We start from the raw sequence: 114458 nt of genomic DNA, 5'->3' as shown, positions 1-114458 counted from the left end.
GACCTGATCGACCAGGCCAGCGCCCGGGTCCGGCTGCGGCCCGCACCGCCCCGCCCGACGTCCGGGACCTGGAGGAGAACGCCGCCCGGCTGCAGCGGGACAAGGACGCCGCCGTCGCGGCCGAGCACTACGAACGGGCAAACACCCTCAAGGCCGAGCTGGATGCCGCCCGCACCCGCCTGGAGGAAGCCCGCAGCCAGCGCGCCCCCGTGCCGGAGGTCACCGCCGAGGACATCGCCGAGGTCGTCTCGCGCACGACCGGCATCCCGGTCGCCCAGCTGACCGAGGAGGAGAAGGAGCGCCTGCTGCGGCTGGAGGAGACCCTGCACGCCCGGGTGGTGGGGCAGCAGGAGGCCGTGGAGGCGGTCGCCGAGGCGGTCCGGCGGGCCCGCGCCGGGCTGTCCGACCCCAACCGGCCCGTCGGCTCGTTCCTCTTCCTGGGCCCGACCGGCGTGGGCAAGACCGAGCTCGCCCGAGCCCTGGCCGAGGCCCTCTTCGGCGACGAGGCCCGGATGGTCCGGTTCGACATGAGCGAGTTCCAAGAACGCCACACCGTCTCCCGGCTGATGGGCGCCCCTCCGGGGTACGTCGGCTATGAGGAGGCCGGCCAGCTGACCGAGGCCGTCCGCCGCACCCCGTACACAGTGCTGCTGCTCGACGAGATCGAGAAGGCCCACCCCGACGTCTTCAACACCCTCCTGCAGCTCCTGGACGCCGGCCGGCTCACCGACGCCCAGGGCCGCACCGTGGACTTCTCGAACACGGTCGTGATCATGACCAGCAACGTGGGCGCCGAGCGCATCCTGGCGGCCACCCAGGCCGGCCGCTCCATGGAGGACCTACGCGAGACCCTCATGAACATGCTCGGCCAGTCCTTCCGGCCCGAGTTCCTCAACCGGATCGACGAGATCATCATCTTCCACGGCCTGGACCGCACCCAGCTGCGCAAGATCACCACCCTGCTCCTGGAGCAGACGCGACGGCGGCTGCGCGCCTGCGCGCCCAGTACATCACCCTCGACATCCAGGACAAGGCCCTGGACTGGCTCGCCAACCGCGGCTTCCAGCCCGAGTTCGGCGCCCGCCCGCTCCGGCGCACCATCCAGCGCGAGCTCGACAACCAGCTCTCCCGCCTCCTCCTGGCCGGCGACCTGAGCCCGGGTGACACCGTCACCGTCACCATCAGCGACGGACGGCTGCACTTCGCGACCACCCGGGACACCGAAACCGACGGCGAACCGCCGCCGGGCCAGATGACGGGCCCGGAGATGAGCGCCGCCCACGAGACAGCACAGGACACCGGCGCCGGAGCCCCTCAGGAAACGGCGGGCTGACGTCCCGCTGCGGGGCGACAAAAGGCGCCCGGAAGGGCAGCTCCGCGGTGACTCGTACGAGAGGGACAGGCGCTCGGCGAGGGGCGAGAGACGCGTCACAGGACCCAGGGGAGGATCGCCGGTCCCGGGGAGGAGCGCCGCTCAGACGAGGTTCGCGACTCGCTGCGCCTCCGCGAACTGCGTGCTCGCGACCTCGACGTGGTAGGCGTTCGCCCGGAGTGTGCTCACGCTGGTGAAGTCGCGCCCGTCCACCGGTCGCCGCGTGGTCGATGAACCCGAAAATCGCGCCGAAAACGGCATCGATCAGGGCGCTGAGGAGGAGCATCCACAGCCAGAACCAGCCGCCGATGACGAAGATCGAGAACAGCAGACCGATGAGCAGTCCGAACCAGGCACCTCCGACGGCACCCCGCAGAGCCGCCTGAGCGTTCGTCTGCCGGCCGGTCACCTGTTCCACCGACCGCATGCCGGTCCCGACGATGCGAACGTTCTCCACAGGCAAGCCGCGATCGGAGAGGAGATCGACAAGGCGCTGGGCGCCCGCGTAGTCGGCGAACTCCGCCAGTGTGCGGCAGTCCGCCCGGCCACTGGTCGCTGGGTTCTGGGTCATGGCGATCTCCAAGGAGCGGTCCGGCGCCGAACCCGACTGACCGAACACTCCCGGCCCGCGACGTGCACCTCGTCAACAGGCCCCACCGATCCCGTACAGGGGCTACGGCACCGCCGGCCCTCGCCGCTGGATGACCCTGATCGCACCGGCACGGGCATCGATCCCCCCGCCGTCATCGCGATCCCCGAGACTTGGCCCATGCCACATCCCGCTCAGCCGCCCCCGCCCCCCCCCGCTCACGCTCCACCTCGGTGTCGTGCTCGAACCCCGCGCGGCCGAGCTCGTGCGCTCGGCACTCGAGACAACCCTGCCCGAGCGCCTGGCCGCCCGCTTTCCCGACACCCGGTGGACGGTGTCCGTAGTCCACGAGGTCCTCACCCGGCCACCGGCCGGCCGCACCGAGCTCCTCGAGGAGACCCGGGACCGCATGCTCGACGCGGACTGGGACCTCGCCATCGTCCTGACCGACTCCCCACTACGCGACGGGCACCGCACCCTCGCCGTCGTCACCAGCCCGGTGCACGGCGTCGGCCTGGTCTCCGTCCCGGCGCTAGGACCAGTGCGAGTACAGCGGCGGGCGGAGGAGACCGTCGTCGGTGTCGTGACCACGCTGCTCGGCGCGGAGGCCGAAGGGCGCTCGCCAGATCGGCGGCTGCGTCAGCTCGCGGCCGACACCAAGGACCATCCGGGTGACAACGCGGTGGAGTTCGCAGCCCGCGTGCTCGGCGGGAACCTCTGGGTTCTGCTCGGGATGGTGCGCGCGAACCAACCATGGCGCCTCGCCCTCCGACTGTCGCGCTCGCTCACCGTCGCCGCCGCCAGCGGCGTCGCGGCGCTCGTCACCTCCGACCTGTGGTCGCTGTCCGCCTCCTACGGGTCGCTCAGACTCACCGGCCTCGGGGTGCTGTCGGTCGGCGCCCTCACCCTCGCGCTCGTCCTCGGCGGCGGCCTGTGGGAACGCGCACGGCACCGCCGGGAACGCGAGCAGGTGGTCCTCTTCAATCTCGCCACCCTCGCGACCGTCGTCATCGGCGTGCTGGTCTACTACCTCGCGCTGTTCGTCCTGGCATGGCTCGGCGCGCTGCTCCTCGTCCAGGGATCGGTGTATGCCACCTCGGCGGGCACGGCACTTGGCGCAGCGGAGTACGGGCGCCTTGCCTGGCTCACGGCGACGATCGCCACGGTCGGCGGCGCCCTCGGCGCGGGCCTGGAAGACTACGACGACGTGCGCGACGCCGCCTACACCCACACCAGCGAGGCAGTCCAGCCGGTGGGCCGCGAGACCAACCAGGACGGACCAACACAGACCTGACCACGGCGGCTGAGCCGAGACCGGGGCCGCGCCCAGCCCGTCGCGACTCCCAACTCGCACCGGCCCCCTGCCCGATACCGCGCCAACGCGCCCTTTCGCCCTGACTCGTGCCACTTTCGGTTGAGTCGCGACCTGGTGTGACGTTGCTGCTGGTCAGCGGCTCGCGCTGAAGGGCGGCGACACACTAATTCGGGTCGATAGGCTCGTCGGGTGGTGTTCGTTCGCAAGGTCCGGACCGCGTCCGGGGCGACGGCGGTGCAGATCGCTGAGCGCCAGGGCGGTCGGGACAAGGTCCTTGAGCACCTGGGGTCGGCCCACGACGATGCCGAGCTGACCGCGCTGCTGGAGGCGGCTCGACGCAAGATCTTTCCTGGGCAGGGAGAGCTGGACCTGACCGCGGGCTCGGTGCCGGCGGGGCAGTCGATGATCACGGGCAAGTCCAGCGCGCTGCTGTGGCACGTGCTGTCCAGCGCCTACGCCCGACTGGGGTTCGACGTGCTGGGCGACGCGGCGTTCGAGCAGCTGGTCCTGGCCCGGGTCATAGAGCCGACCAGCAAGGCCGACTCGGTCCGCGTTCTCGATGAGCTCGGCGTCCCGCACGTCTCGCTGCGCACGATGTTCCGGTCCCTGGCCCGCGCCCAGGCGTGGGGCTACCGCGACCAGATCGCCGCCGCCTGCTTCGCCCACGCCGCCGCGCACGGTGACCTGACGCTGTGCCTGTACGACGTGACCACGCTGTACTTCGAGGCCGAGAAGGAGGACGACCTGCGCAAGGTCGGATTCAGCAAGGAACGCCGGGTCGACCCACAAATTGTCGTCGGGCTGCTCGTGGACCGGAACGGATTCCCCCTCGAGGTCGGCTGCTTCGAAGGAAACCAGGCCGAGACCGCCACCATCCTGCCGATCATCCGCGCGTTCCAGGAACGTCACGGGCTGGCCGACATGGTCATCGTCGCCGACGCCGGGATGCTGTCCGCGTCAAACCTCAAGGACCTCGACGCCGCGCACCTGCGGTTCATCGTCGGCTCCCGAGCCGCCAAGGCACCCAATGACCTGGCGTCCCACTTCCGCTGGCACGGAGACGCATTCACCGACGGGCAGATCATCGACACCATCACCCCGCGGGTGTCCACCACCGCTGCCCGCAGCGCCAACGACACCAAGAAGCGCGCCGAGCCGGTCTGAGGTTCCCCCCGGAGCGTAGAGGCATCCACAATGAGGATCGAGATGCCAGAGCCAAGGAAGAAGTACGACCGGGAGTTCCGTGAGGGAGCGGTCCGGATCGTCGAGGAGACGAACAAGCCGATCGCGCAGGTCGCCCGCGATCTCGGTGTGAACGAGGGCACGCTGGGCAACTGGGTCCAGCGGGCCCGCGCCGCACGCGAGGGCCGTGGCGAGCTGTCCAAGGACGACCACAAGGAGCTGAAGCGTCTGCGCGCGGAGAACGCCGAGCTGCGGATGGAGCGTGACGTCCTCAAGCGATCCGTGGTCCTGTGGGTGAAGGAGGCGACGAAGTGAGCGTGGCACGCTTCATCGCCGACCAGAGGACCAACTACGCCGTGCCACACACCCTCGTCTGCGCCCTGCTAGGGGTCTCCCTGGCGTGGTTCTACAAGTGGATCAAGCGCGCCAACGGCCCGGGCGCCGCGAGCGGGTTGTTCACCGACACCGACCGGCGCCGCGACTCCGTCGACCGCGCGGTGAAGGTCGCGTTCAAGGACGCCAAGGGGCTGCACGGCTCCCCGCGCCTGCATGCCGACCTGCGCGACGCTGGCTGGGAGATCAGCGAGAAGACGGTCGCCGAATCGATGCGCCGCCAGGGTCTGGTCGCCCGCGTCATCAAGCGGCGCGGTGGCTTGACCAGGCAAGACAAGACCAAGAAGCCGTTCCCGGACCTGCTGTGCCGGGACTTCACCGCGCCAGCGCCGAACTGCAGGTGGGTCGGTGACATCACTGAGATCCCGACGGCCGAGGGCAAGCTGTACCTGGCCACCGTCATCGACCTGTACTCCCGCCGGCTGCTCGGCGCGGCGACCAGTGCCCACCCCGACGCTGAGTTGGCGTGCGCGGCGATCCGGATGGCCGTGACGGCCCGCGGCGGCAAGGAGGCGATCTGGCGAGAGGACCAGGCCGAACGTCTCGTGTTCCACACCGACCGCGGGTCGACCTACTCGGCGACCTCGTTCACCACGTTGTGCGCCGACCTGGGGATCCGTCAGTCGATGGGCCGGGTGGGGTCGTGCCTGTTAACCGGCCAATCGCCCCGGCAGGGACGTCCTGGAGGTGGCCGACCTCGCAGTGGGGGTGTTCGCTTCGGGCGGTGCGGAGGCGTAGGTATGAGGCATGGACACCGACGCCGGTGCTGTCAGTCTTCGCCAGGTCGAGCAGCGCTGGGAGCTGTTCTGTCCCACCCGGCCCGAGCTCGTCGCCGTCCCCAACGCCTACCTGGGGTACCTGGTTGACCGGAACTACTCGCCTCGCACCGTGCGCACGTACGGCTTCGGGCTGGTGGCGTTCTGCCGCTGGGCCTACCGCACGGGCACGGACATCGAGGCGGTGAGCACTGATGATCTGCTCTCGTTCTTGTCCGCGTGCCGCCAGCAGGTCGTGGCCGGTCGGGGCGGACCGAACGTGCTCGACCTGACCGGGCGCCGCACCGACCGCCTTGCCCCGGCCTCGGTGAACCTGCGCCTGGCCGCCGTGGCGGGGATGTATGAGTACCTGGCGATGCGTGAGCCCGGCCGGGTCTCTCCAGTGCCCAAGGGACGGCCCTCGAGCTGGTTCGCCCAAGGTGAACGCTCCGGGTTGCTGGCCCACACCAAGCGTCGACCCGCGCCCCGGTCCCGGCTGCGCTTACGGACCCCGCGACGACTGCCTCGGGCCCTGACGCCGGCCGAGACCAGGGCGCTGCTGGCCAGCCTGCGCAGCCGACGGGACCTGGCGATCGCCGGGCTGATGCTGTACTGCGGGCTGCGCTCGTGCGAGGTGCTGGCCCTGGCCGTGACCGACGTCGACATCGGCGGCCGGTGGTTGCTGGTGCACGGCAAGGGCGGCAAGGACCGCCGGGTCCCGTTGGACGGGGACCTCGCCGCGGCGATCAACGCCTACCTGCTCACCGAGCGCCCGGACACGCCCAGCCCGTCGTTGTTCGTGGTGGCCAAGGGCCCTACCCGAGGTCATCCGCTGACCCCGGCCGGGCTGCGCACGATCTTCCGCTACCACCGCGCCCGCAGCGGGGTCGGCGCCGGCGCCCCGCACGCGCTGCGGCACACGTTCGGTACCGCGCTGGCCGAGGCCGGGGTCGACCTGGCCGTCATGCAGTCCCTGCTGGGGCATGCCCACGTCGACACCACCGCCCGGTACATCCACCTCGCCCCGACCCACGTGAAGGCTTCCTACGATGCTGCCCGCACCCGGCAACGCGACACGTCCAGCTGAACAGCACGACCGTGCGGAGACACCACGAGAGGTGCTGGCCGCCTACCACGCCCACCAGGGCCGCACCGGTCGCGGGAACAGCGCCTTCACGGGCGCGGCGAAAGCGTTCCTGCGGCGCTGGCCGTACGTGCAGGACTGGGCGGCCGAGCCGCTGAGAGTGCAGCTGTCCGCAAGCACCGCCACCCGCCCGTTCCTGACGTTCCTGCTCGTCACCGGGCGGTTGCGGCCCTCGTGGGAGTACCTGGTGCACCGCAAGTTCTCCTCCCTGTGGCGCGACCTGCCCGGCACCGTGATCGGGCAGGACGTCCAGGAGTTCATCACCGCCGCCCGCGCCGTCGGCTACTCCGAACGGGTCGCCTCGGCCATGGCCTCCCAAGTGATGGCCCGGGTCCTGTTCGCCACCGGCAAACGCCTGGACCAGGTCACCCACGACGACTTCGACGCCCTCGCGGCCGCCGGCCAGGCACGACAGGAAGCCACCGGACGCACCTGGAAGCACTACCGTGCCTGCGCCACCGCGACCCGGACCGTGCTGTTCCACCACGGCGTCCTCCCCGCCCCACCTGCGCCGTGGGAGCAGCGTTGGCCGTTCGCCCGACGCCTGGGCGGCGTGCCCGAGCCGATGCACTCGATCCTGGTGCGCTACCTGGACCGCAAGTCCGTGACCTGCAAGATGACCACCGTCTCCTCCCTGGCGACCCGCCTGGCCCACTTCGGCACCTTCGTCACCACCCTCGAGGCGGACCTCACCCCCGCGGGTCTGGACCGGGTCACGCACATCGAACCGTGGCTGGTCGCGCTCACCCGGACCGAGAACACCAGGTCCGGCGGCCTGCTGTCCGTGCCCGAGCAGGCCCGACGGATCCTGGCAGTGGCCAACTTCTTCACCGACATCACCGAGTGGGACTGGCCCGAAGCACCGCTGCGCAAGCTGCTCTACGCCTCGGACAACCCGCGCCTGCCCCAGCCCCTGCCCCGGTTCCTCCCGCCCGCGGCCGACCAGGCCCTGACCCAGGCACTGGCCGACTCACCCAACCGGCTGGCCGCCGACGCCCTCCTGCTGCAACGCGCCTGCGGACTCCGCATCGGCGAGCTGGTCGACCTCGAGCTCGACGCCGTCATCGACGTCCCCGGCGCCGGCTCCTGGCTCAAGGTGCCCCTCGGCAAGCTGGACACCGAGCGGATGGTCCCGATCGACACCGAGACCCTCACCCTGGTCGACCGCATCAGCACCACCCGCAGCCCCGGCCGACCTCTCCCGCACCCACGCACCGGAAGACCCGCGGACTTCCTGTTCACCGCACACGGCCACCGGCTCAGCCAGTCCCGGCTGCGCGCCGAGCTCGACCGGGCCGCCGGCGCCGCCGGGCTCGGACACATCACCCCCCACCAGCTGCGGCACACCTACGCCACCGCCCTGGTCAACGCCGGCGTCTCCCTGCAAGCCCTCATGGTCATCCTCGGCCACGTCAGCGCCGAGATGAGCCTGCGCTACGCCCGTCTCTTCGACAGCACCGTCCGCGCCGAGTACGAACGCGCCCTCAGCCTGGCCAAGTCGCGCCTGGGCCCCCTACCCACGCCCGACCACGCCACCGACGAGCCGGACCAGGACCACGACTGGCGCACCACGCCGACCATCAAGACCGCCCTGGCCGGTGGCTACTGCCTCCGCGCCCCGGCGCAAGGGCCCTGCGCCTACGCCAACCTGTGCGAGCACTGCCCCGCCTACCGGACCACCATCGAGCACATCCCCGTCCTGACCGCCCAGCGCGACGATGCCGCCGCCCTCGCCCAGGACGCCACCGACCGAGGCTGGGACGCCGAGACCGAACGACACCTACGCCTGATCAGCCGGCTCAACACCCACATCGAGCAGGCAGCGACACGCCGCACCCCTGCGTGACCAACAGCACAACACGTGCCCCCGCGCCCCCACCAAGGCCCCGATTAACCGGATAATGCTTCGACAATGCAGCCGCGGAGGCGTTCTTCTCATCCCTGGAGTGGGAAGTTCTCTCCCGGCACGAGTTCGACACCCGCGCCCAGGCCCGCGCGGTCGTCATCGACTGGGCTTACGGGTTCTATAACCACCAGCGCCGCCACAGCGCGGCTGGCATGATGTCACCCGTCAACTACGAGCAGTCCACCGCAGCGTCCGTCCCGGACGCCGCGTAGCCCGAAACCCTCCACGATCTGGGGGGAACCACAGTCTGGGACCCCACGGTGCACGAGCGATCGTGGCGGGCCGTGTGGGCCTACTCCGCCAAGCGCGCCGCCCGTGACGCCAAGACGCTCACCCTGCAGGAGAACCGGGCCGAGGCCGTCGTCGCTGGTGAGAAGGCCGCCCGCGCACCCAGGTTCGTCAAGACCAAGAACGGCTCGACGAAGCTGGATGAGGCAGCGCTGGCCCGCGCCAGGCGCCTCGTCGGGCTCAAGGGATACGTCACCAACCTGCCCGCCGACGTGATGCCCGCCGGCGAGGTCATCGCCTCCTACCACTCGTTGTGGCAGGTCGAGGCCTCGTTCCGGCTGTCCAAGAGCGACCTGGCCGCCCGCCCGGTGTTCCATCACGAGCGTGACGCGATCGAGGCCCACCTCACCGTGGTCATGGCCGCCCTGGCCATCGCCCGTCACCTACAGGACAGCACCGGGATCAGCATCCGCAAGATCGTCCGAGCACTACGCCCGCTGCAGCAGATCACCATCGACATCGCCGGTCACGAGCACACCGCCGCCGACCCGCTCACCGACACCGCCCGCGACATTCTCACCGCCACGGGCACCGAGTGGCAGACACACTAACCTGGCACGAGTCGGGGGACCAACACACACCTGACCACGGCGGCTGAGCCGAGACCGGGGCCGCGCCCAGCCCGTCGCGACTCCCAACTCGCACCGGCCCCCTGCCCGATACCGCGCCAACGCGCCCTTTCGCCGCGAGACGGGCCACATGCAATACCCGCTGGTCCGACCCTCACCCGGGCTCTGAAGCGCGCCGTGCCATCCCGCAGCCATCGTCCCGTAAGACCATCCTCAACCGGGGAAGCTGTCGAGCGCTGGCCGGCACCGCACGTCGCCCCTTCCTACTCCGGAAGACTCGTCGGCGTGTCGAGTAGAGAGCCTGGCAGATGGCAACCAACAATCTGGATTGACGAGCGTCACGTTAAGAGGCTGCGAGGTACCCAGAGTGGAGCCTGAATCTGCGGACCCCCACCCTCAGGGAGTCGACCTTGCGGCGGTGCGCGTCGCTTTGCATTGGGTCAGCAGCCTGCGACGCGGCGATGTCGACGCTCTCTGGCCCTTCACGACCCGCGACTACCGGCTGGCGCTGACGCAATGGTGGATGCTGGCCAACCCCGGTGTGCTGGAGCACCCAGCCGCAGCGGGGAAGACCCGCGACGCCCTTGCCCGAGAGATAAGCACCGGCGATCACGATCTCTTCATCCATCTACGGCGAGTTCTTGCCCGCGACTTACGAGCGTCGCTCGCCTACTTAGGCGATCTGGAATTGGCCGCAGGAACCGCCGCCCGGGTAGTGAGCCCAGGTGTGGAACTCGTTGCGCTCTTCGTCGAGGAGGACGTTCCTGGCGGCTCCTTCGCTCCCGGTGCATCGGCCAGAGTGGTCACGGTCGCTGTCGAGGTGGACGGCGGTGACGAGTGGAAGGTTGCGGGACTCAACTGTGTGGCTGTCCCTGGGTGGCCGCCCGCTTGGACCAAGGTCGACGCCAGCCTCCGCGAAGACTGACCACGACGAACTGCCGCACCTTGGTGAACGCGGTAGCACTGCCGACCCGTTGCGGGCCGGCTTGTCGCCGGTCCGAAGGGATCCCCCTGCGGTCTTGTTTTAGTAGAAGGTGACTATCTCGGTGGTGTGAGCTTCCGCCGTGTACTTTAGGCCGACCTGATACCGCTTGATCTCACCGTCGTCATCAGGAAACTCCACCTGGACGCTGTACATCATCGCGTCGAGCTCAGGCGCCAGCATACCGTCTCGTGAGCCCGATTTGAATCGCAGGTTGTAGACAAGACCGTTGGTGAACTTGGCCTTGATCGCCGCGGCGAGGGCATCCTTATCTAGCGCGTCGAGCCTGGCTCGACTCAGCGACGAGCCATGGTTACCTTTGAGGTACTCGATTCGCTTCTCATCGATGACCACGTCCGTGCTCGTGACCGGCTGACGGTCACCGCCAAGGACAGTCAACGCAAGCGCACTGTCCTCATCTGCCCAGGCTGGCACCCCATTGTTCAGGCGATGCCCGAGGTACGGACCGTAGAGGTACTCCTCGATACCGACGACCCGGAACCCGCTATTTTCGCACGGGTAACCAACCTGATTTGCCGTTCCATCGTCCTCCATTTCGGTGATTATGTGATCGCGCAAACGTAAGCCGACCTGCGGCAGATACATCCCTGCTTTGAGTGGGTTCCACGTTGAGCAGTCGACGTAGCCGAGGTACGCCTCGGTCGCTCCGGTGAGCGCTGCGTCGACGTGCCGCAATTGGCCAGCTGACAGGTTCGTCATGTAGACGACGAAGTACTGATCGTGCGGCTGTCGCGGGAACCCTGCTGGCCCCACGAGGTGTCGATCTAGCTCTCGCCAGACGAACTCGTTAGGCAGCATGAGGATGTCGCCGACGCGAAGCGCGGTCTTTTCTGGCCCATGCTGCTTCAGCGCGGGGATCCACTTCTCCGCAAAGAAGTAGCCGTACATGTCCTTTTCGGAGCGCGTGGAGTCGAAGATGAAGGCCGCCTCATGCCGGCCGGGTTGCGGAACAAGCGCATTGCGGAGTTCTGAGTAATCGACGCCCGCGGCCTTAAACTTCTCCACCAGATCGTAGTGGCCGACTCGGATAATCTTCTGCACCTGTTCCGGTTTCAGGTCTAGGTGGTCGATGAGGCTCGTCAGGCCTACATGCGTGTAGTTGTTGAGCGAGTGGATCGTGAACGGTCGCTCGCTCAACTCGCGGACGGTCAATGGGTCTGAACTCATGGGCCTACCGGGCGCGGGACAGCTCATTTGTCAGCGAGTCCTGCACGTGAGCCGTCGCCTGTTGCGCGCTGGGGGGTCCACACGGGAACAGCGCGAGGGAACGTTCACCTCCTTGTTGGTCTCCGCTCATGAAGCAATCATCTCAGAGGCCACCGACAGACTTCATGCCCAGTTGCCCCCGCGTGTCCCGTAAGACCAACCTTGAACGGGAACGATGCAGGTCAGCGAGTGCATCTCTGTGCGGGTGTCCCACAAGACCCGCCCGAGAAAGAGCCCGGTGAAGGGGTGATGAGTGGGACAAGGCCGAGGAGGTCCAGACCGGGGTGCGAGGTGACCGTCGGGCGCGTGCGCGTCCTGTCGGCCGCCAACGGTTCGCTCTGTGACCGACGCTCCACCAACGGTATAGCCATCCCCGCTAGTGCATGTGTATGCCATCTAGCAAGAGCGCGCACATCGGCGGAGTCGCGATGTCACGCACCTGCGCGCTCCGAAGTCGGGTACCTCACGGTCGTGACGTCATGCCATGGAGCGATGGGTCACAGGGGAGCGGACGGGGGAGTGAGGCACTCCCGCCCGTCGTGGCATGACGTCGGTCCGAGTCGCGGGTTCACCCGAGTGCCGTCGAAATGGGTGTGCGTTGCACGATCCTCTGACCTGCGGTTACGCTCCGATCTGGATGTCCAGGGTGTGTGTCCCATGTGGGCAAGTCCCCCTCCGGACACAAGACAAGCCGCTGACCTGCGGATATGCCGTCAGTTTCCTCGGTCTCCGACACAAACCCCCACGCGATGGCCACCTTTCGCGAGTGCGTCGTTATGGGTGGAGGCGCTGTGCCTCTGCAGCGCAAAAGGGGGTCGGGTGCTCCGGCTCAGCTGGGGGCGGGGAAGTGCGGCGAGGAGCTGCTCGAGCTCCTCGTAGGTGTTGTAGTAGTGGACTGAGGCACGGACAAGGTCTGGCAGGCCACGCTGGGGCAGTCGGCAGCCGGGTGGACAGCAAGCTCGCCTCGGTGGCCCCTTCGTGGGTCCGCACCACACCTGCACCCCCTTCGGGCGTGCAGCAATGCACTAAGCCCCGCGTCCCACGTGCCGAACGCCCATGTCTGACCTCAGCCGCCACACGTTCCGGCTTGAGCTGGCCGACGGGGAAATCCACGGGTGGAGCAAGGTCGCCGTCAACCTGGCGTCCAAGACACTGAGGTTCCCCCCGGAGCGTAGAGGCATCCACAATGAGGATCGAGATGCCAGAGACAAGGAAGAAGTACGACCGGGAGTTCCGTGAGGGAGCGGTCCGGATCGTCGAGGAGACGAACAAGCCGATCGCGCAGGTCGCCCGCGATCTCGGTGTGAACGAGGGCACGCTGGGCAACTGGGTCCAGCGGGCCCGCGCCGCACGCGAGGGCCGTGGCGAGCTGTCCAAGGACGACCACAAGGAGCTGAAGCGTCTGCGCGCGGAGAACGCCGAGCTGCGGATGGAGCGTGATGTCCTCAAGCGATCCGTGGTCCTGCCGGTGTTGGAGGCGACGAAGTGAGCGTGGCACGCTTCATCGCCGACCAGAGGACCAACTACGCCGTGCCACACACCCTCGTCTGCGCCCTGCTAGGGGTCTCCCTGGCGTGGTTCTACAAGTGGATCAAGCGCGCCAACGGCCCGGGCGCCGCGAGCGGGTTGTTCACCGACACCGACCGGCGCCGCGACTCCGTCGACCGCGCGGTGAAGGTCGCGTTCAAGGACGCCAAGGGGCTGCACGGCTCCCCGCGCCTGCATGCCGACCTGCGCGACGCTGGCTGGGAGATCAGCGAGAAGACGGTCGCCGAATCGATGCGCCGCCAGGGTCTGGTCGCCCGCGTCATCAAGCGGCGCGGTGGCTTGACCAGGCAAGACAAGACCAAGAAGCCGTTCCCGGACCTGCTGTGCCGGGACTTCACCGCGCCAGCGCCGAACTGCAGGTGGGTCGGTGACATCACTGAGATCCCGACGGCCGAGGGCAAGCTGTACCTGGCCACCGTCATCGACCTGTACTCCCGCCGGCTGCTCGGCGCGGCGACCAGTGCCCACCCCGACGCTGAGCTGGCGTGCGCGGCGATCCGGATGGCCGTGACGGCCCGCGGCGGCAAGGAGGCGATCTGGCGAGAGGACCAGGCCGAACGTCTCGTGTTCCACACCGACCGCGGGTCGACCTACACGGCGACCTCGTTCACCACGTTGTGCGCCGACCTGGGGATCCGTCAGTCGATGGGCCGGGTGGGGTCGTGCCTGTTAACCGGCCAATCGCCCCGGCAGGGACGTCCTGGAGGTGGCCGACCTCGCAGTGGGGGTGTTCGCTTCGGGCGGTGCGGAGGCGTAGGTATGAGGCATGGACACCGACGCCGGTGCTGTCAGTCTTCGCCAGGTCGAGCAGCGCTGGGAGCTGTTCTGTCCCACCCGGCCCGAGCTCGTCGCCGTCCCCAACGCCTACCTGGGGTACCTGGTTGACCGGAACTACTCGCCTCGCACCGTGCGCACGTACGGCTTCGGGCTGGTGGCGTTCTGCCGCTGGGCCTACCGCACGGGCACGGACATCGAGGCGGTGAGCACTGATGATCTGCTCTCGTTCTTGTCCGCGTGCCGCCAGCAGGTCGTGGCCGGTCGGGGCGGACCGAACGTGCTCGACCTGACCGGGCGCCGCACCGACCGCCTTGCCCCGGCCTCGGTGAACCTGCGCCTGGCCGCCGTGGCGGGGATGTATGAGTACCTGGCGATGCGTGAGCCCGGCCGGGTCTCTCCAGTGCCCAAGGGACGGCCCTCGAGCTGGTTCGCCCAAGGTGAACGCTCCGGGTTGCTGGCCCACACCAAGCGTCGACCCGCGCCCCGGTCCCGGCTGCGCTTACGGACCCCGCGACGACTGCCTCGGGCCCTGACGCCGGCCGAGACCAGGGCGCTGCTGGCCAGCCTGCGCAGCCGACGGGACCTGGCGATCGCCGGGCTGATGCTGTACTGCGGGCTGCGCTCGTGCGAGGTGCTGGCCCTGGCCGTGACCGACGTCGACATCGGCGGCCGGTGGTTGCTGGTGCACGGCAAGGGCGGCAAGGACCGCCGGGTCCCGTTGGACGGGGACCTCGCCGCGGCGATCAACGCCTACCTGCTCACCGAGCGCCCGGACACGCCCAGCCCGTCGTTGTTCGTGGTGGCCAAGGGCCCTACCCGAGGTCATCCGCTGACCCCGGCCGGGCTGCGCACGATCTTCCGCTACCACCGCGCCCGCAGCGGGGTCGGCGCCGGCGCCCCGCACGCGCTGCGGCACACGTTCGGTACCGCGCTGGCCGAGGCCGGGGTCGACCTGGCCGTCATGCAGTCCCTGCTGGGGCATGCCCACGTCGACACCACCGCCCGGTACATCCACCTCGCCCCGACCCACGTGAAGGCTTCCTACGATGCTGCCCGCACCCGGCAACGCGACACGTCCAGCTGAACAGCACGACCGTGCGGAGACACCACGAGAGGTGCTGGCCGCCTACCACGCCCACCAGGGCCGCACCGGTCGCGGGAACAGCGCCTTCACGGGCGCGGCGAAAGCGTTCCTGCGGCGCTGGCCGTACGTGCAGGACTGGGCGGCCGAGCCGCTGAGAGTGCAGCTGTCCGCAAGCACCGCCACCCGCCCGTTCCTGACGTTCCTGCTCGTCACCGGGCGGTTGCGGCCCTCGTGGGAGTACCTGGTGCACCGCAAGTTCTCCTCCCTGTGGCGCGACCTGCCCGGCACCGTGATCGGGCAGGACGTCCAGGAGTTCATCACCGCCGCCCGCGCCGTCGGCTACTCCGAACGGGTCGCCTCGGCCATGGCCTCCCAAGTGATGGCCCGGGTCCTGTTCGCCACCGGCAAACGCCTGGACCAGGTCACCCACGACGACTTCGACGCCCTCGCGGCCGCCGGCCAGGCACGACAGGAAGCCACCGGACGCACCTGGAAGCACTACCGTGCCTGCGCCACCGCGACCCGGACCGTGCTGTTCCACCACGGCGTCCTCCCCGCCCCACCTGCGCCGTGGGAGCAGCGTTGGCCGTTCGCCCGACGCCTGGGCGGCGTGCCCGAGCCGATGCACTCGATCCTGGTGCGCTACCTGGACCGCAAGTCCGTGACCTGCAAGATGACCACCGTCTCCTCCCTGGCGACCCGCCTGGCCCACTTCGGCACCTTCGTCACCACCCTCGAGGCGGACCTCACCCCCGCGGGTCTGGACCGGGTCACGCACATCGAACCGTGGCTGGTCGCGCTCACCCGGACCGAGAACACCAGGTCCGGCGGCCTGCTGTCCGTGCCCGAGCAGGCCCGACGGATCCTGGCAGTGGCCAACTTCTTCACCGACATCACCGAGTGGGACTGGCCCGAAGCACCGCTGCGCAAGCTGCTCTACGCCTCGGACAACCCGCGCCTGCCCCAGCCCCTGCCCCGGTTCCTCCCGCCCGCGGCCGACCAGGCCCTGACCCAGGCACTGGCCGACTCACCCAACCGGCTGGCCGCCGACGCCCTCCTGCTGCAACGCGCCTGCGGACTCCGCATCGGCGAGCTGGTCGACCTCGAGCTCGACGCCGTCATCGACGTCCCCGGCGCCGGCTCCTGGCTCAAGGTGCCCCTCGGCAAGCTGGACACCGAGCGGATGGTCCCGATCGACACCGAGACCCTCACCCTGGTCGACCGCATCAGCACCACCCGCAGCCCCGGCCGACCTCTCCCGCACCCACGCACCGGAAGACCCGCGGACTTCCTGTTCACCGCACACGGCCACCGGCTCAGCCAGTCCCGGCTGCGCGCCGAGCTCGACCGGGCCGCCGGCGCCGCCGGGCTCGGACACATCACCCCCCACCAGCTGCGGCACACCTACGCCACCGCCCTGGTCAACGCCGGCGTCTCCCTGCAAGCCCTCATGGTCATCCTCGGCCACGTCAGCGCCGAGATGAGCCTGCGCTACGCCCGTCTCTTCGACAGCACCGTCCGCGCCGAGTACGAACGCGCCCTCAGCCTGGCCAAGTCGCGCCTGGGCCCCCTACCCACGCCCGACCACGCCACCGACGAGCCGGACCAGGACCACGACTGGCGCACCACGCCGACCATCAAGACCGCCCTGGCCGGTGGCTACTGCCTCCGCGCCCCGGCGCAAGGGCCCTGCGCCTACGCCAACCTGTGCGAGCACTGCCCCGCCTACCGGACCACCATCGAGCACATCCCCGTCCTGACCGCCCAGCGCGACGATGCCGCCGCCCTCGCCCAGGACGCCACCGACCGAGGCTGGGACGCCGAGACCGAACGACACCTACGCCTGATCAGCCGGCTCAACACCCACATCGAGCAGGCAGCGACACGCCGCACCCCTGCGTGACCAACAGCACAACACGTGCCCCCGCGCCCCCACCAAGGCCCCGATTAACCGGATAATGCTTCGACAATGCAGCCGCGGAGGCGTTCTTCTCATCCCTGGAGTGGGAAGTTCTCTCCCGGCACGAGTTCGACACCCGCGCCCAGGCCCGCGCGGTCGTCATCGACTGGGCTTACGGGTTCTATAACCACCAGCGCCGCCACAGCGCGGCTGGCATGATGTCACCCGTCAACTACGAGCAGTCCACCGCAGCGTCCGTCCCGGACGCCGCGTAGCCCGAAACCCTCCACGATCTGGGGGGAACCACACCTGGGAGAACGCGTGGGACCGGTTCACCCCGTTCCTGGCGTTCGGGCCCGCGCTGCGCAAGGTCATCTACACGACCAACTCGATCGAGAGCCTGAACTACCAGCTGCGCAAGATCATCAAGAACCGCGGCCACTTCCCCAACGACGCCGCCGCGATCAAGCTGCTGTGGCTGGCGATCCGCAACATCGAGGACAAGCGCGCCCGAGAACGCGCCAAGGAGGCCGGCCTGCCCAAGGGCTCGCCGCGCAAGGCCCCCGGCAAACTCGTGGAGGGTTCCGTCGTCCAAGGTTGGAAAGCCGCTCTCGGCGAGCTCTCCCTCGTCTACCCAGACCGCGTCAACACCTACCTGTAAACCCATTGTGACCCACATCACTCACACAGAAAACTTGACACGCTCGGGCCAGGGCGTCCACGAGGACGCCGGCAGCCCTGACCCCGGCCACCGCCTCATTCAATCGCTGCTCGACCCGCCCACCGGCGGCTGCCGCGGACCGGCAGGAGATGACCACACCACGCAGGGCCTGACCACGGGTGACCGAAGTGGCGCCAGATGGGCGCTGCGATTCGTGGCTGCCCAGGGACCTGAACCGGGCCTCGGCGTCCAGCACGTCCAGCCGCATCCGAGACAGCTCCCACCGTGCCCGCGGCAGCACCTGGGCCACCTCGGTCAGGACACCCCGTGCCTCGCACAGCTCGATGGACCCCGACCTGTCTTCCTCACCCACCCCAGATCACCCCCAGCCACGACACGCGGCCGACCATCACACGACGGCCTCCCTCCCCGGTGTCGTAGGCGCCCGGCACCAGGCCCCGAACTGCCCGCCGGTGCGGGTCCGTCATCGCGGGGCTCACCACCTCCGGGTGGGGCGACGTGTCGTCGGTCATCTCCTGCTCCCCTCGCCTGATCCCCACCCCCGACGGGTGGGGTCCTCCTGGCCACCACACGCGGCAAGCGGGTCGGTGCGGGGTCCACCAATCGCGGCAGGACCATGCGGTGGGGCGAACGGTGCACGGGGACAGCAGCAACCCCCCGGCGGCCAGAGGCTGCCAGGGGGTTGTCCCTCAGGGATGTCAGGACCGGTGGGCGCTCTCCCACTGCTCGTCAGTCTCTGGTGCAGGCGCCCCCGCTTGGCGTAGTCCATGCCCTGCTCATCCAGCCACGCCTTGATGGGCGTGTCGACCAATAGACGTAAGGTCTGAACTACCCTGGACCCAACCGCCCCCGGGCCGGAAGGCGCGATTATGACCGCAAACTCAGCAGGGTTGTACGACCGCGACTGCGAAGTGATTGCCCGTATCCAGCATCTGCGTTTCTTCCCGGCGCACGCCATCGAAGGAAATGGCACGCACCTCATCGACGAGGACGGTCGACGCGTCCTTGACATGTCGGCGGCCTGGGGTGCTGCCACGATCGGTTACAGCCACCCGGAAGTCGTGGCGGCGGTCTCCTCAGCCGTCCGCTCGATGCCGGGAGCCAGCATCCTGTCGATGACCAATCCGGAGGCGGTCTCACTGGCCGAGGAACTGCGTAGCCTGGTCCCGGGTGAAGAGGACAGAAAAGTGTACCTGGGACACGCGGCCAGCGATGCTAACAGTGCCGTGATTCGCAGCGTCCGTACCGCGACAGGGCGGCCACGCGTCGTCACTTTTGACGGGTCTTACCACGGTGGACTCGGGGATGCCGAAGGCGTCTCCGGTCTATATCTTTCGCGCGCGGGTGCCGATGCGTCGGCGGTGGCCGTGGTTGCCTACCCCTCCGAATCCATCCCCGGATCGAGTGCAGCCGCCCTTACTGCAGTGCGCACTGAGCTGGGGCGCGGTGATGTGGCGGCCGTCATCGTCGAGCCATTGCAGTGCGACGGTGGTGTCCGAGTTCCACCCGCAGGGTTCCTGACGGCTCTCTCTGATACGTGCAGCGCCTTCGGTGCGTTGCTGATCTGTGATGAGGCCAAGGTTGGACTAGGGCGTACGGGCCTGCTGCACGCCTTTCAAGTTGATGACGTGACCCCCGACATAGTGACATTCGGCAAGGGGCTGGGCGGCGGCCTTCCGTTGTCCGCCGCCGTCGGGCCGGCGAGCATATTGGACGCCGCTCCGGCCTCAGCGCTGCTGACGACGGCGGGTAACCCAGTGGCAGCCGCGGCGGGACGTGCTGTCCTGAGAGTCTTGTTGCGCGATGGTCTTGCGGCCCGCGCCCAGAAGCAGGGGGAGCGGCTGGCGCGCGGGCTTGACGAACTGGCCAGCCGCCATTCGTGTATTACACACATTCGCGGGCGTGGATTGGTTCGTGGCGTGGAAGTGTCCCACCGAGACGGGCGACCTGCGGGTGATACGACGGCAAAGGTGGTATTCCGGGCCTATCAGCTCGGCGTGATCGCTTACTGCGTGGGAGCACACGGCAACGTCATCGAACTGACTCCCGCCTTGATCATCGCCGATTCCGATATCGACCTGGCCCTGGCGGTCCTGGACCAGGCGTTCGCTGACGTTGAACGAGGGCTCGTGTCGAACGCCGAAGTTTCTGCATTCACCGGCTGGTAGGGCCTCGGAAGTCAGTATCGGAACCGGAGACGCGCCGCGACCTCTTCGGCGACCATACGCCCGTACGTTGTCCACTCGTGACGCCGTACGGTGAGATAGGCCTCCAGCAGGAGCGGGTGAAAGGTACGGGTCACCAACTCACTCGACTCCAATGCTACGAGGGCCTGACCGAGGTCGGGCGAGAAGGTCCGCACGCCTCGCTCCGCTCGCTCTGCCTCCGTCAGCGTGTCTGGGTCTACGGTGATCTCCGGGGAAAGAGTCAGATCCTTGTCGACCCCGTCGAGAGCCATGGCGAGGAACGCGGCGACGGCGAGGTAGGGGTTGGCGGCGGCATCGGCCACCTTCAACTCCATGTTGGCCTGGGCATCCTCCCGGCCCTGCTGGCCGGCCATGTACCGAACTGACGCCTCGCGGTTGCCTTTGCCCCAGCAAATATAGGAACCGGCCCAGCTGTGAGGACGGAGCCGAGTGAAGCTGAGCACGCTGCCGCCCAGCAGGGCAACAGTGTCCCCGACGTGGGCAAGGACACCTGCGATCATGTGCTCACCGGCCACTCCGATGCCTGTGGGGGGAATTGGGGTCGTGGAACACGTTGCGCCCGTCCCGCCGGGCCGAAAGGTGGATGTGGCAGCCGTTCGTTGCCTCGCCCGGCACGGGGACGGGGGAGAACGAGACGAGCAGGCCGTGGGCCTGTGCGGTGCGCGCTATCACCAACCGGGCGAGCAGGAACTGGTCTGCGGCAGTCACGGGGTCTGCAGGCTCCAGCGAGACCTCCAGCTGACCATTGCCGTACTCCGGATGCAGCTGTGACACGGGGACGCCTGCCGCGGCCAGGGCCTCCAGCAGATCGAGGTGGAAGGCTTCGAGCTCGATGAAGGGGGTGTTCCCGTAGCCAGGGCCGGCATGGGCAAGGACCGGGTCATCCTTGGTCCCGCGGAATACGGAGAACTCCAGCTCAAAACCTACGGTGAAGTCGAACCCAGCCACCTCCGCGGTCGCGAGAACGTCTTTGAGAGCGGTTCGCTGACAGATCGGATCGGGCGCACCGTCCAGACGGCACAAGTCGGAGGGAGCCCAGGCCAAGCCGCGTTCTGCGTCGAGGACCGCCAGGGCACCCAGGTCCGGTATGCAACGGAGGTCACCGATGGCAGCATCGATGTTGGGCGTACTCAGCACCGCGTCATCTACGGCGAGCAGGCTCGCGACGCTACGGGAAATGGTGGCTCCGCCGGCCGCAGCAGTGTCTAGGCGGGCACGCGGAAGCACCTTGGACCGAGCAAGGCCGGCGTTGTCGATGTAGGCGACCAGCAGGGCGGAGACGCCATCGAACACGCCGTCCTCGGTTCCTGTCTCGTTTGCCTTATGGGGTGAAGTCATCGGATCCCTTTCTACGCCTGCCCAGCCCACGGCATTCAGACGGGCTGTGGTCGGTTTGGCGTGCTGCTTCGGCTTTCACGGTGCGGCGGATGTGTTGCCTCTGTCGTTGAAGTCAGGCTCTGTGCGGCTGAAAGGTAGGCGACGAGCATGATCGTCGCCACGGTGTCGACGGCATCGTCGGCCGGCACGAAGCGGGGGTGATGAAGCCCGGGAGTTTGCGACGTCGCTTCACCGATCCCGGCGAAGATCATCAGCGACGGGAACAAGGAGCCGTACCAGGCGAAATCGTCGGCCCCACAGGAACGGACCGGGTCGGCCTCTGCAAGACCATGATCCTCGAGGGCGCGGGTGACCAGGTGTGCCAACCGATGGTCGTTCTCCAGGACGGGCTCTCCCCACTCGAACCTGCAGTTCGCCGTGCACCCGTGAGCCGCTGCAACGCCTTCTGCGACCTGGGCGATGGCGGCGGTGACCAGGCGGCGGTCATCTTCGGAGAACGTGCGCACGGTGCCCTGGAGCAGCACCTCCTCCGGGATGGCATTGTGGGAGTCGCCGCCGATCACCCGCCCGACCGACACGACGCTGGGACTCATGGGATCGACCCGCCGTGACACCACATGCTGCAGCGCCTGGATCACTGCGGCGGCGGCGACGATCGGGTCGCGTCCACGGTGCGGATAGGCCGCGTGCGAGGGGACCCCGCAGATCCGCAGATCGAAGTTGTCGGATGCTGCGTTGATGGGGCCAGCCACTGCGGAAAAGGTACCGGCCGCGATCATGGGCTGAAGGTGCACGCCGATCATCGCGCGGATGTCCTTCCCGGCCAACGCGGGACTCGAGACGAAGTCCTTGGCTCCGGAGGGGTAGACCTCCTCTCGTGGCTGGAAAGCACCGATGAGTGGTACTGGCGTCCCGATGGCCTGCACGGTGCCGAGAACGGCCACGAGGGCCGCGGTGTGGACGTCGTGACCGCACAGGTGGGCCACGCCGGGAACAGTGGAGCGCCAGGGTTCATTGCTGTCCTCCTGGATCGGAAGCGCGTCCAGTTCTGACCGAAGGGCCACAGCCGGGCCCTGCTGCCCACCACCTGCCCAGACAAGGAAACCTCCTTTGATCCTTACGGGGTCGGATTCGCCAAGGAGGTCCAAGACCCTAAGAGCCGTCCCCTGCTCGTCTCCACCCACCTCAGGATGGGCGTGAATATCACGCCGCAGGAGGCGAGCCGATGGGAGACGACGGGACAGTTCTTCATTCGCCCGACGGCGCAACTGGGTCCAGTCAGCCTCAGTGGTCGGACGATTGTCGTTACCTGTTGTCACGAGCCGCCCCGCCCGAGGACCCGGGCGTCCTCGCGACCCCCAGTTCCTAGGTTGTAGGCGCGCAGGGCGTTTCCGGAAGCGATCATGGTGGCGATTCGTCGCGCGTCGTCGGCCGAGGTCCAGCCCTCGGCAATCCACGCATCCAGCAGCCGGTCCATCTCGTGCCGCCAAAGATGGGCACTGACGGTGTACAGCTCAGCGAGCCCGTAGGCATCGGAGGAGAACAGCACCTTGGAGAAGGGGGCGATTTCCATGACCTGCCGGACGGCTACCGTGGCGCTCGGACCCAGGTACTGCGTCGCCAGTCCGACATCGCAGTACACGTGCGGGAACAGCTGGGCGGCAATGGCGGCCTCTCTGATGTACGGGTAGCAGTGAAGCAGCATCATGTTTGTGCCCGTTGTCCTTGTCGCCACGAAGAAGTCGCGCAGGCGTGAGGGGTCGGAACGGTGTAGCAGCACGTCGCTGTCCCCGTAACCGGTGTGGAACTGAATGGGTTTCTGGTAGGGGATGGCTGCCCAGATGAGGTGCTGCAACAAGGTGGGGTCGGAAATCCGGTAGTCGCCGGAGGACTCGGCTCCGGCCAGCCAGCGCCCCACCGCGTCACGGACCTCACCGTCCCCGGGAGCCTCACCACGGAGGTCGAAGCCCCACCGGTAGGCGATGATGGACTTGAAACCGACGGCACCGATGGCGCGTTCGTCCAGGGCTGCGGTGAAGTCTGCGGCGAAGCCTTCGGCACTACTTCCTGGTCCAACCTGCTCGGCCACGGCCTCCAGACGCACGATCTCCTCGCCGATCGATCCCGTAGCAACGGCCATATCCTCGGGGCTCATCAATTGGTCAGCAGCGAATCCGGTGTCGATGAGATACCGCTCGATTCCGGTGAGCGGCATGAGTGCCGCATGAGCGTCCTGGGCGCACATGTTGGCACGATGGTCGACATACTCCGCCACTGGGACGTGACGGGGGAGACCGAGCGCGGGACCGCAGATCGCCCGGATGGCCAGTCCCACGGGGGAATCCAGGCTTTCGGTGCCTTCCGGCGCCGGCCAGTGTGCCTCCGTGCTGAGCAGGCGGAACTCCTGTGGGCTGGGTGCCTGCCTCAGTAAGCCGTGGCAGTGGTGGTCGATCAGGCCCAGGTCGGTAGTGGCAGGCACGGGTCCTCCGTCAGTTCTCTGATGTGGAAGTTGAGCGGGTGGTTGAAGGGCTGCTGAAGCCGTGCGTCGCCCAAGCCTCGTCGTAGTCTTTCATGCGCGAAATCGGGAGGTCTCCCATGGCGTCTAGGACCCCCGTGACCACGGCCTCGACGACGGCCATGGCATGGACGACGGAGTCCAATGGGTGAGGAGCGACCAGACTGGTCGTGAGAACTGCGTCGGCGTGCTGCGCGATTGGGCTCATCCAGTGGTCTGTCAACAAAATCACCTTCGCGCCCCGCCGTGCGGCCTCTGCGGCAAATGTCACCGTGCTCGGTTGGTACCGCCGGAGGTCTGTCACAAACACGACGTCCTTCGGCCCCAGGTCGACGATGACGGAAGTGCGATCTTCCACGCTGAGGTAGTGAGTCCTTGGCCGCAGCACCTCTAACAGCATCACCAGAGTCTTGGCCACCACAGTGGTGAACCTGCCGCCGGTGGCATAAACCGTGCTTCTTGGCGAGGCGAGCAGGGTGACCGCCTTAGCGAAGTCGGCCGGGTCCAGCCGCTCAAAAGTTTCCTCTAGGCCTCGTACGAACACCTGTCTCGAGCGGCCGAGCGGATCGTCTTCCGCCTGGTACTCCTTGGCCTGCCGCAACGGAATCCGAGCCTGCTCCTGCAACTCGCGCCGTAATGCCTCCTGGAACGCTGGATAGGAACTGAAGTCCAGACGATCGACCAGGCGCAGCACGGTTGGAGCGCTGACTCCGGCCGCCGCGGCGACGGCGGCCGTGGTGGTCAGGCCGGCGACCGGATAGTCGGCCAGCAGAACGCGCGCAGCCTTCAACTCGGCCGGCGGCAACTGCGGCATCTTCGCGCGCAGCCGCTGGGAGACAGTCTGCATGACGCGTACGTTATATGTGCTACCCGTTGACAGCAAGGTTGTTGCGCTCATAACGTTCGGGTACCGGTCCGGGGCTCGCCCTTAGGCGTGCCAGCGCCCCGGACGACCAGCTAGCCCAGCCAGGAGGCTGCTATGACCACTGCCCCTCGCGGCTCGACACGAGCCGTCACAACCGCTGCCGTGGCCGCGGCCCTTACCCTCGTGGCTGGATGCTCCGGCGGGACGGGTGACGACGATCCCATCAGGATCGCGCACATCGGTGACTACTCCGGTGACTGGTCCTTCTACGACGTGCCAATTCGTGACGGGCTGCAGATGGCGGTGGAGGAGATCAACGCGAACGGTGGCGTGCTGGATCGGGACATCGAGCTGATCACGGCCGACACGGCGGGGGGGACCAGGCAGAGGCAGTCCGCGGCGTCGAGGAGGCGCTCGACGACGGCGCCGTGTACATCACCGGGACGACCGCGTCGGGGCCATGGGGTGCGCAGGCGTCCGTCGCCTGCGGGGAGGGAGTCCCGATCTCCACGGGCGATGGCACCTCACCCACGCTGGTGCCCTCGGCGGGTGACTGCGCCTACCACCTGCTCATGCTCGACACCGTGCAGGCCGGTGCCACCGCGCAGTACGCGGTCGACGAGCTCGGCTACGAGTCCGCCTATGTCCTTGGTTCCAGTGACGACGCCTATACGGAGGGCCTGGCCGCCTACTTCGCCGACGCCTTCACGGAGAACGGAGGCCAGGTCGTGGCTGAGGAGGAATTTCGGATCGGGGCCAGCGACTTCAACGTCCAGGTGACCAACATTGCCGCCCTCGACCCGGCGCCCGACGTCATCTTCACGTCGATGTTCACGCCGGACACGCCCCAGTTCCTGCGCCAGCTGCGAGGGCCGGGGTTGACATCCCGGTCATCTCCGGCGACGGGTCGGTCGACTCGAGCGTCCTGGAGGCCGGTGACGCCGCCGAGGGCCTGGTCGCAACCTATCACGCGTGGCCTTCCGAGGAGAACCAAGTTGCAGAATTCTTGGAGACCTTTGAGGACCCAAACCCGAGCTCGTCCCCGCAGAACATTGTCACCGCCGTGGGTTACGACGAGGCATACCTGGTCGCGCAGGCCATCGAGGCGGCCGGGGAGGCCGACCCGGAGGCGATCGCCGAAGAGCTGGACAACATCGAGTTCAGCGGCGTGACCGGCTCGTTGCAGATGGACCCCGAAACACACCAGGCGGACAAGGCCGTCACCCTGATCGAGGTGACGGACGGCCAGTACGAGTTCATCGAGACCTTGTTGCCGGACTACGTCCCCAGCGCAGGTTGAGCAGTCAATGACGGTGCGGGACGAGATCCTCGGTGTCGAAGGACTCGAGGCGGGCTATGGGCCGGTCCGAGTCCTACACGGTGTCGACCTCACGGTGCGGCGTGGTGAGGTCGTCGCGGTCCTGGGAGCCAACGGGGCAGGCAAGAGCACGCTGTTACAGGCGCTGGTGGGCATGGTCCAACCCCGAGCTGGAACGGTAACCCTTCTCGGTCAACCGGTCCAGGGGCGGCCGCCGGAGGACATCGTCCGTCGAGGCCTCACGCTCGTCCCGGAAGGGCGTCGCGTGTTCCCGCGCCTGACCGTTGCCGACAACCTGCGGATGGGGGGGTACTCGCGCAGCGACCGGACGGCCATGGCCGAGGACATAGACGAGATGTTTGACCGGTTCCCGGTGCTCGGTGAGCGTCGCAGCCAGCACGCCGGGACCCTGTCCGGGGGCGAGCAGCAGCAGCTTGCCATCTGCCGGGCACTAATGTCCCGGCCCGAGATCATCCTCCTCGACGAACCCTCGCTGGGACTCGCCCCTGTCATGGCCCAGCAAGTGTTCGAGCTGGTCGCCGAGCTGCACGCTCGGGACGGGCTCACGGTCGTCCTGGTCGAGCAAAATATCTCCCAGGCCCTCGAGCTGGCCGATCACGCCTACGTGTTGTCGGGTGGCCGGTTCACGACGAGCGGCACGAGTGCGCAGATCGCGGCGGCGGCACACGATCTGGAGGCCTCCTACCTGGGGGGGCAGTCGGCATGAGCCTTACCCTATTGACGCAACAGCTCATCAATGCGCTGAGCCTGGGTTCGATATACGCGTTGCTTGCCCTCGGCCTCGCCGTCGTCTTCAGCGTGCTGGGTCTGTTGAACTTCGCGTATGGGGAGATCGTGACGGTCACCAGCTACGGCGTTGTCCTGTGCGTGGCCGCGGGCGCGCCGTTGTTCCTGGCTGTCGTGGTGGGCTTCACGCTGGGGGCCTTAACCTCGTTGGTCACTGAGGCCGTGGCGTTCCGGCCGATGCGTCGAGCGCCTGCATACGCGGTGGTGTTCTCCTCTTTCGCCGTGGCTGTGATCATCCAGGCGACCATCCGTAACGTGATCTCCCCGCGCCCGCAAGGTATCGCGGTCCCCGCCTGGCTTGACCGGGTGCTGTCGCTGGGCACCATTCGGGTGCCAGTCTTGTCGTTAATCACGATCGCCATCGCGGCCGTCGCCATGGTGGCCCTCAGCGCCCTCTTGCAGCGGTCCCGTCACGGCATTGCTATGCAGGCGGCCGCGCAGGACTTCCAGGCCACCCGCTTGATGGGGGCCAAGGCGGGAAATTTGATCCGGCTGGCCTTCCTCATCTCCGGGGTTCTGGCAGCCGTAGCTGGCTTGCTGTGGGTGATGCGGGTCGGCAGTGCCACGCCCGGCATGGGATTCACCCCGCTGCTTCAAGCGTTCGTCGCGGTGGTCCTCGGAGGCCTGGGGAACCTGCGAGGAGCCGTTGCAGGCGGATTTGCGCTAGCCTTTCTCGAGGTCTCACTGCAGGTCTTCCTGCCTAACTCCCTGGTCCCGTTCGTGCAGGCGATCACGCTAACGCTGATCATCGTCCTGCTGTACTTCCGGCCGCACGGCTTCGGCCGCCGGGTCGAAGGCAGACTCGCATGAACCGGTGGTCCACGCTGAGGCTGCGTGCTGCCGCGGTCACGTTCGCGGCCCTGGCGGTGCTGATGCTGGTTGTCGGAGTCGTGGGGGAGACCATGCTCGGCCGCAGCGACCAGCGGGTGGTAGTGGAGTTCTTGCTCACGGCCGGCATGGTGATCGCCATCCAGTGCTTCGTCGGCAACTCAGGCATCATCTCTTTCGGCCACGTCGCCTTCTTCGGCCTCGCCGCCTACGGGACGGCACTTGCCGCCATCCCTGCTGACGTCAAAACGGATGCTCTGCCGGCCCTTCCAGATTCTCTCGCGAGCCTTGAGCTGGGCCTGATTGGGGCGGTCGGGGTGGGGGTCCTGGTAGTCACGGTATTCGCGGTCGCCACCGGTGCCCCGTTCTCACGCATGGACGTCTCCGTCGTACCCATGGCTACGCTCGCCTGGCTCGTAGTCATCCATGCGGTCATCAATCGATGGAACGGTCTCACGGGCGGACCCACCGGCATCTCTCGAGTGCCGGACCTGGTAGGCGTACCGCAGGCGCTGGTCACCGTGCTGTTCATCACCGCCGTGGCTCTGCTCTACGGTGCTTCGCCATGGGGGTTACGCCTTCAGGCCGTGCGAGAAGACCCCGTCGCGGCTGCCTCGCTCGGGATTCCCGTGGCCCTGACTCGGTTCATCGGATGGATGGTCAGCGCAGTGCTGATGGCTGTCGGCGGTGGCATGTGGGCGCTCAACGCGCTGGCGTTCAGCCCCGCCCAGTTCTTCTTCGCCGAGACCTTTGCGCTGCTGGCGATGTTGGTTATCGGTGGCCTCGGGTCGGTCACCGGTGCAGTTGCCGGAGCAGCCGCCATCACCGTGCTCTCGCAGCTACTGCGTGACCTGGAGAACGGTTTGAGCATCGGCACCCTGTCCCTGCCGGCGCTGCCAGGCATCATCCAGCTGGCCACCGCCGTCCTCATCCTTGGGGTGCTTATCTGGCGCCCAGGTGGCGCCTTTGGCAATCGCGAGATCGGCGATCTCCTGCCGAGAGGAGGGAGAGTCAAATGACGACGGCCAGCGCGCCGATTGAGGTGCCCCAACCGAGTTCCGCGACCCACGGAGCGGGCAACGTCGGGTTGATCGTCGATCGTGTGACGAAGAGTTTCGCTGGTGTGAAGGCCTTGTCAGAGGTCAGCATGGCGGTCATGCCGGGAGAAATCGTAGGACTGATGGGTCCCAACGGATCGGGCAAGAGCACGCTCGTGAACGTGATCAGCGGGATCCTTACGGCCGAGTCGGGAAGCGTGCGCATAGACGGTGAGGACGTGACCAGGGCCTCGGCCGGTCACATCGCGCGCGCTGGGGTGTCGCGCAGCTTCCAGACCGTCCGGCTCTTCCGGTCGCTCACGGTCCGGGACAATATCGCCGCCGTCGTCAGGGGTAGCGACTCACCTGTCGATGAGGTGGCGCTCCAACTGATGGACCGGCTTCGAATCGGGCACCTTGCCGATGCGCGCGCGGGTGAGCTCGCCTACGGTCTTCAACGACGTGTCGAGGTGGCTCGCGCCCTAGCCACTGGCCCCCGGTACCTTCTCCTGGACGAACCCGCCGCCGGCCTCAACGATGTCGAGACCGACGAACTGCAGCAGATCATTCGAGACTCGACCTCACCGGAGGAGTTCGGTTGTGGGGTGCTCGTCATCGATCACGACATGCACATGATCACCGCATTGTGTGACAAGCTGCACGTCCTGGCCAGCGGTAGGACCATCGCCGAGGGGCAACCGGCGCAGGTGAGGGAGAACCCGGAGGTAATCACGGCATACCTCGGCACCAAGAGGCACTGATCCACGACCTCCCGAGCGCCTTGACAGCCTTGACCTGCGGTTATGGGCTGATCTCGATGTCGAGGGCGTGTGTCCCATGTGGGCAAGTCCCCCTCCGGACACAAGTCATGGCTCTGACCAGCGGAAACGCGGTAATTTTCGACGATCGGCGACGTGAACCCCCACGCGATGGTCAGATCTGCCTCAACGATCGCGGCAGCGGTTACGGGGAGGACTAGTCCTCGGGGTGCTCTTCAGCCTGTGGCAAGAAGATGATCCCCCGCTCGAGATCGACCCCAGCACCATGAGGATCGTCATCCGCCTCCGAACCGGGCCTTGCTCGGGATCGGCGGCGATCGAAGTGTCCTTGGGCGAGGTGTCAAGGTCGTGGGAGAGGTCACCGTCGACCCTGCGAGCCCTGGGCGCACGCGTTGTGGACGCGGGTCCACGCGCACCTTCGTCAGCTCCGTGCCGCACCTCGAGCGGGTGAGGGTGCATATCGGCCCGCAAGCCGGTGCACCCCGCTGCCCGGGCCCTGGCCCCGTCTACGGGTCCGCGTCAGGGTTGGCTGCCTCTAGCGGCGGACTCCCCAGAGGTCCACCTCGAGACCGGCAGGATCCACATACCAGCAGTGGACGGCGTTCGGGTCCTCGGCGTCGAACCCTGGGATGTCGATGGTCACAAATGGACCCTCGCCCGATGGTAGGACGATCTCGACATGCATGGGGATGATGACCTCGTCCGTGCCGACGACGTGGAAGGGCGTGCCGAAACCGGCAGGGGTCAGGTAGGTGTGCACCGTTCCCTCCTCGCACTCAAGGACCCGCTCGTGGGTCCAGGAGGGGGGTGGGGTCCCGGGGACCGCGGTCGGGAACACCAGACCGAGGCCGCTCAGGAGAACGACGGGTGCGACGAGCCGGATGACCATGATCTTTTCTCCTTGTCCCGTGCGCCCGGCGTCAGGCGACCTGCTGCAGGAAGTTCGACACCAGGAGGTAGACGTCGGCCTCCTGCACGTAGCCGTCAGCGATGCGGTAGCTGACGACCAGCGGGACGCGCACCTGCCGCCCCGTCGCGGCTACACCGGCGAACTCCCCGGTGTGCGTGCCCACGACGAACCCCTCGAGGACCGCGGTTCCCTCTCCCACGGTGGTGCGCACCACCTCCGCCCGCGCCTGGAGGGCGACGTGGTAGACGTGGTGCAGCATCGCGGCGATGGCCTCACGCCCGACGTAGTCCTGCCCCGAGGCGACGTCGTGGAAGACCGCGTCCGGCGCGATCAGCGACGTGTCGTGCTCGGCCGCGTAGGCCTCCAGCACCTGCCTGGTCTCCTCGACGGACTGTGTCCCCTGGATGATGCTCATCAGACTCCTCCTCCGGTCTCCCGGCGGGTGCCGGATGACCGGACGCTAGGAGTCGGGTGTTCCCGCCGTGTTCCCGTCGGCGAGGCGTCGCGCCACCTCCTCGGCCACGTCGGGGTCGGCAGACCGCTCCACCGCGTCCTGGGCGGCATGCGCGGCCCGGTCGGCCTCCTCCGGGCGTCCGAGCCTGCGGTAGAGGCTGGCCAGGTGCGCCTGCGCCACGGCTGCGTGCCGGTGGTTCGCCGTGCCGCGGAGGAGGTTCAGCTCCTCCGTCCGGGCCCGGACGGCACCGGCCGGGTCGCCGCGGGCCTCGTGGACGTCGGCGGCGATGCGCAGGCCGACGCTGAGCACATACCTGTCCCGGCTGCGGCGGAGGATCCGGATGCCCTCCTCGACGGCACCCAGGGCCGCGTCGAGGCTGCCCAGTTGCAGGAGCACCCGGCCTCGGTGGATCAGGATGACCCCGCGCCGGTGGTGGTCGGCACCCACCCCGTCCCGGGCGAGCGCCCGGTCCAGGAGCGTCAAGCCGTGCTCCGGGGCCCCGAGAGCCACGTGGGTCATGGCGAGGTAGTCGAGGGACCAGGCCGCCAGGTCCCAGCTGCCCCCGTCCTCGAACACCCTGGTGGCACGCTCGAGGATCGGCAGCGCTTCCAGGGCGCGACCGCGCCGGTGCAGTGTCCACCCCAGCTCGGTCTCGAGCACCGCGCGGGCCAGCTCGTCGGTCACCGCCAGGAGGCCGACCTCGAGCACTCCGGCCGTCTCCGCCATGCGTCCGGTGCGGTAGTGCAGGCCGGCCAGCCGGCGGTAGCATCGCGCGCGCTCCAGCGGCTGCTCGGCCAGCCCCAGCCCTGCCCGCAGAGCCCGTTCCGCACCCTCCGGGTCGCCGAGCAGCAGGCGGCACCGTCCCAGGTCCAGCCAGCCGTCCACGGCAGCGGCCCTCAGGTGTCGCCTGGCCTCGGCAGTGCTGTCGGCGAAGGCCGCGAGGGCCTGCTCCAGGATCCTCGCGGCCGCCTCGGGGGCGAAGGCGCGCAGCACGCGGCCACCGCTGGTCAACCCGGCGGCGGCGGCGCCGGGCGCCCTCTCCCCGGTCGGGTATGCGGTCCAGGCGGCGAGCGTGTGGCCGGCGGCGGCCTCCTCCAGGTCACGCCGCCCAGTCTCCCCGGCGAGGTGGCCCAGGGCGTGCGCCAGCTGGTCGTGCAGCTCACAGGCACGCACCGCCGTCAGGTCTGCGACCACCACCTCGCGCAACAGCGGATGGACCGGCCGCGGGGCGGGAGACACGGGGTCGAGCAGCGAGTGCGACCGCAGCTCGCCAAGAGCGCGGTCCACCTCCTGCTCACCCACGACGTGTACCAGCAGCGGGACGGTGGCTCGCTCGGCAGCCAGCGTGAGCACCTCCAGCACCTGGCGTGAGGTGGTGCTGAGCGGGGACAGCCGCCGGCGCAGCAGGACATGGATCCGTTCCGGAATGTCCCCTCCCACCACGGGGGCTCCGCCCGCGCCCCGTGCCAGCTCGGTCAGGAAGAACGGGTTGCCGCCGCTGCGGGCCACCAGGCTCTGCACGACCGACTCCGAGGCCACCGGGTCGGTGGCGCGGTCCTGGTCGATCAGCCGGCGTGCCAGGCGAGCGGTCTCCCGGGAGGTCAACGGCGTGATGCGCAACGTCGCGGTGGTCGACGGCACGGTGGGCAGCGGGTGGTCGCTCTCGTCGCTGCGGCCGGCCAGCAGCAGGCTCCACCTCCGACCGTTCGTGAGCGTACAGAGCCGGGACAGCAGCGACCGCAGCGCGGCGTCTGCCCAGTGCACGTCGTCGACGACCAGGGCCAGCGGCTCGGCATACGCGTCGAGCACGGCGGCGACGTCGTCGGCCAGGCGGACCGCGGACCAGCCCTGCGGGCTGCCGGGGCGACCCCGCTCCAGGGCCTCGATCACGGGACGGGATCCGGTGTGCCCGAGCCGCAGCGCCGAGACCAGTGGCGTGAAAGGTCCTCCCTTGTCGTCGGCCACGCAGGTGGCCCACCGGACGAGGCACCCCTGGTCGCGCAGGTCACGGGCCGCCCCTCGCAGCAGGTGCGTCTTGCCGATCCCCGCCGGCCCGTGGAGCAACCAGCTCTCCCCGCCCCGGGCCGCGGCCGGCACCCGTTCCGCGAGCCACCCCAGCTCGGCCTCGTGGCCGACCGTGAGGTCGGGTCCGTCCGCGCGTTCCCCGCGCTCCTCCCGGCCCTCCGCGAGGCGGCGCAAGGGGGGCGGGGGCGGCCGCCGCAGCTCCTGCGCATGGACGAGCCGGCACTCGGCCCAGGCGGTGTCGAGCTCGGCCGGGCCGCGTGCGGCCGCGGCGGTCAGCACCGCCTCCCAGGCCTCGGCGTCGCACGGGTCGTCGGCCAGCACCCGGCTCCAGTCCGCCTCGCGCCCGCTGCTGCGGGCGAGCGCGAGCGCCGTTTCCCTGGCCAGTACCCCGTGGGCGCGCCGCTCCTCCTGAGCCCAGTCCTCGTAGAGGTCCTCGGACAGCAGCTGGTCGGCCCGGGCCAGCACGGCGCGCAGCTCTGGCCAGACCGCACTCGGCGGCGGAGAATCCAGGGCACGTTGCGCCAGTTCGGTGTCGCGAGCGAGGTCGGTGCGCACCTCCACCGTCCCTGCGATCCAGACAGTCACGGAATCGCCCAGGAGCACCCCGGGGCCGACCACGGTCCGTGCCTGGCTCAGCGCCTTGGACACGTTGCGCAGGGCCCGGTCCGTCGGCAGATGGCCGAACAGGTGGTCGGCGATCACCTCCCGCGGGGGCCGACCGGGCGGGGGAGAGGGCCAGGAGGGCCACCAGGCGTCGGGCGGCCGGACGTGGCCAGTCGTCGCGCCACCCTGCTGCGGTGCGAACGGCCACCCTGCCGAGCAGTCTGACGTCGAGGACCCCGCCGGCCTCCCCACGAGCCATGGGACGAGCGTAGCGGCGGGCCCACGGGGTGCGGCAAGTGAGTGCGCTGACCGGAGGCTTCAGCGCTTCGGTGGTAACTCCCGGTTGGCGAATTCCTCGATCCAGTCGACTGCGGCGTCGGGCAGCAGCAGTTCGGCGGAGTCGCCGTCCTTCGTCCACCACGGGTCTGAGCCTGCGGGTCCACCCACCTTCTCAATCTGCTCGACGATCGTGGACGGCACCGGGTTCGCGTTGTTCGCCATCAACCGAGCCCTCGTCTCCGACGACAGCCTTGGGCCACCACCGGCAACTCATGCGCCCTGTCGAACCAGAACCGGGTCGGCGGTGCTGCGCCAGCCCGCCTGCTTCCACCCCGTCGGCGCCTGATTGGGCGGGCTGCCCGGTGAGAGCGTCCACGGCACCAGCGTGGCAGGATCGCCAGGATGGACCTGCACGAATTCCTGGACCACGTGAACCGAGGCGCGCTGATCGAAGGCGGCTCAGAAGAGCACCGGTTTATGCACGGCGCTGCCCAGGAGGCGCTGCGGACGGTCGCGGAGATCAACACCGGCTACCGCACCCCCGAAGAGGTGCGTGGCCTGCTCACGCGGCTGACCGGAAAGACCGTAGACGAGTCGGTTGTCGTGTTCCCACCGTTCTACAGCGAGTTCGGAAAGAACCTGACGTTGGGCAAAGACATCTTCATCAACAGCGGTTGCCGATTCCAGGACACAGGCGGCATCGTCATCGGCCACGGCACCCTCATCGGCCACGGCACCACCCTGACCACCCTCAACCACGGGGTAGACCCCGCTCGCCGGGCCGACATGAGCCCGGCCCCGGTCACGATCGGGGACAAGGTGTGGCTCGGTGCAGCGGTGACGGTCGTCCCAGGCGTGACCATCGGCGACGGCGCGATCGTCGGCGCCGGTGCAGTCGTGACCAAGGATGTCCCGGCCAACGCGGTCGTAGCCGGCGTGCCCGCCAGACTCATGCGCTACACCGGCTTCGAAGCCACACCTTGACCCCGCACTTCGCGACCGGCGCAAGCTCGGTCGCCCGTCAACGACGACCTGCCTACTCAGCCCCCGCATCTCCATCTGCCCCCTCAGGGTGAGAACGACCAGCGGCAGATGGGGACGTTTGAGAGGTCTCCCAGTGAGTGCATAGTTATGCAGTCAGAGGTCTCTGTCGAGATGGCCTGCGGCGGTTCGACTGAGGGTCGGTTCGGCCAGCACGTCTGGCCGCGCGTCTGTCTGACGATGTGTCCGCAAGGGGATCCCTATACGCGGGTTTCATGCCGCGCAGCAGGAGAGTTTGGTGATGTCGGTGGTGAAGGCCTGGGCGGTGAGCTTGAGGCCTTCGGCCATGGTCAGGTAGGGGGGCTCCAGAGGTTGGCGACCTGGTCGGTGGTCATGCCGGCGTCGAGGATGTAGACGCCGGCGGCGGCGAGGTCGCCGGCGTCCTGGGCGAGGGCGGTGATGCCGATGATGCGTCCGGTGTCGGCGTCGGTGACCATCTTGATGAGCCCGCGGGTGTCGCGGTTGACGATCGCGCGTGGGACGTGCGCGAGGGACAGGACGCGGCTGTCGTAGCGGATCCCGGTGGCGGAGGCCTGCTGGCCGGTCATCCCGACGGTGGCCAGGGCGGGGCTGGTGAACACGACCCGGGGCAGGTGGCGGTAGTCGACCTCACGGCCGGCGCCGGTGAGGGCGTTGTCGGCGACGATGGTGCCGTGGGCCGCGGCGACGTACACAAACTGCGGGTGGGCGGTGACGTCACCGGCAGCCCAGATGCGCGTGTTTGTGGTTCGCAGGTGATTGTCGACGACCACCGCGCCGTGGTCGCCGGTGCGCACGTCGACGGTGTCGAGGCCGAGGGTGCCGATGACCGGGCGGCGCCCGGTGGCGACGAGAACCTCAGCGCCCCGGAGCTCCTGTGAGCCGCCGCCGGCGGTGGTGGCGGTGACCGCGACCTCGCCGGCGGCCTGGTCGCGGCGGACCGCGGTGGGCACCGCCCCGCGGATGATCTGGATGCCTTCGTCGGCGAAGATCTCCTGCAGGGCGGTGGCGGCCTCGGGTTCTTCGTGGGACGCCAGGCGGGAGCGGACCAGCATGGTGACCCGGGCGCCGAGCCGGGCGAAGAGCTGGGCCTGCTCCATGGCGACATAGCCGCCGCCGATGACCAGCAGCGATTCTGGGACGTGGTCCAGCTCCATCGCGGTGGTCGAGGTCAGGTAACCGGCCTCCTGGAGACCGGGGACCGGCGGCACCCAGGGCGTGGAGCCGGTGGCAATGAGGTAGCGCGCGGCGCGGACCCTCTTCACCGTGCCGCCCGGGCCGGTGACGCGCAGCGCCGGCTCGGTCGGCGTGCCGACGAACGTGGCCTCCCCGGGCAGGAGGTCCCATCCGTACTCGGTAGCCAGGTCCACGTACTTCTCGCCGCGCAGCGATCCGACGAGCTCATCCTTACCGGCGACCAGGGCGGGCATCTCCACCGGCCCGACGCCGGGGACCGGCAGGCCGGGGAACCGGGCGGTGTCGAGTGTGACGTGGCGGGCCTCGGCGGCCGCGAGCAGGGCCTTGGAGGGCACACACCCGGTGTTCACGCAGGTACCACCGACGGTGCCCCGCTCGATCATCACCACCCGCTTGCCCAGGCTGGTGGCGCGGATCGCGGCCGCGAACGCCGCCCCACCGGACCCGATCACCGCCAGGTCATACGACCCGCCCTTTGCCGTTGCCGTCATGAGCTCCTCCTTCATCGCCCTCAGGATCGACCTTCCAGGGCACTGGAAGGTCAAGGCAGAATGAGTGGCATGCGGATCGGTGAGGTGGCCCAGGCGTCAGGCACGACAACCAAGACCCTGCGGTACTACGAGGAATTCGGGCTGCTGCCCGCCGCGGACCGGACCCCGGCGGGGTACCGGGACTACGGGCTCGACGTGCTCGACCGGCTCGACTTCATCGGCCGGGGGCAAGCCGCCGGGCTGACCCTGGCGCAGATCGGCCAGGTGCTGGACATCCGCGACCGGGGGCAGGCCCCCTGCCAGCACGTCACCGACCTGCTCGACACCCGCCTCGAGGTGATCGACCGGCAGCTCGCCGAGCTCGCGCAGCTCCGCGCCAAGATCGCCGACCTGCGCGAGGACGCCGCCGCCGGCGACCCGGCCACCTGCTCCCCCGAAGACGTCTGCCGCTACCTGTAACCCCCGAGGGTCACGGGCCCGTGGCACCATCGCGACATGGTCGATGACACCCAGCAGCGATGCTCGTGCTGCGGCCGCCTGCGGCCACGCAGGTCGCTCCACGCACTGGGTAGCGAACCGGCCTACATCTGCCGAAGGTGCGGGCTCTGGGTCGCCCTTCGCATCTCCCGCGACTGAACGACACCGCCCGCAACGCGAAGACGCCGCCAGCCGGGCGGGCGGGGGTCAGTAGCGCGGCGCGTCGCCGGGTCCCTGACGAGCTAGAGCTCGGCCTCTCTACGGCACCTTGGCGCTGTCAAGCTGGCGATGCAGCAAGCTGGCGAACCCCAGATACTCCAGCGCCGCCGTTCCGATTAAGGAACCTTGAACGGGAATGATGCAGGTCAGCGAGTGCATCCCTGTTCGGGTGTCCGATAAGACCCGCCCGAGAAGAAGCCCGGTCAAGGGGTGCTGAGTGGGACACGGCCGAGGAGGTCCAGACCGGGGTGCGAGGTGACCGCCGGGCGTGTACGCGTCCTGTCGGCCGCCAACGGTTCGCTCTGTGACCGACGCTCCACCAACGGTATAGACATCCCCATGAGTGCATGGGTATGCCATCCAACAAGAGCGCGCACATCGGCGTGACAGCGATGTAACGCACCTGTGCGTTCCCAAGCCAGGTACCTCAGGGGGTCGTGACGTCCTGCCATGGAGCGACGGGTCACTGGGGAGCGGACGGGGGAGTGAGGGACTCCCGCCCGTCATGGCATGACGTCGGTCCGGGGCGCGGGTTCACCCGAGTGCCGTCGAGAGAGGTGTGCCTTGCATGCCCCTCTGACCTGCGGTTACGCTCCGATCTGGATGTCCAGGGTGTGTGTCCCATGTGGGCAAGTCCCCCTCCGGACACCACACAGGCCTGTGAACTGCGGAGACGCGGTCGGCCTTCCCTGTCGGCGACGTTAACCCCCACGTGGTCGGTGCCTCGACCGCGACGATGCCGCAGAGAGCCAATGAGCCGCACACATAAGCGCCAGGCCTGCGTGGAGCGGGTCGCCTTGCGCTGAGGTGGTTCGGGGGGTAGGAATCCGTTGTGCCGGCGAGGCCCGGTTCTGGCTCTGTCGGTGCTCATCCTTAGGCTGACGTCCGACAGCAGAGCACCGAGGACGACGGACGGGCTGAACGTGGAGCACGACGAGATCGAGTTGCTGCGGGATGGGCATCCCTCGTGGCGCTTGTTGCGTGCCGGAAATGCGGCTCTCGTGCTGTCCTTCCTCGGCCGCTACTTTGTCGAGCAAACCCACGGGGCGGTGAGCGCGACCGAGCTGGCGGCGGCCCTGGACGATCAGCTGTATGCGCTCAACCTCGCCGTGCCGGACCGCCCGCGCTATCCGCGAGCGGCCGCGGACTACCTGCAGGAGTGGGCGGCTACTGATGCGGGGTGGCTGCGCAGGTTCTACCCGCACGGGTCGGACGAGGTGCACTATGAGGCCACCAGCGACCTGGAGAAGGCCTACGCCTGGGTGACCGGGCTGCGCGCCCGCTCCTTCGTCGGCACCGCCTCCCGCCTGGAGACGGTCTTTCACCTGCTACGCCAGATCGCCCAGGGCGCGGAACGCGACCCCGACGCCCGTCTGGCCGACCTCCACCGCCGCCGGGAGGAGCTCGACACCGAGATCGAGCGCGCCGAGGCGGGCGAGGTGGTGCTGCTCGACTCGACGGCGCTCCGTGAGCGTTACCAGCAGTTCGCCGGTACTGCCAAAGAGCTCCTGTCCGACTTTCGCGAGGTGGAGGAGAACTTCCGCGCCCTCGACCGCGGCGCGCGTGAACAGATCGCTTCCTGGCAGGGCGGCAAGGGAGAGTTGCTCACCGAACTGGTCGGCAGCCGGGCCGACATCACGTCTTCCGACCAGGGGCGCAGCTTTCAGGCGTTCTACGATCTGTTGCTCTCCGAGACCCGGCAGGACGAGTTGTCCGAACTGCTCACCAGGGTGCAGTCCCTGGGGGAGGTCGACCCGGACCGGCGGCTGCGCACCATCCACCACGACTGGTCCGATGCCGCCGAGCGCACCCAGCGGACGGTGCGGCAGATCTCCGAGCAGCTGCGCCGCTTCCTCGACGATCAGCTGTGGCTCGAGAACCGGCGGGTCCTCGACCTGGTCCGGTCGGTCGAGGCAGCCGCTCTGGTCCGCCCGCGAGTCCCCACCGCCCTTCGGGCTGGTCGTCGACGTGCCCGGCGTCGAGATCTCCCTCCCGTTCGAGCGACCGCTCTATGACGCGCGCCCGGTCGCCGAGGTGGACAGTGTGCTGGACCTTCAGGCTGAGGCCCAGGTCGACCTGTCTGTCCTGCTCGGCCAGACCTTCGTCGACCAGGCCCGGCTGGCCGACCACATCCGCTCGATCGTGCCGCCTGCCAGCACGGTGCTGCTGGAGGACATCGTGGACTTCTACCCCGTCGAGCAGGGCGCTGCGGAGATCGTGGGCTACCTCGCGCTGAGCGACGACGACCTCGAGGTCGTCATGGACGAGACCCAGGAGAGCGTCATCGAGTATGCCGACAGCACCGGTCGACGTCGGGCGCGTCTCCCTCGCGTGACGGTGAGACGACGATGAGGACACCCGAGGAGCAGGCCGTCGCTGCCGCGATCATCCGACTGATGCGCGGCGTCGTCTATCGCGAGGCCGACGAGGACGGCTGGTCCACGCTGGCACGTCACGCCGCAGCGGTGCGCGACCACTTCAGCACGATCGGTGTCCAGCTCGTCGTCGACGACGTAGAGGGTTATGCATACCTGCGCAACGCGGACGAGGACGACGCGGAGGAGCCTTTGCCCCGGCTGGTTCGTCGTCGCAGCCTCACCTACAACGTGAGCCTCCTGATCGTCCTGCTGCGCAAGCGGCTCGTGGAGTTCGAAGCCTCCGGAAGCGAAGGCAAGCTGGTGCTGACCCGAGACCAGATGATCGACGCGCTGCGCCTGTTCCTGCCGGAGTCGAGCAACGAGGCACGCGTGATCGATCAGGTCGACACCACGATCCGCAAGGTTGGCGAACTGGGCTTCCTGCGCCAGCTTCCTCGCCAGCCCGACCAGTGGGAGGTGCGACGCATTCTGAAGGCCTACGTCGACGCCCAGACGCTGGGCGACTTCGCCGGCAAGCTGCAGGAGTATGCCGGCACTGCCCCGGGTGGTCACGATGACTGACGCATTGTTCTCGGCAGTGGAAGTTGCGCCGACCGGCCGCGCCGGGTACCGCCTGCACCGCCTGGAGGTCCTCAACTGGGGCACCTTCGACAAGCGGGTCTGGCGGATGACGCCCGCAGGCGACACCGCTCTGCTCACGGGCGACATCGGCAGCGGCAAGTCCACGCTGGTCGACGCGATGACCACGCTGCTGCTGCCGGCCCACCGCATCTCCTACAACAAGGCAGCAGGCGCCGAGTCACGCGAGCGGACGCTGCGCAGCTACGTCGAGGGGCACTACAAGTCCGAGCGGGTCGAGGCCACAGGAGCCTCCCGGGCGATCGGCCTGCGCGACAGCCGTTCCTACTCGGTGATCCTGGCCGTCTTCGCCAACGAGGGACAGGATGAGACGATCACCCTCGCGCAGGTCTTCCAGCAGCGTGACAGCTCCGGCCAGCCATACCGTTTCTACGTCACTGCGGGGCGCGAGCTGGCCATCGAGCCGGACTTCGTCGACTTCGGCAGCTCGCTCAACGACCTGCGCCGCCGGCTTCGCGCCGGCGGGGCGGACCTGCACGACGACTTCCCACGCTACGGCGAACGGGTCCGTCGGCTCCTCGGCATCCGGTCCGTGCAGGCGATGGAGCTCTTCCACCAGACGGTGTCCATGAAGTCGGTCGGCAACCTCAACGAGTTCGTCCGTCACCACATGCTGGAGCCCGCCGACGCGGCCCAGCGGGTCGCCGAGATCGTGGGCCACTTCGAGGACCTCACGAAGGCGCACGACGCGGTGAAGCGGGCCCGTGAGCAGCTCGAGGCCCTCCAGCCGCTCGTGGCCAGCAGCGGCAAGTTCGACGATGCCACCGCGCGGCGCAACGATGCCGAGGCTCAGCGGGAGGCCGTGCGCATGTTCATCGCCGAGCGGCGGATCGACCTGCTGGCTGCGGAGATCGATGCCAACACCGCCGAGCGCGACGCGGTGGCCGGGCAGGTCGAGCGGGTCAGGCAGCGGCAGCAGGACGTCGGCCGCACCAAGGTTGACCTCATCGAGGCACGCGCACGTGCGGGCGGCAACCGGGTAGCCGAGCTCGAGCGCTCCATCGCGGCCGCACGGGACGAGGCCGGCCAGCGGCGTGAGCGCTGGGCCCGCTTCGACACGGCGGTCCGCGTCGCGGAGTTCGACCCGGTCACCGACGGCGCCGGCTTCACGGCGACGCTGGCCCGCGCCGAGCAGCTTTCCTCCGAGCTGGCCCGTCGGCGTGAGCACCTCGACGACGAGCGCACCACCCTGCATACCCAGAAGGTCGACCTGCTCAGGGAGGCCGAGCGGATTCGCACCGAGCTGGCCAGCCTGGCTGGTCGCAGCAGCAACGTGCCCAGCAGCCAGCTCGACGTCCGCGCGCAGCTGTGCCGGACGCTCGGGCTGGACGAGGCCGAGCTGCCCTTCGCCGGAGAGCTCCTCGACGTGCGTGAGGAACTCAGCCGGTGGCGCGGCGCCGCGGAGCGGGTCCTGCGCGGCTTCGCCCTCTCCCTGCTTGTGCCGCAGCAGCACTACGACGCTGTCTCAGCCTGGGTCGACTCCCACCGGCTGACGCACCGCCGAGGTGACGGCCGTGTCACCGGTACCCGTCTCGTCTACGAGCGGGTTCCCGCCCGGCGGGTCCGGCTGCAGCACGTCGACGTGCCCGGTGCGCTGCTGCTCGCGGACACGGTCGAGGCTTCCGCCGGCCCCTTTCACGACTACCTGCGCGACCAGCTCACCCGTCGTGCCGACCATCGCTGCGTCGAGACCATGGAGGAGTTCCGCCGGGAGCACCGGGCCGTCACCGCGCAAGGTCAGGTGCGTTCCGGCGACCGCCACGAGAAGGACGACCGTTCCCGCGTCGACGACGCCCGCTCCTGGGTCCTCGGCTGGGCCAACGAGCGCAAGGTCGAGGCCCTCACCGAGCAGCTGATCGGTCTCCAGCGGGAGATCGAGCCTCTCGAGGCACGCACGACCGAGGTCCAGGCGGAGGTGACCGCCCTCGCGGCCCGGCTGGCGGCCCTCAGCCAGCTGTCGGCATACGGCTCCTGGGAGGAGCTGGACTGGGCCGGGGCCGAGGCGCGGGCCGGGACCGACGAGCAGGAGCGGCAACGGCTCGTCTCCGGGTCCTCCGAGCTCTCCGAGATCACCCGCCGGCTGGAGGAGAACGACCGGGAGTCCGGCGAGCTGGGGGAGACGCTCTCACGGCTCACCGGCGACATGCGGGTGCTGCAGGAGCGGATCGACCGGGCCGAGAGCTCGCGCGACCGGGACGAGCGGTTCGTGACCTCGCAGCAGCAGGATGACCTGGCCCGGGCGCGCATGTCGTACGAAGCCCTGGAGGAACGGCTCGGTGCCGACCTGCCGCGCGACGCCGACTCGTGCGGGCCTGCCCAGGAGGTGCTCACGGCCGACCTGCAGGTCCTCATCGACCGGATCGGCCGCGAGATCGGCGGCTACACGCAGAGCCTGCTGCAGTACATGGGAGATGTGCGGCGCCGCTGGCCCGAGGCGACGACCGAGATGGACGTCAGCATCGAGGCCCGAGCCGACTACCTGGCCCTCTACCAGCGGGTGGCCGACGACGACCTCCCGCGCTTCGAGGAGGAGTTCAAGCGTCAGCTCAACACCAACACGATCCGCGAGCTGGCGCAGTTCAACAGCTGGCTGCGGCGGCAGTCCGACGAGATCCACGGCCGGGTCGACCGGATCAACGAGGCCCTCGGTGCGATCCCTTACAACGAGGGCCGCTACATCCGGCTGGAGAGCGAGCGCACGGTCAACACCGAGATCCAGGCCTTCCGGACCGACCTGCGCAAGGCCACCGACGACACGCTCGGGCCGGAGGGCGACCAGTACTCCGAGCAGCGGTTCCTCGACGTCGAACGCCTCATCGAGCGGTTCCGCGGGCGCGAGGGACACGCCGAGTCGGACCGTGCGTGGACGCGGCGGGTCACCGACGTGCGCAACTGGTTCACCTTCTCCGCCTCCGAGCGCGACCGCGAGACCGATCAGGAGTGGGAGCACTACCGCGACTCTGACGGCAAGTCCGGCGGGCAGAAGGAAAAGCTCGCCTACACGATCCTGGCCGCCTCGCTGGCCTACCAGTTCGGGCTGGAGTGGGGTGCCGAGCGCGCGCGGGACTTCCGGTTCGCGGTGATCGACGAGGCTTTCGGGCGCGGTTCGGACGTGTCCACCCGCTACGCGCTCGACCTGTTCGCCAAGCTGGGACTGCAGCTGCTCATCGTGACCCCGCTGCAGAAGGTGCACGTCATCGAGCCCTACGTGCAGGCGATCGGTTTCGTCGACAATCCCACCGGCAGCTACTCGAGGCTCCAGACGCTCACGATCGAGGAGTTCCGGGAGGTCCGGACCAAGCAGGTCCAGGAGGCACTGGCCGGAGCGCGCGGATGAGATCGCCGTTGGTGGGCGGCCGACCGGCCCGGATCTTCGCAGGGATGGCCGTGGAGGGTGAGTTCGTGTGACGAGGAGATGGTCCACGGCAGCCGATGTCCGGACCCCCGTGCGACGTCGCTGGGACGACGGCACCCTGCTGCGGTGCTACGCGGCGGGGGAGCCCTTCCCCGTGATCGACGTGCCTTTGCGCCGCCCTCGTGCTTCGGAGATCGGTGACGATCTCGGAGCTGTTCAGGACTGGGCGGCCGCCCTCGCTGCGGGATCCAAAGGAGGGGCGTACTACCACGTGACCTATGAGGAGGTCGGCGGTCGCGTCATCGGTCGCAACGAGTTGCCCGGTCGGGCGGTGGTGCGGTCCTACGGGCAGGCGTGGGCGCTGCTGGGCGTGACGACCGAGGTACGTCAGCTCGACCAGATCCTGGCCCTGCTGGCCCAAGAGCCGGTGCTGCGTCATTGGGTGGGGGCCAACCCGCTCAAGGCTCTGCAGTTCGGAGCGTCCTGGGATCGGTTGATGCAGGCCTACCGCTGGCTCCTGGCGGCGCGGGGGAGCGGGCGCTACCTGCGGGAGGTCGACGCCCCGGGTGTCGACACGAAGTTCATCGAACGGCACCGCTCCGTGCTGGCGCACCTGCTCGAGGTCCCTTCGACCTCGGCAGGATTTGTGACCGCCTTGGGGCTGCGGACCAAGCCAGAACTGGTCCGGTTGCGGATGGACCCGACGTTGGGACTGGCAGGGGAGTTCTCCGAGGCGGTGCTGCGCGTGGAGGAGGCGGCTCAGGCCCAGGTGAGCGTGCGTTCGGCGATGATCGTCGAGAACGAGATCAGCTATCTCAGCGTGCCCGTCCCCGACGACGGTGTAGTCATCTGGGGCAAGGGCTTCGAAGTCGACCGAGCGGGTGCGCTTCCGTGGCTTCGGCAGACCCAGGTGCACTACTGGGGTGACCTCGACACCCACGGGTTCGCGATCCTGGATCGGTTGCGCGCCTGGTTGCCGCAGACACGCTCCGTACTGATGGACCGGCAGACCCTGCTGGAGCATCGCGATCGCTGGGGACGGGAGCCGAGCCCGACGTCGGCGCGCCTTGATCGGCTCACCCAGCCCGAGGCCGGGCTATATGCCGACCTGGTCTCCGACACGTTCGCCGAGCGCGTGCGGCTGGAGCAGGAGCGGATCGACTGGGCCTGGGTGAACGCCCATCTGCCGTGCGTGGCGCCTCAGCGACGTGCGGGCACGGTGGACGACCCGCGATAGGGCGCTGCGACGAGATGCGGCTACGCGTGTGGCTATGACCGTGCACGCGGCAAGCGCACTCAGGTCCGTGAAGGACCGCCTGTCCGCGACGGCGGCCACTCCTGACGCCCTCGAGCGGGTGTGTACGTTCTCCCGGCCAGCCTCATCCTCGCGGGGGCGATGCGTGGGTCATCGTCGCGGGGGCGATGTGTGGAGTCGATCAGTCGGCGCGATTCTTCGGCGGTTGCCGCCGCTAGACTCCGGCGGGTGAGCAACTCTGGGCCGTACCTCACGATGGAGGACGTCATCGGCGGCACCCCGCTGGTGCGTCTGCAGCGCCTTCCGGGGCCGGCGAACGAACGCCGCGGCAACGTGCTGCTCGCCAAGCTGGAGGGGAACAACCCGGCCGGCTCGGTCAAGGACCGGCCGGCGATCAGCATGATCCGGGGCGCCGAGGCGCGAGGGGAGATCTCCCCCGGCGACACCCTGATGGAAGCCACGTCCGGCAACACCGGGATCGGTTTGGCGATGGCGGCGGCGATCAGCGGCTACCCGCTGGTCATCGTGATTCCCGAGAACGCCTCCACCGAGCGGATCCAGACGATGGAGGCGTACGGAGCCGACCTGGTCCTCACCTCGGCAGAGGGCGGCATGGAAGAGGCCCGCGACGTCGTGACGCGGATGGAGCGGGAGGGTAGAGGCCGGGTCCTGGACCAGTTCGGCAACCCGGACAACCCCCGTGCCCACGAGAACGGCACGGGCCCGGAGCTGTGGCGCCAGACCGAGGGACGGATCACGCACTTCGTGTCCGCGATGGGAACCACCGGCACGATCACCGGGGTCTCGCGGTTCCTGAAGTCGCGCAACCCCGGTGTCCAGATCGTCGGGGCACAGCCCGCGGAGGGCGCGAAGATCCCCGGGATCCGGGCCTGGCCACCGGAGTACGTGCCGAAGATCTTCGATCCGTCAGCGGTGGACCGGACCGTGGAGGTCACCCAGAACGACGCCGAGGAGACGGCCCGCCGGTTGGCCCGCGAGGAGGGCGTCTTCGGTGGTGTCTCCGCGGGCGGCGCTTGCTGGACCGCCCTGCAGGTGGCCGAGGATGTCGAGGGGGCGACGATCGTCTTCGTGGTCTGCGACCGCGGCGACCGGTACCTCTCCAGCGGCGTGTTCCCCGCCTAAGAGGCTTGGCCGACTGCCGCGATGAAGACTTCCATGTCGCGGTAGCCCGATCGTGAGCCGACCGGGGCGACCCACAACCACCTCGAGCCGGCTGTCTCGTCTTCTTCGTCGCTCTCATCCGTGCGGAATCGTCGTACACGGCCTGTGGCCAGACCTGCCCCGTGATCAGGTCGACTCGCCCGCCCCCGTGGGTGGGGTCGCCCTCGCGCACGCCGGCGAGCTCCTCCACATCCGAACGGAACGGCCCCATCAGTGGCTGGGGGCCATCGACCACCCCGCCGCGAGCGTCCGGCCAGGTCGGTGTCGCCGTCCCATCCCCGCGCGCCTGCAGTCGTGCGGCACAGGCTCGCGCCAGGTCACGGGAGTCGGCCGATCCAGAGGTGACCTCGACCAGGAGAGCATCCCCCCGCAGCGCCTCGGCGCGGTCACCGCCGTCGATGCGCAGGCATCGTCGAACCTGCTCGGCGACCGGTACCCACGGTCCTGCCCCGGTGGCCGCATCAGGTCGCACCCCTCCGACCCTGCCTCTTGCTACCGTTGCCCGGGTGCCTCAGTACGCTGCGCTTCTGCGGGGGATCGCGCCGAGCGGTACGAACATGACGAACGACAAGTTGCGCGGCGTGTTCGAGCGGCTCGGCTTCGCAGACGTGGCCTCGGTGCTGTCCAGCGGCAACATCGTCTTCCGCAGTCCTGACGCCGACGCGCACCTGCTCGAGCAACGGATCGAGGACGCGCTCGCTGACGACCTCGGCCTGGCCAACCGCGCGATCATCCGCTCCCACAGCGAACTGCGCGTGCTCCTTGACAGCGACCCCTTTCCCGGAGTGACGCATGGGCACGACACCTACGTGACGGCGACCTTCCTCAAGGACGCCGCGACAACCCCGGAGCACATCCCCGCCCAGCCCGGCCTGCGCACAGAGGTCGTCCGTTACGACGGGGCCGCCCGCGTCGTCCTGGCGATCACCGACAACAGCGACGCCAACCAGACGTCGGGCTTCATGGCCTGGCTGGAACGGACCTATGGCAAAGACATCACCACACGCAGCTGGCTCACCGTTCAACGCATCGTCAAGAGGCTCGAAGGGTAGTCCCGTGCCATCGCAGACCACCCCGACCGGCGGCACGGCCGGCGCCTCATGAGCAGGGCCCCGCGATCGACCCGCTGCAGCGGCAGTGTGCGGAGGTCGTCCAGGGCGACGGACGACACGATGAGCGTCCAGCTCGCCGCCCCGCGCGAGACCGCGCCACACCGACACGACCTCCAGGTCGATCAGGTTCGGCGCCGCCAGGTCCGCACCGCGCAGCCGCGCGCGGAGGTGGTCTCCGTCCGGTCCGTCGTCGAGCAGGGCGATCCGCTGGAACCAAGGAGGGAACGAAGCGCACATCGGGGAGGCGTGATGTCCGCCCGTGACGGGAGGGCCGTCCGACAGCGGCTGGGAGTGGAGCGAGCAGCCCAGACGTTCGTGCCTCGTGCCACACCCGTCGCGGGCACGACGTCAAGTGTCGGGGCCGGCGTCGGCACGCACCTGACCGTCGGGGAAGGGCACGCCATGGTGGGACGGCGACGTTCAGGGCCGCCAACCTGGCCGTGCACCTACGATACGGTCAGCTGACTGGGTCCGACGTCGAGACGGGATGGTTCTTCATGCCCTCTGACCTGCGACGACGAGCAGGTTCTGTCGATGCCCTCGGCATGAACCCCACGCCACCGACGCGGCGGCGCACCCGTTGATCGAGCTGGGCCGGAGACGGACGGGCATGGGCGGCGCGGATGGGTACTGAGCTCCGGCGACAGGTGCACAACATCGGGCGTCGGCGCGCCTGGGCGATCTGGCTGGTCGGCCTGTCCGTCTACACCCTCGCGGTCTTCCACCGGACGTCGCTGTCCGTGGCAGGGATCATCGCCGCCGAGCGGTTCGACATCACCGCCGCCCAGCTGTCGACCTTCACGGTGCTGCAGCTGGCGGTCTACGCGGCCATGCAGATCCCGGTCGGCGTGCTCATCGACCGGTACGGCTCGAAGCTGCTTCTGCTGGTCGGTCTGACGCTGATGACCGCGGGCCAGTTCTGGTTCGCCCTCGCCGGGACCTTCGAGGCCGGCGTCGCCGCCCGCGTCCTCCTGGGGTGCGGGGACGCCATGGTCTTCACCAGTCTCCTGCGGGCTGATCGCCCTGTGGTTCCACGTCAAGCAGGCCCCGATGGTCACGCAGCTGACCAGCATGGTCGGCCAGCTCGGGGCGGTCGCCGCAGCCACTCCGCTGGCGGCGGCGCTGGCCCGGTTCGGCTGGACCTGGTCCTACGGCATCGCTGCCGGGGTCGGTGTCGTGCTGGGTATCGCCCTGGTCATCGTCGTGCGTGACTCGCCGTACACCGGCGAGGCCGTCGAGCGCATCAAGATGCGTGCCCTGGCACGGACCATGGCCGAGGTGTGGGGCAACCCCGGGACCAGGCTGGGGCTCTGGGTCCACTTCTCCTCCCAGTTCGGACCCACGGTCTTCACCATGCTGTGGGGCTACCCGTTCCTGATCGCGCAGGGTCTGGAGTCGACGCTCGCCAGCGGGATGCTCATCCTGATGACGGTGACCGCGATGGTCGCCGGCCCCGTGGTCGGTCTGCTGACGAGCCGGATCCCCTACCACCGCTCCACCCTGGTCCTGGTCCTGGTCACCGCCATCGCCACCGTCTGGGCGGTGGTCCTGCTGTGGCCGGGTCCGGCCCCGCTCTGGCTGCTGGTCCTGATGGTCATGGTCACGGCCGTCGGTGGTCCCGGCTCCATGGTCAGCTTCGACCTGGCCCGCACCTTCCACCCCTCGGAGCGCTACGGCCGGGCCAACGGGATGATCAACATCGGCGGGTTCGTCGCTTCCCTGCTGACGATCGGACTCATCGGGCTGGTCCTGGACCTACGGGCTCCGGGCGGCCCCGCGACGTACGAGCTGGCCGACTTCCGGGTCGCGATGGCGGTGCAGTTCCCCTTCTGGGCGCTGGGGGCCCTGCAGCTGGTGCGCTACCGCCGGAAGGGTCATGCGCTGATCGGCCGGCACCCCGGAGCCATGCAGGCACTGCGGGAGGGACAGGCCGTGCTGCCCGGGCTGTCCGGCCCGGCCGACCCTGGACCCGACGACGAGGCCCCGCCCTCGCGGCGGTAGCCCGACCGACGGGCCGCCGGGTCCGGGAGGGCTGCGGACCGGTGTCGGACGCAGCGACGGCAGACCGGCCCCGTACCTAGATCAGGTCCCCCTCGGTCGGGGGACGGATCCGGCGCATCTCCTCGGCGAGGTCGGGGTTGCGTCGCTCCAGGTGGGCGATCACGTTCTCGACGACGCCCGGCTGCTTGTTCTGGCTGAGCTTGGCCCGGGCCTCGAGGCGTTCGACCCGCAGGCGCAGCCCGACGGTGCCCCTGGCGGCGGTACGCGTGCCGTGCTCGTCCTCGCTCAGGCTGCGGCCACCCGGGTGGTGCCGCTCGAAGTGGTCGGTCAGGTGGCGCAGGACGGCGTAGTTCTCCTCCTCGGTCAGGATCTCGGGGGTGCCGTACAGGTGGGCGGTGACGTGGTTCCAGGTGGGGATGACCTCGCCGGGCGGGTACCAGCTGGGGGAGACGTAGTCGTGCGGGCCCTGGACGATGACGAGGATCTCGTGCTGCCCGAGCTCGTGCAGGGTCTCGTCGGGGCGGCCGAAGTGGCTGACGATCGAGAGGTCCCCACGGCCCTCCTCGACCAGCACGGGGTAGTGGGAGGCGACCAGGCCGGTGCTGGCGGCGGAGACGAAGGTGGCTCAGGGGTGCCTGCGGACCAGACGCTCGACCTCGGCGGGATCGGTCATGAGGAAGGCGGGGGTATGACGCATCGGGGGCGTTCTTTCGGTCTGGCAGGGTGACGGGGAGCCGCGGTCGAGAGCTGGGGGGGTCCCCGACACGGTCGCACCCCCGGGCATGGTGCACAAGACCGCGCCGGGCCCACCGCGGTCGCTAGGATCGTCGGGTATGACGCCCACGTCGCGCCCGGCGACCGCGCAGACGCCCGCCCCCTCCCTCACGGTCAACGGCACGTCCGTGCCCCTGGCCGGTGCGACGCCCCACACCACCACGCTCGACTGGCTGCGGGACCGCGGGCTCACCGGTGCCAAGGAGGGCTGCGCGGAGGGGGAGTGCGGCGCCTGCGCCGTCCTGGTCGCCCGGCCCGACACCGGGACGAGGACCCCCACCCGGTGGGACGCGATCGTCTCCTGCCTCGTCCCCGTGGCCGCCCTGGACGGGCAGGAGGTGGTCACGGCCGAGGGGCTGGGCACCCCCGACCACCTCCACCCGGTCCAGCAGGAGCTGGCCGACCGGGGCGGGTCCCAGTGCGGCTACTGCACCCCGGGTTTCGTCTGCGCCATGGCGGCCGAGTACTACCGGCCCGACCGCCATGGCGCTGCCGACGCCCGCACGCTCGGCCCGGACGAGGAGCACGGGCCGGACGGGTTCGACCTGCAGGCCCTGTCGGGCAATCTGTGCCGCTGCACCGGCTACCGACCCGTCCGCGACGCCGCCCACGCCCTGGGCCGGCCGACGACGCCCGACCCCCTCGCCGAGCGGCGCGAGCGTCCTGCGCCGCGCCCACGCCATACCCGGCTGGTGTCCGACGGCGCCGAGATCGTGCGCCCGAGGGACCTGGCCGAGAGGCGGTGCAGCTGCTCGCCGACCACCAGGACGCGGTGCTGCTGGCCGGCTCGACCGACGTGGGTGTGGACCTCACCCTCGGGGGCGCCCGGCCCTCGTTCCTCCTCGCCGTCGACCGGCTCCCGGAGCTGCGCGCCCTGGAGCACACCGACGAGGAGGTCCGGATCGGGGCCGCGCTGAGCCTCAGCGAGATCGAACGCCGTCTCGACGGCCGGGTCCCGCTCCTGGCCCAGCTCCTGCCCCTGTTCGCCTCCCGCCTGGTCCGCAACGCGGCCACGCTGGGCGGCAACCTGGGCACCGCCTCCCCGGTCGGCGACGCGGCCCCCGTGCTGCTGGCCCTGGAGGCCTCGCTCGTGCTCGCCGGGCCGGACGGGGACCGCGTGGTGCCGCTGGCCGCCTACTTCACCGGCTACCGACAGAGCGTGCGCACCCCGGGCGAGATCATCCGTGAGGTCCGCGTCCCGCTGCCGCCCGCCCCTACCGCGGCCTTCCACAAGGTCGCCAAGCGCCGCCTCGACGACATCTCCAGCGTCGCCGTCGCCCTGGCCCTGGACGTGGTCGACGGCACCGTCGCCCGGGCCCGGATCGGACTCGGCGGCGTAGCGGCGACCCCCCTCCGTGCCCTGCGGACCGAGCAGGCGCTGGAGGGTATGCCGTGGACGCGCGCCACCGTCGACGCGGCCGCCGGCGTGCTCGCCTCGGAGGGCACGCCCCTGTCCGACCACCGGGCCAGCGCCCGCTACCGCAGCGCCATGCTCGGCGGTGCGCTGCTCAGGCTCCACGCCGACCACCCCCGTGCGGGGGGACGACGGGTCGTGACCTCCCTCTCCGAGCGCCCCGCCCGGGCCGTCGTGGGGCGGAGCGTGCCCCACGAGTCCGCCGTCCTGCACGTCACGGGCAGGGCGCTCTACACCGACGACCTCACGCCCCGGACCAAGGACGTCCTGCACGCCTGGCCCGTGCAGGCTCCCCATGCCCACGCCCGGGTCACCGGCCTGCGGGCGGAGCCGGCCTCCGCCGTCCCCGGGGTGGTCCGGGTCCTCACCGCGGCGGACGTCCCCGGGGTCAACGACGCCGGCGTGAAAGATGACGAACCGCTCTTCCCGACCGAGGTCTGCTTCCACGGGCACGCGGTCTGCTGGGTGCTCGGGGAGAGCCTCGAGGCCGCCCGGCGGGGCGCTGCGGCGGTCGAGGTCGACTACGAGCCGCTGCCGTCGGTCGTCACCCTGGCCGAGGCCATCGCGGCCGAGAACTTCCAGGGCGCCCAGCCCACGGTCCGGCGCGGCGACGTCGAGGCCGGCCTGGCGCGCGCGGCCCACGTGTTCTCCGGCGAGCTGGAGATGTCCGGCCAGGAGCACTTCGCCCTCGAGACGCAGGCGGCGCTGGCGACGGTCGAGGAGGACGGCCGGCTGTTCGTGCAGAGCAGCACGCAGCACCCGAGCGAGACGCAGGCGATCGTGGCCCAGGTGCTGGGGCTGTCCGCGCACGAGGTCACGGTCCAGTGCCTGCGCATGGGCGGCGGCTTCGGCGGTAAGGAGATGCAACCGCACGGGTATGCCGCGGTCGCCGCCCTGGGTGCCGTGCTGACCCGACGTCCGGTCCGGGTGCGGCTCACCCGGACCCAGGACCTCACCATGACGGGCAAGAGGCACGGCTTCCACGCGACCTGGCGGGTGGGTCTCGCCGAGGACGGGCGGCTCGAGGCGCTCGAGGCGACGCTGACCTCCGACGGCGGGTGGTGCCTGGACCTGTCCGAGCCCGTGCTCGCCCGGGCCCTGTGCCACGTCGACAACAACTACTGGATCCCCGACGTCCGCGTGACCGGTCGGGTCGCGCGGACCCACAAGACCTCCCAGACAGCCTTCCGCGGGTTCGGCGGACCGCAGGGGATGCTCGTCGTCGAGGACGTCCTGGGGCGGTGCGCACCGCTGCTCGGCATCGAGCCGCACGAGCTGCGCCGACGCAACTTCTACGCGGACGGCCAGCGCACGCCCTACGGACAGGTCATCACCCAGGCCGGACGGGTGCACCGGGCCTGGGACCAGGTCACCGAGAGCGGCGAGCTCGAGCGGCGGCGCGCGGAGATCGCCCGGTTCAACGCCGGGCACGAGCACGCCAAGCGGGCCGTGGCGATCACCCCGGTGAAGTTCGGGATCTCCTTCAACCTCACCGCGTTCAACCAGGCGGGGGCGCTGGTGCACGTCTACAAGGACGGGTCGGTGCTGGTCAACCACGGCGGCACGGAGATGGGCCAGGGGCTGCACACGAAGATGCTGCAGGTGGCCGCGACCAGCCTCGGGGTCCCGCTGGAGACGGTGCGCCTGGCGCCCACGCGCACCGACAAGGTGCCCAACACCTCCGCGACGGCCGCCTCGTCCGGGGCCGACCTCAACGGCGGCGCCGTGAAGGACGCCTGCGAGCAGATCACCGCCCGGCTGGCCCAGGTCGCTGCGCAGCGGCTCGGCGTGCCCGCGCCCGACGTGCGGTTCGTCGACGGTGTCGTGTCCGGGCTGGGGGTCGCGCAGACGCTCCCGTGGGAGGAGGTCGTCCGCTCCGCCTACTTCGCGCGCGTCCAGCTCTTCGCCGCCGGCTACTACCGGACGGAGGGCCTGCACTGGGACTCCGGCGTCATGCAGGGCAGCCCGTTCAAGTACTTCGCCCACGGGGTCGCGGCGGCCGAGGTCGAGGTCGACGGCTTCACCGGCGCCTACCGGACGCTGCGGGTGGACATCGTCCACGACGTCGGCGACAGCCTGTCGCCGCTGGTCGACATCGGGCAGATCGAGGGCGGCTACGTCCAGGGGGCCGGGTGGCTGACGCTGGAGGACCTGCGCTGGGACGAGGGCGACGGGCATGACCGCGGGCGGCTGCTCACGCGGAGCGCCAGCACCTACAAGCTGCCGAGCTTCGCGGAGATGCCGCAGGACTTCCGCGTCAGCCTGCTCGAGCGGGCGCACGAGGACGGCGCGGTCTACGGGTCGAAGGCGGTGGGGGAGCCGCCGCTCATGCTGGCCCTCGCCACCCGTGAGGCGCTGCGCCAGGCGTGCGCGGCCTTCGGTCCGGAGGGCACGAGCGTGGACCTGGCCATCCCGGCCACTCCGGAGGCCGTGTTCTGGGCCGTCCAGGAGGCGCGCGCCCGCGCTGACGCCGCCGGTGACGTCGAGGAGGGCGGTGGCACCGCGCCGCCTGCGGCCGACCCGACCGCACCGGACCGGCGCCCGGAGTCGGAGACCGCCCTGCACCAGCTCGGGGGGCGGTGACCGTGCGTTGGTCGCAGGCGGTGGAGCACCTGCGGACGCAGCGCGAGCCCGGGGTGCTGGTGACGCTGACCTCGGTCCGCGGCCACGCGCCCCGCGGGGCCGGGGCCAAGATGGTCGTGGGCCGGACCCGGACGTGGGACACGGTCGGGGGAGGCAACCTGGAGGCGGTCGCGGTGGAACGCGCGCGCGTCATGGTGCGCGAGGGCCGCACGGTGCCGGAGGCGTTCAGCACGTCCCTGTCCGAGCGGGCCCCGTCCCGGCACGGTCTGCAGTGCTGCGGGGGCGAGGTGGGCGTGCTGCTGGAGCCTCTGCCGGTCGTGCCGGCGGTCGCCATCTTCGGGCTGGGGCACGTGGGCCACGAGCTCGCCCGCATCCTGGCGCGCCACGACCTCGACCTGCACCTGGTGGACACGCGTCCGGACCGGCTCGGCCCGCAGCAGCTGGCCCCGCTCGCCGACGCCGACGCCCGGGTGCACCCCCACGCCGTCCCCGTGCTGCCCGAGCTGGTGCTCGATGAGCTGCCGCCCGGCACGCACGTGCTGGTCATGACGCACGACCACGCCGAGGACGCGGCGATCCTGGACGCCGCCCTGCGGACGGAGGGACTGGGGCCCGTCGGCCTGATCGGCTCGCGCACGAAGTGGGCCCGGCTGCGGCACCGGCTGGTGGAGGGCGGCCTCACCGAGGAGCAGGTCGCCCGCGTCCGCACCCCGGTCGGGCTGCCCGGCCTCGTCGGTGGTGACCCGGCCACGATCGCGGTGAGCGTGGCTGCCGACCTGCTGCTGAGCTGGACGTCCTCCTCGACGGTGGCGCCGGAGGAAGGGGCGGGAGCCACCGCCTCCCGCCGGTGAACGGCTCTCCGGCGTCCTCGACGCAGCGGGCCCTGGACGCGGTCCGGCAGGCCCCTTCGATGCTCACCGGCCTCGACGGGATGGACGACCTGACGGACGCGGTCCGGGCCGACGGCGCCGCCGCCGCACCGCTGCTGCGGGCCGCCGTCCACGACCCCACCGACACGCTGACGGCGGTCGTCGCGGTCCACGCCGCCGGCGTCGCCGGGCCGACGGCGGCGGCGGTGGTGGTGCCCCTGCTGGGGTCCGCCGTGCCGTTCCTGCGGGAGCACGCCGCGTGGTCGCTGGGGTCTGGCCCTCCGCTCGCGGAGGCCGTCGGCCCGCTGACGGCGATGGCCGGGGACGGCGGGCTCCTCGGCACGCTCGCCCGCGCGACCCTGGAGACCTGGGCGTCACCGGCCGGTGCCTCCTCCCGCGGTGCCTCCTCCCGCGGTGCCGACTCCCGCGGTGCCGACGTCGGGGCCGGTGCGCGCGGGCCGCACGACGACCGCGGTCTCACCGTCGCCCAGCTGTTCCTGCACGCCGACCTGGACGGCAGCCTCCTGCATGCGGGCAAGGGGGACACCGGGGGTATCGCGACCCTGCTGGTGCAGCTGGGCGACGCGCTCCTGGCCGACCCGCGGGTGGCCCGGGTGCTGACGCTCTCGCGCAGCCACCACGGTCAGGACCGGCGACCGGACGACCCCCTGGCGCCGGGTCACCACTACCTGGGCGTCCCGCTGCCCGGACCCGTCCGGCACGCGGCGGACACCTGGCACCTGCGCGAGGCCGTCCGCGACGGGTTGCGCCGGATCCTCACCGCCGCCGCCCCTGTGGACGTGCTCCACCTGCGCATGGCCGACGTCGGCGCGTGGGCGGCAGCGGAGGTGGCTGAGGAGCTGGGGATCCCCACGGTGCTCACGCTGGCGCCCGATCCGCACGCCCTGATCGCTGCGCGGGAGGACGCGGGCTCCCTCACCCGCACGACCTTCGGCGCCGTCGACCACGTCGAGCACCTCGTGCTGCGGGTCCGGCTCCTGCGCCACCTCGCCGCGCAGGCCGCCGCCCTCGTGGTCTTTCCGCGGCCCGATCTCGAACGGGACCTCCGCGACCTGCTGCACCTGGACCCCGGCACCGAGGCGCACCGGCTCACCGTCGTGCCGGAGGGCATCGACCTGGCCCCCCTGGACCGGGCCGCCCGTGAGGTGGGTGTCGCCGGAGGCAGCGGCACACCCCCGGCCTCCCGGGACGCGCTCTGCGAGCTGGACGCGCTCCTGGCCACCCTGCCGGCGGAGCGGCGGGGGCTGCCGCTGGTCGTCTCGGTCGGGCGGCTCCACCGGGTGAAGGGGATGGCGACCCTGGTCGAGGCCTGGGCCGCGGACCCCGCGTGCACCCTCCGCTGCAACCTGCTCGTGGTCGGCGGCGACCTCGAGGAGCCCACCGACGACGAGGCCGAGCAGCTGACCCGGATCGGGACGACCGTGCCCCCCGTGCTGGCCCCCGCCCGCGGTCTGCTCCTGGCCGGCCACCGGCCGCAGGGAACCGTCGTCACCTGGTTGGCGGCCGTCCGCCGCGGACGCCCGGGCCTCTGCGCTCCCGGCGGGGTCTACGTCTCGGCCAGCCTCAAGGAGGAGTTCGGCATCGCCATCCTCGAGGCGATGGCGTCGGGGCTGGTCGTGGTGGCCCCCCGTGAGGGCGGGCCGGCGACGTACGTCGAGGAGGGGGTGACGGGCCTGCTCGTGGACACCACGTCCCCGGCCGTCCTCGCCGGGGCGGTGGTGCGCGCCCTGGACCTCGCGGCCGCCCCCGACGCCGCGGACCGGGGCGACCACGCCCGGGCCGTCGTCGCCCGACGGTTCGGCATCGCCAGGATGGCCTCCTCCCTCGCGGACGTGTACGCGGGAGTCCTGGGCGAAGGTGGGTCATGACCCTGCTCGTGATCAGCCCCGACTACGCGTCCCACCTGCTGCCGCTCGCGACGCTGGGCACGGCCTGGGCGGACGCGGGCGAGCGGGTCGTGGTCGCGACCGGGCCGGCGACGGAGGGGATCGTGCGTCGGTTCGGTTTCGAGCGCGAGCACCTGCAGCTGGGGCGGGGGTCCAACCCCGGCGTCATCCGGGCCGAGGACCAGCCCCGGGGGGAGGACGAGGCCCTGCGGGGGTTCTTCGAGGCCACCCGGCGCGGAGCCGTGCAGACCCTCGCCTTCCAGGCGGCCGCGCGCGGGGACGACCTGCTCTGGGAGCCGCTCGTCGTCGCCCGGGAGGTGCAGCGCGTGGTCGACCGCGTCCGGCCCGACAGCGTGCTCGTCGACCACCTCGCCTTCAGCGCACGCCTCGCCCTGACCGCCGCCGGCGTGCGGCACGGCGACGTGGTCCTCGGCCACCCCTCGGCCCTGACCGTGGGGGAGGAGGTCTACGGCCTGCCGCCCGTCTGGCCGCGCCGCCTGCAGCCCGACCCCTCGGCCCTCCTCGCCCTGCGCCGGGCCTGCGAGCGGGTGCGGGACACGTTCACCGACCGGTGGAACGAGGCGCTGGTGACCCTCGACCCCGGTGCGCCTGCCTGCGAGGACGCGTTCGGCGTGACCGGGGACGTCCTTCTGCTGAACTATCCCGGGCAGCTGCATCCCCCCGCGCGGACGGCCCTGCTGGGCCGGCACGCCTTCCTCGGGTCTGCCGTCCGCACGGAGGCCCCGGACGCCGAGGTGGACGCGTGGCTGGCGCAGGGAGGACCCCCCGTGGTCTACGTCAGCCTGGGGAGCTTCCTGTCGGTGCGCTCCGACGTGCTGGCGACGGTGGTCGCCGCCCTCCGCGACCTGGACGTGCGGGTCGCCCTCGCGAGCGGCTCCACGACCCGGGAGGCCTTGGGGCCGGTTCCCGGGACCTGGCTGGTCCGTGCCGAGCTGCCCCAGGTCACCCTGCTGGACCACGCGGTGCTCGCGGTCTCCCACGGTGGGAACAACAGCGTCACCGAGGCGCTGACCGCGGGCGTCCCCCTCCTGCTGCTGCCGCTGTCCACCGACCAGTTCGCCGGCGCGGCCGCGGTCGAGGAGGCGGGGCTGGGGGAGGCGCTGGACCCCAACGGTGCCGCGCCCGAGGACGTCCGGGCCGTGGCGGAGGGGCTGCTCGAGCTCTCTGCCGAGCCCGCCACCAGGCTCAGGCGGCTGGCCCAGGAGCTCACCGACCGGCCCGGTGCCGGGCGTGCCCGCGCCGCGCTCACGGGGTCACCCCGGGAGGCGGCCTGAGCAGCCTCCCGCCGTCCGGCTCAGCGGTGCCGGTTCCACGCCTCCACGACCGGGTCCTCGTGGTGGTGACCCAGGACGGCGACCGCGCCGACCTCGAAGGTCAGGTGCGCGCCGAAGCGGGGGGCCTGCCGCAGGTAGACCGCGGCCAGCACCCGCAGGGCGTGGCCGTGCCCCACGAGGCAGACGTCCCCCTCGAAGAGGAGGGGCCAGATGCGGTCCAGGACCCGGCTCGCGCGGGCAGCCACCTCCTCGACCGTCTCTCCCGGCGTCGTGCCCGGAAGGACCCCGTGCTCGAAGACGGTCCAGTGGTAGCCGAGCTCGGCCCGGACGTCGGCCGTCGAACGTCCCTCGTAGGCGCCGTAGTCCCACTCGACCAGGTCCGCGTCCAGCTCGTCGACCTCCAGGCCGGCGAGGTCGGCGGTGGCCGTCGCCCGCTGCAGCGGCGAGGAGCGGACGTGGACGAACCGCCTGCCCTCCAGGACCTGGCGCAGCCCGCGGGCGGCTTCCTCGCCCTCGGGCAGCAGAGGCAGGTCGGTCAGCCCGGTGTGCTGTCCGGTCCTGGACCACTCGGTCTCGCCGTGGCGCACCAGGACCAGCCGACCGGAGGGGATGGCCGGTCCTGCCAGCCCGGCCGGCGGGGCGTCCGTGCGGTCGGGGCGGTCCGTGCGGTCGGGGGTCGGGGTGGGCTCGGGGACCTCGGTGGTGCCGGAAGCCTCGGGGGTGTCGTTCACGCCTGGCACAGTACGCGGCCAGGGAGGTGGGCACCATGCACCGAGGAAGGGTCCGTGCCCCGGCTGAGGTACTGTGGACGATAGATCACGATATGTCGCTCGCAGCATGCCGCTCGCACCGGAGGTCCACCCATGGCACCGCACCACCATTACACCGCCGGCAGCGGAGCGCCGTGGAGCCGGGGCGGGTTCGGTCCGCTCCTCGACGTCGCCCAGCAGCTGCGCGGGCTCAGCGGAGCCTCGGCCCAACGTGCCCGCCGCGGCGACGTGCGGGCCGCGATCCTGCGGCTTCTGGCGGAGGAACCGATGCACGGCTACCAGGTGATCGCCGAGCTCACGAACCGGAGCGGGGGAGCCTGGAGCCCGTCGGCCGGGTCGGTCTACCCGACCCTGCAGCTGCTCGCCGACGAGGGCCTGGTGGTCGCCGAGCCGGTCGGCGGCCGGAAGGTCTACCGGCTCACGGAGGCCGGGACCGACGCCGCCGCCCAGCTCGCCGGCCGGTCGGCCCCGTGGGAGGATGCCGCCGACCACCAGGGCGACGGGTCCGGCTACCACCAGGCCGTCGGGCGGCTGATGCAGGCGGTGTTCCAGGTCGGCCGGACCGGATCCGCGCACCAGCTGACCGCGGGGGCAGAGGTCCTCCAGGACGCCCGCCGGCGGCTGTACGCCATCCTCGCCGAGGACTGACGTCCTGCCTCCCGCCCCGTCAGCGACAGCGTCCGGAGGACGGATGAGGAGCTCGGACCTGCGCGTGCGCTACTGGCGCATCGTCCTGTTCTTCGCCCGGGTGACGGCCGGCTTCATCTGGTGGGAGATCGTGCTGCGGCGGCTGGGGGCCTGGGCCGGCTCGCGGCGCGCACCCGCGCGGAGCGCGGTCGGCGGGCGGCCGTGCGCTTCCGAGCGCTCGCCGTCTCGATGGGTGGGCTGATGATCAAGGTCGGCCAGTTCCTCTCCGCCCGGCTGGACGTGCTGCCTCCGGAGATCACGGCCGAGCTCTCGGGTCTGCAGGACGAGGTGCCGGCCGTCGACGTCGCGGCCGTCCGGAGGGTTGCCGAGGCGGAGCTGGCGCTCCCCCTGGCCGAGCACTTCACGTGGTTCGACGAGACGCCTCTGGCGGCCGCCTCCCTGGGGCAGGTGCACCGTGCGCGGCTGCGGCCGGCGGACGCGGCCGAGCAGGGGTTCACGGACGTGGTCGTCAAGGTGCAGCGTCCGCACATCCAGGAGGTCGTCGAGGTCGACCTGTCGGCGCTGCGCCGCGTGGGCGGCTGGTTGGAGCGCTATCGTCCCGTCCGCGAGCGCGCCGACGTCCGGGCCCTCGTCGAGGAGTTCGCGGCCACCACGCTGCAGGAGGTGGACTACCTCGCCGAGGGTGCCAGCGCCGAGACCTTCGCCGCCAACTTCGCGGACGACCCGCGCGTCGCCATACCCGCCGTGGTGTGGGAGCTGAGCGGTCGGCGCGTGCTCACCCTCCAGGACGTCTCTGCGATCAAGCTGGCCGACCACGCCGCGATCACGGCCGCCGGCATCGACCGGGCCGAGGTCGCGCAGGTGCTGGCGGAGACCTACCTGCAGCAGATCTTCACCGACGGCCTCTTCCACGCCGACCCCCATCCCGGGAACCTCTTCGTCACCCCCCGACCGGACGCGGGGCCGGGCGAGCCGGGGTGGACGCTGACCTTCATCGACTTCGGCATGGTCGGGCACGTGCCGGAGGACCTGCGCGCGGGACTGCGCGACCTGCTCGTCGCAGCGGGTCTGCGGGACGGCGCCAGGATGGTCGCCGGCCTGCGCCGGCTCGACCTGCTGCTGCCCACCGCAGACCTGGCGGGCATCGAGTCCGCCGTCGACCAGGTCTTCGAGCGCTTCGGCGGCCTGCGCATGGACGAGCTGCAGCAGATCCCGCCGGAGGAGATGCTCCGCTTCGGGCTGCAGTTCCGCGAGCTGCTGCTCGAGCTGCCCTTCCAGGTGCCCGAGAACCTGCTGCTGCTGGGCCGGTCGATGGGCATCCTGTCCGGCATCTGCACCGGGCTGGACCCCGAGTTCGACGTGTGGGGCACGATCACCCCCTACGCCTCCCAGCTGCTGGAGGACGAGCGGCAGGGCCTGCCGCAGACCGTCGTGGGCGAGGCGCTCGCGCTGGGGCGGCTGCTGCTCGTGCTGCCCCGCCGGGCAGACCGCGTCCTGACGCTGGCGGAGCGGGGTGAGCTCGCGGTCAGGACACCGGCCCTCACCGCGCAGGTGCGCCGTCTGGAGCGGTCGGTGAACCGCACCGGCGGGGTCCTCGTGTTCGCGGCGCTGCTGGTCGCGGGAGCGGTCCTCACCGCGTCCGACCAGGGCACCGGGCGTCTGCTCATGGTGCTGTCGACGCTGCCGCTGGTCTGGGTGCTGACGACCGGGTTGCGTCGGGGGCCTTGAAGGGAAGGGCTCGCGCCGCCCACCGTCGTCGTGCGGTGGCGGGCCGGGAGCCCTGGCTCAGTGACGGTGGAGGAAGTCGGCCACCAGGCTTGCCACCCGGGCCGTGTGCGTCCTCAGGAGGAGGTGGTCGGCTCCAGGCAGCACGTGGTGCTCGGCCTGGGGGAAGAGCTCCGCCACCCAGTCGTGCACCTGGGCGAACCACGGACCGCTGTCGCCTCCGCCGACGTAGAGGACGGGGGCGAGGACCTCGGCGGCCCGGGTCGGACCGAAGCGCCAGGTGAGCAGGGCCGGTACGTCGGAGCTGAAGAAGACGGTGGCGTCCCGCTCGACGCGGGCGACCTCGTCCGCTCCGGTGGCCGCCCGCTGCGCCTCCCAGCTGTCCGTCCCGAGCACGCGGGTGAAGGCCTCGAGCGCCGCCGTGACACCCTCCTGGGCGAAGACCTCCATCAGCTCCTGGCTGGCGTGGCGGAACGCGGTTCCCGCCTCCACCTCCACCGGCGGCGGCTCCAGCAGGGTCAGGGTGCGGACCAGCTCGGGACGGGCCGCGGCGAGCTCCAGCGCGACGGCCCCGCTGTAGCTCGCCCCGACGACGTGGGCCGGGGAGGCGTCCAGGGAGACCAGGACCGTGGCGCAGTCCGCGGCGTCCTGGACGACCGACCCCGGCGCCCGGGCCGGGGCACCGTCCGGGACGGTCAGGTAGCCCCGCCGGCGCAGGTCCACCACCCGGTGCCGTGAGCGCAGCGACGGCTCGCACCCGAGGACGGCCACCTCGTCGGTGGACAGGGCGGTCTGGACGAGCAGCAGGGTCGGGCCGTCCCCGTGGAGACGGACCTCCAGCACGCCACCGTCGACGGGCACCCGGGCCACGGTCACCCGACCACCGTAGACCCGGCGTCAGCCTGGTGCGGCCCGTCCCTGGGCTGCGGTGGCCGCCGCCCGGTGGGCGCTGCGCCGGCCCGCCGGCTCGGCGGCCATCTCAGGATCGTCCTGCACGAGGTAGACCAGGCCGCAGTCCTGCGGCCCGGTCGCCCCGGGGAAGCACAACGTGCACGGCTCGCCAACGCGGACAGGGCAGCGGGGCACGGGACGACGACGGGCAGGGGCGCTCACGTGAGGGTCAACGCCCGGGTCGACCGGGCCCTTCCCAGCTGCCTCCGTCCGCTCTGCGTGCGTACACCGGCGAGCGCCCCGCGTCCCCACGCGTGCGCCGTCACGCCTCCAGCTGGAGGGTGGTGATGCAGGTGGGGCTGCCCTCGGTGGTGGCGAAAGGAACGCTCCCGGTGGCTCCCTCGTGCTCGACCTCGATGGTGCCCGCCACGTCGCGCGGCACCCAGAAGCCGACGAAGCCGTTGCTGTAGGTCGTGGTGGTCTCGTCCACCAGGACCGTGCCGTCGTCGGTGACGATGCGGACGGTCACCTCCTCCTGGGCCAGCTCGCCCTGGCAGGTGGCCAGCGAGTGGAAGTAGCACTCGTGGGTCTGGTCGAGGAAGGGCGCGAGGGAGACGTAGAACTCGTCCTCCGGGAGCGGAAGCGCGACCTCGGTCTGCCCGTCCCCCAGCAGCAGGGCGTCCTCACGGACGGAGGCGGCGAGGGGCAGGGGACGCGCGTCGGCGCTGGTGTCGAGCTCCTCCACGATCGTGCGGGCGTCCGTGCCCGCCAGGTCCATCTTCGCCAGCAGGGCGTCCACGGACGCCTGGTCGCCGGTCCGGGTGGTGCTGGCTGTCGGCGCCGGCTCCGGGTCGCTGGTGGAGCAGCCCGCGAGGGCCAGGACGGCGGCCAGTCCGAGGGGGAGCAGGGGACGGAACGTGGGCATCTGAGGTCTCCCGAGAGGGTCGTCGCCCGGACCGGGGGGTCGGGCGTGGGACCAGATTACGACGAAATGTCGGAGAGGCGAAGGGGCAGGGGTGTGGCCTCCGTCACGGTCAGCCCTGACCGCCCATCGTCAGCAGCGCGTCCACGTCGAGCAAAGTGATCCGCCGACCGGGTCCGAGGGCGACCAGGCCCGAGTCGCTGAGGCGGCGCAGCTGACGCTCAGCGACTCCGGGGTGGTGTCCAGCAGGGAGGCGACGTCCTTCTTGGCGAGCGGGAGCTCGACCTGCAGACCGTCGTCCGTCCGTCGTCCCGGCAGGGACAGCAGGTGGTCGGCCAGCCGCGCGGAGACGTCGGTGGAGATCGCCGCGCCGAGCCGTTCCTCGGTCTGCGACAACCGTCGGCTCAGGGTCTGCAGCATCCGCAGGCCGATGCTGGGGTGGCGGGCGACGAGCTCGTGCAGCTCCTGGTGGCGGAAGACGCACAGGCTCGTGGTCTCGACGGCGCTCGCGGCGTGGTCGGGTCGGCCGCCGTCGAGGAAGGCGGACTCGCCCACGAAGTCTCCGGGGCCGAGGACCCGCACGATCTGCTCGTGCCCGTCCGCGGTGACCCGGGAGATCTTCACCCTCCCGGTGTGGACCACCAGGAGCTGGGAGACGTCCTGTCCCGCGGTGTAGACCACCTCATCCGTGCCGAGCCTCGTCGGCCGGGCGACCGTGGCGACCTGCTCCTGCTCGGCGCGGGTCAGTCCCGAGAAGAGGGGCACGCGGGCCACGCACAGGTCGTCCTGGTGGACGGGGAGCGACCTCCGGTCGCCCGGACGTCCTGCGCCGGTGTCGGGTCGGGTGGGCATGGGCACCTCCTGGGCCCAGTATGTGCCGTCGGCACCACCCGTGGAGCCGCCGGCCTCCCGCTCCGCCGGGGCGCGGTCGGTCGTGCCGGTCGCGTCGGCCGTCGGACGTCGGACGTCGGCCGTCGGACGTCGGACGTGCCGAGGGTGGGGGAGAGGTCCACACTGGGGGAGGAACCGACCCGGAGGAGGACACCATGAGCGAAGATCTCGAGGACCAGCGCACGGAGGCCCGGGAGGCCCTCTCGTCCCAGGGCGCGGGCATGGGCATGGACGAGGAACCCACCACGTTCGAGCCCGAGGAGGATCCCGACGCCCTCGAGGAGGACGACCCGGAACGGGTCCTGCCGGACGAGGAGCGCGCGGTGGGTGACGCCGAGTCCGAGGAGGAGCGTCTGCTCCCGGACGAGGAGAGACGGGTGCCGGACCTGGCGCCCGAGCTGGACGCGCCCGGGTAGGCGCGCGACCGACCGGCCCGCCCGAGCAGGGGCGCACCTGCCCGACCCCCGCCCGAGCAGGGCGCGGCCGCATACCGCGGTGGTCTCCTAGGCGTCGGTGTCGACCACGGCACCCAGGGACCCCGCCAGCGCGAGGGCGCCGGTGACGTCCAGCCGAACGCCCCGGACGCGGGCGTCCTCCAGGTCGGCGGCCGAGAGGGCGCACCCGCGCAGGTCCGCCCCCTCCAGGCGGGTCCGCCGCAGGTCTGCGCCGGTGAGGTCGCTACCGCGCAGGTCGCAGGCGCGCAGGTCGGCCCCGGACAGGTCGGCCTCGGTGAGCCGCAACCCTCGCCAGGACTGCTCCCGCAGGTCCGCGTTGACGAGCGAGACGCCCCACCACGAGCCGCCTCTGACGGTGACCGGCTTCCAAGAGCAGGCCGTGAAGATGGTGCCATCCCACCGGCAGCCGTCGAGCGTGGCGTCGAAGAAGGAGCACGCCACGAACGTGCACGCGACGAACGAGCTCTGCTCCAGGCCGGCCGCGTTGAACCGCACGCGTTCGAAGGTGCACTCCTGGAAGCGGCAGCCGCGGACCGACGCCTCGGTGAGGTCGACCTCGGCGAAGGTGCACCGCTCCCAGGACCGGTCCACGAGCTCGGTGGCGTACCAGTCCTCCTCCACCACCCGCGTGCCGACCTCGGGCGTGGGCGGTCGGGACGGGTCGCTGGAGGTCACCGGTCCATCCTGCACCGGAACGACTGCGGCGGGCTCGACGGTGGACGGTGGGCCGGTCGGTGAGACTAGGGGCATGAGCCGGACGACGGGACTGCTGCTGGCGGCGGGGGAGGGGCGTCGCTACGGGATGCCGAAGGCCCTCGTCGCCGACGAGGACGGCTTCTGGGTGCACCGCGCGGTCCGCGCCCTCGTGGACGGGGGGTGCGAGGACGTGGTCGTCGTCACCGGTGCCCGGGCGGAGGAGGTCGAAGGTCTCCTCGCGCAGCTGCCCGAGTGGACGGGAGGCCGGGTCACGGCCGTGCGCTGCGGGAGCTGGGAACGGGGGATGGGGTCGTCGCTGCGGTCCGGTCTGACGGCCCTGGCGTCGCGTGGTCGCACGGTGCCCCGGCGGGCCGTGGTGCACCTCGTCGACCTCCCCGACGTGGGTCCGGCCGTCGTGGAGCGCCTCCTGCGGGAGGCGGACACCACGGGTGGGCAGACGTCCCAGGTGGCACGGGCCGCGTACGGCGGACGGCCCGGTCATCCGGTGGTCCTCGGTCAGCGCCACTGGGACGGGGTCCTGGGCGGCGCCGGTGGAGACGCGGGGGCCCGTGGCTACCTGCGGCGGGTGCAGCCGGTGCTCGTGGAGTGCGGCGACCTCGCGACGGGGCAGGACGTCGACGTTCCGGGGTGATCGTCGCTGGTCCGGTCCGGTGGACGTGTGTTCGAGGGTCTGTCGGTGGTGGGTCCTAGGGTGTTCTTCAAAGGTGGAGCCGGGGGAGGTTTCGCCGTTGGACCACCGGAGGGGGTGGGGGACGTGGACGCAGGACCGGAGGGGATCGGCACCGGGCCGGCCGCGGAGTCGGCCGGGCAGGAGCGGGGTATGGCGTCACCCGCCTGCTCGTGCGGGTGCCGCTGCGCCTCGGCCGGGCCCGGGGAGCCGGGTCTGGTCGAGGTGGTGCAGGGCTGGACCCGGGCGCTGGCCGGCGCGGAGGTGTCGCAGATCGACGATGCGGGGCTGCTGGCCCTGGTGGAGGGGCTGGAGGTGCTGTCCCGCACGGTCGGCGCGGTCAGCGCCCGGGCGCAGGTCGCCTTCGGTGCCTCCCAGGTGGCCGCCCAGGCCCGGGAGGGGGTCCCCGCCTCCAGACGCGGGAGGGCGGTGGCCGACGACCTGGCGGCCGCACGGCGTACCTCGCCGTACTGGGCCGGGCGGGAGCTGACCGCGGCGCGGGCGCTGGTGGGCGAGATGCCGGCCACGTTCGCCGCACTGGCCGGAGGCACGATCAGCCCGGCCCAGGCCCGTCTGGTCACCGAGGCCACCTCCTGCCTGGACCCCGCAGACCGGGCGCAGGTCGACCGGCGGCTGGCCGGGTCCCTGGCAGGGGCCTCGACCCGGCAGATCGTGGCGGCGGCCCGCGCGCTGGCCTACGAGGTCGACCCGGCCGGGTTCGTGGCCCGGGCCCGCCGAGCGGCGGCCGACCGGGGGGTCTCGGTGCGCCCGGCCCCGGACGTGATGGGCCTGCTGTGCGCCCGGTTGCCGGCTGCCCAGGCGATCGCGACCCACCAGGTGCTGCGCACCCACGCCGAAGGCGCCCGCGCCGCCGGCGACCCGCGCACCCTGAACCAGCTGATGGCCGACGAGCTGGTCGCGCGGGTCACCGGCCGCACCGTCGTGGACGGCATCGACGTCGAGATCGGCCTGGTCCTGACCGACGCGACCCTGCTGGCCGGGGACAGCGCCGCGGCCGACCTGAGCGGGTACGGGCCCCTGCCCGCCGACCTGGCCCGCGACCTGCTGACCCCCTCCACCGACACCCCGGAAGCCCTGGACGACCACGACGACACCGGCCACCCGCAGGTCGACGACGACCACGACGACACCGGCCACCCGCAGGTCGACGACGACCACGACGGGGAGCGAGGCCCCGGCGAGGGGAACCAGCCGGCCCGCGGGCGGCAGCAGGCACCTGGGCCGTGCCCGGCCGGTGGCCGGTGCACCGACGCCCGATGCACCGCCGTCCACGGCGGTACACCCCCAGGGCCGCCCCCACCGACCCTGCCCACCCGCACCTCTCAGCAGCAACCCCAGACACCCGGCGGCCCCACCGCAGGGACCCCCGGGTCTGCCGGGTCTGCCGGGTTGCCCGGGTCAACCGGGCTGCCCGGGCCGGACCCTGGCACGATCAGGGCCGGCACGGTGTGGCTGCGCCGGCTGTGGACCGACCCGCTCACCGGGGTGCTGACCGTGCGCGACCCCCGACGCCGCGTCTTCACCGGGGCCCTGCGCGCCACGCTGATCGCCCGCGGCCGCTACTGCGCCCACGCCTGGTGCGGCGCGCCCATCCGCCACCTGGACCACATCACCCGCTACCGCGACGGCGGCACCACCACCGTCGACAACGCCCGAGGCCTGTGCGCCCGCTGCAACCTGGCCCGCGAGCACCCCCGCCACGCCGACCCACCACCCAGCACCTACCAGGACCCACCACCGGTCCTGGACACCTTCCACGGCCGAGCACCCACCACAGCACCACCACCACCACCACGCACCGACGACGCCCACGACCACGAGAACGACCCCCTCCGGCGCAGCGCCTGAACCGGCTCGGCAGCGCCGGCGGGCGGCCGGGGCACGTAGAGCGGCACACCCGGTTGGACGCTGCCTCGGCCCGTCGGTCATGCTCGGCTCATGCAGCGCGACGACGTCATGGCCGATCCGCAGGCGCTGGCCGAGGCGCTGGCCACCACCGGGTACCTCACCGACGAGGGCCTGGCCACCGTGACCTGGCTGTCGCACGCCCTCCAGCGTCCGCTCCTGCTCGAGGGGGAGCCGGGGACCGGCAAGACCGCGCTGGCCGAAGCGCTGGCCGAGCTGCGGGGGATCCCGCTGGTGCGGCTGCAGTGCTACGAGGGGATCGAGGCCAGCCAGGCGTTGTACGACTGGGACTTCCCGCGTCAGATCCTGCACCTGAGGGTGGTCGAGGCGGCGGCGACGGCCGGTCCCGACCGCGAGGTCGCAGACGTCGCCGCGCTGGAGCACGAGCTCTTCGACGAGCGGTTCCTGCTGGCGCGGCCGGTCCTGCGCGCCCTGCAGGAGGCACCCTGCGTGCTGCTGGTCGACGAGATCGACCGGGCGGACGACGAGTTCGAGGCGTTCCTGCTCGAGGTGCTGTCCTCGTGGTCCGTCTCCATCCCCGAGCTGGGGACGATCCGCGCGACCGAGCCCCCGCTCGTGGTCCTGACCTCCAACCGGACCCGCGAGCTGCACGACGCGCTCAAGCGACGCTGCCTCTACCACTGGATCGAGCACCCCGGCCTGGACCGGGAGCTGGCGATCGTCCGCACCCGGCTGCCCGAGGTCGACGAGCGGCTGGCGGCGGAGGTGGTGGGCGTGGTGCAGCGGCTACGGGCCGAGGCGGACCTGGTGAAGCCGCCCGGGGTGGCCGAGACCCTCGACTGGGCCCGGGCGCTGCACGCCCTGGGGGCCAGCACCCTGGACCCGCAGGTCGCCGCTGCGACCATGGGAGCGGCGATCAAGTACCGCGAGGACGCCGAGCGGGTCAGAGCGTCCCTGGACCGGATGCTGGCCTGATGCCGCACGCCGACGGCTGGGACGCGGGTCAGGTGCTGCTCGGTTTCGCGCGTGCCTGCCGGGCCGCCGGGCTGCCCGTCACGGCGGACCGTGAGCGCACCTTCCTGCAGGCCTGCTCAGCGGTCGGGCTGGGGCGTCGGGACGCCGTCTACTGGGCCGGGCGGGGGACGCTCACCGCCTCCGGCGCGGACGTCGAGCCCTACGACCGGGTGTTCGACGCCTGGTTCGCCGGTCGTCCCCTGCGGGCGGTCGGTCGGAACGAGGTGCCGAGGGTCACCACCGTGCAGGCACCTCTGGACGGACCCGGGGCCGGCGGGGCGGACGGCCGGGAGAACCCCGTGCTGCGCGTGGCGGCCTCCCCCGAGGAGGTTCTGCGTCACCGCGACGTCGCCGGTCTGTCCCCGACCGACAGGGCCGCCCTGCGACGACGGTTCGCCTCCCTGCGTCCGCGGTCTCCGCGACGCCGGGGACGACGGCATACCCCTGCGCACCACGGTGCCGTCGACGGCCGGGCGACGGTGCGCGCCCAGCTGCGCAACCTGGGGGAGCCGGTGCGCGTCCGCCACCGGCGGCGGCGGCCCCGTCCGCGCCCGGTGGTGGTGCTGGTGGACGTGTCCGGCTCGATGGGTCCCTACGCCGACAGCCTGCTGCGGCTGGCCCACGTCATGGTCCAGGCCGCTCCGCGCACGACCGAGGTCTTCACGCTCGGCACCCGGCTGACCCACGTGACCCGGGCGCTGCGCGAACGTGATCCGGACCGTGCCCTGCTGGCGGCCGGGGAGACGGTGCCCGACTGGTCCGGCGGGACGCGGTTGGGGGAGACGCTGGACGCCTTCGTGCGACGCTGGGGCCGCCGCGGCACGGCCCGCGGCGCGGTCGTGGTCATCGTCAGCGACGGGTGGGAGCGGCAGGACCCGGCCCGGCTGGGGGAGGCGGTGCGGCAGCTGCACGCCCTGGCCCACCGGGTCGTGTGGGTCAACCCCCACCGGGGTAAGGAGGGTTACGCTCCCGTGCAGTCCGGGATCCGTGCGGTCCTGCCGCACGTGGACGACCTCGTCGCCGGCCACTCGCTGGCGACGTTCGAAGAGCTGCTGGAGGTGGTCGCGCGTGCGTGAGGTCCTGGACAGGCTGCTCCGGTGGTGGGACGACGGCGAGCAGGTCGCCCTCGCGACGGTCGTCGGCACGTGGAAGTCGGCCCCCCGCCAGCCCGGCGCGGCGATGCTGGTGGGGGTGGAGGGTGAGGCCGTCGGCTCCGTGTCCGGCGGCTGCGTCGAGGGAGCCGTCTACGAGCTGGGCCAGGAGGTGATCGCCTCCGGCTCCCCCGTGCTGCAGAGGTACGGCGTGTCCGACGACGAGGCCATGGGCGTCGGACTGACCTGCGGCGGGATCCTCGACATCTTCGTCGAGCGGGTCGGTCGCGAGGACTTTCCCGAGCTGGCCGCGGTGGCCGCCGACATCGAGGCCGGCGTGCCCGTGGCGGTGGCGACGGTCGTCGAGCACCCCGACCCTGACCTGCTCGGCCGCCACCTCGTGGTCCGCCCGGAGGGTGCGCCGTCCTCCGGCACCCTCGGCTCGCCCCGCGCCGACGCGGCCGTGCTCGACGACGCCCGGGGGATGCTGGCCCAGGGGCGGACCGCCACCCTGAGCTACGGCCCCGAGGGGCAGCGCCGGGGCGAGGGGATGCGCGTCTTCGTCAGCTCCTACGCCCCCCGGCCCCGGATGCTCGTGTTCGGAGCGATCGACTTCGCAGCCGCGGTGGCCCGGATGGGGACCTTCCTCGGCTACCGCGTGACCGTGTGCGACGCCCGACCGGTCTTCGCCACGGCCAGCCGCTTCCCCGACGCCGACGAGGTGGTCGTCTCCTGGCCGCACCGCTACGTCGAGGAGCAGATGCGCCTGGACGCCCTCGACGAGCGGACGGTCGCCTGCGTCCTGACCCACGACCCCAAGTTCGACGTGCCCCTGCTGGAGCGGCTCCTCGGGGACGGTGCCCCGCCGCTCGCGTACGTCGGGGCGATGGGGTCGCGCCGCACCCATGAGGACCGGTTGAACCGGTTGCGCGGCGTGGGGCTGACCGAGGAGCAGCTGGCGCGCCTGCGCAGCCCGGTCGGCCTCGACCTGGGCGCCCGCACGCCCGAGGAGACGGCCGTCTCGATCGCCGCGGAGATCATCGCCGAACGGTGGGGCGGTCAGGGCGAGCCGCTCAGCCGCACCGAGGGGGCCATCCACCGTCACGAGCCGGGAAACCCTCCGGCGGACTGAGCGCCACCGGTGCACCCCTTGCGGTGCGGTCCCGGCCAGGGCAGGATCACGGGGGACAACGAAGTCCGGTTCCCCAGCTTGGAGGACGCATGACCCAGATCTCCGTGACGGTCGACGGCGTGACCTACACCGACGAGGTGGAGCCACGAACGCTCCTGGTCCACTACCTACGAGAACAGCTCGGCAAGACCGGCACGGTGGTCGGCTGCGACACCAGCAGCTGCGGGGCCTGCACCGTGCACCTGGACGGCCGCAGCGTGAAGTCGTGCAACGTCCTCGCCGTCCAGGCGGACGGCCGCAGCGTGACCACCATCGAGGGTCTCGCCGACGGCCAGCAGCTCAGCCCCCTGCAGGAGGCGTTCCGCGACTGCCACGCCCTGCAGTGCGGCTTCTGCACCCCGGGGATGATCATGCAGGCCACCGACCTGCTGGCCGAGAACCCGGACCCCGACGAGGAGCACGTCCGCCAGCACATGGAGGGCAACCTGTGCCGGTGCACCGGCTACCACAACATCGTCAAGGCCGTCCTCCAGGCGGCCGGGGCCTCCTCGACCGTCGGCGGGGGTGAGCAGTCGTGAGCGTCAGCCCCGAGGGCGTCGCCGAGGTCGTGGACGAGCGGACCGACGTGGACAGCTCCGACGAGGTCAACGGCCTGGAGGTCGGCCGGGACCGACGCCGCAAGGAGGACCAGCGCCTCATCACCGGCCGGACGAGGTGGACCGACAACATGCAGCTCCAGGGCATGCTGCACCTGTCCATGGTGCGCAGCCCCTACGCCCATGCCCGCATCACCGCGGTCGACACCAGCGCGGCCCTGGCCTCGCCGAACGTCACGGCCGTCCTCACCGGCGAGGACGTCAAGGACCTGCAGGGATCCCTGCCGACCGCCTGGCCGATCACCGAGGACCAGAAGGCCCCGCCGCACCCGGCCATCGCCGTGGACCGGGTCGCCTTCTCGGGGGAGATCGTCGCCGTCGTCGTCGCCCGTTCGGCGGCCGCCGCACGCGACGCGGCCGAGCTCGTCGACGTGGACTACGAGGAGCTCCCGGCCACCCTCGACCTGCGGCGCTCCGCCGCCGACGAGGTCCTGGCCCATCCCGACCTGGGCACCAACCGGTCCGCGACCTGGACCTTCGACTCGGCGGAGGCCGGGACCGGCGAGGACGTCGAGGCCGCCATCCGCGACGCCGAGGTGCTCATCGAGCGGGAGTACCGCCAGCAGCGCCTCATCCCCTCCTTCATGGAGCCCCGCTCCGTGGTCGTCGACCCCACCGGCGAGCAGTTCGTCATGTGGTCCTCCACGCAGGTGCCGCACATCCTGCGCCTCATGCTCGCGCTCACCCTGGGCGTGTCCGAGTCGAAGATCCGGGTCATCGCCCCGGACGTCGGCGGCGGGTTCGGCGGCAAGCTGCAGGTCACGCCGGAGGAGATCATCACCTTCCTGGCGGCCCGGCACACGGGCAAGCCCTGCAAGTGGACCGAGACCCGCAGCGAGTCGTTGCTGTCGGGGCACCACGGCCGCGACCAGTGGCAGAAGCTCACCCTCGCGGCCCGCAAGGACGGCACCGTCACCGGGCTCAAGGTGGAGCTGCTCGCCGACATGGGCGCCTACCTGGGGCTGGTGACACCGGGCGTGCCGATCCTGGGTGCGTTCATGTTCAACGCCATCTACAAGTTCCCCGCCTACCACTTCACCTGCACCAACGTCTTCACCAACAAGACCTGGACGGACGCCTACCGGGGCGCCGGGCGGCCCGAGGCGACGTTCGCCATCGAACGCCTCATGGACGAGCTCGCCGCCGAGCTGGGACGCGACCCCCTGGAGGTGCGCGAGCAGAACTGGATCACCCACGAGGAGTTCCCGTTCACCTCGGTCTGCGGACTGGAGTACGACTCCGGCAACTACGAGGCCGCCACCGCGCGGGCCAAGGAGCTGTTCGGGTATGACGAGCTGCGGGCCGAGCAGGCCCGTCGCCGCGAGAGCGGGGACCGGGTGCAGCTGGGGATCGGCATCTCCACCTTCACCGAGATGTGCGGCCTGGCGCCCAGCAGGGTCCTGGGCTCGCTAAACTACGGCGCCGGCGGCTGGGAGCACGCCTCCGTGAGGATGCTCCCGAGCGGCAAGGTGGAGGTCATCACCGGCTCCTCCGCGCACGGTCAGGGGCACGAGACCGCGTGGAGCCAGATCGTCGCCGACCAGCTCGGAGTGCCGTTCGAAGACGTCGAGGTGCTGCACGGCGACACGCAGATCAGCCCCCGGGGCCTGGACACCTACGGGTCCAGGTCCCTGGTGGTCGGCGGCCAGGCCGTCATCCAAGCGGCCCAGAAGGTGGTCGAGAAGGCCAGGCCGCTGGCCGCGCACGTGCTGGAGGCGAACGTCGACGACCTGGAGTTCAGCACCGGCCGGTTCCGGGTGCGGGGCGCGGGCGACGACCAGGAGGGCGTGGCCCTCACCGACCTCGCGCTGAGGGTCTTCGCCGCCCACGACCTTCCCGACGGCATGGAGCCCAGCCTGGACGCCGACGCGACCTTCGACCCGGAGAACTTCTCCTTCCCGCACGGGACCCACCTGTGCGCGATGGAGGTGGACACCGAGACCGGGCAGAGCCGGATGCGCTCCTACGTCTCCGTGGACGACGTCGGCAACGTGGTGAACCCGCTCATCGTCGACGGCCAGATCCACGGTGGCCTCGTCCAGGGCATCGCGCAGGCACTCTGGGAGGAGGCGGTCTACGACGACCAGGGCACCCTGGTCTCCGGGTCGTTCGTGGACTACACCCTGCCCACCTCTGCGGACACGATCAGCTTCGTCACGGACCGGACCGTCTCGCCGTCGACCACCAACGACCTGGGCGCCAAGGGCGTGGGTGAGGCCGGCTGCATCGCCTCGACCCCGGCCGTGGTCAACGCCGTCGTGGACGCGGTCCGCCCGATGGGCATCGACGACATCACGATGCCCTGCACGCCCGAGCGGGTCTGGCGGGCCATACAGGACAGCAGGGAGGGGGGCGGCACCGCGACGCAGGACAGCGCCCAGCCCCACTTCGCGCAGGACGCCCCCAACCAGGACGATCCCGGACCGGGTGACCCGCCGGCCCAGGGGAGTCCGGGTGCGACGACCGGACCGACGGACGCGACCGCATACTCCCAGGAAGGTGGTCGGGCATGATCCCCGCACCGTTCGACTACGCCGTCCCCTCCACCGTCGAGGAGGCCCTGGCCCTGCTCGCCGAGCACGGTGACGAGGCCAAGGTCATGGCGGGCGGGCAGTCGCTGCTCCCCGTCCTGCGCATGCGGCTGAACGCCCCCGGGATGGTCGTGGACATCTCGCGGATCGAGGAGCTCAAGGGCATCACCGACCAGGGGGACGGCATCCGCATCGGGGCCGGTTCGACCTACCAGGACGTGCTCGACTCCGACCTGGTCACCGAGCACCTCGGGCTGCTGCGGGCAGCAGTCAAGGAGATCGCCGACCCCCAGATCCGGCACCGCGGCACGGTCTGCGGCGCGCTCGTGCACGCCGACCCGGCCGGCGACGTGGGCGCACCCGTCCTCGCGCTGGAGGGTCGGATGGTCATCCAGGGACCCGAGGGGGAGCGTGAGGTCCCGGCCTCGGAGTTCTTCCTCGACCTCTTCGAGACCGCCGTCGGGGAGGGGGAGCTGCTGACCGCGGTCGTCCTGCCCAAGCACACCGGGTGGGGCAGCCACTACGAGAAGTTCGTCCGCGTCTCCCACCAGTGGGCGATCATCGGCGTGGCCGCGACCGTGCGGGCCGAGGGCGGAACCATCGCCGAGGCACGGGTCGGGCTGACCAACATGGGCGCCACGCCGCTGCGGGCCACCGACGTCGAGCAGGCCCTCGTGGGGCTGCCGGCGACGGAGGAGGCCGTGGCGCAGATCTGCGCCCGGGCCGGGGAGGGCACCGACCCACCCTCGGACCTCAACGGTCAGGCCGACTACCGGCGCCACCTGGCCGGGGTGCTGACCCGACGCGCGGTCCTGTCTGCGGCAGGGGGCTGACCCGTGGCGATGGAGCTGGAGCACTCGTTCACGGTCCCGGCGGCCCCGGAGCGCACCTGGGAGCTGATGACCGACCTGGACACGGTGGGCGGTTGCTTCCCCGGTGCGACCGTCACCGAGTCCGACGAGGAGACCTTCGCCGGCACGGTCAAGGTCAAGCTGGGGCCGATCGCGGTGACCTACCAGGGCACCGGACGGTTCGTCGAGCGGGACGACGAGGCCCACCGGGCGGTCATCGAGGGCACCGGGAAGGGGATGCGGGGCCTGGGCAACGCCGGGGCCACCGTGACCATGCAGCTGGCACCCGACGGCGGGGGTACCCGCGTGGACGTGGGCACCGTGCTGCACATCACCGGCAAGCCGGCGCAGTTCGGCCGCGGGGTGATGCAGTCGGTGTCGGACAAGCTGCTCGGCCAGTTCGTGGCCTGCGTGGAGTCCAAGCTGGGGTGACAGACAGGTGCGGTCGACCGGGATCCGGTGGGCCGCGGTGCACGGACGTCGGGCCGGTCCTTCGGGGCCGGTCCGACGTGCGTCCCCCGGCCGCTTCCGGGGGAGTGGACGAGTAGTCCCAAGATTTGGTAAAGATTTGGTAACGATGGGGTTTAGAGGACATATAGCATTCCCCAGGGCCTTGTGGCAAATCTCACAGAGGACGAGGATCAGCCTCGCAGACCTAACTGCGCCACAGCTGGACTTGACTCGAGGGGAATCGTGTCGTGGGATCTCACATCTTGCTAGGTAGTGTCGCCCTGCTCCTGACGGCAGGAGGTCTGGCGCTCCTGGCCCATCTGCTGAGATCGCGCTGGCGAGCGGCCGTCGGCTTCCTCAGCGCCTCGACGCTCGTGGTCGCCCCGCTGGCCCTGACCTCGCTCGTCGCTCCCTCTGCCGCGGTCACCGAGACCGAACCGACCTTCCGCCTCATCGGCAGCGACCTGGACTTCATCCTCGACCAGATCCAGATCTCCGAGGCCCATGCCCATGCCCTCAACACCCAGGACGAGACCTACTCGCTCGTCTGCCCGACCACCGACGACACGAGCGGCAAGTGCGTCCGTGACCCGATGCTCCCGCACGGTCTGCGCACCGTGGACGGGTCCTTCAACAACCTGATCCAAGGACAGACCGAGTTCGGGTCCTCCAACCGGTTGATGCCGCGACTGCTGCCCATCCAGTGGCGCGACGGGGACCCCACCTCGCCCGGCTCGCCGCTGCCCGACGGCGACCGGTCCATGTGCGAGGTCGGCAGCTCCTGCTACGCGCAGTACGACGGCACCGTCTACGACTCGGACCCGCGCGTGATCAGCAACCTCATCGTCGACTCCTCGACCGCCAACCCGGCGGCGGTGGACGCGGCCGCCGACAACCCCGGTTCGACGACAGACCCGCTGACGGGTGAGGTGTTCGTGCCCAACCTCATGCCCGACGAGGGCCTGTCGGCACCCGTGAACCTCTGGTTCGTCCTCTTCGGCCAGTTCTTCGACCACGGCCTCGACCTCGTCAACAAGGGCGGCAGCGGAACCATCGTGGTCCCGCTGAACCCCGACGACCCGTTGTACGACGTCACGCCGCCCAGCCGGCGCTTCATGGCGATCGACCGCGCCACCAACCAGCCCGGTGACGACGGGGTGCTCGGCACCCCCGACGACGTGCGCGAGCACCAGAACCGCACCACGCCGTTCGTCGACCAGAACCAGACCTACACCTCGCACCCGGCCCACCAGGTGTTCCTGCGTGAGTACACCCTGGGCGCCAACGGTCCGCAGGCCACCGGCCACCTGCTGGACGCGCCCACCGGCGGGCTGGCGACGTGGAACGACGTCAAGGCCCAGGCCGCCTCGGTCCTGGGCATCGCGCTCACGGACGCCGACGTGCTCGCCGTGCCGAACGTCGTCGTGGACCTCTACGGCAACTTCGTGCCCGGACCGCTGCGCGGCGCGCCCCAGCTGTTCACGTCGGCCGGTGTCGTCGAGGGCAACCCGGCAGCGCCGATCTCGACGAGTGCCGCCCAGCGGCTCGACCAGTCGTTCCTGGACGACATCGCCCACGGCGCCGTCCCGACCGCGGACCTCAGCGGCTACGACAACGTGGCGCTCGGCCAGCACTTCATCACCGGTGACGGCCGCGGCAACGAGAACATCGGCCTGACCGCGGTCCACCACGTGTTCCACTCCGAGCACAACAGGCTCGTGGAGCACATCAAGGCCGTCCTGGCCGAACCGGGCAACCAGAGCCTCCTCGCGGCCTACCAGGACCAGAGCGAGGCCGACGACTGGAGCTACAACGAGCGGCTCTTCCAGGCGGCCCGTTTCGCGAACGAGATGCAGTACCAGCACCTCGTGTTCGAGGAGTTCGCCCGGACCATCCAGCCGGCCATCGACGTCATCACCTTCAACGAGAACAGCTACGACGAGACGATCGACCCTTCCATCCGCGCCGAGTTCGCGCACGTGGTCTACCGGTTCGGGCACTCGATGCTCACCGAAGACCTGGGTCGTGAGGGTTTCGGCACCGAGCCGACCTCCTTGCTGGACGGCTTCCTCAACCCGGTGGCCTTCCACTGCCGCGTCCAGCCGACGATGCCGGGCAACACCTGCGCGCCGGCCGACCGGCTCACCTCGGACCAGGCGGCCGGGGCGCTGGTCAACGGCACCACCAACCAGCCGGCCAGCCAGACCGACGAGCTGGTGACCAGCACGCTGCGCAACAGCCTGCTGGGTCTGCCCCTCGACCTCGCCACGATCAACCTGATGCGTGGACGGGACGCCGGGGTGCCGCCGCTGCAGGAAGCGCGTCGGACCTTCTTCGAGGAGTCCGGCAACCCCAACCTGCGGCCGTACACGAGCTGGGAGGACTTCGGCCTCTCGCTGCGCAACGGCAACAACTTCGGGCGCGGTGACAGCCAGTCCTCGCTGATCAACTTCGTGGCAGCCTACGGCACCCACCCGACCATCACCGAGCAGACCACCGTGGCCGGAAAGCGAGCCGCCGCCACGGCGTTGGTCAGCGGCGCCGGCGTGACCAGCGACGTGGAGCGGGTGGCCGGGGCCAACCGGTACGAGACGGCTGCCGCACTGAGCGCGGCCAACTTCGCCCCGCAGGTGCCGGTGGTGTTCATCGCCAACGGCACCACCTTCCCCGACGCGCTGGCCGGTGGACCGGCCGGGGCGGTCGAGGGCGGACCCATGCTGCTGGCCCAGCAGAACAGCATCCCGTCGGCGACCGCCAACGAGCTGGCCCGGCTGGCTCCGTCGGAGATCGTCATCCTGGGTGGTGACCTCGCCATCAGCCCGCAGGTGGCGACCGCCCTGGAGACCTATGCCGGTTCCGGTGGCGTGACCCGGCTGTCGGGTCCGAACCGCTACGCGACCGCCGCGGCAGTGGCCCAGCGGGCCTTCCCCGCCGGCGCCGACACCGTCTACGTGGCCAACGGGAACGCGTTCCCGGACGCTCTGTCCGGCGGTACGGCGGCGGCGGCCAAGGGTGCCCCTCTGCTCCTGGTCTCACCCACCGGGGTGCCCTCGCACACCGCGGCCGCGCTCACGACCATGGCTCCCCAGCGGATCGTCGTGCTCGGTGGTGAGCTCGCGGTCAGCGCGGACACGTTCGCGGCGCTCGGCAGCTACGGCGCGACAACCGTCGAGCGGATCGGCGGTGCCAACCGCTACGAGACGTCAGCGGCCATCAGCAGCTCCGAGTTCGCGTCGGCACCTGCGGGCGGGACCGTCTACCTGGCGACCGGGCTCAACTTCCCGGACGCCCTGACCGCTGCCCCCGTGGCCGGACTGCAGCAGGCTCCGCTCCTGCTGGTTCCCGGGCTGGGCAGCACCGTCCCGGCGGCGGTGCAGGCCGAGCTCCTGCGCCTGCAGCCGAGCCGCATCGTCGTCCTCGGCGGGGAGGCTGTGGTCAGCGCCGGCTTCGTCACCGCGGTGGAGGCGCTCTTCCCGGGTGCCGACCCGCCGGCCGACCGGCTGGAGTTCCTGCAGAGCACCGGCGCCTACGCCAACGTGGGCGGGCAGACCGTCACCGGCCTGGAGGAGGTCGACTTCTGGGTCGGCGGACTCGCCGAGGCCCTCGACCCGTTCGGCGGCATGCTCGGCGCGACGTTCAACTACGTCTTCGAGAAGCAGCTGGAGGACCTGCAGTTCGGCGACCGGTTCTACTACCTGTTCCGCAACCAGGGCAACCAGCTGTTCGCCGCCCTGGAGGCCAACTCGTTCTCCTCGCTGATCCAGCGCAACACGGAGGCGTCCTTGCTGCCGGCCAGCATCTTCAACGTCCACGAGCCGTACTTCGACCTCGAGAACCTGCCCGACCCGCTTCCGGCCGGTCTGCTCAACTCAACGTCGGCGGACAGTGGCGCTGGGACGGTGACGAGCACGTCGAGATCCACGGCAACCGCACCTCGGCCGACAACATCCGTGGCGGTCAGGGCGACGACGCGCTCTGGGGCTACGGTGGCGACGACCGGATCGAGGGTGGCTCCGGCAACGACTCCATCCTGGGTGGTCCCGGGGACGACATCCTCACCGACACCTTCGGCGACGACAACATCAAGGGCGGTGACGGCGACGACGCGATCGACGGCGGGCCCGGCATCGACCTGCTGCTCGCCGGAGCCGGTGACGACTTCGTCAGCAAGCCGTCGGACAACTCCGACGGGGCCACGGGCTTCCTGGGCACCGGGAACGACATCTTCCTCGGCGGCACCGGTCGGGACACCCCGATCGCCAACGAGGGGGACGACTGGCTGGAGGGTGGGCCGCACTCCGACCTGCTCATCGGCGACAACTCCCAGCAGTTCCAGGACGACCGCATCGGCGGGGACGACGTCCTCATCGGCGGCACCGGTTCGGACGACATGGACGCCGAGGGTGGTGACGACGTCCTGGTCGGAGGCCTGGGTGGCACCGACCGGTTCCACGGGATGTTCGGCTTCGACCACGTCACCTTCTACGGCACCAGCACCGGCGTCGACGCGGACATGAACTTCAACCTGCAGCCCCCGGACGTCACCGCCATCCGGGACCGCTACCTGCAGACGGAGTCACTGTCCGGCGGCAGCGGGAACGACGTCATCCGCGGCCTGGGCTTCACCCCGGACGAGCAGACCTTTGAGGAGGTCAACTGGTTGACCGAGGAGGGTCTGGACCTGGTCGCCGGTCTGCGCGACCTGCTGCAGCCCGGCGGGCCGACCGGACCGGACCACGCGGCCCGCTTCATGGGCCTGCGTCCCGACGGCGAGCAGTACGACGCCAGCCTCCTGCTGGGAGGCAGCGGCAGCGACCTGTTCGAGGGCCGGGCCGGTGATGACTTCATCGACGGTGACGCCTACGTCCGGGTGCAGCTCGTGCACGTGCCGTCGGGCGAGAGGTTCGACTCGGCGGCCCAGTTCCGGGCGCGGATCTTCGACGGCACCTTCCACCCCGGCGACTTCGACATCGTGCGCGAGATCGTCGTGGACCCCGGTGCCGACCAGGCCGTGGACACGGCGGAGTACCTGTCCACGCAGGCCGCCGCCACCATCGCCGACCTCGGCGACGGCTACTACAGCGTGACCACGCTGGAGGAGGGTGAGGACGTCCTGCACGACGTCGAGGAGGTCCAGTTCTCCGACGCGTGCGTGGTCCTGGCGACCGGCGCGGCCTGCGACGTGGTCGCAGCCACGGTGGAGGTCGCCACCGCCGGCGGCGAGGTCCAGGCGGACCTCGACCTGGCCGACGGTGAGGCCGCCCCGAGCGACGTGCGGTTCACGCTGCAGGAGCTCAACGCCGAGGGCAGCTGGGTCCCGGTGTCCGACCAGGCCGAGACGGGCAGCGACGCGGTCCAGGACTCGCTGCCGGTGCCGGACGAGGCGACCTCCGAGCTGAGGGTGGTCGCGACCTTCACCGACAGCGACGGTCAGCTCCGCAGCACCACCTCGGAGGTGTTGCCGGCCGGGTGACGATGCGGTGAAGGGCCCGTCCTTCACGGAGGACGGGCCCTTCGCCGTGTCCCCGCGCGGGCGGGCCCCGGTGGAAGTCCTCCGCCCCCTAGGGTGGAGTGCATGAGCGACGAGGGCACCATCACGACCACCACCGTCGAGGACGAGGCGGTGCGGATCTGCCGCGAGCTGATCCGGATCGACACGAGCAACTTCGGCGACGGCAGCGGCCCGGGGGAGCGCGCAGCGGCGGAGTACGTCGTGGGCCTGCTCCAGGAGGTCGGGCTCGAGCCGCAGCTGGTCGAGTCCGACCCCGGCCGGGCCAGCGTCGTGGTGCGGACCGAGGGGCGCGACAGCAGCCGCGGCGGCCTGGTCCTGCACGGACACCTCGACGTCGTCCCGGCCGAGGCCAAGGACTGGTCGGTCGACCCGTTCGAGGCCGTCGAGCAGGACGGGATGATCTGGGGCCGCGGGGCCGTGGACATGAAGGACATGGACGCGATGCTGCTGGCCACCCTGCGGCAGCTGGCCCGCACCGGGGAGAAGCCGCCACGCGACATCGTCTGGGCCTTCTTCGCCGACGAGGAGCACGGCGGCGACAAGGGCGCCGGGTATGTCGTGGAGCAGCACCCCGAGTGGTTCGAGGGCTGCACCGAGGCCATCAGCGAGGTCGGTGGGTTCTCGGTGACCCTGCCCGACGCCGCGACCGGCGCCCCGACCCGGGCCTACCTGCTCCAGACCGCGGAGAAGGGCATCGCCTGGCTCCGCCTGCACGCCCACGGCAAGGCCGGGCACGGCTCGGTGCCCAGCGACGAGAACGCCATCGTGCGCCTGGCCGAGGCCATCGCCCGGATCGACGCCCACCCCTGGCCGCGCACCTTCATCGCCTCGGTGCGGGAGCTCTTCGACGGGGTGGCCGGCATCGTCGGCGGGACGTGGTCGGAGGAGGGCGTCGAGGACGTCCTCCAGCGACTCGGCGGTGCCCGCCGGTTCGTGGAGGGAACGCTGCGGGACACCGCCAACTTCTCGATGCTCTCGTCCGGCTACAAGCACAACGTCATCCCCCAGACCGCCTCCGCCTCGCTCGACTGCCGCTTCCTCCCCGGTCACGAGGATGAGCTGATGGCGACGATCGCCGAGCTGGCCGGCGAGCACGTCGAGATCGAGATCGTGCACCGGGACGTGGCCCTGGAGGCACCGTCGTCCGGCGAGCTGGTCGAGTCGATGAAGCGGGCGCTGCTGAAAGAGGATCCCGGCGCGCACGTGCTGCCCTACTGCCTCTCCGGCGGCACCGACAACAAGCACCTGTCACGGCTGGGGATCACCGGTTACGGGTTCGCGCCGCTGCGTCTGCCCGAGGAGCTCGACTTCGTCGGCATGTTCCACGGGGTCGACGAGCGGGTGCCCACGGACGCGATCCGATTCGGCACCCGGGTGCTGGGCCAGCTGGTGGCCGACTGCTGAGCCGGCGCGGCGCCGCCCTCAGGCGGTGCGCCGCACCCGGATGATCTTGCGGCGCAGGACGACCTTGCGCACCCCGCCGCGGAACAGCCGCACCCGCACCAGCTCCCAGTGCCCGTACTCCGCGTGCTCGGCGAGCGTCTGCCGCACCGCCGGGCGGGAGCTGTCCCGGGAAAACGTCAGCTCACGGAACTCGTACTCGACCATGGTGAGCGACAGCATAGGCACCGCCCCGGTCGTCCCGCGCCCGCACCTGCCGTGACCGCGGGTTTCGCGCTACCGTCGTCCCATGACCGCCGACCCGCGCGCAGCCCTCTCGTCCTTCGTCGCCGCCCTCGAGACGCACCTGGAGACCGCCGCGGTGAGCCGGGGTGACGACGACCCCGCCGTCGTGGAGGCCTACGAACGGGTCGCCGAGGCGTTCGCCGCCTACGACGACGCCCTCATGGACGCCTACGGCGAGGTCACCCCGCTGGAGGTCTACGACGAGGAGCTCGTCGACGACGACGACGACGACGACGACGACGACGATGACGACGATGACGACGACGGTGATGACGAGGACGAGGACGACGACGACTCCGACGGCGACCTTGACGACGAGGAGCAGGCCGGCGAGCCCTACCTCGGGCTGGACGACGAGGAGTACGACGTCGACCCGTCGCCCCGGGGCTGAGCGGTGCGGCTCGGGCTGAGCTGCGGGTTCTGGGGGCAGGGCCGGGACGAGGAGAACCTGGCCCTCGTCCGACGGGCCGACGAGCTCGGCGTGGACGTCTTCTGGGCGGCCGAGGCCTACGGCCCGGACGTCGTCAGCGTGCTCGCCTGGGTCGGGGCGACCACCGAGAACATCGGCCTGGGGGCCGGCGTCATGCAGATCCCCGCCGCACCCCGGCGGCGACGGCGATGGCGGCGGCCAGCCTGGACAGCCTGTCCGGCGGCCGGTTCCGGCTCGGCCTCGGTGTGAGCGGACCCCAGGTCTCGGAGGGCTGGCACGGGGTGCGCTTCGACGCACCCCTGGCGCGGACCAGGGAGTATGCCGACGTCGTGCGGCTCGCGCTGTCGCGCCGCCCCCTCGTCTACGAGGGGAGTCACCTCACCCTCCCGCTGCCGGACGGTCCCGGCAAGCCGCTGCGCCTGACGCACACCCACCGGCGCGCGATCCCGCTCTACCTGGCGGCCGTGGGTCCCAGGAACACGGAGCTGGCCGGCGAGATCGCCGACGGCTGGTTGGGGGTCTTCGTCTCGCCGGAGCACTTCGTGGAGCAGCGGGCCCACCTGGACACCGGCATGGCCCGACGACCGCAGGGGCCGCCCGCAGCCTTCGACACCAGCGCGACCGTCGCCCTGGCCACCGGGGACGACCTGGAGGAGTGCGCCCGCACGGTCAGCCCCTACCCGGCGCTGTACGTCGGGGGCATGGGCAGCCGGAAGCAGAACTTCTACCACCAGCTGGCGGGCCGGATGGGGTATGCGAAGGAGGCCGACCGGGTGCAGGAGCTCTACCTGGAGCGGCGGTGGGCCGAGGCGGCCGCGGCGCTGCCACCCCAGTTCGTCGACGACACCTCCCTGCTCGGCGACGTCGACCGCATCACCGAGCGGATGCGGCGCTACGCCGACGCGGGCATCACCACCCTCACCGTGGCCCCCTGGGGCAAGGACCCGGCCGCCCGTCGGGACGCCCTGGAGGTGGCCGTCGCGGCGCACGCCCGTCTCGGACGGGGGCGCTGACGTGGCCCTCTGTCTGCTGGTCCGGCACGGTCGGACGGGGTCCAACGCCACCGGTGTCCTCGCCGGGTGGACCAGGGGGCTCGGACTGGACAGCACCGGCCGCGACCAGGCGGGGACCGTGGCGGCCCGGCTGTCAGCCACCGGGGTCGTCGCCGTCGTGGCCAGCCCGCTGCAGCGGTGCCAGGAGACCGCCCAGGTGCTCGCGGACGGCGTCCCTCCCGGCGCCCGACCCGTGGTGCACACGGACGAGCGGCTGGGCGAGGCCCGCTACGGCGCCTGGACGGGTCGGTCCTTGAAGGACCTGGCCGAGGACCCGCTGTGGCGGCAGGTGCAGGACCGACCGTCCACGGTGACCTTTCCGCCGCACCCGGAGCACGAGCACGAGTCCATGGCCGGGATGCAGGAGCGGGCCGTGGCCGCCGTCCTGGAGTGGGACGCACGGGTGGAGTCCGAGCACGGCCCCGGTGCCGTGTGGGTGGCGGTGAGCCACGGCGACGTCATCAAGGCCGTGCTCGCCGACGCCCTGGCGACCCCTCTGGACGCGTTCCAGCGCATCGTCGTCGACCCGGCGTCGGTGAGCATCGTGCACCGGACCCCGACGCGCCCGTTCGTGCTGCGCACCAACGACACCGGTTCGGACCCCGTCGACCTGTCCGCGCTCCGTGCCGCGCTGGCGGAGCGGGGCTCCTCCGGTGACGCCGCGGTGGGTGGCGGGGCAGGGGCGACGTAGGGTTGTGACCATGCCCGAACACGTCTACGACCCGCCCGAGCGGTTCGTCGCCGGAAGCGTCGGCCCTCCGGGGCAGCGGACGTTCTTCCTGCAGGCGGGCGACGGCGACCGGCGGACCACGGTGTCCCTGGAGAAGGAGCAGGTCCGGCTGCTCGGCGTCTCCCTGGGCGAGCTGCTCGACGAGGTGGCCCCGGGGGAGGGGTCGGAGGAGGCGGCGGAGCCGTTCCTCGACCACGCCCCGCTGGACGGTCCCTTCGACGACGACTTCCGGGTGCAGCGTCTGTCGGTCGCCTGGGACGCCGGCCAGGAGCGGGTGGTGCTGGAGGCGTTCGACCGGCCGGAGGCCGAGGACCTGCTCGAGCTGGACCCCACCGAGGACTATCCGTGGACCGGCCGGGTGCCGCAGTCCCTGCGGGTGGTCCTGCCGCCCGCCCGGGCCCGCGCGTTCGCGCTGGGATGCACCGCCTCCCTCGCCGGAGGGCGGCCCTCGTGCCCGTTCTGCGGGCAGCCGTTGGATCCCGGTGGGCACATCTGCCCGCGGGCCAACGGCTACAAGCGCTGACCCGGACCGCCAGGATGGTCGCCGACGTCGGGCCCGGGCAGCGGGACCTCCAGGATCGACAGGACCTGGATCTGCTGTCGCGCAGCCGGATCGAGGTCGTCGGACGGCTCGTGGAGGCCTCCAACGTGACCCTGCTCGTGGACCTCCTCGAGGACGACGGCCGGCCCACCGGCCGCCAGGCGGTCTACAAGCCCGACCGGGGGGCGCGGCCGCTGGCCGACTTCGACCCGGCGACGCTCTCGCGGCGGGAGGTGGCGGCATACCTGGTGTCCCGCGCGGCGGGGTGGGACCTGGTCCCGCCCACCCTCCTGCGGGACGGGCCACTGGGCCCCGGGTCGGTGCAGGCCTGGGTCGAGCAGGACGAGGGGCGGCGGGCCGATCCCAGCGCGGGACTGGTGGAGGTCCTCGCCGCCGACGTCGAGGACCCCGCCTGGTTGCCGGTCGTGCAGGGTGAGGACCAGACCGGCCGGGCGGTCGTCGTCGCGCACGCCGACCGGGAGGACCTGCGCGCGGTGGCGGTGCTCGACGTGGTCCTCAACAACGCCGACCGCAAGGCCGCCCACCTGACCGTGGACGTCCACGGCCGTCTGCGGGGCTTCGACCACGGCCTGACGCTGCACGCCGACGACAAGCTGCGCACGGTGCTGTGGGGATGGGCCGGCCGGCCGCTCACCGGGACCGAGCGGGCCGACCTGCGGCGTCTCCGCGCGGCCCTCGACGTGGGGTGCGGGGTCGAGGACCTGCTCGCCGAGGAAGAGGTGCTCGCGCTGCGGGCGAGGGTCGACGCCGTGCTGACCTCCGGGCACCTGCCGCTGCCGCCCGTGACCCGCTACCCGCTCCCGTGGCCGCTCTGGTGAGCCCTCGCGGCACCGGTCGTGCGTCGGGGTGGTGAGGCGGCGGGCGGGGGGCGACTAGGCTGGCGCGTCGTGAAGACCTGGACCGCCGACCCCGTGCCGACCGTCCCGACCGCCGGACGCGGTGGACCCCTCGTCGTCCATGACACCGCGAGCGACGGGCCGGTGACCCCGACGCCGGTGGACGGAAGGGCCCGCATGTACGTCTGCGGGATCACCCCCTACGACGCCACCCACATGGGGCACGCCGCCACCTACGTCACCTTCGACCTGGTCAACCGCGTGTGGCGGGACGCCGGGCTGGACGTCCTCTACGTGCAGAACGTCACCGACGTCGACGAGCCGCTCCTGGAGCGGGCCGCGCGGGACGAGGTGCACTGGGAGGACCTGGCCGCCCGGGAGATCGACCTGTTCCGCCAGGACATGGAGGCGCTGCGGGTGCTTCCGCCCGACCACTACGTCGGCGCCGTGGAGGGGATCCCCGACGACGTGACCGCGGTGGGCGCGCTGCTGGCCGACGGGGTCGCCTATTGCGTGCCCGTTCCCGGGGGCGAGGAGACGGTGCCCGGGGCGGAGCGGTCCGACGTCCGACGTCTACCTGGACCTGTCCACGCAGCCGACGTTCGGCTCGGTCTCGGGGTGGACCCGTGATCAGATGATGGAGGTCTTCGCCGACCGGGGGGGCGACCCCGACCGGGAGGGCAAGCGCGATCCGTTCGACCCGCTGCTGTGGCGGGCCGGCCGGGTGGGGGAGCCGCACTGGGAGGGCGGGTCGCTGGGTCGCGGCCGGCCGGGCTGGCACATCGAGTGCTCCACGATCGCCCAGCGCTACCTGGGCCCGGGGTTCGACGTGCAGGGTGGAGGCGACGACCTGGTCTTTCCCCACCACGAGATGAGCGCCGTCGAGGGCACCGCCCTCCAGGGCGGTGCGCCCTTCGCGCAGGCCTACGTCCACCAGGCGATGGTCGGTCTGGACGGCGAGAAGATGAGCAAGTCCAAGGGGAACCTCGTGCTCGTCTCGAGGCTGCGCGCGCAGGGGGTCGATCCGATGGCCCTGCGTCTGGTGCTGCTCGACCACCACTACCGCCGGGCCTGGGAGTGGACCGAGGACGGGTTGCGCCGCGCGCAGGAGCGGCTGGTCCGCTGGCGTCGGGCGGCCGCGGTGGACGGCGACGGCGACGGCGGCGCCGGCCGTGAGCGGGCCCAGGAGATCGGGGTGCGGGTCGTCGAGGAGGTCCGCCGGCACCTGGCCGACGACCTGGACGCCCCGGCGGCGTTGCGCGCGGTGGACCGCTGGGCCACGTCCGTGCTCGAGGGCCGGGCGGGCGCTGGCCTCGTGCCGGTCGCCGTGGACGCCCTCCTCGGCGTCGCACTGACGGAGTCCGCGGCATGATCGTGCGGACGACGGCGCAGATCACGGGCACCGACAGGGACGTGACCAACGAGGCCGGCACCTGGCGCTCCAAGCGGATCGTCCTGGCCGACGACCGGGCCGGCTTCTCCTTCCACGAGACCACCATCCCGGCCGGGACCCGCAACGTGTTCCACTACGCCCACCACGTGGAGGCGGTCTGGCTCGTCGAGGGCCGGGGGGTCCTGCGCGACCTCGACCACGGGGTGGAGCACCCGCTCGGGCCGGGCAGCATGTACCTTCTGGACGGGCACGAGCGCCACGAGCTGGTGTGCGAGGAGCAGATGCGGATGCTGTGCGTCTTCGCGCCGCCCGTCACCGGCCGCGAGGTGCACGACGAGGACGGGGTCTACCCGCTCCTGGTGCTCCAGGACGACGGGTCGGTCGTCCGCGAACGCTGAGAGGTCCTCGGCGTCGCCCCCAGGCTCTCGACGCCGGCCCCCGGGTCCTCAGGGTCCGACGGAGACCAGCGGGAGAAGGTCCCGGGCGGAGACGTCGACGAGGCTGCCGAGCCGGACGGCCCCGGGCATCTGCGGCACGTCGACGATGTGCGGCACGACGAGGGTGGGCACCCCGGCGGCCGTCGCCGAGGCGGCGCCGGTGGGGGAGTCCTCGACGGCCACGCAGGCGTGCGGCGGGACCGAGAGCCGGTGGGCGGCCTCGAGGTAGGGGTCGGGGTGCGGCTTGCCCCGCTCGACCTGGTCGCCGGTGACGACGGCGGCGAAGGTTCCGCCCGGCAGATGCTCGAGCAGCACGTCCGCGAGCGCCGACCAGGACATCGTCACCAGGGCGCAGGGGATGTCGTGCCGCCGCAGGTCGGCCAGCAGCTCGGCGGCACCGGGGCGCCAGGGCAGGGCCGAGCGCATCCGGGCCGCCACCCCCGCGACGAGCGCGTCCACGACCTGCTCGGGCGTCCCGGTCACCGGGGTCGTCTCCAGGATCACGCGCGCGGAGACCATCAGGTCGTTGCCCACGAGCTGCACGGCGTCCTCCCGGGTCCACGTGCCGCCGGCCGCCTCGACGAGGGCGGTCTCCTCGGCCATCCAGTAGGGCTCGGTGTCCACGAGCGTGCCGTCCATGTCCCAGAGCACCGCGGAGGGCAGCTCGGGGGCTGTGGGCGAGGAGGAGGGGGACGTCGCGGAGGAGGGGGACGTCGTGGACGTCGTGGACGTCGAGGGGCAGCTCGGCACGCCCCCACGGTAGCGGCCCCCGACGTAAGGTGGGCAGGGAGCCGAGGAGGAGCATGTCGATGATCGAGCTGCGCGAGACGGGTGACCTCGTGGACCCCGTCGTCATCGCGGCCTTCGAGGGGTGGAACGACGCGGGGGAGAGCGCCTCCGGCGTCGTCGAGCACCTGGTCGACGTGTGGGGGGCCGAGCTCGTCGCGGCCGTCGACCCCGAGGACTACTACGACTTCCAGGTGAACCGTCCGCAGGTCCTCGGCACCGACGAGGGTCGGGTGGTGCGCTGGCCCACGACCAGGGTCTTTCTGGCCAAGGGCACGCCCTCGGGACGGGACGTGATCCTCATCCACGGGATCGAGCCGTCGATCCGCTGGCGGCACTTCACGGCCGACATCCTCGGGTTCGCGCTGCACGAGGGGGCCCAGCTGCTGATCCTGCTGGGCGCCATGCTGGCCGACGTGCCGCACACCCGGCCGATCCCGGTCGGCCTGTCCTCGGAGGACCCCGACCTGCGGGCCGCGCACGAGGACATCGAGCCGAGCACGTACGAAGGCCCCACCGGCATCGTCGGAGTCCTGGCGGACGAGGCGCGGCAGGCGGACCTGCCGACCGTGTCCTGCTGGGCCGCCGTCCCGCACTACGCCGGCGGGCCGCCGTCCCCGAAGGCCTCGCTGGCCATGCTGGGCCAGCTCGAGGAGCTGCTGGACTGCGTCATCGACGACTCCGGCCTGGCCGAGGCCGCCCGTGCCTGGGAGCGGGGCGTCGACGAGCTGGCTGCCACCGACGACGAGGTGCGCGACTACGTGCGCCAGCTCGAGGAGTCCCAGGACGCCGCCGACCTGCCGGAGGCCTCAGGGGACGCGATCGCCCGGGAGTTCGAGCGTTACCTGCGTCGACGGGACGACGGCGGACCCCTGGGCTGAGGGCACCGGGGGCGGGGTGCCGCCCCACGCCGGGCACAGGGCCCGGTGGGCGCACCAGGAACAGGCCCGGGACGGACGGGGTCGCCAGTCGCCGGTGCGGTCGGCGAGGTCGATGGCCTGCCACAACGCCCGCACCTTGCGCTCGGTGGCGAGGATCTCGTGCTCGGTCGGGTCGGTCCACAGCAGGACGCCGTCACCCAGGTAGACCAGCTGCAGCCGGGCCGGGAGCACACCGGTGGACCGCCACAGGGCCAGGGCGTAGAAGCGCAGCTGGAAGAGGGCCGCCCCCTCGGACGTCGGCGACGGGGCCCGCCCGGTCTTGTAGTCGACCACCCGCAGCCGGCCGTCCGGTGCCCGGTCCACCCGGTCCACGTAACCGCGCAGGGTCAGGTCGACCAGGTCGGCCTCCACGTAGAGCTCCCGCCCGGCGGGCTCGAGGCGCCGCGGGTCCTCGAGGGTGAACCAGCGCTCGACCAGCCGGACGGCTGCGGCGTGCCACCGGGTCGGTCCCGGGTCGGTCCCGGCCGACCCCACGCCGGCCGGGTCATCCGCCACCACCTGCCGCAGGCCGGGCTCCTCGGCCAGCATGCGCTCCCACTCCACGGGCACGAGCCGTGCGGCCTCCTCGGGGGTGCGGCGGTCGGCGGGCAGGTCGAAGACCCGCTCGAGGACGGCGTGCACGAGCGTCCCCCGGGCGGCGGCGGCCGACGGCGGCTCAGGCAAGCGGTCGACCGTGCGGAACCGGTAGAGCAGGGGGCACACGAGGAAGTCGGCCGCCCGGGACGGGGACAGCGTGGGCTCCATGCCCCGACTGTAGGTGCCGTCACCGACAACGGTTCCCACCGACCCAGGTCGCCCGGTCGCCGCGGGCGCAGGTCGCTGTCAGTCCGGCCCCCTACCCTTGCGCCATGGCAGCGACGGTCGGCGGATGGCGCATCGGCTCGGTGTCCGGCGTGCCGGTCTACCTCGGCCGCAGCTGGGTGCTCATCGCCCTCGTCATGGTGGCGCTCTTCGGCCCGTCGGTGCAGCGCAGCCTTCCGGAGCTGGGCGCGCTCGCCTACCTCGTGGCCGGGTCCTACGCCCTGCTCCTGCTGGTCTCCGTGCTCGCCCACGAAGCCGCCCACGCCCTCGTGGCCCAACGGGTCGGCTACCGGGTGCACCGGATCGTCGCCGACTTCTGGGGCGGGCACACCGCGCACGACGGCGCCGGGGGGACCCCCGGCGGCAGCGCGGCGGTGGCCGTCGTGGGGCCCCTGGCCAACGCCGTGCTCGCGGTGCTCGGCTGGGGCCTGCTCCAGGTGCTCGACGGAGGGGTCGCCCTCCTGCTGGCACTCGCCTTCACCTGGGCCAACGCCGTCGTGGCGGTCTTCAACCTGGTCCCCGCGCTGCCCCTGGACGGAGGCTTCCTGCTCGAGGCTCTGGTCTGGCGCCTCACCGGGGACCGACACCTGGGCACGCTGGTGGCGGGCTGGGCCGGGCGGGGCGTCGTGGTGATCGGCGTCCTGTGGGCGTTCTCGCCGCTGCTGCTGGAGGGGGAGCGACCGGGTCTCTTCCGGGTGCTCTGGGTGCTGCTCCTGGCCGGCTTCATCTGGCAGGGCGCGAGCGCGGCGGTCGGAGCCGGCCGCCGGGGCATGGCCGCCGCCCGGGTCCGGGTGGGCCAGGTGGCCCGACGCGTGGGCGTGGTCCGGCCCGACGTCCTGCTCTCCCAGCTGGCCTGGGACGAGGGTGGGCTGTGGCTGACCCAGGACCGCGACGGGGGTGTGGACGGCATCGTCCACCCGTCCTCCGTCCGCCGCGTGCCGCAGGAGGCGTGGGCGTCGACGCCGGTGTCCGCGGTGGCCGTGCGTCTGCCGGAGGGGTGGGCCGTACCGATGGACCCCGGGGCCCCTTTCGAGGACGTGCTCGCCGTGATGGGGCGCACCGGGTCCGCCGTCATCGGCCTGCTGCAGGAGGACGGCCGGCCCTGGGGGGCCGTGCTGGCGGGCGACCTGGACCGGACCGGAGCCCCGCGTCCGCGCTCGTAGACTGGCCGGGTGAGCACCCCTGCGACCGGCGCCGACCTGCGCCGAGGCCCCTTCCGCCCCGGCGACCGCGTGCAGCTGACCGATCCCAAGGGGCGGTTGCACACCATCACGCTGGAGCCGGGCAAGGACTTCCACACCCACCGCGGCCACCTGAAGCACGACGACCTGATCGGCGCCCCCGACGGCAGCGTCGTGCGTCACAGCTCGGGGGCCGACTACCTCGCCCTGCGGCCGCTGCTGTCGGACTACGTGCTCTCCATGCCCCGCGGCGCCCAGGTGGTCTATCCCAAGGACGCGGGGATGATCGTCACCTACGCCGACATCTTCCCCGGAGCCACCGTGGTGGAGGCCGGCGTCGGCTCGGGCGCCCTGTCGCTGTCCCTCCTGCGTGCGGTCGGGGACTCCGGCCGGCTGCTGTCCATCGAACGCCGGGAGGACTTCGCCGACATCGCGCGGGCCAACGCGCGGGCCTTCTTCGGCCAGGACCACCCCGCCTGGACGGTCACCGTCGGCGACCTCGTGCAGACCCTGCCCGACGCCGTCGAGCCGGGCACCGTGGACCGGGTGGTGCTGGACATGCTCGCCCCCTGGGAGTGCCTCGACGTCGTCGGCGACGCCCTCGCCCCCGGCGGGGTGCTCATCTGCTACGTCGCCACGGCCACCCAGCTCTCCCGTGTCGCCGAGGCCGCGCGCACCCACGGCGGCTGGACGGAGCCGCAGGCCTGGGAGTCCCTCGTGCGCGACTGGCACCTCGAGGGGCTCGCGGTCCGGCCGCAGCACCGGATGCACGGGCACACCGGGTTCCTTCTCACGGTGCGTCGCCTCGCTCCGGACACCTCCCCCCCGCTGCGCAGGCGCCGGCCGGCCAAGGGTGCCTACGGCGAGGACTACGTCCCCGCGGACGAGGGCGAGTGGACCCCCGAGGAGCTCGGGGAACGGCCCGTGTCCGACAAGCGCCTACGACGCACCCGTCGCGAGGCGCAGGCGACCGCGGACCGGCGCGACCCCGTCGTCCCCACCGGACAGGAGCACGAGTGAGCGAGCAGCCCTTCCGGGAGCGTCACCTGCAGCAGCAGGTGCAGTCCCTCTCCTCGCGTCTGAGCGACCTCAAGGCGCACAACGACCAGCTGGCCTCGACCCTGCGCACCGCCAAGGAGCAGATCAGCGGGTTGCGCGAGGACCTGGACGCGCTGGGTCGGCCGCCCCTGAGCCTGGGCCAGGTGCTGCGCCTCGTGGGGGACGGCACCGTCGACGTCGCCGTCGCCGGGCGCCGGGTCCGTACCCACGTGACCGCCGAGATCTCCACCGAGGAGCTCCGACCCGGTCGGGAGGTGCTGCTCAACGAGGCGCAGGCCGTGGTCGGCGTCGGCGGCTACGAGCGGGCGGGCGAGGTGGTCGTCTGCAAGGAGCTTCTCGGCGAGGACCGCGTCGTGGTGATCGTGCGCGGCGAGGACGAGCGCGTGTGCCGGCGGGCCGGGTCCCTGCGGGAGGAACCGGTGCGCATCGGCGACGGGCTGCTCCTGGACCCCCGCAGCGGCTTCGTCACCGAGCGGATCCCGCGGCCCGAGGTGGCCGAGCTGGTCCTGGAGGAGGTGCCGGACATCTCCTACGACGACATCGGCGGGCTCGCCGGACAGATCGAGCAGATCCGTGACGCGGTCGAGCTCCCGTTCCTGCACGCCGACCTCTACGAGGCCCACCAGCTGCGCCCGCCCAAGGGCGTGCTGCTCTACGGGCCGCCCGGCTGCGGCAAGACGCTCATCGCCAAGGCCGTCGCCGCCTCCCTCGCCCGCCAGTCGGCCGAGCGACGGGGGACGACCGAGGAGTCCTCGCGCGCCTACTTCCTCAACATCAAGGGACCGGAGCTGCTCAACAAGTACGTCGGCGAGACCGAGCGGCACATCCGCTCGATCTTCCAGCGGGCCAGGGAGAAGTCGGCCGACGGCGACCCGGTGGTCGTCTTCTTCGACGAGATGGAATCGCTCTTCCGCACCCGCGGGTCCGGGGTGTCCTCGGACGTGGAGACTACGATCGTGCCCCAGCTCCTCGCGGAGATCGACGGGGTGGAGCGCCTGGACAACGTCATCGTCATCGGCGCCTCCAACCGTGAGGACATGATCGACCCGGCCATCCTGCGACCCGGGCGTCTGGACGTGAAGATCAAGATCGAGCGCCCGGACGCGGTGGGTGCACGGGACATCTTCACCAAGTACCTGACGACGGAGGTGCCGCTGCACCCCGACGAGCTGGCCGCCCACCGGGGAGACCGGCAGGCCACGGTGTCCGCCCTCATCGACGAGGTCGTCGGACGGATGTATGCCGTGCGCCCGGAGAACGCCTTCCTGGAGGTGACCTACGCCGGTGGCGACAAGGAGGTCCTCTACTTCAAGGACTTCGCCTCCGGGGCGATGGTGCACAACATCGTCGACCGGGCGAAGAAGCTGGCGATCAAGGACCTGCTGACGCACGGCCAGGAGGGCCTGCGCGCCACCCACCTGGACCGGGCCTACCTGGACGAGTTCAAGGAGAACGAGGACCTGCCGAACACCACCACCAACCCCGACGACTGGGCGCGGATCTCGGGCAAGAAGGGCGAGCGGATCAGCTACATCCGCACGCTCGTCGGCGACAGCACGGGCACCTCCCCGGGCCGCGCCGTCGACCCCGAGCCTCCGGCGCACTACCACTGAGGGCCGGGAGCGTGCTGAGGCGCCACGCCTTCTGGCTCGACCTGGGGGTCGTCCTGATCTTCGCGGCCGCGGGCCGACGCAGCCACGAGCTCGACGGTTCGGTGCTCGGCGTGCTGCAGACCGCGTGGCCCTTCCTCGTCGGCCTGGCCGTGGGCTGGATCGCGGTGCGCCGCCAGCCGGCCGACCGGCGGGTGTGGTGGCTCGACGGGACGGTCGTCGCGCTCTCCGTCCTCGTCGTGGGCATGCTGCTGCGGCTGGCGGGTGGCCAGGGGACCGCGCTGCCGTTCGTCCTCGTCGCCACCGGGCTCGTGACGGCCGGGATCCTGGGCTGGCGGGCGGTCGACGCGGCGGTGGGGGCCCGTCGCAGCGGCTAGCATGGTGAACATGCGTTCACCGGGGGTCGAGCAGACCCGCCTGCCACCCTCGACCGGCCTCGTCATCACGGTCCTGGCCCTGTGCGGCACGCTCGTGTCGCTGCAGCAGACGCTCGTGCTGCCGCTGCTGCCGGACTTCCCGGCGATCCTGGACACTACCAGCGACAACGCCTCCTGGCTGGTCACCATCACGCTGCTCACCGCCGCGGTGGGCACGCCGATCGTCTCCCGCCTGGCCGACATGTTCGGCAAGAAGCTCATGCTGGTCGTCTGCATGGGTGCGGTGATCCTCGGCTCGGTCGTCGCCGCGCTGAGCACGAGCCTGGCCGTCGTGGTGCTCGGACGCGGACTGGCCGGCCTGGGGGCCTGCCTGGTCCCGGTCGGGATCAGCATCATGCGCGACCACCTGCCCGCCGAGAGCGTCGGGTCCGGGGTGGCGCTCATGTCGGCGACGCTGGGCATCGGGGGAGCGGTGGGGATGCCGCTCGCCGGGATCATCTACGACAACTTCGACTGGCACGCCCTCTTCTACGTCTCGGGCGGCTTCGCCGTCGTCATGCTGGTCGCGGTGCTCCTCGTGGTGCCCGAGTCGACGGTGCGCACGCGCGGCCGGTTCGACTACGTCGGAGCGGTGCTGCTGTCGGTGGCGCTGACCTGCTTCCTGCTCGCCGTCAGCAAGGCGGGGACGTGGGGGTGGGCCTCGCCGCTGACCCTGAGCATGCTCGCCGCCGCCGGCCTCGTGCTGGCCGCCTGGGTCCCCTGGGAGCTGCGTGCCGGGCAGCCGCTCGTCGACATCCGCACCTCCATGCGGCGCACGGTGCTGCTGACGAACTCCGCCTCGGTGCTCGTGGGTTTCGCCATGTTCGCCAACTTCCTCACCTCCGTCCAGCAGGTGCAGATGCCGGCCAGCACCGGCTACGGCTTCGGCCTCTCCGTCGTGGAGACCGGCCTGTGGATGCTGCCGAGCGGGATCCTCATGGTGGCCATGTCACCGGTGTCGGCCCGCCTCATCCGCCGCCACGGGCCGCGGATCGTGCTGATCGGCGGCTCGGTGCTCATGGCCGTGGGCTTCATCGGCCGCTCCCTGCTGCACTCCTCGGTCGCTGAGGTCATGGTCACCTCCGGCCTGGCCTCCCTCGGTACCGCGCTCGCCTTCGCCGCGATGCCCACCCTCATCATGCGGGCCGTCCCGATCACCGAGACCGCCTCGGCCAACGGCCTCAACACGCTGCTGCGCTCGATCGGGACGTCCTCGGCCTCGGCCATGGTGGCCGCCGTCTTCGCCGCCGGCATGGTGGTGACACCGTCTGGGGAGGCCGCGCCCACGTTCACGGCATACCAGGTCGTCTTCTGGTCCGGCACCGCCGCGGCCCTCGGGGGTGCGCTCATCGCGGCGTTCATCCGCCGGCCGGTGCCGGTGGGCGAGCGCGCACCGAGCCGCACGGGCGTGCCGGCGCCGGCGGGGGAGCGTACCCACGTCAAGGTCGAGGGCGAGCTGCCCGAGGTGGTCGTGCGCGGGCGGGTCCTCTCGCCGCAGGGGCGCCCGCTGCGCCAGGCCGTGGCCACCGTCCTGCACACCGACGGCCGCCACGTGGACTGGGGCCGCACCGACAACGACGGGCGGTTCGCGCTGGCCCTGCCCGAGGAGGGCCGCTACCTGCTCGTGGTGTCCGCCGACGGCTGGGCCCCGCAGTCCGGCCTCGTGGCGCTGGAGGCGGGGGAGACCGAGCCGGTGACGATGACCCGGCGCCTGCTCCTGTCCGGCCGCGTCACCGACGGCGGGGTGCCCGTGGGCGGGGCGATGATCTCCCTCATCAAGCACTCCGGGGAGTACGTCGGCACCTCCTACGCCGAGGCCGACGGCGGCTACGAGATCGGGCTGCCACCACCGGGCCGCTACGTGCTGACGGTCGTGGACCACGCCAGCGGCCGGGCACGCTCGCGCGCGCTGTCGGTCCTCTCGACGTCGACGACCCTGGACGTGGACCTGCAGACCGGCGTCCCCAGGCCCCAGGAGCAGGTGCCGGCGGGGACGCGCGGGGTGGGGACGGTGCTGCGCGGCAGCGTCGACACCGGCCCCTCCCCGGACCCGGCGGGCCGGCCGGCGCAGACGTCGACGCCGGTGACCGCCGGAGGTGCACGGTGAGCCCCGCCGGGGACGCCGCGCAGACGCGGGAGGTCGTCCTGCAGGTGGCCCGACGGCTCTTCGGCGAGCGCGGTTACGCCACCGTGACCATCCGGGAGGTGGCCGCCCAGGCCGGCGTCTCCCCGTCGATGGTCATGAAGGTCGCCGGCAGCAAGGAGCAGCTGTACGCCCTCGCCACCCCCGCCGAACCGACCCCGTTGCCCCCGGACGTACCCCTGGAGGGGCTCGGCGAGCTGCTCGTCTCCCGGCTCCTGCAGCGGCGCGACGACGAGGCCGCCGAGCCCTGGCTGCGGGCCCTCTACCTGCTCGTGGAGGCACCGGACCCGGAGGCGGCCCGGGCGGAGTCCGCGACCGCTTCCTGCGGCGCTTCCCCACGGACGGGGAGGGCCGGCGGCACGCCGACGAGGCGGCCTGCCTCATGCTGGGGCTGGCGGCCGGCGTGCGCGCCTTCCGGCTCCTGGACCCCGGGAGCACCGACGCGCAGGCGGTCGTCCGGGAGTACGGCGCCCTGCTGCAGCAGGTGCTCGACCGGATCGACCTGGGACGCACCGCCGGCGGCGGGGAGGCCTAGGGTGGCCGGGTGAGCGTGCTGCGGGTCGTGGGGATCGAGACCGAGCTGGGCATCACCAGCACCCAGGTCGACGGGCAGGGACGCCCGCTGAGTCCGATGGTCCTCTCCGGCCAGGTGGTGCGGGCCTACGCGGCGGGCGCGGGCCCGGGCGCGGCGCTGCCGCCCTCGGCGGGCTGGGACTACGCCGACGAGACGCCGCTGCGCGACGCGCGAGGCTACGAGATGGCGCGGGCGCTGGCCGACGTCTCCCAGCTGACCGACGTGGAGGACCCGACGATCGCCACGACGGTGCTCTCCAACGGCGCCCGGTTCTACGTCGACCACGCCCACCCGGAGTACTCCTCGCCCGAGGTGACCTCCCCGCTGGAGGCGGTGCGCTACGACCGCGCGGGTGAGCTGGTCGCCCGGGCGGCCGTCGGCACGCTCGCCGAGCAGGGCGCCCAGGTGCGGCTGTACAAGAACAACGTCGACGGCAAGGGCGCCAGCTACGGCACCCACGAGAACTACCTGGTGCCCCGCAGCGTGCCCTTCGACCGGATCGCCCGCCACCTCATCCCCTTCCTCGTGGCCAGGCCGGTGATCGCGGGAGCGGGCCGTGTGGGGCTGGGCCAGGCCAGCGAGCGCGCGGGGTTCCAGCTGAGCCAGCGGGCCGACTACCTCGAGGCCCAGGTCGGGCTGGAGACCACGCTGCGCCGCCCGATCGTCAACACCCGCGACGAGCCCCACGCCACCCCCGACCGGCACCGCCGGCTGCACGTCATCGTCGGGGACGCACCATGGCCGACGTGACGACCTACCTTGCGGTGGGGTCCCTCTCGGCCGTGCTGCGCCTCCTGGAGACCTCTCCCGGACTGCTCCCCGAGCTGGACCTGGTCGACCCGGTCCGGGCGGTCAAGGACATCTCGCACGACCCCACCCTGTCCACCACCGTGGAGACCGTCGACGGCCGCCGGTTCACCGGCCCCGACCTGCTGGAGGCCTACCTGGAGGCGGTATGGCTCGCCGCGGGCTCCGGGCACGACGCGTGGGCGGGCCAGGACGGGGGCGCCGGACCCGACGCCGCCACGGTGGAGGTGCTCACCCGGTGGCAGGAGGTCCTCGACGACCTGCGGGCAGACCCCGCCCGGTGCGCCGACCGGGTCGAGTGGGTCGCCAAGCTGTCCCTCCTGGAGCGCTACCGCGAGCGCGCCGGAGCGACCTGGGAGGACCACCGCCTGGCGGCGATGGACATCCAGTGGCACGACCTGGACCCGGAGAGGGGCCTGGCCCAGCGGCTGCGCGCCGCCGGGCGGCTGGAGCGGCTGGTGCCGCAGGACCTCGTCGAGGCGGCCGTGACCGAGCCGCCGTCCGACACGCGGGCCTGGTTCCGGGGCGAGTGCGTGCGGCGCTACGGCCCGTACGGCGACGTCCCGGCCGCCTCCTGGGACTCGGTGGTGATGCTCGACGAGGGCGGGCGCCGGCACCGGGTCCGCACGCCCGAGCCTGCCACCGCCACCCGGGAGCGGACCGGGCCGCTGCTGGAGCGGCATACCCGCACCGCCGGCCTGCTCACCGAGCTGGCCTCCGAGACCGTCTGAGAGGATCGCCCCATGTCCGAGCAGCACCGCATCTCGCGCCGTCGCGACGAGGACCCGCCCGAGCCGGAGACCCCGGCCCCGGCCGCGCCGCAGACCGGGAGCCTGGACGCCCGCCGCGACGAGGAGCTGGACTCCCTCCTCGACGAGATCGACGGGGTCCTGGAGACCAACGCCCAGGACTTCGTCCACGGCTTCATCCAGAAGGGTGGCCAGTAGCGCCCGTGGACGACCGGGTGATGGGGATCGAGACCGAGTTCGGGGTCAACGCGACCTTCCGGGCCGGTCCACGCCTGGCGCCCGACGAGGTCGCCCGCTACCTCTTCCGCAAGGTCGTGGCCTGGGGGCGCTCCAGCAACGTCTTCCTCGTCAACGGGTCCCGGCTCTACCTCGACGTCGGCTCCCACCCCGAGTACGCCACCGCCGAGTGCACCGACCTGCTGGACCTGGTCGCCCACGACAAGGCCGGCGAGCTCATCGTCCAGGACCTCGCGGACGACGCCGAGCAGCGCCTGGCCGAGGAGGGGATGGACGCCACCGTCTACGTGCTGAAGAACAACGTCGACTCCCGAGGCAACTCCTACGGCTCGCACGAGAACTACCTCGTCCGGCGCACGCCCCGGCTGGAGCGCATCACCGACCCGCTCGTGCCCTTCCTCGTCACCCGCCAGCTGGTCAGCGGCACCGGGCGCCTGCACGTGGTGGGGGAGCGGGCCACCTTCCTGGTCTCCCAACGGGCCGACCACGTGTGGGAGGGGCTGTCCTCGGCGACGACGCGCTCCCGACCGATCATCAACACCCGCGACGAGCCGCACGCCGACGCCGAGCGCTACCGGAGGCTGCACGTCATCGTGGGCGACTCCACGATGAGCCAGACCACGACGATGGTGCGCGTGGGGATGACCGACCTGGTGCTGCGGATGGTGGAGGCCGGGACCATCGTGCCCGACATGTTCCTGGCCAACCCGGTGCAGGCGATCCGCGAGGTCAGCCGTGACCGGAGCGGTCGCCGGCCGCTGGAGCTGGCCCGGGGCGGGACGATCAGCGCCCTGGACATGCAGACCGCCTTCCTGGGTCTGGTCCGCAGGTATGCCGAGGGCGCCGGCCTGGCGGACGCCAGCCCTCACCGCGAGGTGCTCGAGCTGTGGGAACGCACCCTGCGGGCGGTCGAGAGCGACGACCTGTCCCTCGTCGACACCGAGATCGAGTGGGTGATGAAGAAGACCCTCCTGGAGGGGTATGCCGCGCGCCACGGGCTGGAGCTGCACGACGACCGGCTGCTGCAGCTGGACCTGGCCTGGCACGACGTGCACCCGCGCCGGGGGGTGATGTCGGTGCTCGAGCGGCAGGGGAGGGCGCGCACCGTCGTGTCCGCGGAGCGGGTGGCCACGGCCATGCACGAGCCGCCCCGCACCCGGGCCTGGCTGCGCGGGCAGTTCGTGCGCGTCGCCCAGGAGCACCGGCGCGACTTCACCGTCGACTGGGTGCACCTGAAGCTCAACGACACCGCCCAGCGCACGGTCGTCTGCAAGGACCCCTTCTCCGCGGTCGACGCCCAGGTGGACGAGCTCATCGAGTCGATCCGGCGGGCCGGGCGGACGGCCGACACCCCCACCGTGCGCGGGGTGTAGCGACCGGCCCGGGCCGGGGAGGGGCGCCGCTCGGTGGTGCGGCCGGACGCGGCCGCCCAGGGCGCTCCCACCGGGCACCCAGGTTCAGATGGTTACGCTTGCCCGGTTGCACCGGTCGCGCGGCCACCGCCGCGGGCCTCCCGCCCTACCCGAGATTGTGAAGGAACGCGCGTGCGCTCTCCCCGACTGCGGATGGTGGCCCTCGCCGCCGCCCCGCTGCTGCTCCTGTCCGCCTGCTCCACGGACGGGGGGACGGACGGCGCCGGCCAGAGCGACGATGCCGCCGCCACCTCGGCCGCCCCGACGGGCGACGTGTCCGAGCTCGCGGTGGACACCTCCGGCGACGCGCCGCAGATCACCCGCGACGGCGAGCCGTTGGCCGAGGGTGAGCTGCCCTTCGCCGTCGCGCAGACCCAGGTCGAGGAGGTCGAGGCGGGCGACGGCGACGAGGTCGCCGAGGGCGACGAGGTGCGGGTGCGCTACCTGAGCGTCAACGGCACCAACGGCGAGGAGGTGCTGTCCACCTTCGCCCAGGAGGACCCGGTCACCCTCGACCTGTCCAACGAGCTGCTCTTCCCGGCCTTCCTCGAGGAGCTCCCCGGACGTCGGGCCGGCGACGGCCTGCTCATGGCCCTGCCCCCGGACGCCGCGTTCGGCAACCAGGGCAACAGCCAGCTGGGGATCGGTGCCGAGGACACCCTGGTGTTCTACATGGAGATCGTCGACAGCGCCGCACCGCTCACCGAGGCCACCGGGGAGGAGGTCGAGCCCGAGGAGGGGCTGGTCGAGGTCGAGGCCGACGGCCAGAACGCCGCCACCATCACGATCCCCGACGACGCCGAGGCGCCCGACGAGCTCGTCGTCCAGCCGCTCATCGAGGGGGAGGGCGCGGAGGTCAAGGCCGGCCAGTCCATCAGGGTGCACTACACCGGCGTGAAGTTCTCCGACGGCGAGGGCTTCGACAACTCCTACGACCGCGGCGAGCCGGCCGAGTTCCCGATCGGCGTCGGCCAGGTCATCCAGGGCTGGGACGAGGGCCTGGTCGGTCAGACGGTCGGCTCCCGCGTGCTGCTCGTCATCCCGGCCGAGCAGGCCTACGGCGAGGCTCCGGACCAGGACGACGAGAGCCAGACCACGGCGCCCGCGCACGAGCTGGCCGGCGAGACGCTGGTCTTCGTCGTGGACATCCTCGGCGCCTACTGACCCGCCCGGGCGGCCCGAGCGGCCCGAGCGCGCCATCCCGGCACACCACCCCAGAGACACCCACGAAGGAGCACCGCATGTCCGACTCCCCCTTCGGCCAGGTCAAGAAGGCCAAGCCCGAGATCGACTTCCCCGGAGACACGCCGCCCACCGACCTCGTCGTCGAGGACCTCGAGGTCGGCAAGGGCACCGAGGCGACCGCCGGCTCGCAGATCTCGGCCCACTACGTCGGCGTGGCCTGGTCCACCGGCGAGGAGTTCGACGCCTCCTGGAACCGCGGCCAGCCGCTCGACTTCACCGTCGGCGTGGGCCAGGTCATCCAGGGGTGGGACCAGGGCCTGCTCGGCATGAAGGTCGGCGGCCGCCGCAAGATCGTCATCCCGCCCCACCTGGGCTACGGCGACCGCGGAGCCGGTGGCGCGATCAAGGGCGGCGAGACGCTCATCTTCGTCGTCGACCTCGTCGACGTGCGCTGACCGCACCATCCTCCGCGCAGCGGCGCCCCGTCGGTCCGACCGGCGGGGCGCCGCTGCGTCCCACCCGGCGTGTCGCGTCCCGCCCGACCTGGTGGCCCGGCGTGTCGCGCACTGTGCCGTGCCCGTTGTGGCGTGTCGTGTGCCGACCGGTCTCGTGGTCCGGCGTGTCGCGCACCGTGCCGTTCCCGTTGTGGCGTGTCCTGTGCCAGGGCGCGGATCCTGCACCGAGCAGCCCGGCAGCGGCCCGCGGCCCGCCGGACCATCCCTCGGACCGGCCGCTCAGACCTTGGCCAGCCCCGGTCGCAGCAGGTGCAGGTCGAGCTCGCCGGAGAGCTGCTCCAGGGCCAGGATGCCGCGGACCGAGCTGCCGTGGGTGTCCAGCCGGGGGGAGTAGGCGGCGATCCCGCAGCGTCCGGGCACCGCGGCGATGATGCCGCCGGCGATGCCGCTCTTGCCCGGGAGCCCGACGTCGGTGACCCACTCACCGGCGTCGTCGTACATCCCGCAGGTCATCATCACCGACAGCACCTGCCGGGCGGCGAGGGGGCTGAGGACCCGCTCCTCGGTGCCCGGGACGAGCCCGTCGTGCGCCAGGGTCGCCGCCATCCGGGCGAACTCGACGGTCGTCGCCTCGACCGCGCACTGCCGGGTGTAGCCCTCCACGACGTCGTGCGGGTCGCCGGGCAGCACGCCGAGGGCCTTGAGCAGGTGGGCGATCCCCAGGTTGCGGTGGGCCGCGTCCAGCTCCTGCTCGACGAGGTCCTCGTTGACCGCCAGGTCCCGGCCGGCCATCCGGGACAGCAGGTCGTGCAGGGCGCGGAAGCGCTCCTCGCCGGTCTCCCCGGGCAGGAGGGCGTGGACCGTGAGGGCCCCGGCGTTGATCATCGGGTTGTCCGGCCGGTCGCCGGCCTCCAGCGAGATCCGGTTGAAGGCGTCGCCGGAGGGCTCGACGTCGACGTGCTCGAACACCGTCTCCAGACCCACGGTGTCGATCGCCAGCCCGTAGGCGAACGCCTTGGACATCGACTGGACCGGGAACGGCACGTCCGCGTCGCCCGCCCCCACCCGGTCGTCCTCGCTGTCCACGAGCGCCAGGGCGGTGAGCGACAGGTCGGCCTCGCGGTGCACCGGCAGCTCGTTCGGCTCGCCGTCGTCCACCTCGCGCACACGCTCGACGATCCGGTCCAGCAGGGCCTGCAGCTCGGTGGTGTCCACCGCGCCAGACTAGGGCTCGCTCAGGGCGGGCGGCACGCCCAGCACGCCGGTCACCCCGAGGCCGCCAGGGTGGCCGCCCTGCGTCCGGCCACCGCGGCGGCCACGAACGAGGCGGTGTCCTCCTGAAGGCCCCGGCCCATGGTGGAGAGCGGGACCGCCGACCCGGTGAGCGCGTCCAGGACTCCGTCGACCGGGACGTCCACCGGCCTCAGGTGGGGCGCGGTCCGGACGAGACCGTCCACGGCGGTCCGCACGTCGGCCAGGCAGTCGTCGGTGCTCCTCCTTCCGGTCGCACCGGAGGGGAGGGGCACCTCGGCGGGGTGGGCCAGGACCCGGCCGTATGCCGTCGCGCTGTGGTGGGACAGGCCGCGGTGGCGGGTCCGGGGGTCGGCCTCGGAGACGCGCAGCGAGGCGACCGGACGGCCCCCCAGCACGGCGGCGGCGTTCAGGGCCTCGCCGGCCGAGACCCCGGAGAAGCCCCACCGGGTCCCGGTCCCCAGGTTGCCCGGGCCCTGGGCCACGACCACCAGGTCGGCGCCGACGACGTGGTGGGCTGCCAGCAGGGCGCTGTGCACGGTGACCGCCTCGAGGTCGCCGCCGTACGCCTGTCCGGCGGTGACCACCGCCTCGAGCCGACCGTGCTCGCGCAGGAGCGCCACCGTCCGCGAGTAGGCCGCCGGCAGAGCTCCGCCGTCCGTCATGACGTAGACCACCCGCAGGTCCGCGTCCTCGAGCACGACCCCCGCGAGCACCGCCGGGAGCGCGGAGTGCAGGTCGGCGGCCACCACCGGCATACCCCCGAGGTCGTCGGCGTCGGCGAGACGCCCGTGGTGCCTGCCCTCCGGGTCGTCGACCCCCAGCACCATCGTCTGCAGGGGGGTGTAGCGCGCCTTGACGAGGTGCCCGGGCTCCTCGACCTCCCGGGCGGGCCAGGCCTGCGGACGGTCGGGCACGGCGACCACGAGGGCCAGCCCGCCCGTGCCCAGGGAGCGGTCCAGAGCGGTCGTGTTGAGCAGCACCCGGTCCCCGGTCCGGGGGGTCCCCACGACGTCGGGGTAGGCCAGCGCCCGGAGGCTGTCACCGTCGGGTGTCTGGACGTCCAGGAGGAGCACGCCCGACCACCCCGGGCCGGTCGCCCGCACCACGCCCTCCCGCCACCGGATCACGCAGGCAGCCTAGTGGTCACGACGGCCACCCCCTGCGGAACGACCGCCTGGTGGGACCGACGACGTCGTCCCGGGCGCTCCGGTCCCGGTGGGTGTTCGTACAGGTGTCGAGTAGCGTGTCGGCCATGGCGTCCCGCAGCACCCCGGCGAAGAAGGGGCCCAGCCCCGCCGCGGCCAAGACCGAACGGCTCCTCAACCTCGTTCTCGCCCTGCTGTCGACCCGGCAGCCGCTGTCGCGGGCGCGGATCCGGCTGGCCGTCCCGGACTACGCGGCCGGCAGCGACGAGGCGTTCGAGCGGATGTTCGAGCGCGACAAGGACGAGCTGCGCGCCCTGGGGATCCCGCTGCGGACCGAGCCGATCGACCCGTTCTTCGACGACGAGCCCGGTTACCGGATCGACCAGCGCGAGTACGCCCTGCCCCAGATCGAGCTGGAGCCGGACGAGGTCGCCGTCCTGGGGCTGGCCAGCCGGATGTGGTCACAGGCCTCCCTGGCCGGTCCGGCGGCGCAGGCCCTGCGCAAGCTGGACGCGGCCGGCCTCATGCGCGACGAGGCCTCGGTGGCGGGGCTGGAGCCGCTGCTGCACACCACCGAGCCCGCGTTCGACCCGGTCCGCGACGCGGTCCTGACCCGTACGGCGCTGACCTTCGACTACCGCCGCGCGGGGGAGGGCCGGGCGGTCGTGCGCCGGGTCCAGCCGTGGGGGCTGACCAGCTGGCACGGTCGCTGGTACCTCACCGGGCACGACGTCGACCGCGACGCCCCCCGGGTCTTCCGGCTGGACCGGGTCGTCGGCGCCCCCCGGCGCACCGGCCGGGCCGGCGCGTTCGCGGTGCCGGCCGAGCACGACCCCCGGACGATGATCCGCACCGCGTACGCCGACGACGCGGGGGAGCGCACCGAGGTGGTGCTGCGGGTGCGTGAGGGGAGCGCCTCCTCGCTGCGCCGGCGGGGCGAGGTCGTGCCGGGCAAGGACGGGTGGGACGAGCTGCGGGTGGAGGTCTCGGGCACGGCCTCCCTCGTCCAAGAGGTCGTCGCCGCAGGTCCGGACGTGCGGGTCGTGGCGCCCGAAGAGGTGCGTGGGCAGGTGGTCGCCGCGCTGGCTGCTGTCGTCGTAGCGCACGGGGGGACGGGGGCCTGATGGTGACCTACGAGAGCGCCACGAGCCGGCTGGGCCGGCTGCTGACGATGGTGCCGTGGCTGCTCAACCGGCAGGGCATCGACCTGGCCGAGGCGGCCGACCAGCTGGGCACGAGCGTGGACCAGGTCGTCGACGACCTGCAGCTGCTCTTCGTCTGCGGTCTCCCCGGCCACTACCCCGACGACCTCATCGAGGCCTCCTGGGAGGACGGCCGGGTGCACGTGGCCAACGCCGACACCATCGCCCGGCCGCTGCGGCTGGGCCGGGACGAGGCCCTGGCCCTCATCGTCGCCCTGCGGGCGCTCGCCGACACCCCGGGCCTGACCGACCGGGACGCCATCGACCGGGCGCTGACCAAGCTGGAGACCGCCGCCGGCGACGCGGCCGCCTCGGCCGACCAGCTGCAGGTCACCCTCGACCAGCCCCTGCCGCCGGAGCTGGCCGACCGGCTGCGCCGGGCGATCACCGGGAACCGCCGGGTGCACCTGCGCTACACCGTGGCCAGCCGGGACGAGACCACCGAGCGCGACGTGGACCCGATCCGGGTCGCCGCCGTCGACGGCCGCTGGTACCTGGAGGGCTGGTGCCACCGGGCGCGCGGCGTCCGGCTGTTCCGCCTCGACCGGGTCGAGGACCTGCAGGTGCTCGACGTCGACGGCACCCCGCCGGCGGACCTGGCGCCGCGTGACCTGGGGTCCGGCGTCTACCGGGCGGCGCCGGACGACCTGCGCGTGCAGCTGGAGGTCGATCCGCGGGCCGCGTGGATCACCGAGACCTTCCCGGTCGAGGAGGTGGCGCGGCGCGACGACGGGGTGCTGGAGGTGGTCCTGCCGGTCGCCGACCCCGCCTGGTTGCACCGGCTGGTCCGGCGCGAGGCCGGGGCCGTGCGGGTCACCGCTCCCGCGCACGTCGTCGAGGACGTGGCCCGGGAAGCCCGCGAGGCGATGGTCGGGCACCGGGAGGCGACGCGGATAGACTGACGGACGACCGCGCCCGGCGCCGTGACCGCTCCCGGAAGGGGAACCCACCATGCGCATCCAGATCTGGCACATCGTCGTCCTCATCGTCGCCTTCGTCCTGCTCTTCGGCTGGAAGAACCTGCCGAACGTCTCCCGCAGCCTGGGGGAGTCGATGCGGGTCTTCAAGTCCGAGGTCGACCAGATGAAGGACGAGAACGAGGCCCGCAAGGGACGGTCCCAGGACAGCGCGCTGCCGGGCGGGGACGACGACGTCGCCGGGCGTGCCCCCCGCGACGACCGCGGCACCCGGGACGGCGACCGGTACCGCGACACGGCCCGCGAGGAGTACCGCGAGCTGCGCGACGGCGACGGCGAACCCGACGGTCGCGACGACCGCGGCCCGCGCGTCTGACGCGTCGCGATCGAGGCGCAGCACCCGCCCGTGGCCCGCGGTCGCCGGTCCACCAACCCCGAGGGACGGATGTCCCTCGGGGAGCACTTCCGTGAGCTGCGCAACCGGCTGCTGATCTCCACGATCGCCGTCGTCGCGCTCAGCGTCGTCGGCTGGTACTGGTACCAGGACATCATCGACGTCGTCGCGGCCCCCGTGCAGCGGGTCGCCGAGGAACGGGGGGACGAGCTGGTCACCCTGCGCTTCCAGAACATCACCGAGCCGTTCGCCACCCAGCTCAAGGTCGCCATCTTCAGCGGCATCCTGCTGGCCAGCCCGGTATGGCTGTGGCAGGTCTGGGCTTTTCTGCTACCGGGTCTGACCCGCCCGGAGAAGCGGATCGCGCTGGTCTACTTCTTCATCAGCATCCCGCTCTTCCTCGCCGGCGCCGGCCTGGCCGCCTTCACCTTCCCCCGGCTGGTCGCCATCCTGCTCAGCTTCACGCCCGAGGGCGTGGCCAACATCCAGGGGATGTCGGAGTTCCTCTCCCTGGTCCTCTACTTCATGCTCGCCTTCGGGCTGGCCTTCCTGCTGCCGGTGGTCCTGGTCGCGCTCAACCAGATGCGAATCCTCTCGGCCCGGGCGATGCTGAAGAGCTGGCGGGTCACCCTCTTCGCCATCCTCGTCTTCTCCGCGTTCATGACCCCCGACCCCTCCGCCTGGACGATGCTGGCCATGGCCGCCCCGGTCTTCTTCCTCTTCTGGTGCGCCGTGGGTGTCGCCTTCCTCCTCGAGCGGCGGCGGCGCCGGCGCGGCGACGACCCGGCCGACCGCTACGCCAAGCTGTCGCCCGGGGAGGCCACCCCCCTGACATGAGGTATGCCGTCGCGCACGGGCGGCGCTCGGGGCGCGGCGGCGCGGCGGCCCTGGGGGCCGAGGCGGTCGTCCGGCTGCGCTCCCAGGGGCACGACGTCGTCGAGATCTCCGCCGGGTCCCGTGAGGAGGCCTTCGACCGCTGCCGGGCGCAGGTGGCCGACGGCGTCGACGTGCTCGTCGTCGCGGGCGGCGACGGGATCGTCAGCCTGGCCGCCGACCTGTGCGTCGGCACCTCCACGGCCGTGGGGATCCTGCCGGCGGGCACCGGCAACGACAACGCGCGCTCGCTCTCCATCCCCTTCGACGCCGCGGGCGCCCTGCAGACCCTCGTCGGCGGCCACCGCCGCACCGTGGACGTGCTGCGCGTCGACGAGCTCGACCGGCACGTGCTGGGGTCGGTCAACGCGGGGCTGGACGCGCGCATCGCGCACCGGGCCACCCTGCTGCCGAGGCGCCTCGGTGCCCTGAGCTACACGGTCGCCGCGCTGGTGGAGATCGCCCGCCTGCCCCGGACGCCGCCGCTGCGCTACCGGCTCACGGTCACGTCCGACGCGGGCGCGCCGGCGACCGAGGAGCTGGACGCCCTCGTCGTGGTGCCGGCCAACATGCCCTTCGTCGGCGGTGGTCTGCTGGTGGCCCCCGACGCCGACCCGGCCGACGGCCTGCTCGACCTGGTCGTCATCCGACCCCTCTCACCGCGCCGCGCCCTGACCCTGCTGCGCGCGGTCCGCGCGGGACGGCACACCCGGATGCCCGAGGTGCAGGGGCGCCGGACCCCGCGGGTGCGCATCGAGGGACCGGCCGACGTGCTCGCCCACGGTGACGGCGAGGCCCTCGCCCCGCTGCCGCTGACCGTGGGGGTGGTGCCGTCGGCCCTGCAGGTCGTCGCCCCCGCCCTGACATAGCCTGGGGCCATGGCCAGCCCCGCAGAGCGATACGCCCAGGCCCGCGCACGGGCCGCCCGGCAGGCCTCGGCGGCCGGCCGCTTCGCCGACGGTCTCGGGTTCGACCTCGATCCCTTCCAGGTGCAGGCCCTGGAGGCCGTGCAGGAGGGATCCGGCGTGCTCGTCGCGGCCCCGACGGGGGCCGGCAAGACGGTCGTGGGGGAGTTCGCGGTGTTCCTGGCCCTGGAGACCGGGCGCAAGGCGTTCTACACCACGCCGATCAAGGCGCTGTCCAACCAGAAGTACCACGACCTCGTCGCCCGGCACGGCGTGGAGAACGTCGGTCTGCTCACCGGCGACTCCTCGATCAACGGGGAGGCCCCCGTCGTCGTCATGACGACCGAGGTGCTGCGCAACATGATGTACAGCTCCTCGCCCACCCTCACCGGCCTCGGCTACGTCGTGATGGACGAGGTGCACTACCTGGCCGACCGCTTCCGGGGCGCCGTCTGGGAGGAGGTCATCATCCACCTGCCCGAGTCGGTGCAGGTCGTCTCCCTGTCGGCCACCGTGAGCAACGCGGAGGAGTTCGGCGACTGGTTGCGCACCGTCCGCGGCAACACCGAGGTCATCGTGGCCGAGCACCGCCCCGTGCCGCTGTGGCAGCACATGCTGGTCGGCACCCAGCTGTACGACCTGTTCGTCACCGACGGCGGAGCCGAGGGCAGCACCAGGGTCAACCCCGCCCTCCTGCAGCGGATCGAGCAGGCCGAGCGCTCCACCGGGTGGAGCCGGGAGGACGCCGGGGGACCCCGCGGCCGTCGGGGAGCGGTGCGGGGTCGGTATGCCGACCACCGGGGCCGCGACGACCGGCGCGGGGGACGAGGTGGTCGCGGTCGCGCCGAGCGAGAGGAGCGCGCCGACCGTGGCCGCCGCACCGACGACGTTGTGCCGGTCACGGAGCGCGGAGGCCTGCCCGGGGGCGTGGCCAGCCGGGCCCAGGTCGTCGAGCGGCTGGACCGCGAGGGCCTGCTGCCGGCGATCACCTTCATCTTCAGCCGCGCCGGCTGCGACGCGGCCGTCGGTCAGCTGCTGGGCCGGGGGATGCGGCTCGTCCCGGAGGAGGAGGGCCGCCGCGTCCGCGAGCTCGTCGCCGAGCGGATCGCCGAGGTCGACCCGGCCGACCTGGGCGTGCTGGGCTACCACGACTTCGTCGAGGGGCTCTCCCGGGGTTTCGCCGCGCACCACGCGGGCATGCTGCCGCTGTTCCGGGAGATCGTCGAGGAGCTGTTCACCGCCGGGCGGGTGCGGGCTGTCTTCGCGACCGAGACCCTCGCGCTGGGGATCAACATGCCGGCCCGCAGCGTGGTGCTGGAGAAGCTGGTCAAGTTCAACGGGGAGACGCACGCGCCGGTCACCCCGGCGGAGTACACCCAGCTCACCGGCCGTGCGGGGCGACGGGGCATCGACGTGGAGGGGCACGGCGTCGTGCTCTGGCGGCGGGGGGTCGACCCGCTCGACGTGGCCGGCCTGGCCTCGACCCGGACCTATCCGCTGCGCAGCTCCTTCCGGCCCAGCTCCAACATGGCCGTCAACCTCGTCGCCCAGTACGGCCGCTCGGCCGCCCACGAGCTGCTGCAGAGCAGCTTCGCGCAGTTCCAGGCCGACCGCTCGGTCGTCGGGCTGACCCGCCGGACGAAGGAGAACCAGGAGGCCCTGGACGGCTACGAGGAGGCGATGGCCTGCGACCGCGGCGACTTCCGCGAGTACGGCCGGCTGCGGCACGAGCTGGGCGAGCTGGAGAAGAAGCAGGCCCGGCGTCGGCAGGCGTCGCGCCGGGCCGACATCGCGGTCGCGCTCGACGAGCTGGCGGTGGGGGACGTGGTCCGGCTGGAGGGCTCCCGCAAGGGCACGATGGCGGTCGTCCTGCCCACCTCCCGGGCGAAGGGCTCCGGCGAGCCGACCGCCCTGACCTCCAACGGCAGCCTGCACACCCTCACCGTCGCCGGCTTCCGCGACGTGCCCGACATCATCGGGACCCTCAAGGTGCCCTCCCACTTCAACGCGCGCAGCCCGAGGGCTCGTAAGGACCTGGCCTCGGCACTGCGCGAGAAGGTCCACGAGCCGGTCCCGGGGCGCAACGGCTCCCGCGGGCGCGGGCGGTCGTCCGAGGACGGCGACGGCGACACGGGGGCCTGCGGCACCGCATACCCCTCCTCGCTCGAGACGCGCCTGGACGAGCTGCGCGCGCAGCTGAGGGCCCACCCCTCCCACTCCTGCCCCGACCGGGAGGAGCACGCCCGCTGGGCCGCCCGGTGGTGGCAGCTGCGCCGCGAGACCGACGACCTGCAGCGCCGGGTGTCGGAGCGGACCAACACCGTGGCCAAGACCTTCGAGCGGATCTGCGACCTGCTCTCGACCCTGGGCTACCTCACGGCCGACGGGCAGGAGGTCACCGAGGAGGGGCAGCGGCTGCGGCGGATCTACACCGAGCTGGACCTCGTCGTCGCAGAGGCGCTGCGCCGCGGCAGCTGGCAGCGGCTGTCCGCGGCCGACCTGGCCGCGGTCGTCTCCGCGCTCGTGCACGAGGCCCGGGGCGACGACGTGAGCGAGACGCGGATGCCGGGCGTGGAGGTCGAGGAGTCCCTGGGGGAGATGGGCGCGATCTGGCGCGAGGTCTCCACCCTGAAGGTCGAGCACCGGCTCGAGCCCGACCGTGAGCCCGACCCGGGGATCGCCTGGATGGTGCACCGGTGGGCCTCCGGCCGGGGCCTGGAGGAGGTGCTGCGCGACGGCTCGCTCTCGGCCGGCGACTTCGTGCGCCGCTGCAAGCAGGTCGTGGACCTGCTCGGCCAGATCGCCCAGGCCGCCGACCCGCACGTCGCCCGCACGGCCCGCCGCGCCTCCAGCGCGGTCCTGCGCGGCGTCGTCGCCGCCGACCGGCTCGACTGACCCCCGACCACCCCGACCCCGACCCCGACCCCGACCCGAGGAGAACCCGTGACCGAGATCGTCGTCTGCTCCCCCCTGCGCACCCCCGTCGGCGGCTTCCTGGGCGCGCTGGCCGGCCTGTCGGCCGCGGACCTGGGCACCCAGCTGCTCACCGCGCTGCTGGAGCGCACCGGCCTGCAGGACGGGGACGTCGACGACGTGATCGTCGGCAACGCCAACCCCTCGGGCGAGATCCCCGCCCTGGGCCGCATCCTGGCGCTCAACGTGGGGCTGGACTCCGCGCCGGGCATGCAGCTGGACCGCCGCTGCGGCTCGGGCCTGCAGGCGGTGCTCACCGCCGCCTCGCAGATCGCCGCGGGCGGGGCCAGGCTGATCGTCGCCGGGGGAGCGGAGTCGATGAGCCAGGTCGAGCACTACGCGCTGCTGCGCCAGGGGGTGAGGGGCACCGGGGTCGAGCTGACCGACCGGCTCGCCCGGGCGCGCTCCACCGCCGGCGGCGAGAGGCACCCGATTCCCGGCGGCATGATCGAGACGGCCGAGAACCTGCGCCGCGGGTACTCCATCTCCCGGGAGGCCCAGGACGAGTTCGCGGTGCGCTCCCAGCGGCTCGCCGCCGCCGCCCAGGCGCAGGGCCGCTTCGCCGAGGAGATGGTCCCGGTCGAGGTGACCACCCGCAAGGGCACCACGGTCGTGGACACCGACGAGCACATCCGCCCCGACACCACCCTCGAGGTGCTCTCCGGGCTCCGGCCGATCATGGGCCGCCAGGACGACCGGGCGACCGTCACGGCCGGCAACGCCAGCGGGCAGAACGACGCGGCGGCGCTGTGCGTGGTGACCACGCGGGAGCATGCCGAGGCCAGGGGACTGACGCCGCTGCTGGCGCTGCGCTCCTGGGCCGTGGCGGGCGTCGCCCCCGAGACGATGGGCATCGGCCCCGTCCCCGCCTCGGCGGCCGCGCTGGAGCGGGCCGGGCTGACCCTGGACGACCTGGACCTCATCGAGCTGAACGAGGCCTTCGCCGCGCAGGTGCTGGCCGTGCTCACCGAGTGGGGGATGCGCGACCCCTCGACCTGGGACCGGCTCAACCCCAACGGGTCGGGCATCTCCCTGGGCCATCCGGTCGGTGCGACCGGCGCGCGCATCCTGGCCACGCTGGCCCAGGAGCTGCACCGCCGCGAGGGTCGCTACGCCCTGGAGACCATGTGCATCGGCGGTGGGCAGGGCCTGGCCGCGGTGTTCGAGCGGGTCGTCTGAGCGGTCCTCAGCCCGGGCGCAGCTCCAGCGCCTTGAGCAGCCGTCCCACGGGGCTGCCCAGGTCGTAGGCCTCGACCAGCTGCTGGAGCGTCTCGGGGTCGGCGAGCTCCCGGGGGACGGTGAGCGGGACGTCCGGGAGCGGGGCGTCGGGCGCGACCGTGACGACCAGGGGCGCGGCGTCGAGGTAGTCCGAGGCCGCCTCCAGGTGGGTGCGCCGGGCCCCCTTGATCGCGGGGTCGCCGTCGTCGACGGCCTGCCGCAGGGCGGCCAGGGAGCCGTAGGTCCGGAGAAGCTGGGCCGCCGTCTTGTCGCCGATCCCCCTGACGCCCGGAAGCCCGTCGCTGGCGTCCCCGCGCAGCGTCGCCATCTCGGCGTAGGCCGTGCCGGTGGGGACGCCGTAGCGTTCCTGCAGGTCCGCCTGGCGCACCACCTCGGCGTCACGCACCCCGCCCCGGGCGGTGTAGACGACGCTGACGTCGGCCTCGTCGTCGACGAGCTGGAACAGGTCGCGGTCACCGGTCACCACCGAGATCGGCATCCGGCCCCGGTGGCGGGCGGTGAGGGTGCCGATGACGTCGTCGGCCTCGTAGCCGGGGGACCCGAGCACGGGGATGCCGAACGCCTCCAGCGCCCGGCGCAGCACCGGCACCTGGACCTCGAGCTCGGGTGGAGCCTCCTCCTTCTCCTGCGAACCCTCGACCAGGCGGTGAGCCTTGTACGTGGGGATGGCCTCGACCCGGAACGCCGGACGCCAGTCGTCGTCCCAGCAGGCGACGAGGTGGGTGGGCCGGAACCGGGTCACGAGGGTGGACACCATGTCGAGCAGCCCCCGGGTGGCGTTGGTCGGCGTGCCGTCCGGAGCGGGGCGCAGGTCCTTGACCCCGAAGAAGGCCCTGAAGTAGAGGGAGGCGGTGTCCAGCAGGAGCAGCCGCTGGTGCTGGTGCCGTGCGCCCTGTGCGTCGTTCCCGTCCATGAGGCCCCACCCTAGGACTGCTAGCGTGCCGACGTGCCGCGCCCCACCACCCAGCTCCTCCTGCCCTGGACCGCCGTGCTGGTCACGGTGGGGACCGCCGGGGTGCTGCTGCTGGGCCCGCTGTGGGACACCGCCGAGGGCGAGAACCCGCTCACCCGACCCGATCCGGCGGTCGCCGACGTGCTGCGGCTGGCCGTGCCCACCCTGGTCGTCGCCCTCACCGTCGCGGTGGCGCTGCTGCTGCCGCGGCGACGGGTCCTCGCCGGGGTCGTGCTCGTGGCGCTGCTGGCCCTGGTCCTGACGGCCCCGACCCCGCTGCCCCTCTGGTTCGCGCCCGCGCTGGTGCTCACCGCCGCTGGGTATGTCGTGGCCGTCCGGGCGGGAGGACCCGCGCACTAGGGTGGCGGGATGGAAGCCCTCGACCGGAACATCGTCCAGGTCCTGGCCCTGGACGGCCGGATCTCCTTCGCCGACCTGGGGCGCCAGGTGGGACTGTCCACCTCCG

Annotated in this window: 102 protein-coding genes and 13 pseudogenes (2 of these 115 running past the window's edge); 88 read left to right on the top strand and 27 right to left on the bottom strand. The window is 71.6% G+C overall.

The window, feature by feature from the left end; translation table 11 throughout:
* The 3 genes in view from ACQ95T_RS10490 to ACQ95T_RS10480 are tightly spaced (each overlapping or abutting the next) and all read left to right on the top strand, a layout consistent with a single transcriptional unit that may run on beyond the window.
* Window positions 1–282, top strand: the 3' end of a protein-coding gene (locus tag ACQ95T_RS10490; RefSeq protein ID WP_425943966.1) for a Clp protease N-terminal domain-containing protein. Its footprint begins 1287 nt before the window's first position; the window shows 282 of its 1569 coding nt (coding positions 1288–1569); its start codon lies beyond the left edge, outside the window; it ends in the stop codon at window positions 280–282.
* Window positions 210–1154 (top strand): AAA family ATPase, encoded by a 945-nt coding sequence (locus tag ACQ95T_RS10485; RefSeq protein ID WP_431472900.1) that lies wholly within the window; start codon window positions 210–212, stop codon window positions 1152–1154. The genes ACQ95T_RS10490 and ACQ95T_RS10485 overlap by 73 nt, the downstream gene beginning before the upstream one ends.
* Window positions 1037–1333 carry a hypothetical protein gene (locus ACQ95T_RS10480; RefSeq protein ID WP_431473819.1) on the top strand — a complete coding sequence of 99 codons (297 nt, stop codon included), beginning with the start codon at window positions 1037–1039 and terminating at the stop codon, window positions 1331–1333. Before ACQ95T_RS10485 ends, ACQ95T_RS10480 begins: the two co-directional genes overlap by 118 nt.
* A 415-nt stretch (window positions 1334–1748) precedes the next feature.
* Here the strand turns inward: ACQ95T_RS10480 and ACQ95T_RS10475 are convergent.
* Window positions 1749–1943: pseudogene (locus tag ACQ95T_RS10475) on the bottom strand (general stress protein); the annotation flags it as partial.
* Window positions 1944–2199: 256 nt separating this feature from the next.
* On the opposite strand from ACQ95T_RS10475, the gene ACQ95T_RS10470 reads away from it, so the two are divergent.
* The 9 genes and pseudogenes from ACQ95T_RS10470 to ACQ95T_RS10430 all read left to right on the top strand — a co-directional run bounded on the left by ACQ95T_RS10470 (window position 2200) and on the right by ACQ95T_RS10430 (window position 10438).
* Window positions 2200–3255 carry a hypothetical protein gene (locus tag ACQ95T_RS10470; RefSeq protein ID WP_425943970.1) on the top strand — a complete coding sequence of 352 codons (1056 nt, stop codon included), beginning with the start codon at window positions 2200–2202 and terminating at the stop codon, window positions 3253–3255.
* 210 nt (window positions 3256–3465) lie between these two features.
* Window positions 3466–4437: pseudogene (locus tag ACQ95T_RS10465) on the top strand (IS1634 family transposase); the annotation flags it as partial.
* 45 nt (window positions 4438–4482) lie between these two features.
* Window positions 4483–4773 carry a transposase gene (locus ACQ95T_RS10460; protein ID WP_431472899.1) on the top strand — a complete coding sequence of 97 codons (291 nt, stop codon included), beginning with the start codon at window positions 4483–4485 and terminating at the stop codon, window positions 4771–4773.
* Window positions 4770–5717 carry an IS3 family transposase gene (locus ACQ95T_RS10455; protein WP_431472898.1) on the top strand — a complete coding sequence of 316 codons (948 nt, stop codon included), beginning with the start codon at window positions 4770–4772 and terminating at the stop codon, window positions 5715–5717. The genes ACQ95T_RS10460 and ACQ95T_RS10455 overlap by 4 nt, the downstream gene beginning before the upstream one ends.
* Window positions 5599–6693, top strand: a complete 1095-nt coding sequence (locus ACQ95T_RS10450) for a tyrosine-type recombinase/integrase (protein WP_425943976.1) — start codon at window positions 5599–5601, stop codon at window positions 6691–6693. The genes ACQ95T_RS10455 and ACQ95T_RS10450 overlap by 119 nt, the downstream gene beginning before the upstream one ends.
* Complete coding sequence (locus ACQ95T_RS10445) at window positions 6656–8596, top strand: tyrosine-type recombinase/integrase (RefSeq protein ID WP_425943978.1); 1941 nt, start codon at window positions 6656–6658, stop codon at window positions 8594–8596. Before ACQ95T_RS10450 ends, ACQ95T_RS10445 begins: the two co-directional genes overlap by 38 nt.
* Window positions 8597–8691: 95 nt before the next feature.
* Complete coding sequence (locus ACQ95T_RS10440; RefSeq protein WP_431473818.1) at window positions 8692–8868, top strand: IS3 family transposase; 177 nt, start codon at window positions 8692–8694, stop codon at window positions 8866–8868.
* Between the two features lie 33 nt (window positions 8869–8901).
* Window positions 8902–9495, top strand: a pseudogene (locus ACQ95T_RS10435) (IS1634 family transposase); the annotation flags it as partial.
* A gap of 541 nt (window positions 9496–10036) precedes the next feature.
* Window positions 10037–10438, top strand: a complete 402-nt coding sequence (locus ACQ95T_RS10430; protein WP_425943980.1) for a hypothetical protein — start codon at window positions 10037–10039, stop codon at window positions 10436–10438.
* A gap of 99 nt (window positions 10439–10537) precedes the next feature.
* On the opposite strand, the gene ACQ95T_RS10425 is transcribed toward ACQ95T_RS10430, so the two are convergent.
* On the bottom strand, window positions 10538–11653 hold the full coding sequence (locus ACQ95T_RS10425) for a hypothetical protein (RefSeq protein WP_425943982.1): 1116 nt from the start codon (window positions 11651–11653) through the stop codon (window positions 10538–10540).
* Between the two features lie 1267 nt (window positions 11654–12920).
* Between ACQ95T_RS10425 and ACQ95T_RS10420 the strand changes: the two genes are divergently transcribed.
* The 6 genes and pseudogenes from ACQ95T_RS10420 to ACQ95T_RS10395 all read left to right on the top strand — a co-directional run.
* Window positions 12921–13211 (top strand): transposase, encoded by a 291-nt coding sequence (locus tag ACQ95T_RS10420; RefSeq protein ID WP_425943984.1) that lies wholly within the window; start codon window positions 12921–12923, stop codon window positions 13209–13211.
* Between the two features lie 2 nt (window positions 13212–13213).
* The gene (locus ACQ95T_RS10415) at window positions 13214–14155 is read left to right on the top strand and encodes an IS3 family transposase (protein WP_425943974.1); all 942 of its coding nucleotides are present in this window, start codon (window positions 13214–13216) and stop codon (window positions 14153–14155) included.
* Window positions 14037–15131, top strand: a complete 1095-nt coding sequence (locus tag ACQ95T_RS10410) for a tyrosine-type recombinase/integrase (protein ID WP_425943976.1) — start codon at window positions 14037–14039, stop codon at window positions 15129–15131. The genes ACQ95T_RS10415 and ACQ95T_RS10410 overlap by 119 nt, the downstream gene beginning before the upstream one ends.
* The gene (locus ACQ95T_RS10405; protein ID WP_425943978.1) at window positions 15094–17034 is read left to right on the top strand and encodes a tyrosine-type recombinase/integrase; all 1941 of its coding nucleotides are present in this window, start codon (window positions 15094–15096) and stop codon (window positions 17032–17034) included. Before ACQ95T_RS10410 ends, ACQ95T_RS10405 begins: the two co-directional genes overlap by 38 nt.
* A 95-nt stretch (window positions 17035–17129) precedes the next feature.
* Complete coding sequence (locus ACQ95T_RS10400; protein ID WP_431473818.1) at window positions 17130–17306, top strand: IS3 family transposase; 177 nt, start codon at window positions 17130–17132, stop codon at window positions 17304–17306.
* Between the two features lie 32 nt (window positions 17307–17338).
* Window positions 17339–17692: pseudogene (locus ACQ95T_RS10395) on the top strand (transposase); the annotation flags it as partial.
* A 365-nt stretch (window positions 17693–18057) separates the two neighbouring features.
* Here the strand turns inward: ACQ95T_RS10395 and ACQ95T_RS10390 are convergent.
* Complete coding sequence (locus ACQ95T_RS10390) at window positions 18058–18225, bottom strand: hypothetical protein (RefSeq protein WP_425944318.1); 168 nt, start codon at window positions 18223–18225, stop codon at window positions 18058–18060.
* A gap of 357 nt (window positions 18226–18582) precedes the next feature.
* Here ACQ95T_RS10390 and ACQ95T_RS10385 point away from each other — a divergent pair, with 357 nt between their 5' ends.
* On the top strand, window positions 18583–19881 hold the full coding sequence (locus ACQ95T_RS10385; RefSeq protein ID WP_425944320.1) for an aspartate aminotransferase family protein: 1299 nt from the start codon (window positions 18583–18585) through the stop codon (window positions 19879–19881).
* An 11-nt stretch (window positions 19882–19892) separates the two neighbouring features.
* Here ACQ95T_RS10385 and ACQ95T_RS10380 read toward each other — a convergent pair whose 3' ends face one another.
* The 5 genes from ACQ95T_RS10380 to ACQ95T_RS10360 all read right to left on the bottom strand — a co-directional run bounded on the left by ACQ95T_RS10380 (window position 19893) and on the right by ACQ95T_RS10360 (window position 24620).
* Window positions 19893–20420, bottom strand: coding sequence for a hypothetical protein (locus ACQ95T_RS10380; RefSeq protein ID WP_431472897.1), 528 nt, complete (start codon window positions 20418–20420; stop codon window positions 19893–19895).
* A gap of 4 nt (window positions 20421–20424) precedes the next feature.
* Window positions 20425–21213: a hypothetical protein gene (locus tag ACQ95T_RS10375; protein ID WP_431472896.1), complete on the bottom strand. Its 789-nt coding sequence runs from the start codon at window positions 21211–21213 to the stop codon at window positions 20425–20427.
* Between the two features lie 80 nt (window positions 21214–21293).
* Window positions 21294–22442 (bottom strand): M20 metallopeptidase family protein, encoded by a 1149-nt coding sequence (locus ACQ95T_RS10370; RefSeq protein ID WP_431472895.1) that lies wholly within the window; start codon window positions 22440–22442, stop codon window positions 21294–21296.
* 131 nt (window positions 22443–22573) lie between these two features.
* Window positions 22574–23737: an amidohydrolase family protein gene (locus ACQ95T_RS10365; RefSeq protein ID WP_425944325.1), complete on the bottom strand. Its 1164-nt coding sequence runs from the start codon at window positions 23735–23737 to the stop codon at window positions 22574–22576.
* A 10-nt stretch (window positions 23738–23747) separates the two neighbouring features.
* Window positions 23748–24620 carry a MurR/RpiR family transcriptional regulator gene (locus ACQ95T_RS10360; RefSeq protein WP_425944327.1) on the bottom strand — a complete coding sequence of 291 codons (873 nt, stop codon included), beginning with the start codon at window positions 24618–24620 and terminating at the stop codon, window positions 23748–23750.
* Window positions 24621–24752: 132 nt separating this feature from the next.
* Here ACQ95T_RS10360 and ACQ95T_RS10355 point away from each other — a divergent pair.
* From ACQ95T_RS10355 to ACQ95T_RS10335, 5 genes and pseudogenes are all read left to right on the top strand, one after another.
* Window positions 24753–24986, top strand: a pseudogene (locus ACQ95T_RS10355) (ABC transporter substrate-binding protein); the annotation flags it as partial.
* An 80-nt stretch (window positions 24987–25066) separates the two neighbouring features.
* A pseudogene (locus tag ACQ95T_RS10350) lies at window positions 25067–25938 on the top strand (ABC transporter substrate-binding protein).
* Window positions 25939–25945: 7 nt separating this feature from the next.
* Window positions 25946–26683 carry an ABC transporter ATP-binding protein gene (locus ACQ95T_RS10345; protein ID WP_425944331.1) on the top strand — a complete coding sequence of 246 codons (738 nt, stop codon included), beginning with the start codon at window positions 25946–25948 and terminating at the stop codon, window positions 26681–26683.
* A complete protein-coding gene (locus ACQ95T_RS10340; protein WP_431472894.1) occupies window positions 26680–27573 on the top strand; it encodes a branched-chain amino acid ABC transporter permease in 894 nt (297 codons plus the stop codon). The genes ACQ95T_RS10345 and ACQ95T_RS10340 overlap by 4 nt, the downstream gene beginning before the upstream one ends.
* Complete coding sequence (locus tag ACQ95T_RS10335; RefSeq protein ID WP_425944335.1) at window positions 27570–28610, top strand: branched-chain amino acid ABC transporter permease; 1041 nt, start codon at window positions 27570–27572, stop codon at window positions 28608–28610. Before ACQ95T_RS10340 ends, ACQ95T_RS10335 begins: the two co-directional genes overlap by 4 nt.
* Here ACQ95T_RS10335 and ACQ95T_RS10330 read toward each other — a convergent pair.
* Window positions 28603–28749 (bottom strand): hypothetical protein, encoded by a 147-nt coding sequence (locus ACQ95T_RS10330; protein WP_425944337.1) that lies wholly within the window; start codon window positions 28747–28749, stop codon window positions 28603–28605. The genes ACQ95T_RS10335 and ACQ95T_RS10330 overlap by 8 nt on opposite strands.
* Here ACQ95T_RS10330 and ACQ95T_RS10325 point away from each other — a divergent pair.
* On the top strand, window positions 28739–29389 hold the full coding sequence (locus tag ACQ95T_RS10325; protein WP_431473817.1) for an ABC transporter ATP-binding protein: 651 nt from the start codon (window positions 28739–28741) through the stop codon (window positions 29387–29389). The genes ACQ95T_RS10330 and ACQ95T_RS10325 overlap by 11 nt on opposite strands.
* Before the next feature lie 553 nt (window positions 29390–29942).
* Here the strand turns inward: ACQ95T_RS10325 and ACQ95T_RS10320 are convergent.
* The 4 genes from ACQ95T_RS10320 to ACQ95T_RS10305 all read right to left on the bottom strand — a co-directional run bounded on the left by ACQ95T_RS10320 (window position 29943) and on the right by ACQ95T_RS10305 (window position 33900).
* A complete protein-coding gene (locus ACQ95T_RS10320) occupies window positions 29943–30296 on the bottom strand; it encodes a hypothetical protein (RefSeq protein ID WP_425944339.1) in 354 nt (117 codons plus the stop codon).
* 31 nt (window positions 30297–30327) lie between these two features.
* Complete coding sequence (locus tag ACQ95T_RS10315; protein ID WP_425944341.1) at window positions 30328–30732, bottom strand: ester cyclase; 405 nt, start codon at window positions 30730–30732, stop codon at window positions 30328–30330.
* A gap of 45 nt (window positions 30733–30777) precedes the next feature.
* Window positions 30778–33498, bottom strand: a complete 2721-nt coding sequence (locus ACQ95T_RS10310; RefSeq protein ID WP_431472893.1) for an ATP-binding protein — start codon at window positions 33496–33498, stop codon at window positions 30778–30780.
* A 219-nt stretch (window positions 33499–33717) separates the two neighbouring features.
* Complete coding sequence (locus ACQ95T_RS10305) at window positions 33718–33900, bottom strand: hypothetical protein (RefSeq protein WP_425944345.1); 183 nt, start codon at window positions 33898–33900, stop codon at window positions 33718–33720.
* Window positions 33901–34080: 180 nt separating this feature from the next.
* Here ACQ95T_RS10305 and ACQ95T_RS10300 point away from each other — a divergent pair, with 180 nt between their 5' ends.
* Window positions 34081–34662 (top strand): DapH/DapD/GlmU-related protein, encoded by a 582-nt coding sequence (locus ACQ95T_RS10300; RefSeq protein ID WP_425944347.1) that lies wholly within the window; start codon window positions 34081–34083, stop codon window positions 34660–34662.
* A gap of 270 nt (window positions 34663–34932) precedes the next feature.
* On the opposite strand, the pseudogene merA reads toward ACQ95T_RS10300, so the two are convergent.
* Window positions 34933–36401: pseudogene (merA, locus tag ACQ95T_RS10295) on the bottom strand (mercury(II) reductase).
* A 54-nt stretch (window positions 36402–36455) separates the two neighbouring features.
* On the opposite strand from merA, the gene ACQ95T_RS10290 reads away from it, so the two are divergent.
* The 10 genes and pseudogenes from ACQ95T_RS10290 (at window position 36456) to ACQ95T_RS10245 (ending at window position 49004) form a co-directional block, all read left to right on the top strand.
* Window positions 36456–36845, top strand: a complete 390-nt coding sequence (locus tag ACQ95T_RS10290) for a heavy metal-responsive transcriptional regulator (protein ID WP_122263854.1) — start codon at window positions 36456–36458, stop codon at window positions 36843–36845.
* Window positions 36846–38005: 1160 nt separating this feature from the next.
* Window positions 38006–39097: a DUF3375 domain-containing protein gene (locus ACQ95T_RS10285; protein WP_431472892.1), complete on the top strand. Its 1092-nt coding sequence runs from the start codon at window positions 38006–38008 to the stop codon at window positions 39095–39097.
* On the top strand, window positions 39051–39434 hold the full coding sequence (locus ACQ95T_RS10280) for a DUF3375 family protein (RefSeq protein WP_431472891.1): 384 nt from the start codon (window positions 39051–39053) through the stop codon (window positions 39432–39434). The genes ACQ95T_RS10285 and ACQ95T_RS10280 overlap by 47 nt, the downstream gene beginning before the upstream one ends.
* The gene (locus ACQ95T_RS10275) at window positions 39431–40021 is read left to right on the top strand and encodes a DUF4194 domain-containing protein (RefSeq protein WP_425942516.1); all 591 of its coding nucleotides are present in this window, start codon (window positions 39431–39433) and stop codon (window positions 40019–40021) included. The genes ACQ95T_RS10280 and ACQ95T_RS10275 overlap by 4 nt, the downstream gene beginning before the upstream one ends.
* Entirely contained in the window at window positions 40014–43436 is a 3423-nt protein-coding gene (locus ACQ95T_RS10270) for an ATP-binding protein (protein WP_425942517.1), read from the top strand. Before ACQ95T_RS10275 ends, ACQ95T_RS10270 begins: the two co-directional genes overlap by 8 nt.
* A gap of 67 nt (window positions 43437–43503) precedes the next feature.
* Window positions 43504–44691 carry a Wadjet anti-phage system protein JetD domain-containing protein gene (locus ACQ95T_RS10265; protein ID WP_425942518.1) on the top strand — a complete coding sequence of 396 codons (1188 nt, stop codon included), beginning with the start codon at window positions 43504–43506 and terminating at the stop codon, window positions 44689–44691.
* 246 nt (window positions 44692–44937) lie between these two features.
* Window positions 44938–45852, top strand: a complete 915-nt coding sequence (gene cysM, locus ACQ95T_RS10260) for a cysteine synthase CysM (protein WP_425942519.1) — start codon at window positions 44938–44940, stop codon at window positions 45850–45852.
* 596 nt (window positions 45853–46448) lie between these two features.
* A complete protein-coding gene (locus tag ACQ95T_RS10255) occupies window positions 46449–46943 on the top strand; it encodes a DUF1697 domain-containing protein (RefSeq protein ID WP_431472890.1) in 495 nt (164 codons plus the stop codon).
* 683 nt (window positions 46944–47626) lie between these two features.
* Window positions 47627–47953, top strand: a pseudogene (locus tag ACQ95T_RS10250) (MFS transporter); the annotation flags it as partial.
* A gap of 100 nt (window positions 47954–48053) precedes the next feature.
* Window positions 48054–49004, top strand: coding sequence for an MFS transporter (locus tag ACQ95T_RS10245; protein ID WP_431472889.1), 951 nt, complete (start codon window positions 48054–48056; stop codon window positions 49002–49004).
* Window positions 49005–49080: 76 nt separating this feature from the next.
* On the opposite strand, the gene ACQ95T_RS10240 is transcribed toward ACQ95T_RS10245, so the two are convergent.
* Window positions 49081–49578, bottom strand: a complete 498-nt coding sequence (locus ACQ95T_RS10240) for an FMN-binding negative transcriptional regulator (RefSeq protein ID WP_431472888.1) — start codon at window positions 49576–49578, stop codon at window positions 49081–49083.
* Window positions 49579–49786: 208 nt separating this feature from the next.
* On the opposite strand from ACQ95T_RS10240, the pseudogene ACQ95T_RS10235 reads away from it, so the two are divergent.
* The 6 genes and pseudogenes from ACQ95T_RS10235 to ACQ95T_RS10210 all read left to right on the top strand — a co-directional run.
* A pseudogene (locus ACQ95T_RS10235) lies at window positions 49787–50326 on the top strand (2Fe-2S iron-sulfur cluster-binding protein); the annotation flags it as partial.
* 20 nt (window positions 50327–50346) lie between these two features.
* A pseudogene (locus tag ACQ95T_RS10230) lies at window positions 50347–51234 on the top strand (FAD binding domain-containing protein); the annotation flags it as partial.
* 96 nt (window positions 51235–51330) lie between these two features.
* Window positions 51331–53775, top strand: coding sequence for a xanthine dehydrogenase molybdopterin binding subunit (gene xdhB, locus ACQ95T_RS10225; RefSeq protein WP_425942523.1), 2445 nt, complete (start codon window positions 51331–51333; stop codon window positions 53773–53775).
* 2 nt (window positions 53776–53777) lie between these two features.
* On the top strand, window positions 53778–54626 hold the full coding sequence (gene xdhC, locus ACQ95T_RS10220; RefSeq protein WP_425942524.1) for a xanthine dehydrogenase accessory protein XdhC: 849 nt from the start codon (window positions 53778–53780) through the stop codon (window positions 54624–54626).
* A complete protein-coding gene (locus ACQ95T_RS10215) occupies window positions 54623–56533 on the top strand; it encodes a glycosyltransferase (protein WP_425942525.1) in 1911 nt (636 codons plus the stop codon). The genes xdhC and ACQ95T_RS10215 overlap by 4 nt, the downstream gene beginning before the upstream one ends.
* Entirely contained in the window at window positions 56530–57846 is a 1317-nt protein-coding gene (locus ACQ95T_RS10210; RefSeq protein WP_425942526.1) for a nucleotide disphospho-sugar-binding domain-containing protein, read from the top strand. The genes ACQ95T_RS10215 and ACQ95T_RS10210 overlap by 4 nt, the downstream gene beginning before the upstream one ends.
* 20 nt (window positions 57847–57866) lie before the next feature.
* On the opposite strand, the gene ACQ95T_RS10205 is transcribed toward ACQ95T_RS10210, so the two are convergent.
* A complete protein-coding gene (locus tag ACQ95T_RS10205; protein WP_425942527.1) occupies window positions 57867–58577 on the bottom strand; it encodes a histidine phosphatase family protein in 711 nt (236 codons plus the stop codon).
* Window positions 58578–58709: 132 nt separating this feature from the next.
* Between ACQ95T_RS10205 and ACQ95T_RS10200 the strand changes: the two genes are divergently transcribed.
* From ACQ95T_RS10200 to ACQ95T_RS10190, 3 genes are read left to right on the top strand one after another with little or no spacing between them, the layout of a single operon-like run.
* Window positions 58710–59264, top strand: coding sequence for a PadR family transcriptional regulator (locus ACQ95T_RS10200; protein ID WP_425942528.1), 555 nt, complete (start codon window positions 58710–58712; stop codon window positions 59262–59264).
* Window positions 59265–59307: 43 nt separating this feature from the next.
* Complete coding sequence (locus tag ACQ95T_RS10195) at window positions 59308–59505, top strand: hypothetical protein (RefSeq protein WP_431472887.1); 198 nt, start codon at window positions 59308–59310, stop codon at window positions 59503–59505.
* Window positions 59505–60992 carry an ABC1 kinase family protein gene (locus tag ACQ95T_RS10190; protein ID WP_431472886.1) on the top strand — a complete coding sequence of 496 codons (1488 nt, stop codon included), beginning with the start codon at window positions 59505–59507 and terminating at the stop codon, window positions 60990–60992. Before ACQ95T_RS10195 ends, ACQ95T_RS10190 begins: the two co-directional genes overlap by 1 nt.
* Window positions 60993–61049: 57 nt before the next feature.
* On the opposite strand, the gene ACQ95T_RS10185 is transcribed toward ACQ95T_RS10190, so the two are convergent.
* From ACQ95T_RS10185 to ACQ95T_RS10170, 4 genes are all read right to left on the bottom strand, one after another.
* A complete protein-coding gene (locus tag ACQ95T_RS10185; protein WP_425942530.1) occupies window positions 61050–61865 on the bottom strand; it encodes an alpha/beta fold hydrolase in 816 nt (271 codons plus the stop codon).
* A 21-nt stretch (window positions 61866–61886) separates the two neighbouring features.
* Window positions 61887–62075: a DUF6767 domain-containing protein gene (locus tag ACQ95T_RS10180; RefSeq protein WP_431472885.1), complete on the bottom strand. Its 189-nt coding sequence runs from the start codon at window positions 62073–62075 to the stop codon at window positions 61887–61889.
* Between the two features lie 127 nt (window positions 62076–62202).
* Window positions 62203–62805 (bottom strand): CueP family metal-binding protein, encoded by a 603-nt coding sequence (locus ACQ95T_RS10175; protein WP_425942532.1) that lies wholly within the window; start codon window positions 62803–62805, stop codon window positions 62203–62205.
* 129 nt (window positions 62806–62934) lie between these two features.
* Window positions 62935–63654, bottom strand: coding sequence for a Crp/Fnr family transcriptional regulator (locus ACQ95T_RS10170; protein WP_431472884.1), 720 nt, complete (start codon window positions 63652–63654; stop codon window positions 62935–62937).
* Between the two features lie 194 nt (window positions 63655–63848).
* Here ACQ95T_RS10170 and ACQ95T_RS10165 point away from each other — a divergent pair, with 194 nt between their 5' ends.
* Window positions 63849–64109, top strand: a complete 261-nt coding sequence (locus ACQ95T_RS10165) for a hypothetical protein (protein WP_425942534.1) — start codon at window positions 63849–63851, stop codon at window positions 64107–64109.
* An 87-nt stretch (window positions 64110–64196) separates the two neighbouring features.
* Here the strand turns inward: ACQ95T_RS10165 and ACQ95T_RS10160 are convergent, their stop codons facing one another.
* Window positions 64197–64823: a pentapeptide repeat-containing protein gene (locus tag ACQ95T_RS10160; protein WP_425942535.1), complete on the bottom strand. Its 627-nt coding sequence runs from the start codon at window positions 64821–64823 to the stop codon at window positions 64197–64199.
* Window positions 64824–64896: 73 nt separating this feature from the next.
* On the opposite strand from ACQ95T_RS10160, the gene ACQ95T_RS10155 reads away from it, so the two are divergent.
* From ACQ95T_RS10155 to ACQ95T_RS10100, 12 genes and pseudogenes are all read left to right on the top strand, one after another.
* Entirely contained in the window at window positions 64897–65496 is a 600-nt protein-coding gene (locus ACQ95T_RS10155) for a nucleotidyltransferase family protein (protein WP_425942536.1), read from the top strand.
* A 123-nt stretch (window positions 65497–65619) separates the two neighbouring features.
* On the top strand, window positions 65620–67401 hold the full coding sequence (locus ACQ95T_RS10150; protein WP_425942537.1) for a DUF222 domain-containing protein: 1782 nt from the start codon (window positions 65620–65622) through the stop codon (window positions 67399–67401).
* A gap of 90 nt (window positions 67402–67491) precedes the next feature.
* Entirely contained in the window at window positions 67492–68394 is a 903-nt protein-coding gene (locus ACQ95T_RS10145; RefSeq protein WP_425942538.1) for an AAA family ATPase, read from the top strand.
* Window positions 68394–69509 carry a vWA domain-containing protein gene (locus ACQ95T_RS10140; RefSeq protein ID WP_425942539.1) on the top strand — a complete coding sequence of 372 codons (1116 nt, stop codon included), beginning with the start codon at window positions 68394–68396 and terminating at the stop codon, window positions 69507–69509. Before ACQ95T_RS10145 ends, ACQ95T_RS10140 begins: the two co-directional genes overlap by 1 nt.
* Window positions 69502–70656, top strand: coding sequence for an XdhC family protein (locus tag ACQ95T_RS10135; protein WP_425942540.1), 1155 nt, complete (start codon window positions 69502–69504; stop codon window positions 70654–70656). Before ACQ95T_RS10140 ends, ACQ95T_RS10135 begins: the two co-directional genes overlap by 8 nt.
* 89 nt (window positions 70657–70745) lie before the next feature.
* A complete protein-coding gene (locus ACQ95T_RS10130) occupies window positions 70746–71234 on the top strand; it encodes a (2Fe-2S)-binding protein (protein ID WP_425942541.1) in 489 nt (162 codons plus the stop codon).
* Window positions 71235–71281: 47 nt separating this feature from the next.
* On the top strand, window positions 71282–73825 hold the full coding sequence (locus ACQ95T_RS10125; protein WP_425942850.1) for a xanthine dehydrogenase family protein molybdopterin-binding subunit: 2544 nt from the start codon (window positions 71282–71284) through the stop codon (window positions 73823–73825).
* Window positions 73822–74676: an FAD binding domain-containing protein gene (locus ACQ95T_RS10120; RefSeq protein WP_425942542.1), complete on the top strand. Its 855-nt coding sequence runs from the start codon at window positions 73822–73824 to the stop codon at window positions 74674–74676. The genes ACQ95T_RS10125 and ACQ95T_RS10120 overlap by 4 nt, the downstream gene beginning before the upstream one ends.
* Window positions 74677–74685: 9 nt before the next feature.
* Window positions 74686–75126: an SRPBCC family protein gene (locus ACQ95T_RS10115; protein WP_425942851.1), complete on the top strand. Its 441-nt coding sequence runs from the start codon at window positions 74686–74688 to the stop codon at window positions 75124–75126.
* 611 nt (window positions 75127–75737) lie between these two features.
* Window positions 75738–78866 (top strand): annotated as a pseudogene (locus ACQ95T_RS10110) (peroxidase family protein); the annotation flags it as partial.
* A 194-nt stretch (window positions 78867–79060) separates the two neighbouring features.
* Window positions 79061–80617: a calcium-binding protein gene (locus tag ACQ95T_RS10105; protein WP_431473816.1), complete on the top strand. Its 1557-nt coding sequence runs from the start codon at window positions 79061–79063 to the stop codon at window positions 80615–80617.
* Between the two features lie 102 nt (window positions 80618–80719).
* Complete coding sequence (locus ACQ95T_RS10100; RefSeq protein ID WP_425942544.1) at window positions 80720–82060, top strand: M20/M25/M40 family metallo-hydrolase; 1341 nt, start codon at window positions 80720–80722, stop codon at window positions 82058–82060.
* An 18-nt stretch (window positions 82061–82078) separates the two neighbouring features.
* On the opposite strand, the gene ACQ95T_RS10095 is transcribed toward ACQ95T_RS10100, so the two are convergent.
* Window positions 82079–82279, bottom strand: a complete 201-nt coding sequence (locus ACQ95T_RS10095) for a DUF5703 family protein (protein WP_425942545.1) — start codon at window positions 82277–82279, stop codon at window positions 82079–82081.
* A gap of 67 nt (window positions 82280–82346) precedes the next feature.
* Here ACQ95T_RS10095 and ACQ95T_RS10090 point away from each other — a divergent pair, with 67 nt between their 5' ends.
* From ACQ95T_RS10090 to ACQ95T_RS10055, 8 genes and pseudogenes are all read left to right on the top strand, one after another.
* Entirely contained in the window at window positions 82347–82733 is a 387-nt protein-coding gene (locus ACQ95T_RS10090) for a hypothetical protein (RefSeq protein ID WP_425942546.1), read from the top strand.
* A 3-nt stretch (window positions 82734–82736) separates the two neighbouring features.
* On the top strand, window positions 82737–83021 hold the full coding sequence (locus ACQ95T_RS10085) for an LLM class flavin-dependent oxidoreductase (protein ID WP_431472883.1): 285 nt from the start codon (window positions 82737–82739) through the stop codon (window positions 83019–83021).
* Window positions 82961–83785 carry an LLM class flavin-dependent oxidoreductase gene (locus ACQ95T_RS10080; protein ID WP_431472882.1) on the top strand — a complete coding sequence of 275 codons (825 nt, stop codon included), beginning with the start codon at window positions 82961–82963 and terminating at the stop codon, window positions 83783–83785. The genes ACQ95T_RS10085 and ACQ95T_RS10080 overlap by 61 nt, the downstream gene beginning before the upstream one ends.
* A gap of 1 nt (window position 83786) precedes the next feature.
* A complete protein-coding gene (locus ACQ95T_RS10075; RefSeq protein WP_425942548.1) occupies window positions 83787–84515 on the top strand; it encodes an MSMEG_4193 family putative phosphomutase in 729 nt (242 codons plus the stop codon).
* Between the two features lie 10 nt (window positions 84516–84525).
* Window positions 84526–85077, top strand: a complete 552-nt coding sequence (locus ACQ95T_RS10070) for a DUF3090 family protein (RefSeq protein WP_425942549.1) — start codon at window positions 84526–84528, stop codon at window positions 85075–85077.
* A gap of 14 nt (window positions 85078–85091) precedes the next feature.
* On the top strand, window positions 85092–85934 hold the full coding sequence (locus ACQ95T_RS10065; RefSeq protein WP_425942550.1) for an SCO1664 family protein: 843 nt from the start codon (window positions 85092–85094) through the stop codon (window positions 85932–85934).
* Between the two features lie 69 nt (window positions 85935–86003).
* Window positions 86004–87324: pseudogene (mshC, locus tag ACQ95T_RS10060) on the top strand (cysteine--1-D-myo-inosityl 2-amino-2-deoxy-alpha-D-glucopyranoside ligase).
* Entirely contained in the window at window positions 87321–87743 is a 423-nt protein-coding gene (locus ACQ95T_RS10055; RefSeq protein ID WP_425942552.1) for an ectoine synthase, read from the top strand. The pseudogene mshC and the gene ACQ95T_RS10055 overlap by 4 nt, the downstream one beginning before the upstream one ends.
* 48 nt (window positions 87744–87791) lie before the next feature.
* Here ACQ95T_RS10055 and ACQ95T_RS10050 read toward each other — a convergent pair whose 3' ends face one another.
* Window positions 87792–88421 (bottom strand): HAD family hydrolase, encoded by a 630-nt coding sequence (locus ACQ95T_RS10050; RefSeq protein ID WP_425942553.1) that lies wholly within the window; start codon window positions 88419–88421, stop codon window positions 87792–87794.
* Here ACQ95T_RS10050 and ACQ95T_RS10045 point away from each other — a divergent pair.
* Window positions 88420–88545: a hypothetical protein gene (locus tag ACQ95T_RS10045; protein WP_425942554.1), complete on the top strand. Its 126-nt coding sequence runs from the start codon at window positions 88420–88422 to the stop codon at window positions 88543–88545. The two genes, ACQ95T_RS10050 and ACQ95T_RS10045, sit on opposite strands and share 2 nt — an antisense overlap.
* A 46-nt stretch (window positions 88546–88591) precedes the next feature.
* On the top strand, window positions 88592–89449 hold the full coding sequence (locus ACQ95T_RS10040) for a PAC2 family protein (protein WP_425942852.1): 858 nt from the start codon (window positions 88592–88594) through the stop codon (window positions 89447–89449).
* Here ACQ95T_RS10040 and ACQ95T_RS10035 read toward each other — a convergent pair.
* Window positions 89378–90253 carry a RecB family exonuclease gene (locus tag ACQ95T_RS10035; RefSeq protein WP_425942555.1) on the bottom strand — a complete coding sequence of 292 codons (876 nt, stop codon included), beginning with the start codon at window positions 90251–90253 and terminating at the stop codon, window positions 89378–89380. The genes ACQ95T_RS10040 and ACQ95T_RS10035 overlap by 72 nt on opposite strands.
* Window positions 90254–90357: 104 nt before the next feature.
* Here ACQ95T_RS10035 and ACQ95T_RS10030 point away from each other — a divergent pair, with 104 nt between their 5' ends.
* The 11 genes and pseudogenes from ACQ95T_RS10030 to ACQ95T_RS09980 all read left to right on the top strand — a co-directional run bounded on the left by ACQ95T_RS10030 (window position 90358) and on the right by ACQ95T_RS09980 (window position 102138).
* A complete protein-coding gene (locus ACQ95T_RS10030; protein WP_425942556.1) occupies window positions 90358–91473 on the top strand; it encodes a site-2 protease family protein in 1116 nt (371 codons plus the stop codon).
* A gap of 9 nt (window positions 91474–91482) precedes the next feature.
* Entirely contained in the window at window positions 91483–92511 is a 1029-nt protein-coding gene (locus ACQ95T_RS10025; protein WP_425942557.1) for a tRNA (adenine-N1)-methyltransferase, read from the top strand.
* A complete protein-coding gene (gene arc / locus ACQ95T_RS10020) occupies window positions 92508–94163 on the top strand; it encodes a proteasome ATPase (RefSeq protein ID WP_431472881.1) in 1656 nt (551 codons plus the stop codon). Before ACQ95T_RS10025 ends, arc begins: the two co-directional genes overlap by 4 nt.
* Window positions 94164–94174: 11 nt before the next feature.
* The gene (locus tag ACQ95T_RS10015; RefSeq protein WP_425942559.1) at window positions 94175–94537 is read left to right on the top strand and encodes a DUF3054 domain-containing protein; all 363 of its coding nucleotides are present in this window, start codon (window positions 94175–94177) and stop codon (window positions 94535–94537) included.
* Between the two features lie 10 nt (window positions 94538–94547).
* The gene (locus tag ACQ95T_RS10010) at window positions 94548–96683 is read left to right on the top strand and encodes an MFS transporter (protein ID WP_425942560.1); all 2136 of its coding nucleotides are present in this window, start codon (window positions 94548–94550) and stop codon (window positions 96681–96683) included.
* Window positions 96680–97267: a TetR/AcrR family transcriptional regulator gene (locus tag ACQ95T_RS10005; RefSeq protein ID WP_431472880.1), complete on the top strand. Its 588-nt coding sequence runs from the start codon at window positions 96680–96682 to the stop codon at window positions 97265–97267. The genes ACQ95T_RS10010 and ACQ95T_RS10005 overlap by 4 nt, the downstream gene beginning before the upstream one ends.
* Window positions 97264–98831 (top strand): annotated as a pseudogene (dop, locus tag ACQ95T_RS10000) (depupylase/deamidase Dop). Before ACQ95T_RS10005 ends, dop begins: the two are co-directional and overlap by 4 nt.
* Before the next feature lie 12 nt (window positions 98832–98843).
* Entirely contained in the window at window positions 98844–99047 is a 204-nt protein-coding gene (locus ACQ95T_RS09995) for a ubiquitin-like protein Pup (protein ID WP_425942563.1), read from the top strand.
* Between the two features lie 5 nt (window positions 99048–99052).
* Window positions 99053–100459 (top strand): Pup--protein ligase, encoded by a 1407-nt coding sequence (pafA, locus tag ACQ95T_RS09990; protein ID WP_425942564.1) that lies wholly within the window; start codon window positions 99053–99055, stop codon window positions 100457–100459.
* A 171-nt stretch (window positions 100460–100630) separates the two neighbouring features.
* On the top strand, window positions 100631–101662 hold the full coding sequence (locus tag ACQ95T_RS09985) for an FKBP-type peptidyl-prolyl cis-trans isomerase (protein WP_425942565.1): 1032 nt from the start codon (window positions 100631–100633) through the stop codon (window positions 101660–101662).
* 77 nt (window positions 101663–101739) lie between these two features.
* Window positions 101740–102138: an FKBP-type peptidyl-prolyl cis-trans isomerase gene (locus ACQ95T_RS09980; protein WP_425942566.1), complete on the top strand. Its 399-nt coding sequence runs from the start codon at window positions 101740–101742 to the stop codon at window positions 102136–102138.
* 279 nt (window positions 102139–102417) lie between these two features.
* Here the strand turns inward: ACQ95T_RS09980 and glsA are convergent, their stop codons facing one another.
* Together glsA and ACQ95T_RS09970 are read right to left on the bottom strand one after the other, a co-directional pair.
* Window positions 102418–103353 carry a glutaminase A gene (gene glsA / locus ACQ95T_RS09975; RefSeq protein WP_425942567.1) on the bottom strand — a complete coding sequence of 312 codons (936 nt, stop codon included), beginning with the start codon at window positions 103351–103353 and terminating at the stop codon, window positions 102418–102420.
* A 50-nt stretch (window positions 103354–103403) separates the two neighbouring features.
* On the bottom strand, window positions 103404–104519 hold the full coding sequence (locus tag ACQ95T_RS09970) for a DUF3866 family protein (protein ID WP_425942568.1): 1116 nt from the start codon (window positions 104517–104519) through the stop codon (window positions 103404–103406).
* 125 nt (window positions 104520–104644) lie between these two features.
* Here ACQ95T_RS09970 and ACQ95T_RS09965 point away from each other — a divergent pair, with 125 nt between their 5' ends.
* The 7 genes from ACQ95T_RS09965 to ACQ95T_RS09935 are packed head-to-tail and all read left to right on the top strand — an operon-like array spanning window position 104645 to window position 112980.
* The gene (locus tag ACQ95T_RS09965; RefSeq protein WP_425942569.1) at window positions 104645–105661 is read left to right on the top strand and encodes a helix-turn-helix transcriptional regulator; all 1017 of its coding nucleotides are present in this window, start codon (window positions 104645–104647) and stop codon (window positions 105659–105661) included.
* Window positions 105661–106641 (top strand): helix-turn-helix transcriptional regulator, encoded by a 981-nt coding sequence (locus ACQ95T_RS09960; protein WP_425942570.1) that lies wholly within the window; start codon window positions 105661–105663, stop codon window positions 106639–106641. Before ACQ95T_RS09965 ends, ACQ95T_RS09960 begins: the two co-directional genes overlap by 1 nt.
* A 49-nt stretch (window positions 106642–106690) precedes the next feature.
* The gene (locus ACQ95T_RS09955; RefSeq protein ID WP_425942571.1) at window positions 106691–107032 is read left to right on the top strand and encodes a twin-arginine translocase TatA/TatE family subunit; all 342 of its coding nucleotides are present in this window, start codon (window positions 106691–106693) and stop codon (window positions 107030–107032) included.
* 30 nt (window positions 107033–107062) lie between these two features.
* A complete protein-coding gene (gene tatC, locus ACQ95T_RS09950) occupies window positions 107063–107887 on the top strand; it encodes a twin-arginine translocase subunit TatC (protein ID WP_425942572.1) in 825 nt (274 codons plus the stop codon).
* Window positions 107884–108792, top strand: coding sequence for a diacylglycerol/lipid kinase family protein (locus ACQ95T_RS09945; RefSeq protein ID WP_425942573.1), 909 nt, complete (start codon window positions 107884–107886; stop codon window positions 108790–108792). Before tatC ends, ACQ95T_RS09945 begins: the two co-directional genes overlap by 4 nt.
* Before the next feature lie 9 nt (window positions 108793–108801).
* The gene (locus tag ACQ95T_RS09940) at window positions 108802–111723 is read left to right on the top strand and encodes a DEAD/DEAH box helicase (RefSeq protein ID WP_425942574.1); all 2922 of its coding nucleotides are present in this window, start codon (window positions 108802–108804) and stop codon (window positions 111721–111723) included.
* A gap of 48 nt (window positions 111724–111771) precedes the next feature.
* Window positions 111772–112980 carry an acetyl-CoA C-acetyltransferase gene (locus ACQ95T_RS09935; protein ID WP_425942575.1) on the top strand — a complete coding sequence of 403 codons (1209 nt, stop codon included), beginning with the start codon at window positions 111772–111774 and terminating at the stop codon, window positions 112978–112980.
* 7 nt (window positions 112981–112987) lie between these two features.
* Here ACQ95T_RS09935 and ACQ95T_RS09930 read toward each other — a convergent pair whose 3' ends face one another.
* Window positions 112988–113953, bottom strand: coding sequence for a 5'-3' exonuclease (locus tag ACQ95T_RS09930; RefSeq protein ID WP_425942576.1), 966 nt, complete (start codon window positions 113951–113953; stop codon window positions 112988–112990).
* Window positions 113954–113986: 33 nt separating this feature from the next.
* On the opposite strand from ACQ95T_RS09930, the gene ACQ95T_RS09925 reads away from it, so the two are divergent.
* Window positions 113987–114352, top strand: a complete 366-nt coding sequence (locus ACQ95T_RS09925; RefSeq protein WP_425942577.1) for a hypothetical protein — start codon at window positions 113987–113989, stop codon at window positions 114350–114352.
* A 9-nt stretch (window positions 114353–114361) separates the two neighbouring features.
* On the top strand, window positions 114362–114458 hold the beginning of the coding sequence (locus tag ACQ95T_RS09920) for an Lrp/AsnC family transcriptional regulator (RefSeq protein ID WP_425942578.1). 362 nt of this gene lie beyond the right edge of the window; the window shows 97 of its 459 coding nt (coding positions 1–97); it begins with the start codon at window positions 114362–114364; its stop codon lies off the right edge, out of view.

Origin of the sequence: Ornithinimicrobium carbonis, from assembly GCF_050703245.1 — a bacterium.
Lineage (GTDB): Bacteria > Actinomycetota > Actinomycetes > Actinomycetales > Dermatophilaceae > Ornithinicoccus.
This window is presented reverse-complemented; position numbering and strand designations above follow the sequence as displayed.

Coding starts and splice junctions, on each gene's coding strand:
- ACQ95T_RS10460 (WP_431472899.1), top strand. CDS start 4,483: ATGCCAGAGCCAAGGAAGAAGTACGACCGGGAGTTCCGTGAGGGAGCG.
- ACQ95T_RS10450 (WP_425943976.1), top strand. CDS start 5,599: ATGGACACCGACGCCGGTGCTGTCAGTCTTCGCCAGGTCGAGCAGCGC.
- ACQ95T_RS10445 (WP_425943978.1), top strand. CDS start 6,656: ATGCTGCCCGCACCCGGCAACGCGACACGTCCAGCTGAACAGCACGAC.
- ACQ95T_RS10430 (WP_425943980.1), top strand. CDS start 10,037: ATGCTGGCCAACCCCGGTGTGCTGGAGCACCCAGCCGCAGCGGGGAAG.
- ACQ95T_RS10420 (WP_425943984.1), top strand. CDS start 12,921: ATGCCAGAGACAAGGAAGAAGTACGACCGGGAGTTCCGTGAGGGAGCG.
- ACQ95T_RS10410 (WP_425943976.1), top strand. CDS start 14,037: ATGGACACCGACGCCGGTGCTGTCAGTCTTCGCCAGGTCGAGCAGCGC.
- ACQ95T_RS10405 (WP_425943978.1), top strand. CDS start 15,094: ATGCTGCCCGCACCCGGCAACGCGACACGTCCAGCTGAACAGCACGAC.
- ACQ95T_RS10390 (WP_425944318.1), bottom strand. CDS start 18,225: ATGACCGACGACACGTCGCCCCACCCGGAGGTGGTGAGCCCCGCGATG.
- ACQ95T_RS10385 (WP_425944320.1), top strand. CDS start 18,583: ATGACCGCAAACTCAGCAGGGTTGTACGACCGCGACTGCGAAGTGATT.
- ACQ95T_RS10380 (WP_431472897.1), bottom strand. CDS start 20,420: ATGATCGCAGGTGTCCTTGCCCACGTCGGGGACACTGTTGCCCTGCTG.
- ACQ95T_RS10360 (WP_425944327.1), bottom strand. CDS start 24,620: ATGCAGACTGTCTCCCAGCGGCTGCGCGCGAAGATGCCGCAGTTGCCG.
- ACQ95T_RS10345 (WP_425944331.1), top strand. CDS start 25,946: ATGACGGTGCGGGACGAGATCCTCGGTGTCGAAGGACTCGAGGCGGGC.
- ACQ95T_RS10340 (WP_431472894.1), top strand. CDS start 26,680: ATGAGCCTTACCCTATTGACGCAACAGCTCATCAATGCGCTGAGCCTG.
- ACQ95T_RS10335 (WP_425944335.1), top strand. CDS start 27,570: ATGAACCGGTGGTCCACGCTGAGGCTGCGTGCTGCCGCGGTCACGTTC.
- ACQ95T_RS10325 (WP_431473817.1), top strand. CDS start 28,739: ATGGCGGTCATGCCGGGAGAAATCGTAGGACTGATGGGTCCCAACGGA.
- ACQ95T_RS10330 (WP_425944337.1), bottom strand. CDS start 28,749: ATGACCGCCATGCTGACCTCTGACAAGGCCTTCACACCAGCGAAACTC.
- ACQ95T_RS10320 (WP_425944339.1), bottom strand. CDS start 30,296: ATGGTCATCCGGCTCGTCGCACCCGTCGTTCTCCTGAGCGGCCTCGGT.
- ACQ95T_RS10315 (WP_425944341.1), bottom strand. CDS start 30,732: ATGAGCATCATCCAGGGGACACAGTCCGTCGAGGAGACCAGGCAGGTG.
- ACQ95T_RS10305 (WP_425944345.1), bottom strand. CDS start 33,900: ATGGCGAACAACGCGAACCCGGTGCCGTCCACGATCGTCGAGCAGATT.
- ACQ95T_RS10300 (WP_425944347.1), top strand. CDS start 34,081: ATGGACCTGCACGAATTCCTGGACCACGTGAACCGAGGCGCGCTGATC.
- ACQ95T_RS10290 (WP_122263854.1), top strand. CDS start 36,456: ATGCGGATCGGTGAGGTGGCCCAGGCGTCAGGCACGACAACCAAGACC.
- ACQ95T_RS10275 (WP_425942516.1), top strand. CDS start 39,431: ATGAGGACACCCGAGGAGCAGGCCGTCGCTGCCGCGATCATCCGACTG.
- ACQ95T_RS10270 (WP_425942517.1), top strand. CDS start 40,014: ATGACTGACGCATTGTTCTCGGCAGTGGAAGTTGCGCCGACCGGCCGC.
- ACQ95T_RS10255 (WP_431472890.1), top strand. CDS start 46,449: ATGACGAACGACAAGTTGCGCGGCGTGTTCGAGCGGCTCGGCTTCGCA.
- ACQ95T_RS10245 (WP_431472889.1), top strand. CDS start 48,054: ATGGTCACGCAGCTGACCAGCATGGTCGGCCAGCTCGGGGCGGTCGCC.
- ACQ95T_RS10210 (WP_425942526.1), top strand. CDS start 56,530: ATGACCCTGCTCGTGATCAGCCCCGACTACGCGTCCCACCTGCTGCCG.
- ACQ95T_RS10200 (WP_425942528.1), top strand. CDS start 58,710: ATGGCACCGCACCACCATTACACCGCCGGCAGCGGAGCGCCGTGGAGC.
- ACQ95T_RS10195 (WP_431472887.1), top strand. CDS start 59,308: ATGAGGAGCTCGGACCTGCGCGTGCGCTACTGGCGCATCGTCCTGTTC.
- ACQ95T_RS10190 (WP_431472886.1), top strand. CDS start 59,505: ATGATCAAGGTCGGCCAGTTCCTCTCCGCCCGGCTGGACGTGCTGCCT.
- ACQ95T_RS10175 (WP_425942532.1), bottom strand. CDS start 62,805: ATGCCCACGTTCCGTCCCCTGCTCCCCCTCGGACTGGCCGCCGTCCTG.
- ACQ95T_RS10170 (WP_431472884.1), bottom strand. CDS start 63,654: ATGCCCACCCGACCCGACACCGGCGCAGGACGTCCGGGCGACCGGAGG.
- ACQ95T_RS10165 (WP_425942534.1), top strand. CDS start 63,849: ATGAGCGAAGATCTCGAGGACCAGCGCACGGAGGCCCGGGAGGCCCTC.
- ACQ95T_RS10155 (WP_425942536.1), top strand. CDS start 64,897: ATGAGCCGGACGACGGGACTGCTGCTGGCGGCGGGGGAGGGGCGTCGC.
- ACQ95T_RS10145 (WP_425942538.1), top strand. CDS start 67,492: ATGCAGCGCGACGACGTCATGGCCGATCCGCAGGCGCTGGCCGAGGCG.
- ACQ95T_RS10140 (WP_425942539.1), top strand. CDS start 68,394: ATGCCGCACGCCGACGGCTGGGACGCGGGTCAGGTGCTGCTCGGTTTC.
- ACQ95T_RS10130 (WP_425942541.1), top strand. CDS start 70,746: ATGACCCAGATCTCCGTGACGGTCGACGGCGTGACCTACACCGACGAG.
- ACQ95T_RS10120 (WP_425942542.1), top strand. CDS start 73,822: ATGATCCCCGCACCGTTCGACTACGCCGTCCCCTCCACCGTCGAGGAG.
- ACQ95T_RS10115 (WP_425942851.1), top strand. CDS start 74,686: ATGGAGCTGGAGCACTCGTTCACGGTCCCGGCGGCCCCGGAGCGCACC.
- ACQ95T_RS10100 (WP_425942544.1), top strand. CDS start 80,720: ATGAGCGACGAGGGCACCATCACGACCACCACCGTCGAGGACGAGGCG.
- ACQ95T_RS10095 (WP_425942545.1), bottom strand. CDS start 82,279: ATGCTGTCGCTCACCATGGTCGAGTACGAGTTCCGTGAGCTGACGTTT.
- ACQ95T_RS10090 (WP_425942546.1), top strand. CDS start 82,347: ATGACCGCCGACCCGCGCGCAGCCCTCTCGTCCTTCGTCGCCGCCCTC.
- ACQ95T_RS10080 (WP_431472882.1), top strand. CDS start 82,961: ATGGCGGCGGCCAGCCTGGACAGCCTGTCCGGCGGCCGGTTCCGGCTC.
- ACQ95T_RS10070 (WP_425942549.1), top strand. CDS start 84,526: ATGCCCGAACACGTCTACGACCCGCCCGAGCGGTTCGTCGCCGGAAGC.
- ACQ95T_RS10065 (WP_425942550.1), top strand. CDS start 85,092: ATGGTCGCCGACGTCGGGCCCGGGCAGCGGGACCTCCAGGATCGACAG.
- ACQ95T_RS10055 (WP_425942552.1), top strand. CDS start 87,321: ATGATCGTGCGGACGACGGCGCAGATCACGGGCACCGACAGGGACGTG.
- ACQ95T_RS10045 (WP_425942554.1), top strand. CDS start 88,420: ATGTCCCAGAGCACCGCGGAGGGCAGCTCGGGGGCTGTGGGCGAGGAG.
- ACQ95T_RS10050 (WP_425942553.1), bottom strand. CDS start 88,421: ATGGACGGCACGCTCGTGGACACCGAGCCCTACTGGATGGCCGAGGAG.
- ACQ95T_RS10040 (WP_425942852.1), top strand. CDS start 88,592: ATGATCGAGCTGCGCGAGACGGGTGACCTCGTGGACCCCGTCGTCATC.
- ACQ95T_RS10035 (WP_425942555.1), bottom strand. CDS start 90,253: ATGGAGCCCACGCTGTCCCCGTCCCGGGCGGCCGACTTCCTCGTGTGC.
- ACQ95T_RS10030 (WP_425942556.1), top strand. CDS start 90,358: ATGGCAGCGACGGTCGGCGGATGGCGCATCGGCTCGGTGTCCGGCGTG.
- ACQ95T_RS10010 (WP_425942560.1), top strand. CDS start 94,548: ATGCGTTCACCGGGGGTCGAGCAGACCCGCCTGCCACCCTCGACCGGC.
- ACQ95T_RS09995 (WP_425942563.1), top strand. CDS start 98,844: ATGTCCGAGCAGCACCGCATCTCGCGCCGTCGCGACGAGGACCCGCCC.
- ACQ95T_RS09980 (WP_425942566.1), top strand. CDS start 101,740: ATGTCCGACTCCCCCTTCGGCCAGGTCAAGAAGGCCAAGCCCGAGATC.
- ACQ95T_RS09965 (WP_425942569.1), top strand. CDS start 104,645: ATGGCGTCCCGCAGCACCCCGGCGAAGAAGGGGCCCAGCCCCGCCGCG.
- ACQ95T_RS09960 (WP_425942570.1), top strand. CDS start 105,661: ATGGTGACCTACGAGAGCGCCACGAGCCGGCTGGGCCGGCTGCTGACG.
- ACQ95T_RS09955 (WP_425942571.1), top strand. CDS start 106,691: ATGCGCATCCAGATCTGGCACATCGTCGTCCTCATCGTCGCCTTCGTC.
- ACQ95T_RS09945 (WP_425942573.1), top strand. CDS start 107,884: ATGAGGTATGCCGTCGCGCACGGGCGGCGCTCGGGGCGCGGCGGCGCG.
- ACQ95T_RS09940 (WP_425942574.1), top strand. CDS start 108,802: ATGGCCAGCCCCGCAGAGCGATACGCCCAGGCCCGCGCACGGGCCGCC.
- ACQ95T_RS09930 (WP_425942576.1), bottom strand. CDS start 113,953: ATGGACGGGAACGACGCACAGGGCGCACGGCACCAGCACCAGCGGCTG.